This window comes from Paraburkholderia fungorum, from assembly GCF_900099835.1.
GTDB lineage: Bacteria > Pseudomonadota > Gammaproteobacteria > Burkholderiales > Burkholderiaceae > Paraburkholderia > Paraburkholderia fungorum_A.
In genome coordinates, this window is record NZ_FNKP01000001.1 from 2,880,968 (window position 1) to 2,993,888 (window position 112,921).

The window sequence follows — 112,921 nt, forward strand, 5'->3', positions numbered from 1 at the left end:
AGCGCGAAATCGGAAGGCCTCGGCATTGCATTACTCGAAGCCATCCACTCCGACGACCCCACCGCGCTCGTCGGCCTACCGCTAATTACCCTGTCGAGCATGCTGCTGGCAGCCGGCTATCCAATTCTGGAGGCGCAATGAGCGGCACGCTCTATCTGATTCCAAACACGCTCGGCGAGGGTGATGCCGACGCGCTCGACGCCGTTCTGCCCGCCCCCGTGCGCGCCCGCGCAGCTTCATTGCACTATTACATCGGCGAAAACGCGAAAACCACACGCGCTTTTCTGAAGAAGGTCGGCACCGAGCGGCCGATTCAGGAAATCGAAATTAGGGAACTGAACGTCAACACGCCGGTTAGTGAGATCGACAAGCTGCTGGCTCCGCTACTGGCCGGCACCGACGCCGGCCTCGTTTCGGAAGCCGGGTGTCCGGCGGTTGCCGACCCGGGCGCGCTACTGGTGCGTCGCGCACACGAGCGCGGCGTGAAGGTCGTACCGTTTGTCGGACCGAGCTCGATTCTGCTGGCCTTGATGGCCTCCGGACTCAACGGTCAAAGTTTTGCGTTTCACGGCTACCTGCCGGTCGATGCCGCTGAACGCGCAAAGCGTCTGCGCGACCTGGAGCAGCAATCGCGCAAGGGCAAGCAAACGCAGATTTTTATCGAGACGCCCTATCGGAATCGCGCGCTGCTCGACACTTTACTGGCGACTTGCGCGCCGTCCACGCTGGTTTGCGTCGCGGTTGATTTAACCCTGGAAACAGAGACGATCGCCAGCCGCACTGTCGCCGACTGGAAGAAGAAGTCAGCGATCGATCTGCATAAGCGGCCGGCTATTTTCCTGATTTTAGCTGCCTGATTGGCGATAAACGCACCAGGAACCAAACAGCAGACAAAAAACCCCGCGCGATCAATTCGATTGATTGCGCAGGGCCTTTTTCGCTGTCACACCGATTAACGCAGGCTCAACTTCCCGCCGAGCGCCATTGCGTGTACTGCCCCGTTACCCACCGCCGCACCGAACTTACGTGCCACGCGGTCGGTAATGCTCTCCTTTACCGTGTAGTCGACGATATCCGGCGCCTTGAAAAGCTCACGCGCTACATAGTCGGCGTCGCCGAAACCGTCTGCGAGGCCCAACTCCACACTCTTCTGACCCGTCCAGAACAGACCGGAGAACATGTCGGGCGTTTCATGCAGACGCTTACCCCGCCCCTGGCGTACCGCGTCGATAAATTGCGCGTGAATCTGATCAAGCATGTCTTGGGCATGTGCGTCCATCTTCGGCGTTTCTGGCGAGAACGGATCGAAAAAGCCCTTGTTCTCACCCGATGTGTGCAGGCGACGCTCAACGCCCAGCTTATCCATCAAACCGGTGAAGCCGAAACTGTCCATCAACACGCCGATAGATCCGACGATGCTCGCCTTATCGACGTAAATCTTGTCCGCCGCCGCCGCCGCGTAGTAACCGCCCGACGCGCACATATCACCCACTACGACGTAAAGCGGAATTGACGGATATTTGACACGCAATCGCCGAATTTCGTTGTAGATGATGCCCGCCTGCACCGGACTGCCGCCCGGACTATTGCAGCTCAGGATCACCCCCGCCGTACCGGCATCGTCGAACGCACTCTCGAGCGCCGTGTTGATATCTTCGGCGTTCGCATTGGTATCAGCGGAGATTTCGCCGTCAAGCGACACCATTGCAGTGTGACGCCCGGTGGTTGCGACTTTATCGCCGGAGAACACCAGCCCGCCCCATACGACGAGTATCAATACGATCAGGAACACGAACCGGAAGAAAATCTTCCAGCGCCGCGCAGCGCGTTGCTCATTGATCGCCGCCATTGCAATGCGTTCGAGCGCAGCCCTTTCCCAGCCGGGTTCATCGGCGGGCACACGGGAGCGACCTGTTGGGGACAGATCTTTTGGGTCGGGAGTCAGGTTGTCGGACATGCGGAGCAGTGGAGGATCGAAAAGAGGGAAGAATCAGGGCGTGGCAGGGCGCAATTCGCCGTCGGGCAGCCAGAAAATGGCGCGGCCTTCCGGCGTATCCCGCTCCTCGACCAAGACAGGGCGCAATTTGCCGCCCCGGCACGGGCCACCCACGCATTTGCCGGTATCAGGCGCGTAAATCGCGCCATGTGTCGCGCACATCAAGTATAAGCCTGACGATTCGAAGAACTGTCCCTCAGCCCAGTCGAGTTCCATGGGCACGTGCGCGCAACGGTTCAGATAGCCATATGCACGGCCGTCGTAGCGAACGAAGAACACCACGGCGTCGCCGCCTCCCAGCCTGGCCGCGCGCCTCACGCCTGCGCCGCCGTCAACCAGGTCGTCCGCCGCGCAAATGCGGACGGACTCCGCTTCGCTCGCCTGGGTGCTCATGCGTTGTCCCGCAACCAGCCAGATAAATCGCTCACACTCGACGCCACGAATTTCGGCGACATCGCGTTCAGCGAATTTGCCGGATGTGCGCCATACGTCACGCCGATGCCCGCGACGCCCGCGTTCATCGCCATTTGCAGATCGTGCGTCGTGTCGCCGACCATCACCGTGCGCGCGGGATCCTGCCCCAGTTCGCGCGTCAGCTCATGGAGCATGGCCGGATGGGGCTTCGAAAACGTCTCGTCGGCACAACGGGTGCCGTCGAACAGGCTGGTCAGACGCGACTGGTCGAGCGCCCGGTTCAGGCCGACGCGGCTCTTGCCGGTCGCCACCGCCAGCAGATAACCCTGATCGCGCAGCTCCTGCAACATTTCGCGGACGCCGGCAAAAAGCTCCGTGGCCTGATCCTTCACCAGATAGTGGAAGCGGTAACGTTCGGCCAGACGCGGGTATTCGGACGGATCGAGCGTGGGCGCAGCGATCTGCAGCGCCTCGCGCAAGCCGAGGCCGATCACATAACTCGCGGCCTCGTGCGCGGGCACTGGCAAACCAAGATCGCGGCACGCCGACTGGATGCTGCGCGCGATGTGCGCGGTCGAATCCATCAACGTTCCGTCCCAATCGAACACGATCAGATCAAATTGCTCTCTAGCCATTCGGTGTTGTCTCCGGGTTTGACCCATTTCGTAATTCGTTGAGCTGCGCGACGAAGCTGCGGCACTCGGCCGGCAACGGCGCCTCGAACTGAATCGGCACGCCGGTGGCCGGGTGCGCGAGCTTCAGCCGGTAAGCGTGCAGGAACATGCGTTTCAAGCCGGGTTTGGCATTGGTGCGCGCCAGTTCCTTATTCAAAGCGAAGTCGCCGTATTTTGCATCGCCGACAATCGGCAGCTCCAGATGCTGCAAGTGAACGCGAATCTGATGTGTGCGGCCCGTCTTGAGTTCCGCTTCGAGCAACGCGTACTCCGGCCAGCTGTCGATCAGATTGAACACCGTATGCGACGCCAGACCGTCCGGCTGCACGCGCACGCGGCGCTCTCCGTCGGCGGTCAGATACTTGTGCAGCGGCGCCTTGACCGCGCGGCGACGGCCCCAATCGGCCGCCCAGTCGCCATGAACGCACGCAAAGTAGCGTTTGTCCATTTTGTTCTCGCGGATCTGTTCGTGCAGGTTGACCAGCGCGCTGCGCTTCTTGGCCAACATCAGAATGCCGGACGTTTCCCGATCCAGCCGATGCACCAGTTCGAGGAATTTCGCCTGCGGACGCGCCTCGCGCATCTGTTCGATCACGCCGAACGCCACGCCGCTGCCGCCATGCACCGCCACGCCGGCCGGTTTGTCGATGACCAGCATGTGGTCGTCTTCGAAAATAATCTTGAAATCCGCACTCGGCACATGCGCGTGCGCGGCGGCTTCACTCGGCTGCGCGACGCGAATAGGCGGCACGCGCACCAGATCGCCAAGCTCCAGGCGATACTGAGCGTCTATCCGGCCCTTATTCACGCGCACTTCGCCGCTGCGCAGAATTCGATAAATGTGGCTCTTGGGCACGCCTTTACAGACGCGCAAGAGGAAGTTGTCGATGCGCTGTCCGGCCGCGCTGTCGTCGATCTCGATGATGGAGACCTGGTCGCTTGCGACCGATTTCTGGGATATTTTGCCTAACTCTTTCATTCTGAATATAATTTGCCCAGCAGTCTGCGGCGGCCGGCGCAGTGACCGGAATTCGGGCAGGTTGCGCAGGTGCAAGCGATAAACCGTTATTTTACTTGCGCCGGGGTCTGGTTGCTCACCCTCAAATGAGATGCAACAAGTTGCACGCACGAAGTCAGTGCCCGGCAGGGACGGCGCCCACAGGCGCGTTCGGTCAAGGTCAGCTTCGACGGTAACGGAATTTTGGTCAAAAAGAATTTAACTTTCAGCTTCGGTATCCGGCGGTATGACGCCAAGTTGTAGAAGCTGCGAGTTGCGAAAATACGGCGTGCGCCCGAGGCGTCTTGTAGAAAGTACAAGACATGGCGACGTCAAAATGAGGCGAGACACCCCCAGCAGGAAAAGACGCGCCGCCTGCGCGAACTTCCCGCTGCGGCATGACCGCAGCCTCCGACCCTCCGGTCACGCGCCCAGTTGGCGCACCGGCGCGAGTGGACGAAGGCTTATGAAGGTCTGCTGGCAGAACCCGCGGCGTGTCGGGTCATTATTTGAAGCCGTGTTCGCATGTGCCCTGCGGCCTCGCGCCCATTTTTTAATGGGGCCGGGCCCTCTCAGGCAATTCTCCCGCCATTTTTCCCGCTCCAGCGTGCTTGTGAAAACACAATAAGGCGCGGCATGCCGCTGCCCTCATGGCTCTCGCGACTGACAACCGCGCAGCCGGAGGCAGGCTAAGCCGCTCTGGAGCCGTTCAATGAAACGAATGTTGTTCAACGCGACGCAGCAGGAAGAACTGCGCGTCGCCATCGTCGATGGGCAAAAACTCATCGATATCGACATCGAAACCGCCGGGCGCGAACAGCGCAAAGGCAATATTTACAAAGGCATCATCACCCGCATCGAGCCGTCGCTCGAAGCGTGCTTCGTCAACTACGGCGAAGACCGTCACGGTTTTCTGCCGTTCAAGGAAGTCGCCCGTCAGTATTTCCGCGACGGCGTCGACATGCGCTCCGCCCGCATCCAGGACGCCCTGAAAGAAGGTCAGGAACTGATCGTCCAGGTCGAAAAGGAAGAACGCGGCAACAAGGGCGCGGCTCTCACCACATTCATCTCGCTCGCCGGCCGGTATCTGGTTCTGATGCCGAATAACCCGCGTGGCGGCGGCGTGTCGCGCCGTATCGAAGGCGACGACCGTCAGGAACTGCGCGAAACCATGGCGCAACTGCAATTGCCGGAAGGCATGAGCATCATCGCGCGCACGGCCGGCATTGGCCGCAGCGCCGAAGAGCTGCAGTGGGACCTGAACTACCTGATGCAACTGTGGCGCGCGATCGAAGCCGCGTCGCAAAGCGGCTCGAACGGTCAGCCGATGTTGATTTATCTCGAGTCGAGCCTCGTGATCCGCGCGATCCGCGACTATTTCCAGCCGGACATCGGCGAAATCCTGATCGACACCACCGAAATCCATGACCAGGCCCGCGCCTTCATGGATATCGTGATGCCGGATAATGTCAGCAAGGTGAAGCGGTATCACGACGACGTGCCGCTCTTCTCGCGCTTCCAGATCGAACACCAGATCGAAACGGCGTACTCGCGCACGGTTCCGCTGCCGTCGGGCGGCGCAATCGTGATCGACCACACCGAAGCGCTGGTCGCGATCGACGTGAACTCGGCACGCGCCACCAAGGGCGCCGACATCGAGGAAACGGCTGCACGCACCAACCTCGAAGCCGCCGACGAAGTCGCTCGCCAGTTGCGTCTGCGCGACCTCGGCGGCCTGATCGTGATCGACTTCATCGACATGGAGTCGGCCAAGAGCCAGCGTGAAGTTGAGCAGCGCCTGAAAGACGCGCTCAAGCACGACCGGGCGCGCGTCCAGATGGGCAAGATTTCGCGTTTCGGCCTGATGGAACTGTCGCGTCAACGTCTGCGTCCGGCGCTGTCGGAAGGCAGCCACGTGACCTGCCCGCGCTGTAACGGCACGGGTCATATCCGCGATACCGAATCGTCCGCGCTGCAAGTGCTGCGGATCATTCAGGAAGAAGCGATGAAGGAAAACACCGCGGCGATCCATTGCCAGGTGCCGGTCGAAGTGACCGCCTTCCTGTTGAACGAAAAGCGCGCCGAAATCAACAAGATCGAGTCGCGTTTCAAGGTCAATGTCGTCCTGATTCCGAACAAGCATCTCGACACGCCGCATTACAAGCTCGAGCGCCTGCGTCACGACGATGCACGCCTCGACGATCCGCGCGCGTCGTGGAAGATGGCCGAAGAAGCGGCACGCGAACTGGAATCGGAAACGGGTTACAGCAAGCGCACCGAAGAAGTGAAGCCGAAGCAGGAAGCGGCGGTCAAGGGCATCACGCCTGAGAAGCCGGCACCGAGCGCGCCGGTTCGTCCGGCAGCAACCCCGGCTCCGGTCGCGGTGGCTCCGGCTACCGGTGGCTTCATCGGCTGGCTGAAGAACCTGTTTGGCGTGCAGTCGGCGGCTCCCGCTCCTGTCGCACCGGCTACGACCGAAAAGCAGGCGCGTCCGCAACGCGGCGAGCGCACGGAACGCGGTGAGCGCACCGGCGAACGCGGCGGCGACCGCAACCGCAATCGCCGTAGCGGCACAGCCGGCCGCGATGCGGCAGGCCGTACCGAAGGCGCGACCGGTGGTCGTCAGGCTCAAGGTCAGCAACCGTCGCAACGTCAGGAACGCGAACCGCGTGAGGGCCGTGAGGCACGCGAAGGCCGTGAACCGCGCGAAGCACGCGAGCCGCGTGGCAACCGTGAGCCGCGTGAAGCACGCGAGCAACGCGAACCGCGCGAGGCCCGTGAAGGCCGTGAACCGCGCGAGGCTCGTGAGCCGCGCGAAGGCCGCGAAAACCGTGACCGCGACACTCGTGGTAACGATCGCACGGAAACCGCGGAAGGCGCAGCACAGCGCGCTGAACGTGGCGAACGTCAGGAACGCGGCGAGCGTCGTGAGCGTGGCGAACGTGCTGAACGTGGCGAGCGTCGCAAGCCGCAAGCCGAAACCACTGACGCACTGACGCAAACCGACGCGCAAGCGGAAGAACTGGCCCGCAATCAGGCCGCACTCGGCGAAAACGGTGCTCCAGTCGATCAGGAAGCCGTGGCGCGTGAGGGTGAAGAGCGTCGTCGTCGCCGTCGCGGCCGTCGTGGTGGTCGTCGTGAGCGTGAAGAGGACGTGAACGGCAACCTCGCAGCGGACGTTGCGGAAGCCGAAGGCGACTCGTCGAACGTCAGCGATGAAGCACCGGTGCGCGCGGCTCATCAGCCGGTCGAGCACAAGGCCGATGTCGTCGAATCGAACGATAAGGCGCAGGAAGTCACGCCGGTGGAAGTGGTGGTTGCCGCTGTCGCGACCGAAACCGCCGTGGTGACCGAACTGCACGCGTCGGCCGAAACGCCGGCTCTGGCTGTCGAGAAGGCTGCGAAGTCGGAAACCGTGGTGCCGGTCGAACAGGCTCCGGCTGCAGTTGAGCCGGTGGCAGTTTCGCCGGTAGCAGTTGAGCCGGTGGCACAAGCCGCCGCGCCGGTCGAAGCTGCGCAAGCCGCTCCGACCGCTAGCGAAGCGGTTTCGCTGGTCGAACCGGTCGCGCGTGTCGAAGCTCCGGTTCAGGCGCCCGTCGTGGCCCCGGCTGTCGAGGCGCAAGCCGCACCGGCGCCGGTAGTCGCAGCGCAGGCTGCACCGGCTCCGGCCGCCGTGGTCGAAGCACCGGCAGTTGCGCCGGCGCCGCAAGCCGAGATCGTCGAAGCGCAACCGGTCGCAGCAGCAGAACCGGCTGCAGTCGTCGCGGTTGCTCCGGTAGCAGAACCGGCAGTGGTCGAGCCGGCGCCTGTCGCCGCACCGCCGCAGGCAACGCAGGCGCCCCGCGCAGCCAGCGTGTCGGCTGAAGCCCTGAAGCCCGTGCTCGAACAGGCCGGCCTCGTCTGGGTGAATACCGACGCCGACAAGCTCCGCGCCGCGCAGGATGTAGCTGCACAGACCGTCAAGCCGGCCCGTGTGGTTCGTGAGCGCAAGTCGCTGCCGCCGGTCGACAACGCACCGATGCAGCAAGTCGAAACGGGCAAGCATCCGCAGTAAGCTGCTCTGCCTTAGTCAAAAAGCCCGCCCTCATAGGCGGGCTTTTTTGCTTTTATGAGCGTGAAGATGGACGCAGAGCGAAATCCCAAACGCGCCCGGATATGCCCATCCCCGTATACCCGACGCGCCCGGAAGCCCGCCTGTCATCGGAAGCATTTCCGATAGAATGAATAATTGGCTTTCTATTCAAGCATCAGAGCAAGCACCAAGCGAAGCAATCCATGTCCCGACGCATCATCCCAGTTGCCGATTTCAGCGCGGCGCCGGTCATCTCCGGCCCAGTGCAAACGCCTAGCGGCGTATTGCATGACACGCTGTCGCGTCCGCTGCGTGATCTGCGTATTTCGGTAACGGACCGCTGCAACTTCCGCTGTGTTTATTGCATGCCGCGCGCGGTGTTCGACAAGGATTACGCGTTCCTGCCGCATAGCGCCCTGCTCAGCTTCGAGGAAATCGAGCGACTGGCGCGACTCTTCGTCGCGCATGGCGTCGAAAAAATCCGGCTGACGGGTGGCGAACCGCTGCTGCGCAAGAATCTGGAGTTTCTGATCGAGCGGCTCGCGCAACTGACCACGCCAACCGGCCGCCCGCTCGATCTGACGCTGACCACCAACGGCTCGCTGCTGGAGCGCAAGGCGCGCAGTCTGAAAGACGCCGGCCTGACCCGCGTCACGGTAAGCCTCGACGCGCTCGACGACACCCTGTTTCGCCGGATGAACGACGCCGACTTCTCGGTTGCCGATGTGCTCGACGGTATTGCCGCGGCGCAGGCGGTGGGACTCGCGCCCGTCAAGGTCAACATGGTGGTGAAACGCGGCACCAACGACAGCGAAATCGTGCCGATGGCGAGCCATTTCAAAGGCTCGGGCGCGGTGCTGCGCTTCATCGAATATATGGACGTGGGCACGTCGAACGGCTGGAACATGACCGAAGTGCTGCCGTCCGCCGACGTGATCACGCGAATCGCACAGCATTTCCCGCTCGCTCCGCTCGACGCGCATAGTCCCGCCGAGACCGCCCAGCGCTGGGGCTACGTGGACGGCGGTGGCGAGATCGGCGTGATCTCGAGCGTCACCCGTGCGTTTTGCGGCGATTGCACGCGTGCCCGTCTGTCGACCGAAGGAAAGCTGTACCTATGTCTGTTCGCGTCGTCCGGTCACGATTTGCGCGCGTTGCTGCGCAGTGGTGCGAGCGATGCCGAGATCGCCACCGCCGTCGCCGAAATCTGGCAGGGCCGCAGCGACCGCTATTCGCAGTTGCGCGGCAGCCAGGCTGCGCAAGCGCGCGAACAGGCGGGCCGCCGCGTTGAAATGTCGTACATCGGCGGCTAATCTGGGCGATCACCGCATGGAAACGTCCCACGCACAAATCACCGGCCTGCTGTTGGCCGGTGGGCGCGGCATGCGGATGGGCGGCGTCGACAAAGGACTTCAACTGCTGCATGGCGAGCCGCTTGCCGCGCACGTTTTGAAGCGCCTCGCGCCGCAAACCGGCGCGCTGCTGATCAGCGCCAATCGCCATCCCGATACTTACGCTGCACTTGGTGCGCCGTTCGGCGCCACCGTCGTCGCCGATACGCTGCCCGGTTTTCCCGGCCCGCTGGCCGGCCTGCTCGCCGGGCTGCGCGCGGCCGGCACCACGTACGTGCTGAGCGCCCCTTGCGATTCCCCGTGGCTGCCCGCCGACCTCGCCGCCCGCCTCGCTCTGGCAATGGACTCGGCCCAAGCCGATATCGCGACCGTCACGACCGTCGACGGAGAGGGCCAGAAGTCGCTGCATCCCGTATTTGCGCTGCTGCGCACCACCCTCGCCGACGACCTCGCCGCGTTTCTGGACGCCGGAGAGCGTAAGGTTCGCGCGTGGTACGCACGCCACAGGGCGGTGGAAGTCGTCTTTGGCGACGAGCGCGCGTTTTACAATATCAATTCGCTACAAGAACTCGCCGACCTCGAACGTGATTGAGGCCCCGGTAGACAATCCCGCTTCGGCCATACGGCAATTGCTACTCCCGCCTCCGGTTGCGCCGTCCCGCTCTTCATGACCACGCTTATCGAATTTTCCCGCTGCATCGCGCAGTACGATCCTCATGCGCTACCCGTTTCGGCCGCTCAGGCGATTGTTCGTCAGTGGGTTTCGCCGGTCACAGCCGTCGAGCGCGTGCCGTTGCGCGACGCGCTCGACCGCGTGCTCGCAACCGATATCGTTTCGCCGATCAACGTGCCGTCGCACGACAATTCCGCGATGGACGGCTATGCGTTCAAACGCGCAGCATTGGCAACGGGCAATTCTGCGGATGAGCCCGCGGTCCAGCTGACGATTGTCGGCAAGGCGCTGGCCGGGCATCCGTTCGAAGGCGGCATCGACGTCAATCAATGCGTCCGCGTGATGACCGGCGCTTGCATGCCGGCCGATTGCGACACGGTAGTGCCACAAGAACTGGTCGAACGCAACGCCGACGCCACGTCGATCCGCTTCGCCGCCAACGCGGTCGCGGCGGGTGCGAACCGGCGCCTGGCCGGTGAAGATCTGGCCCGCGGCCAGGTCGCGTTGCGGGCTGGCCGCATCATGCGCGCGTCGGACCTCGGCTTGCTGGCGTCGCTCGGCATCGGCGAAGTTAGCGTGCGGCGGCGTTTGCGCGTCGCGTTTTTTTCGACCGGCGACGAATTGCGCTCGCTCGGCGAACCACTCGATCCCGGCTCGGTGTACGACAGTAACCGCTACACGCTGTTTGCGATGCTGCGTCGGCTGAACGTCGACACGCTCGACCTCGGCGTGGTGCGTGACGAACCCGCCGCGCTCGAAGCCGCGTTGCGCAGTGCCGCAGCCAGCGCCGACGTGGTGCTGACCTCGGGCGGCGTGTCGGTCGGCGAAGCGGATTTCACCAGACAACTGCTGCGAACCTTCGGCGACGTCGCGTTCTGGAGCATGGCCATGCGGCCAGGCCGTCCGCTCGCGTTCGGCCGCATCTGGTCCGGCGAGCGGCCAGGCGTCGGACTGCCTGCGCTATTCTTCGGCTTGCCCGGCAATCCGGTCGCCGTGATGGTGACGTTCTATCAGATCGTGCGCGAAGCATTGCTGCTGATGTCCGGCGCAACACCGCAACCGCTGCCGGTCATCCACGCTAAAAGCCGTCAGGCGATCCGCAAACGCGTCGGACGCACCGAGTTCCAGCGCGGCGTCGCCGAACAGGACGAGCAAGGCATTTGGCACGTCACGCCCACCGGATCGCAAAGCTCGGGGGTCTTGAGTTCGATGAGCGAAGCCAATTGCTTTATCGTGCTCGGGCACGACGAAGGCGAGATTGCCGAAGGTGAGCGTGTCGATATCATGCTGTTCGACGGGCTTATCTGAGCGGGCCGCACACGGCGCGTCGCGCAACATAGCAGCATTGGAAGCACCCCCCAGCTTCACCCGCATTACCCGCAACACCTATTAACACCACGACCACGACACACGGGTTTGACTCACATGAAAAAACAGATTTCGTTTATTGCACCAGGACAGACGGCCAAAGCACTTATCCTGGTGTACCTGACGTTCTCGGTGCCGATCGTGCTGCTGGGCGTGCTGGTTGCATTTATTCGTTATGGGTCGGTGGAATTGAGCACGGTATTCAGCGCACTGCTGCTGAACGCGATTCTCGGCTTCGTGCTGCTGTGGATCGCCTGCCACGCGTACAACTGGGTGGCATCGCGCTTTGGCGGCATCGAGATTCACCTGACCGACGCCCCCGAAGAGGCGTAAATGCTCGCGACGATCCGCGCCGCCGCGCCTGAGGACACCAGCGCCATCTTCGCGCTGACCTACGAACTGGCGGAATTCGAGAACCTCACGCACGTCTTTGCCGCGACCGAAGACGGTCTGCGCGACGCGCTGTTCGGCTCGCGCCCGTCGATCGAAGCGCTGGTCGCGGAAAACGAAGGACGGCTCGTCGGCTACGCGCTGTTCTTCCACAATTATTCGAGCTTCGTCGGCAAGCGCGGCTTGTATCTCGAAGACGTCTACGTCCAACCTTCGCAACGTGGCAGCGGTTTGGGCAGCGCTTTCCTGCAACGACTCGCGGCTCTCGCGGTGGAACGGCAATGCGGCCGATTCGAATGGACCGTACTGGACTGGAACCAGCCGGCCATCGATTTCTATAAAAAGATGGGCGCCACCGTGTTGCCGGACTGGCGCGTGGTGCGCGTCACGGGCGACGCGCTCGATAAGCTGGCTGCGGGCGAGTGAGTTTGCCTTTGGCCAGGCTATAAGGCCCAGCCTTACTGCTCCTCTGGGTCCACCCCCGACAGCGCATCGCCGATCAACCCGCTCGCCTCATCACCCGGCAATGCCTCGACGTCGCGCAGCTTGCGGGTCATCACGCGGGTACGCGTTTCCGCTGCTTCGATCGAACGCGTGACCGTTTCCAGTTGCGCCTTGGTTTTCGCGAGCACGTCGCCGAATTTGCCGAACTCCGTCTTCACCGCGCCCAGCACCTGCCACACCTCGCTCGACCGTTGTTCGATGGCGAGCGTGCGGAAACCCATCTGCAAACTGTTGAGCAGCGCGGTCAGCGTGGTCGGTCCGGCAATCGTCACGCGGTAGTCGCGTTGCAGCATGTCGCTCAGACCCGGCCGGCGCAACACTTCAGCGTACAACCCCTCGGTAGGCAGGAACAGCAGCGCGAAATCGGTGGTGTGCGGCGGCGACACGTACTTCTCCGCGATCGTGCGCGCTTCGGCGCGGATTCGCGCTTCGAGCGCGCGCGATGCTTCTTCCACCGCGACCGGATCGGCGCGCTCCTGCGCTTCGATCAGACGCTCATAGTCCTCGCGCGGAAACTTGGCGTCGATCGGCAACCAGACCGGCGTATTCACGCCGCCCTGCTCCGCGCGTCCCGGCAATTTGATCGCGAACTCGACGCGGTCCGCGCTCTTCGGCACCGTCGCCACGTTTTTTGCGTATTGATCGGCGGTGAGCAACTGTTCCAGCAACGCCTCAAGTTGCACCTCGCCCCACGTGCCGCGCGTTTTGACATTGGTGAGCACTTTCTTCAGATCGCCGACCCCCGCCGCGAGGGTCTGCATCTCACCCAGACCGCGATGCACCTGCTCCAGCCGGTCGGACACCAGCTTGAACGACTCGCCCAAACGCTGTTCAAGCGTGGCGTGCAGTTTTTCGTCGACGGTACGCCGCATCTCCTCGAGCTTGACCGAGTTGTTTGCTTCGATGTCCTTCAGCCGCGCCTCGATGGTCGCGCGGACTTCGGCAAAGCGCCGGTCGTTCGCCTCGGTCAACTGGCCGAGTTGCAGGCTCAACGTGTCGCCGAAATGCTTCAGCGAGCGCCCCTGTTCGTCACGTGCCTGTTGCGCCTGGACCTGCAAACTCTGACGCACCGCGTCGAGTTGCTGCGCGAATCCATCGATCTTGCCGCCCTGCACCGTCGTCATGCTGCTGAATTGCGCCGCCAGCGTCTGCTGAAAGTGCGCGAAACCGCTGCTCTGCTCGGTACGCGACACGCGCGCCGCTTCGGTGATGTCGTTACGCAGTTGCCGTTCAAGCCGCTCATAAGCATGGGCCTGCGTATCGGCGGCGACGTCGATACGCTGATGCAGCAGCTCGAACTGCTCCTCTTCGTCAGCGCGTTTGGGAGCGCGCATCAGCAACGCCAGCGCGATTATCAGCGCGACCGCCAGTACCGCGACGGCGGCCACCAGAACCATGGTCATGAACGCGCCTTGCCGATAACGTCAGGGTTGATCGGATTCGGCGGACGACCCGCGCGCGGACCTTCACCCAACGCGGCAATCAGATTATCTGCGGCGAGATTCGCCATTGCGCGACGCGTGCTTTCGGTTGCGCTGGCAATGTGTGGCGTCAGCACGATGTTGGGCACTGTCAGAAGATCAGGATTCAGATTCGGCTCACCTTCGAATACATCCAGACCGGCCGCCGCGATCTGTTTGGATCGAAGCGCTTCGACGAGCGCCGCATCGTCGACGATACCGCCGCGCGCGATGTTCGTGAGCGTCGCGGTCGGCTTCATCTGCGCTAGTTCAGCCGCGCCGATCGTGTGATGGCTTTCCTTCGAGTACGGCAAGACCAGCACGACATGATCGGCACGCCGCAACAAATCTTCTTTCGATACGTAGGTCGCGTTCAACCCGGCTTCGATCTCCGGCGCTACGCGCGAACGGTTGTGATAGATCACCTGCATGTTGAAGCCCTTTGCCCGACGCGCAAGCGCCTGACCGATCCGGCCCATGCCGATCACGCCGAGCGTCGAGCCGTACAGGTCGCTGCCGAGAAAACCGTCGTACGTCCACTTCTGCCATTTGCCCGCGCGCAGCCAGTGCTCCGATTCGGCGATACGGCGAGCCGTCGCCATCATCAGCGCCCAGCCGAAGTCGGCGGTCGATTCGTTCAGCACATCCGGCGTATTGGTGCCAAGCACGTTCGCGGCGTTAAACGCAGCCATGTCGAAGTTGTTGTAGCCCACTGCCATATTCGACACCACGCGCAGGCGCGGGGCCGCAGCGAGAACGGCGGCGTCGATCGGTTCGCCCGCGGTCAGCGCGCCGTCTTTATCCGCGAGACCGCGCTTCAGTTCGTCGGCGGGCAAAACGTCGCCCTGATTCCAGTCGACCTCGAAATGCTGCTTGAGCCGCTCGATCACATCGGGAAAGATCGAACGGGCGACGAGGATTTTCTGCATTTCAATTCTCCATATAGCGCTTCGAGCGGAATTATCGCGGCATCAAAAAAAGAGCCATCCGGTGACGATAAAAAGCGGCAGCAATATCGCACCGGACCAACCCATGTAGGCGAAAAAACTCGGCATGCGCACGCCGCGCGATTGCGCGATGGACTTAACCATGAAGTTTGGTGCGTTGCCGATGTAGGTGTTCGCGCCCATGAACACGGCACCCGCGGAAATCGCGGCGAGCGTGGTGGCGCCCGTGGTCATCAGCGTCGACGCGTCGCCGCCGGCCAGGTTGAAGAACACGAGGTAGGTAGGAGCATTGTCGAGAAACGAAGACAGCAGGCCGGTCGCCCAGAAATAGCGGATGTCGTACGGCTGGCCGGACGGGTCGTTGACCAGATGGACAAGGCCCGCGAATCCGCCCGCCTCGCCTGCACGCAGAATCGTGATGACCGGCACGATCGTCACGAAGATGCCTGCGAACAGTTTGGCCACCTCTTCGATTGGCGCCCAGTTGAAGTCGTTGCCCGCGCGAGCCGCACGCGGAGTCAACGCGAGCGACAGCAAAGTGACGCCGGCTAGCGTGACATCACGCACCGCGTTCTGCAATGCCACGTGTGTGCCGAACACGTCGAACGTGACCTGCGGGCGCCACAAACCGCTCATCAGCACGAGTCCGATCACGACGGCGAGCAACAGAAAATTGATCTTGCCGTCGATACCGAACGGCAAGCCGTCAGGTGTCGGATCGACAAAACGCGAGTGTTCCTCTTCCCGCCGATGAAAGTAGTACGAGTCGAGCGCATAGAAGCCGGCCAACAGCACACCGCTGACGAACAGCATCGGCAGCGCGAGATGCGTCGTGGTCCAGAAGAAGTTGACGCCTTCGAGAAAGCCCAGGAACAGCGGCGGGTCGCCCAACGGCGACAACGAGCCGCCGACGTTCGCCGCGAGAAAAATGAAGAACACGACGACGTGAACCACATGCCGCCGGTTATCGTTCGCGCGCAGCAGCGGACGGATCAGCAGCATGGCCGCGCCGGTCGTGCCCATGACACTTGCGAGCAGCGTGCCCAGCGCGAGTATCGCCGTGTTCAGGCGCGGCGAGCCGTGCAGATTGCCGCGCACGCAGATGCCGCCCGCCACCGTGTAAAGCGCGGTCAGCAAAACGATGAACGGCACGTACTCGTCGAGCATGGCGTGCACCAGCGAGCCGAAAGCCGCGCCAGCGCCAAACTGCAGTGCGAACGGAACGAGGAAAATGAGCGCCCACGCAGCGGCAATCTTGCCGAAATGGTGATGCCAGAATGCTGGCGCGACGAGCGGAAATAGCGCGATGGAAAGCAGCACGCCCGCAAAGGGCAAGCCCCAGAGCGCCGAGAGCTTTGCGCCGTCGAGCGTGGCGGCAGAGGCTGGTTCAGACCATCCCGCCAGCATCAATACAGCAGCGAGCAAGATGGCGGCCGACCCTGCCAGCCCCTTCAGATTCCCTGGCTCGCGGGCGTTAAAGGCGTTGCGGGCAACCCCGACCGCGCGCGCGCCGAAGCCCTGCTGCAGTCGCGCTTCAAGCATCCTGTACGACGATGGCATGTACCCGATAAGGGCCGTGCGCGCCCAGCACGATGGTCTGTTCGATATCGCCCGTGCGCGACGGCCCGGAGACGAAATTGACGGCACGGGGCAACTCGCCGCGCTCTTTGCGGATCAGGCCAAACGCCTCTTCATGGCCCGCGACAATGCGCGAAGCAGGCACGATGGCAATGTGCGTTTCCGGCAGCAGTCCGGCCGATGCATAAGTCTGCGGCCCCGACAGCAGCACGAGCGTGCCGGTCTCGGCAGTCGCACAGAAGCAGCCGGTGAGACCGACTACATCGCCGTCTTTCGGTTTGCGGAATTCGACGCTCAGGCCCGCTTCGGCCCATTGCAGATCTTGAAGCGTTTGCCACGCGATAGCCTGCAGCGGCAAAGCAAGTTGTGTGAGGTAGCGATGTGCGGCGGCTGGAACGTCGGCCAAGGTCTGGACAGACTCGACCGTGGTAGCCATCTTCTGCGCTTCTTCGATGAAACGTGCGACCAGATCGCCGGGCATCTCCGGCCGGGGACCTGCGGGATGACGCGCCAGATAGTCCGCTGCGGCTTCGCGTTCGGAAGCTGACGGCTCCGGCTCACGCCCTTGCGCTGCGCGGATGCGCGCCAGGATGTTGCGGCGGGCAATCGATGTGTCCATATGCGAAATCCTCGTGTCACAGCCGTGCGATGTAACGAGGATTATACCGGCCGCCCTTCGCGCGAACACCCTGGCCGAACGGCCTGTTGCGCTGCATTCGACGCGCGGTGAAACTGGTCACCGCGCGACTCGAAGCATGGGTAAAACAGTTTGAAGCAAGCGTGAAGCGACGTTACTTCGCAACGTCCTCTTCAGGCTGGGCAATGCCGAACACCTGCCGCAAATACGCGAGATAGGCCTTGTCCTCGCACATGTTCTTGCCCGGCGAATCCGACAGCTTGGCCACCGGCTGACCATTGCAGCGGACCATCTTGATGACGATCTGCAGCGGGTTATAGCCGAGGTCGTTAGTCAGATTCGTGCCCACGCCGAATGCCAGCTTGCAGCGTCCGCGGAAACGTTCGTAGAGTTGCAGGACCTTCGGAATGTCGAGCGCGTCGGAGAACACAAGGATCTTCGTGCGCGGGTCGCAGCGGTTCGCCTCGTAGTGCTTGAGCAGGCGCTCACCCCAATCGAACGGGTCGCCCGAGTCGTGACGCGCGCCGTCGAACAGCTTGCAGAAGTACATGTCGAAGTCGCGCAGGAACGCCTGCATGCCGTACACGTCGGAGAGCGCAATACCGAGGTCGCCGCGATATTCCTTCGCCCACATTTCGAAGCCGAAGGTTTGCGAGTCGCGCAAACGCGGACCGAGCGCCTGACATGCCTGCAGGTATTCGTGCGCCATCGTGCCGAGCGGCGTGAGGTTGTGCTTCATCGCGTAAAAGACGTTGCTGGTGCCCGCGAACTGCTCGCCCAGGCCGTCTTTCAATGTGAGCGTCACTTCCTCGTGCCATTGCTTCGAGAAGCGGCGGCGTGTGCCGTAATCGGCAATCTTGCAGTCGGCGAATTCCGGACGCGCGCCCAGCAGCTTGATCTTCTCGACCAGACGGCCGCGCCCTTCGCTGTAGTCGGGCTTTTGCTGCGTGTTACGGAAATAGACCTCGTTGACGATCGCGAGCATCGGAATTTCGAACAGGATCGTATGCAGCCACGGCCCTTTGATTTCGATGTCGATTTCGCCATTGCCCTTCGGCGACGCTTCAATCGAAATGTATTTCTCGCTCAGATGAAACAGCGCGAGAAATTCGATGAAGTCGCCCTTGATGAAGCGCATGCGCCGCAAATAGTCGAGCTCGTCGTCGGTGAAGCGCAGCTCGCAGAGCTTGCGCACTTCATCGCGAATCTCGCCGATATACGGTACGAGATCGACATTCGGTGTGCGGCAGCGGAAGCGGTACTCCACATTCGCGGCGGGAAAATGATGCAACACCACTTGCATCATCGTGAACTTGTACAGATCGGTATCGAGCAGCGAAGTAATAATCATGATGGTGCGAACTGACCGCTTGAAAACGGAAGGCCTGACTCAACCCATGCGCTTGCGGCACGCCCCGTGCGCGCCGAATTGACGCATGTTACCCGAATGCGCTTGACTTCTGCGCGGCGGCGGGCTGCCGCACCGCTTACCTCGAAAAAGCCCGTCGCGCCAAGGCTATAAACTAATCACGAAAACATATAAAAGGCGTAGCCCGATGCTATATGCGCCTCTTGACGTTACGTTACAATAGCGCTTTTGGCGTTTTCGCCTCCCCTGATTCTGCATGCAGGAGCTGCCTGAATGACTCACGTTGTGACCGAAAGCTGCATCAAGTGCCGCTATACCGACTGTGTCGATGTGTGCCCGGTGGACTGCTTTCGCGAAGGTCCCAACTTCCTCGCGATCGACCCCGATGAATGCATCGACTGCGCCGTGTGCGTGGCCGAGTGTCCGGTGAACGCCATTTATGCCGAAGAAGACGTGCCGGGCGACCAGCAGAACTTCATCGAGCTGAATGCCGATCTGGCGAAGAACTGGCCGAGCATCACCAAGACCAAACCGCCGCTGCCGGAAGCCGAAGAATTCAAGGACGTGAAGGACAAGCTGGAACTGCTCGCGCGCTGAGCTTCGTAGCCGGCCACTAGCTGGTCAAGACCCTGCAAGATTCAAATTTAAACGAGATGAACACAGGGTATTGACAGGCGCAAAAGCTGCCCCTACAATTTCGCTTCTCTGCTGTTGTTGTTCTGTTCCTCGATAGCTCAGTCGGTAGAGCGCCGGACTGTTAATCCGTAGGTCCCTGGTTCGAGCCCAGGTCGAGGAGCCAAGAATTGCAAAGGCCCGTTAACCAAGACGGGCTTTTTAATGTAGATCAAGTTGTACTGCTGTTCCTCGATAGCTCAGTCGGTAGAGCGCCGGACTGTTAATCCGTAGGTCCCTGGTTCGAGCCCAGGTCGAGGAGCCAAAATTTTAAAAGGCCCGCATTCGTGCGGGCCTTTTTGTTTTTGCCCGCAGATTTGCTGCACCACCCTGCGACCGACTTTGGATCGCGATTCGGGTCCACGCGAAAGTTGTTACGCGCTTACGCAGTTGCTTCGGAAAAGCGTGACTATGTACATCCTGTCGCGGTAACGCCAGCCCCCTCATGCGCACGCCGTTATACGATGGCAACTTCCCGGCGCAAATTTCGCACTCGACTCGACCCGACTCGCATCCGATTTGCGCCCAACCCTCGCGCTCATATCCGGCCACCTCATGAAATCGACTTTGTCGCGCATCGTGCTTGCTGCCGCCACCGCACTTCTGTTGCCTTTGGCCCACAGTGAAGAAGTCGGCAGCGTCAATACCAATTTCCGCGTCACGGGTTCGGACCGCGTGGTCGTCGAAGCGTATGACGATCCCGTGGTTCAGGGCGTGACCTGCTATGTGTCGCGTGCGCGCACGGGCGGCGTGAAGGGAACGCTCGGCATCGCCGAGGACCCGACCGAAGCCTCTATCGCGTGCCGTCAGGTCGCCGACATTCATTTCGCCGGGCCTGTGAAGAAACAGGCCGACGTGTTTTCCGTCAGCATGTCGCTGATTTTCAAGTCGCTGCATGTGGTGCGCGTGGTCGACACCAAGCGCAACACGCTGGTGTATCTCACTTATAGCGACCGCGTCGTCAGCGGTAGTGCGAAAAACAGCGTCAGCGCGGTGCCGATGCCGGCCGGCACCACGATCCCGCTCAAGTGATGACGCCCGGCGGCCAGGCATCCGCATGCACGCAACTCAAGCGCGCCGCGAGCCGGCGCGACGCGCTACACTGATCGGTCCCACCCGATCTTCGCCATGACCGCCGCCCATCGTTTTCAGGACTCCGCCCACTACTGGCGCACGCCGCTTCTGCCCGGCGCGGACCTGCTCACCGCCGAATATCACGATCACGAATTCGCACCGCATTGGCACGACGCGTACACGATTCCGGTGATTACTGCCGGCGCGGAAGGTTATCGGTACCGCGGCTCAGACTATGTGGCCGAAGTCGGCGGAGTGCCGATCATCAATCCGGGTGAGTTGCATACCGGCTCGAAGGCGGTGGACGCGGGCTGGCGGTATCGCGTGATCTATGCGCCGGTCGACTTCATCCAGCAACTTGCCAACGAACTGGGCGACAGGCCGCAAGCTTTGCCGTGGTTCGCGCCGGGTGTGATCCGCGATGACGATCTGGCGAAGCGGCTCGCGCACGCTCACCGTCTGCTCGAAATGGGCGACGATCTGCTTGCCGCCGAAACCGCGATGCTCGACGCGCTGTCCACGCTGCTGGTCCGTTACGCGCAAACGCAGCCCAAACCGTCGCCCGTTGCTACCGACGACGCGCGCGTGGCGCTCATGCAGGAACGGCTGACAGGCGATCTTCTCGAACCGGTGACGCTTGCCGAAATGGCGCTGGCGGCGGGTTTGTCGCCGTTTCACGCGGCGCGTCTTTTCACGCAGACCACCGGCTTGCCGCCTCACGCGTGGCGTAACCAGGTGCGCTTGCAGCGCTCGCTTGCTCCGCTGCGGGCCGGCGTCTCCGTGACCGATGTGGCGGCCGCGAGCGGCTTCACCGATCAGAGTCACTTCACGCGGCATTTCCGGCGGATGTTTGGGGTGCCGCCGGGGCGTTGGCAAGGGGCTTGAAGAGTGCGATAGCGGCCATCCGGGCCTTGGCAAGGGTCTCGAAGCATGCCCTCTTTTCTGCGCGCCACGCTCTCCAGCCATCTGCTTACCTAATTTCCATTCTTCGCGCGGGCTTGCGCTTTTTGCCGCCCCGCTCCACCGCAAGAACGTACAAGCCTCGCCCACCCGCTCGCAGCTAAGCTCCTCGAACCAAGGAGACAAGTTTGAGCCATCCCACCGCAAGCCCGGCCGCACAGCCGGGCCATCTGAAAGAACTCGCCGCCGGCGCTCGGGACATCATCCCGATGATGGTCGGCGCGGCCCCATTCGGCGTCATCTTCGGCACGCTCGTGGCCTCCGGTCCGCTGCACCTTTGGCACGGACAGCTGATGTCGCTCGTCGTGTTCGCCGGCTCGGCGCAGTTCATCGCGCTCGGTCTGATCGCCGGTCACGCGAGCTTTGCGGTGATCTGGGCGACCACGCTCGTCGTCAATCTGCGTCACGTGCTGTACAGCGCGACGCTCGCGCCGCACGTCGCGCATCTGTCGACCCGCTGGCGCTGGGCACTCGGTGCGCTGCTCACCGACGAAGTCTTCGCCGTCGCCTGGGAACATTACCGGCACAAGGAGCCCGGCACGGTCGGCCCGCACTATTTTTTCGGTGCTGGACTGGCGATGTACCTCAACTGGCAGCTCTGGACCATTGGCGGGCTGCTGTTCGGCGCGGCGTTTCCGGGCCTGCAATCGCTCGGACTCGATTTCGCGATGGTCGCCACCTTTATCGCGATCGTCGTTCCGCAACTCGTCGCGCTGCGCTATATCGCGGCGGCCGCGACCGCCGGCACGCTGGCTTTTTTCTGGCAGACGTGGCCGTACAAACTCGGCCTGCTGGGCGCCGTGTTCGCGGGCGTCGCGATCGGCGTGCTGTTATCCACGTCGCATTCGTCGCCGCGCGGCGCGCGGAAAACTGCGGAGGCATCGCGATGAACTACGTCGTCCTGATCCTCGGTATGGCGCTTATCACGTGGGTGATCCGCGCGGCTGTTTTCGTCCTCGGCGATCGGCTGGTGTTTTCGCCGCTCGTACGCACGGCGCTCGGTTTCGTGCCCGTTACCGTGCTGACGGCGATCATCGTGCCGATGGCGGTTTCGCCGCACGGCACCAGCGCCGAGTTGACCTGGCGCAATCCGCAACTGGTCGGCGCGCTTGCCGCTGTCGTGGTCAGCGCGGTGACGCGGCGGCCGCTCCTGACGATCGCGGTCGGTCTGACGGTGTTTTTTGTCTGGCAATGTGTCGTGCTTAAATAAACGCGCGGCGTTGGCTTTCCGATGCGAGGGCGCGAAGTTAGTTTGGGTGGCGATGTCCGGCTGGGAGGTGGCGGTTCGTGGCTTGGGCTCCGGTGTAGGCGTAGACCTCGACGCCCCCTCCAGCATCCACATAAAAACCTACCGCCCGCCCCGACATCCCCCTCTAAACCGCCCGCCCGTCGCCCGCCCTCCCTCAAGTTCCCGCCGAATCCGCCGATATGCAATCGAGGTCCGCGCATCGACATCGGGTACGTCCCGCTGCTCACGCGGCAACTGCAGGAATAAACCGCGCCGGCTTCCGGCGTCGCGCCGCCCGGCATACGCGTGTGGCCGACGGCATCACAAGACCGCGCGGCAGGACCAAACGGGATAACACATGGGTCAAATCACCCTCAAGCTCAAAGACGAAACCCTTGCGTCGCTACGCAAGGATTTCGACGCCTTTCTGCGGGTATCGCTGAAGCTCGATCCGCAGTTCGCGACGCCGTCGTTCGAGGACTTCTTGCGCGCCAAACTGCTCGACAACATGGTGCCGCTGACCGAACACGCGGTTCAGCGCATGCTGCAGGGCGGCCAATACGCGTGGGCCAAACGCACGCTGGACAAGGAATTCCCGGACGTCGTCGCGATCCTGATGCGGCAGGCCGGTGAATTCGGCTTCGGTTTCGCGGCGCGTTCGGAGTGGACACCCGAGGAACTCGCGAAGCAGTGTCGCGACTGGGCGGCGGCGATCGTCAAGGAAGCGGAAGGCGACGCGACGCTGATCGACCCGCTCGCGTCGCAGATCAAGAGCGCGGCGCAGGACATTCAGGCACTCGAGGAAACCATGCAGACCCCGGCATGGCGGCTGGTGGAATCGTTGCGTCAGCGTGTCTACGAGGCCAAGGTGGCGTGCGAAGTGAGCGTGGGCAGCACCGCCCGCGAAAAGCTCGGCGAATTGCGCGGATTGTTGCGTCTGGGCATTTCGCACGGCTCGTTCCAGAAGCAGGAAGCGCAACAGATCATGGAATATCTGCGCCTGCTCAAGCCGGAAATTTTTGTCGAAGAACCGTACGACGTGTTTTCGCGGATGGCGGCATGGCTGCGCAATTTCTTCACGCCGCCGAGACCGGCGCCGCAGCAACAACAGCAAAGGCAGTCGCGGTAAGCGCAGCAACGTCGCGGGGGCAGGACACATGCGCATTCGGCGCATCGCAGTCGCCCCGGCCGATATCGGCGCTTGCGTGTGCCAAACGGCCGTCCCCAGTCCGTGCGCAGAATCGAGCCGCACACATTGCCGCCCCGGCGCATGGAGCCCCCAAGTCCCCAATTCGCGCCGGCCTGCCGGTACCTGCCTCTCGAGTCGCCTCAGCCTGCTCGCCTAACCCCCGGCCACATTCCCGGCCTCGTCAATCCCACATCTTCCTGAGCTTCGCCGCGATCTCGATCTTCGCCTGCGCGGCCGCAGCGAGCCCCGCCGCCGTCGGCGCGCTCGGCACCGGCACACGCGGCCACGCGTAAGCGTCGAACAACGGCATCAGGTGCGCGGGAATGAAGCGCGTGCGCGACGCCCAAACGTGACGGTCGCCCATGTGCGTCTGGTTATGCACGTAGAAACGCTGCGGCACGACGATATGCAGATCCTCTTTGGCGCGCGTCATCGCCACGTAGAGCAGACGGCGCTCCTCGTCGATTTCTTCTTCGCTGCCCGTGCCGAGATCGGACGGAATGCAGCCGTCGACGCCATTCAGCACGAACACATTGCGCCATTCCTGCCCCTTTGCCGAATGGATCGTGGACAGGATCAGGTAATCCTCGTCGATGAGCGGCACGCCCGATTCGCCGCTAGTTGCGTCGGGCGGATCGAGCGTCAACTCCGTCAAAAACCGTTCGCGCGACGGATACGTCGCCGCGATGCTTTCCATCTGCAACACATCCGCGTGACGGATCGCGGCGTCTTCGTGATTGCGCTCCAGATGCGGCTCGTACCAGCGCCGCACCATCTCGAACTCGGCGGGCCACGGCGTCTGCCGCCCGTACACGCTCGACATCAGCCTGACAAACGGATGCCAGTCTTCCTGCGCACGAGCCGGCGCAGCGAAAGCGGCAAGCGCGCCGCCGGCCGTATCGGCGGGATTGCCGGAACCCGCACGCGCGACGATTTCATCGAGCACCTTCGCGGCGGTCGCCGGCCCCACGCCCGGCAGCAATTGCACGACGCGAAAACCCGCAACACGGTCGCGCGGATTTTCCGCCCAGCGCAATACGGCCAGCACGTCCTTGACATGCACCGAATCGAGAAATTTGAGGCCGCCGAATTTGACGAACGGAATGTTGCGCCGGGTCAGCTCGATCTCCAGCGTTGCGCTGTGCTGCGCGGTACGGAACAGCACCGCCTGCGACTTGAGTTTCATGCCCTGCTCGCGCGCTTCGAGCACCTGCTCGACGATGTAGCGCGCCTGATCGGCTTCGTCGGCGACCGTGACGAGTCGCGGGCGCTGCGCGGATGCCTTGTCGCTCCGGAGATTCTTCGTGTAGCGCTCACTGGCCAGTTCGATCACCGCGTTGGACGCGGCCAGAATCGGTTCGGTTGACCGGTAGTTGCGCTCGAGCGTGATCTGCTTGGCGGGCGGATCGAAATGCGCGGGGAAATCGAGAATGTTGCGAACCGTGGCGCCGCGAAACGAATAGATGGACTGGGCATCGTCGCCCACCACGGTCAAGCCGCGCCCGTCCGGCTTCAGTGCGAGCAGGATCGACGCCTGCAGGCGATTGGTGTCCTGATACTCGTCGACCATCACGTGATCGAAGCGCGCCGACAGATCAGCGGCAATGGTGGGCTCGGCGGCCATGTGCGACCAGTACAGCAGCAGATCGTCGTAATCGAGCACGCTCTGTTTCTGCTTGGCGTCGACATAAGCCGCGAACAGCATGCGCAAATCGGCTTCCCACTCGCGGCACCACGGGAACGCGTTTTCGAGCACATGACTAAGCGACGCACCCGTATTGACGACGCGCGAATAAATCGCGAAGCACGTGCCCTTGGCCGGAAAACGCCGCTCTTTCGCGGACAAACCGAGTTCATGGCGCACCAGATTCATCAGATCCGCGGAATCCTCGCGGTCGTTGATCGTAAAAGCCGGTGCAAGGCCGATCAATTCGGCGTATTCGCGCAGCAGGCGCGCGCCGACGCTGTGAAACGTGCCCGACCAGGTGAGCCCCTGCGCGAGCGCGGCCCGCGTACCGAGCGCCGCACCGGCAATACGCGTGACGCGGCGGGTCATCTCCAGAGCGGCGCGGCGCGAAAACGTCAGCAACAGGATGCGGCGCGGATCGGCGCCCTTCACCACCAGATTCGCGACCCGATGCGCCAGCGTATTGGTTTTGCCGGAGCCCGCTCCCGCGATGACGAGCAACGCGCCGGGTGGAGCGTTGGGCGTATCGGCGCCATACTCGACGGCTTCGCGTTGCGCAACGTTCAGCTTCGCCAGCCAGGCGGCGGTATCGAGCGATGGGGACGGCGGAGGCGATTCGGCGACGGAGAGCACAGTGGATTTGGGTGTTGGATGGAATCGGGATGGCGACGCATACTGTATATCCATACAACTACCGCCGACAAGCGACCCTTTTTTTGTGTGAATCGGGTGTGGTTTTTTGGGGCTCGCCGGACGTGCGGTGCCAGCTCGTGCAGAGCGCGTTTCGACTGACGGAAGCACGAAAAAATCGGCCAGGTGGGTCAAAAGCTAACGAAAAAAATGGCCCGCGCGCATCAAGCGAACGGGCCATTTTTGTGGGATCGGCAGCATCGAACTACTGCTGCTTTTTCGCGTCCTTCACATTGGCGTCAGCGTTCGCCTTGTCGGCGTCGGCCTGGGCATCGGTCTTCTTCTGGTCGGCCTTGGCCTGCGCGACCGAAGCTTTCTTGTCCGCCTTCGACTGCTCCTTCGCGGCCTTCTTGTCCGCATGGGTGACAGGAGCCGCAGCCGGCCCGCTCGCCTGAGCAAATGCCACCGACGACAGGCAACCCGCGATCAACGCGGCATAAATCCTGTTTTGCGTGGTTCTGGTGATGTTCATGCGATTACCTCCCTCAAACTTTTTTATGCGATGCGTCACGCGGAGTCGTCCAGATGTGCCGTCGTCAATCGACAGCACACCGGGCGTCTATTAGTGCTTCACATCGGCGCCATCGGTCTGAGCCGATGCCTGACCTTCCATGTTCATCTTCATTTCGTTGTTGGCGGCCTGCTTATCAGCCTTCTTGTTGATCTTGGCGTCGCGCACCTGCTCCTTGTATTGCGCCTTCGCCGCCTTCTGCTGGTCGTTCATTTCAGCCTTCGACGCCTTCTTCGACGCACGATATTCGGCATTGGCCTTCGCGTTGGCGTCACGCTTTTGCACCAGCGGATCGGTCGAGCCCGACGCGGTCAGACGCGTCGGCGCAGGAGTCGCCGGTTGCATGCCCTGAGCGGCCTCCGTACCTTGCTGCATCTGGGCTTGCGGCTGGTCGCCCGCCCCTGCGGCGGGTTGTGCGGTTTGCGCAACGGCAGCAGTCGCGGCAAAGGCGGTCAGGGCGGTACCGATCAGAAGCGAACGAATCTGGGTCATGGCTAATCCTCTCTAAAGTTGTTGTGACGCGGGCGTATGGGTTTAGGGTCCGGCTCGCGCAGGAGGTTTTCCTGCTGCTTGCCACCGACGCCACCCGGTCTTCACGCTGCTGTAAATTCAGCAGGCTTTGCTACATGAGTCCACTTTACGAGTGAAATCGACGATGTACGACCAGTGTTACGGAAGGTTTCACTTTCTGACAATCGCATAACAACTGCGTACCTTAGTCCGGCCGAGGCCGGCATACACCGCGAGCTTCATTCAGGGCAAGCTTGTGGCTTATGATGCGAACCCTTTGCCTGGAGGCGCAAACGCCATGCCCAACCTCGATTTCACGCTCACCGGCGACTACGTCGAACTGCACAATCTCCTGAAGATAACGGGTCTCGCGGACAGCGGCGGCTCCGCAAAAATGATGGTTGCCGACGGCGCAGTCACCGTCGACGGCCGGGTCGAGACGCGTAAAACCTGCAAGATCCGCGCGGGCCAGGTCGTGCTGCTCGGCGATACGCGTATTGCGGTACACGAGGCCTGACCGGTCTCCGGGCACAAACTGACGCGGCCTGACAATCCGGAAAGCTGTAGGACGGCGCGCACCAGAATCGTGCTTCTTCGATCGACATCGCCGGACGCAACCCATAAGCTGTTGGTTTCGACAGGCAAACAAGCGGCTGACAAACCGGCATAACGCGCGTTTCATCGCACGACCGGCAGCGGGAAACACCGGGCAGACACTGGCGGACACGGCAAGCAGGCCCGCAACGACGAGCGCAGACAATCAATTTCTGCGCTGCGTCGAGCGAGCGCTCACTACGCCGGCTTTTTATCGAAGCCCGTACGGCCCGCACCCGCCCTGCCGCGACTCGCCGCCAGCCAGCAGCCCCAGCCGGCCACCGAGCCACCCACTGTCGCCAATCTGGATATTTCCGCCGTCAGGCGCTTTCATGACTCAATCCGGCTTCTCCCGGCTGGCCGCCAGGCCGCCGACCCTGTCCCGCCACGCCGCCGACACCGCGCGGCTCGCCGCTCCGCTCGCCATCGCGCAACTGTCGCAAATGGCGATGAGCGTCACCGACACCATCCTGCTCGGCTCGCTCGGCCCCGACGCGCTTGCTGCGGGCGGCCTCGGCGCGAACCTGTTTTTTGTCGTAGTCACGCTGTTGCAGGGCGTGCTGACATCGGTGAGCGTGAGCGTGTCACACGCGCGCGGCGCGCAGGACGACGGCCGCGTGCCCGACATCTACTGGACCGGCTTTGTGCTGTCGCTGCTGCTGTCCGTGCCGGCGTTCATCCTGCTGTCGTTCGCGTCGCAGATCCTGCTCGCGTTCGGCGAACCCGGGCTGCTTGCGCACAACGTCGGCGAATATGCGGCGGTGCTGCGCTGGGGCGCGCCCGCGAGCCTGATCGGCGTCGGCCTGATGCGCTCGTTCCTGCCCGCGATCGGCGCGGCGAAACGGCTGCTGTGGGTGTCGATTGCGAGCGTCGTCGTGAACGCGTTTCTGAACTACGGGTTGATTCACGGCGCGTATGGTTTGCCGCGGCTCGGCTTTCTCGGCTCGGCGGCGGCGACGTCGATCACCGTCTGGCTGAGCGCGATCGTGCTGATGGCGCTGTTGCATCTGCGGCCGCGCTATCGCCATTTCGTCGTCGCGACACGGCCCAAGGTCCCGTTGATGGGTGAACTGTTCGGGATCGGCTGGCCGGTCGCGATCACCTATGGCGTCGAATCGATGCTGTTTCTCGCCACCGGCCTGATGGTCGGCCTGCTCGGCGAGTCGCAACTGGCCGCGCATCAGATAGCGCTGAACGTGGCGTCGGTCGCGTTCATGGTGCCGCTCGCGATCGGCCAGGCGGCCAATGTGCGGGTCGGCTACTGGTCCGGCGCGGGGCAACCGCTGGCCGCGCGCCATGCGGGTTTTGTCGCGCTCGCGCTCGGCGTCGGCTTCATGACGTTGTCCGGCATGGTGCTGATCGCCGCGCCGCGCTGGATCGTCGGCCTTTACCTGCATCTCGACGATCCGGCCAACGCAGCCACGGTCGCGCTGGCGAGTTCGCTGCTGGGCGTGGCGGCAATTTTCCAGATCGTCGACGGCATGCAGACGGTGGGATCCGGCTGCCTGCGCGGGCTGAAGGACACTCGCGTGCCGATGATCGCCGCCGCGTTCGGCTACTGGGTGATCGGTTTTCCGACCGGCTACACGCTGGCGTTTCACTTCGGTCTCGGCGCACGCGGGCTGTGGTGGGGACTCGCGGCAGGCCTGGCGAGCGTCGCGGTGCTGATGACGCTGCGCTTTCACAAGCTGAGCCTGCGGCACGTGTCGCCGCAAGCGGCCGATGCTCCGTCGGCGGGGCCGGTTTGAACCGGCGGTTTGAATTGACGGTTTAAATTGAGTGAGGCGGTGCGAACAGGCGTGGCTCAGTAATCCGGCTTCAATGGTTCGCGCCCGTTTGCACGCATGAGCGCGCTTCGCGCCGGGCCCCCGCCAGATCCTGTCGAGCCTCCGTCCCAAGCCCATCCGCCGCAAAAGGTAAAATGCCGGTCCCGGCACCGTGGCGCACACCCGCATCCAGGCGCCGGAACCCGCTAGCACGCCTCACAAAGGCCAGCATCGCCACAAGGCTCATCCATGGCCCGCCCGGCTCGCCGCTTCGTCGCGGCAGACTTCGAAGGCCCGCCGTCCTGCAGGACGGCCCGCTCGACACACCCCGATTTACCCCGCCTCACCCCGACTTCTCGCGATAAAACATAACCAAGGACCACCCGTCATGCTTGCCCGCGTCACTCGTCTGTTTCCGCTCTGGGCCGTGCTCGTCTCCGTCGCCGCCTACTTCTCGCCGGCCTCGTTCGCCGGCATTGCGCCGCACGTCACCACGCTTCTCACCATCATCATGCTGGCGATGGGCGTCACGCTGTCGGTAGCCGACTTCCAGCGCGTGTTCACGCGGCCCGCGCCGGTGATCGCCGGCATCGTGCTGCATTACCTCGTGATGCCGCTCGCCGCATGGGTGATCGCCAAGGCACTGCGCATGCCGCCGGATCTGACCGCCGGCATGGTGCTGGTGGGCAGCGTCGCGAGCGGCACAGCGTCGAACGTGATGATCTATCTGGCGCGCGGCGACGTGGCGCTGTCGGTGACGATCAGCGCGCTGTCGACCCTCGTCGGCGTGTTCGCGACACCGCTGCTCACGCGCCTTTACGTGGATGCGTCGATCTCCGTCGACGTGCACGGCATGCTGATGAGCATCCTGCAGATCGTCGCGTTGCCGATCGTGGTCGGTCTGATCATCAATCATCTGTTCGGGAAATTTGTGCGCAAGATCGAGCCGATCCTGCCGCTGATCTCGATGGTCGCGATCGTGCTGATCATCGGCGCGGTGGTGGGCGGCACGCAGAAGAGCATCGCGTCGGTCGGGCTCGTGGTGATGGTCGGCGTGGTACTGCATAACGGCATCGGACTGCTCGGCGGCTATTGGGGCGGCCGCCTGCTCGGTTTCGACGAAGCGGTCTGCCGGACGCTCGCGATCGAAGTGGGCATGCAGAATTCGGGCCTCGCCGCGACGCTCGGCAAGCTGTATTTCACGCCGATCGCCGCGTTGCCCGGCGCGCTGTTTTCGGTGTGGCACAACCTGTCGGGTTCGCTGCTCGCGGGACATTGGGCCGGACGTCCGGCGAAAGGCTCGACGCATCCTGATGGCGAGCGCGTGCTGGACGCGAAGCGCGGGTAAGCCGTTCAGGCAAGCCCTGTCCGCATAAACCGGACTCTTGAACAGCATTCGGTGGTCGCGGTCTCGCATCGAGCGATGGCCGCGACCAGGAAAAGTCCAGGCTCGCTGCGCACGCTGGACGGCGATCACTTCGGCTGCCCTAGCGCAAAGCCCGCGTTCGTTTAATTGGCTCGAGCTGCCTCTGCGTCCGCGCAGAACAACCCGCCGACACACCGAATAACGCGCCCAATAACGCGTCGAATAAGGCACCTTTCAAAACACCTCGCCCGCTTCCCTTCCTCGCCAGATCCCCACCCTGCCCGCCAAAAAAACCCCACTCGCAGAATCCCTTAGAATGCATTTCTCGTCAGCGTGAGCTACGCTGCCGCCACGAAAAGCGTACCAACCAAGGGAAGACAGCGTGCCGGGGCATCACTACCAGAACCACGACGCACAGCAGCCAGAGTGCGCGCTCAGCAGCCCCCGGAAGCCGTTCACCTGGGAATCGACGAGACATTTTTTCCTGCTGCTCTGCGCGACGGCATGTCTGACCGCCTGCGCCACCAAGCCTCCCGCCACCGCGTTCGATCGACAGATCACCCACGCACTCCCCGTCAGCGAAACCACGCCACTGAGCACCGCGCTCGCGCCGCTCGAAGCCGCGCATCCGGGCCAATCGGGGTTCCGTGTACTGTCGAACGGCACCGACGCGTTGCAGATGCGCATAGCGCTAGCCCGCTCGGCGACCAGAACGCTCGACATGCAGTACTACATTGCCAACGAGGACACCACCGGCAAGCTGCTGCTCGGCGCCGCGCTGTATGCGGCCGATCATGGCGTGCGGGTGCGGATGCTGGTCGACGACCTGAATTTCAAGGACATCGACCGCATCATGGCGGGCCTGAATTCGCACGACAACATTGAGATTCGCGTGTTCAATCCGTTCGGCAGCGCGCAGGAAGGCGTGTTCGAGCGCACGACGAATCTGTTCACGCAGATCGGCCATTTCACGCGCCGCATGCACAACAAGGCGATGATCGCGGACAACCAGCTGGCGATCGTCGGCGGCCGCAATCTCGGCGACGAATATTTCAGCGCGAGCGAAACGCTGCAATTCCGCGATCTCGACGTACTGGCCGCGGGCCCGATTACCGCCGACATCTCCGCGAGTTTCGACGACTACTGGAACAGCAGCATCTCCTATCCGCTGCGAGTGCTGAACAAGCAGAAGTTCGACCAGAAAGAACTCGACGCCACGCGTGACGACCTGCGCGCGCACTGGCGCACCAACGCCGATCCGTACAACGCGAAACCGCTGAACGCGACGCCGCTCGCGCAGCAGATTGCCGGCGAGCAACTCGGCCTGACCTGGGCGCCCGCCGAATTCAAGGCGGACTCGCCTGAGAAGATCGTGCATCCGTCGCCCGATTACATCAGTCCGCCGATGCAGCGCCTGGGTGAACTGACGCGCGACGCGCGCAAGGATTTACTGATTATTTCGCCGTACTTCGTACCGCACGAGACGGGCGTCAAGGCGGCGGCCGAACTGACGCATCGCGGGGTGCGTGTCGCCATCCTGACCAATTCGCTGGCCGCGACCGACGCGGTCGCCGTGCAGGCGGGTTACAGCCCGTTTCGCGTGCCGTTGCTGCAACAAGGCGTCGAACTATACGAATTCAAGCCGCAACAGGACACGCCGACCGCGCGTCTGACCGGCTCGAAATCGCGCGCCAGTCTGCATGCCAAGACCTACGTGGTCGACGACAAGATTCTGGTGATCGGCTCGATGAATCTCGACCCCCGCTCGGCCAATCTGAATACCGAACTGGCGCTGGTGATTCACAGCCCGCCACTCGCCGAACAGGTCGCGCAGATTTTCGCGCGCGCTACATCCCCGGAGGCAAGCTATCGCGTCACGCTCGCAGACGACGCGCAGCTTGCTTATCTCCACTCGATCGGCGCACCACCGTCGCCGCTCGTGTGGACCGATACAGAAGACGGCATCAGCCGCACCTACATTTTCGATCCACAGGCCGGGTTATACCGGAATGCGTTAACGGGTCTATTCTCCCTATTGCCCGTCAACGCAGAACTTTGAGAACCGGAGTTGAACATGACTGAAGACGTACGCATGGAGCGCGACACGTTCGGCGAAATCGCGGTGCCGAACGCTCGTCTGTGGGGCGCACAAACGCAGCGCTCGCTGCAGAATTTCCGTATTTCGACCGAGAAGCAGTCGCCCGAACTGATCACTGCGCTGGCTATCATCAAGCGCGCGGCCGCCGAGGTGAACACGAGCCTCGGCGTGCTCGACGAAAGCAAGGCCAAAGCGATTATCGAAGCAGCCGACGAGATCATCGCCGGCAAGCACGCTGGTGAATTTCCGCTTGCCGTGTGGCAAACCGGCTCCGGCACGCAGACCAACATGAACCTCAACGAGGTGATCGCGAATCGCGCGAGCGAGTTGCTCGGCGGCGAGCGCGGCGAAGCGCGCAAAGTACATCCGAACGACGACGTGAATCGCGGCCAGTCGTCGAACGACGTGTTCCCGACCGCCATGCACGTGGCCGCCGCCGACGCGATCGTCAAGCATCTGCTGCCCGCGTTGAAGACGTTGCGCACCACGCTCGACGGCAAGGCAAAAGCGTTCGCCGATATCGTCAAGATCGGCCGCACGCATCTGCAGGACGCGACGCCGCTGACGCTCGGCCAGGAGTTTTCGGGCTATGTCGCGCAGCTCGATCACGGCATGCAGCACGTCGAATCGGCGCTGCCGCATCTGTATCAACTCGCACAGGGCGGCACGGCGGTCGGCACGGGTTTGAACGCGCATCCGCAATTCGCAGACAAGGTCGCTGCGGCAATCGGCAAGCAAACCGGCCTGCCGTTCGTGTCGGCGCCGAACAAGTTCGAAGTGATGGCCGCCGCCGACGCGCTGGTGTTCGCGCACGGCGCGTTGAAGACCGTCGCGGCGAGCCTGAACAAGATCGCCAACGACATCCGCTGGCTCTCGAGTGGTCCGCGTTGCGGCCTCGGCGAACTGTCGATTCCGGAAAACGAACCGGGCAGCTCGATCATGCCGGGCAAGGTCAACCCGACTCAATCGGAAGCGCTCACGATGCTGTGCTCGCAGGTGTTCGGCAACGACGTCGCGGTGAACATCGGCGGCGCGAGCGGCAACTTCGAGTTGAACGTGTTCCGTCCGATGATCGCGCACAACGTGCTGCAATCGGTGCGTCTGCTTGCCGACGGCGCGCTCAGTTTCAACGACAACTGCGCGGTCGGCATCGAGCCGAATCACGACCGTATCGAAACGTTGCTGAACGAATCGCTGATGCTGGTGACGGCGCTCAATCCGCACATCGGCTACGACAAGGCCGCGAAGATCGCGAAGAAGGCACACAAGGAAGGCACGACGCTGAAGGCGTCGGCGCTGGCGCTCGGCTTTGTCACCGAGGCGCAGTTCGACGAGTGGGTTCGTCCGAACGAGATGGTGGGAAATTAAGCGGGATTTCCGCTGAGCGAACCGTGCAAGTGGTGAACGATTCGCCACTTGCACGGCGACGATCTGGGCATTACTCGAAAACGACTCAGGTTCAGGTTCAGGGCCGCCAGAACTTCACGTTCGTGCGGTCAATTCCCCAGTCGAACCAGCGCGTCGTTTAAACCTTCCCCTGCGCCACTTCTTCCGGCTTCAGTTCGACGATGGCGTCGAGCGCTTCCTTCACGTCCATCGCGTATTTGGCGAGGCGCTTCTGTTCATCCGTCTGCGGCACGAAAGCCGGCACCGGCACCGGATGACCGTTCTCGTTGACCGCGACCATCACGACCAGGCAATCCGTGGTTTGCAGCAGCTCGCCGCCCTTCGGATCGCCCGCCTGCACCGACACGTGAATATGCATGCTGGTGCGGCCTGTCGCGACGACCCGCGCGCGCAATTCAACGAGGTTGCCAACCAGAATCGGCCGTCGAAAGCGGATATTGCCGACGCTGACCGTCACGCAATAGCGTCCCGACCACACCGCCGAGCACGCGTACGCGGTTTCGTCGATCCACTTCATCAGCGCGCCGCCGTGCACCTTGCCGCCGAAGTTGACCGAGCTGGGTTCGGCGAGAAAGCGGAAAGTGGTTTCCGAACGGTCAAGCGGCGCTACGGGTGGGGTGCTCATGTTGACTCCGGTCAATCGGATGCATTGAAAGGAGGCGATTATACGAGCGCAATATTGCTTGCGTCGCGAGTCAACATGGGTTGTGACGCGGGATTGTTGTGAAAACGGGCCGGATTCTTCCTGAGAACTTTCAGGTGGCCTGAGTGGAGCGACGTTTGTCCGCGCTTATTTGCGCACGGAGATGCCTTCGTCGATCGTGCCGTACATGCTGATGCTGCCCGACCCCGAGCCCGAGCCGGCATTCGATCCGGCTCCACCCTGGGCGCACGCGGTGATCAGCAGAATGGTGGCGGCGACGGCGAGAAAAATTTTCATGACAGCGTGTTCCGATCCGGCAAAGACAGGCGTGAATTTTAGCCTGGCGGACCTGGCCGACGCAGAAAGACTCCCGGCTGCCCGATCCTGCCGGACTTTCATCGCCGAAGGATTCCATTGTTCACGCCAGGCTGAAACATCGAATGCCCAAGCCCGCTAAAGTGGATCACATGGCGCCCCACTCGCGCCGCCCATTGGAGACGCCCATGTCCGCCACCCTTTCCGACGAACAAAACCATTTCCCCGGCTTGAGCCGGATCGGCGCGCTGCTAGCCGACCCCGGCCGCGCCGCGATGCTGTGGGCGCTGATGGACGGCAGCGCCCGCCCCGCCGGCGAACTGACGATGATCGCGGGGCTGTCGCCGTCGGCGGCCAGCGCGCATCTCGCGCGTCTCACCGACGGCGGCCTGCTCGCGCTCGAAGTGCGTGGCCGGCATCGCTATTTCCGGATCGCGACGCCCGAAATCGCCGCATCGATCGAAGCGCTCGCCAACGTCGCGCAGGTCAGCGCGCCGCAACGGGCCGCGCCGCGCCCGGTGCGCACGGTGCCGCTCGACATGCGCTACGCCCGCACCTGCTACGACCACATGGCGGGCGAACTGTCGGTGCGGGTGTTCGAGAAGCTGGTCGAGCGCGGCTTGCTGACGCTGCACGGCACGTCGCTCGAAACCACACCCGACGGCGCCGGGCATTTCGCCGAATGGGGCATCGATACGTCCGCGCAGAAAAGCCGCCGGCGCCGCTTCGCCTGCACCTGCCCCGACTGGAGCGAGCGACGGCCGCATCTCGGCGGCGCACTCGGCGCGGCGCTGCTCGATACGTGGTCGGCCAGCGGCTGGGTCGAGCGCACCGAGCGGCCGCGAATTCTGCGGATCACACCGGACGGGCATCGGCACTTCGATGCTTTTCTCGCGGCGTAAACCATTCGCCGCGACGCGGCCGGCACGCTCGACAACCCGTTAATCCTTCGACGAAAAGCGTTGCCGAGACCTTTTGTTACACGCCTATATGAGAGCCTTACAAAACTGCGGGCCTTGAAACAAACGCCACGGGTAAAGTGACTCACGGACATGGCAAACGGCCGCGTCCGTCGGAGATAAATCATGAGAACAGTCACCCACCACCGTCATTCGAATCGTCGCAGTCAGGGCTTGACGCGCTACACGCTGATCGCCACCGCCGCGTTCCTGCTGGCCGCGCAGGCGGGCTTCGCGCAGGAGTTGCCGACCCAGCCCTCGCCTCAGGAATTCGCCGCGAGCAACCCGAACGCCGATCCGCCGGGCCGCGTCGCGCGGCTGAACTACACGGCGGGCGCCGTGACCACCGAACCCGCCGGCGCCACCGACTGGTCGTACGCACAGATCAACCGCCCGCTCACCACCGGCGACCAGCTCTGGAACGATCAGAACGCGCGCTCCGAATTGCACATTGGCTCGACGGCGGTGCGCCTCGGGCCGTCCACCAGTCTCGACGTCCTCAATCTCGACGACAACGCCGCGCAGCTCAAAGTCGCGCAAGGCACGCTGTCGACCCGCGTGCGCGAACTCGCGCCGGGCTCGTCGTACGAAATCGACACGCCGAATCTCGCGCTCGGGCTGAACGGCCCTGGCGACTATCGTGTCGACGTCGCGCCGGACGGCAGCAGCACGACCGTGACCGTGCGCAGCGGCAGCGCGACCGTTTACGGCGACGCCGGCCAGGTACCGGTCGCGGCGGGCCAGCAGGTGCGCTTCGGCGGCACCGGCCTGCAACAGCTTGCCGACAACGGCGTACCCGGACTCGACAGCCTCGACCAGTGGGCCGCCACGCGCGATGCTGCCGAAGACCGTTCGGTGTCGGCGCAATATGTGTCGCGCGACATTCCCGGTTATCAGGATCTCGATGCCAACGGCACGTGGCGCAACAGTCCGCAATACGGCGAGGTGTGGGTGCCGCGTGCGACGCCCGCCGGCTGGGCGCCCTACCACGACGGCCATTGGGTATGGCAGGCGCCGTGGGGCTGGACCTGGGTCGACGACGAACCGTGGGGCTTCGCGCCGTATCACTATGGCCGCTGGGCTCAGGTCGACGACACGTGGGCATGGGTGCCGGGACCGGTCGAAGCCGACGTGCAGCCGGTTTATGCACCGGCGCTGGTCGCATTCGTCGGCGATGACGAAGGCGGCAGCGGCGCGGTCGACTGGGGCGTGAGTCTCGCGGTCGGCGGCGCGCTCGCGGCGGGTGTCGCGTGGTTCCCGCTCGGCCCCGGCGAGCCGTGGCATCCGCATTGGGGCGGTCACGATCACTGGAGCCCGGGGTACTACAACCGTGTCAACCGGACGACGATCGTCAACAACTACAACCGCAACGTCGACATTCACAACACGTACATCAACTATCACGCGCGCGGCGGTTTGACGGCTGTGCCGGCGACCGCTTTCGTGCACGGTCAGCCGGTTGGGCGTTTCGCGCAGAAGGTCGATCCGCAGCAATGGCGCAACGCGCGGATCAACCCGGGCGGACCGGGAATCGCGCCCGTGCGCGAGAGCTTCGGGCCGGGTCTGCGAAACGCGAATTACCGGCCGCCGGCGGCGGTGATGGCGCGTCCGGTGGTCGCGACGCGCAATCCGGCGATGCCCGCCGCTTATCACGACAGCCTCGCGCAACGCTTCGCGCAGAGCGGCGGCCGGGTGCCGGGCGCGGGTCAGCCGATTGTGCGGACTTCGGTGCCAGCGCATATGGCAGGCGGTCCGGGCGCGTTGCCGGTGCAAAACGTGCGGGTGGTCCAGTCGCATATCGCTGGACATCCTCCGGGGATGGCGGCTGCGCCGGGGGCACCGGGTGCGCCTGGTATGCCGGCGGCTGGCGGACCGCGTGGTATGCAGCAGGCTGAGCAGCGGCCAGGCGTCATGCCGGGACAGGCGCAGCAGCGCGGCGGTGAAGTGCAGCAGCGACCGGGGATGCCGCCGCAAATGGCGGCGCAGATGGGGAATCAACGGGCGCAGTCAGGGGAGATGGCGCGTCCGTCGAACGGGGTGCCTCGTCCGCCGCAAGCGAACGGCGGCGGCAATCCGGGCGCTTTCGCGCAGCAACACGGGATGCCGCAGCAGGCAGGTCAGCAGGCGGCTGAGAATGGGCGCCGCGAACCTGCGTGGACGCAGCCTCATACGCCGATGGCGCAGCAGGCGCAGCAGGCGCAGCAAGGACAGCGGCCGGGTGGGCAGCAGGAACAGGCAGCACGGCCGGGGTTCGAGCAGCGGCCAGGCGGTCAGGCCGAAGGTATGCAACCGCGTGGCGCTCCGCATCCCGGTGAAAATCCGGCGATGCAGCAGCAGGCGCAAATGCAGGCACAGCAACAGGCGCGCATGGAGCCGCGTGCCGAGCAGCGGGCTCCGCAGCAGATGCAGCAAGCGCAGGAGGAGCGTCAGCAGCAAGCTCAGCAGCAACAGGAGCAGCGTATGCAGCAGCAACGTCAGCAGCAGGCTCAACAGCAACAAGAGCAGCGTATGCAGCAGCAACGCCAGCAGCAGGCTCAGCAGCAACAGGAGCAGCGCATGCAGCAGCAACGTCAGCAGCAGGCTCAGCAACAACAGGAGCAGCGCATGCAGCAGCAACGTCAGCAGCAGGCTCAGCAACAACAGGAGCAGCGTGTGCAACAGCAGCATCAGCAGATACAGCAGCAACGCCCGCAGCAGCAACAACAGCAACACGCCGAGCAACATACCGGCGGCGGCAACCGCGACGAGCATCACAAAGGCTAGCCAACGCTGTCACACGCTGCACAAAAAACCCTCGCGATTCACATCGCGGGGGTTTTTTCTTCTACGCGGCCAGGATAGCCGCTCTGTCCGGTATCAAATCGCCATCGGCGCGGTCAACGGCTCATGGTGTTTGTAACCGACCAGCGAGAAATCCGAAGGCTCGATCTTCTCCAGCCATTCCGGCTCGTACACGCCGGTTTTCGCGTAATCCGGCACGCGGTCCGAAATCGCGAAAGCAGGACTCTCGTACGGCTCACGCGTGAGCTGCTGCTGCAACATATCGAGCTGATTCTCGTAGATGTGCGCATCGCCGATGAAGTACGTGAACCAGCGCGGCGTGTACCCCGTCAGACGCCCCACCAGATGCAGCAACGCCGCGCCTTCGGTCAGGTTGAACGGCGTGCCCAGCCCGACATCGTTACTGCGGATATACAGGCACAGCGAAATCTCGCGCTTCGCCACGTTCGGCAGAAACTGATACAGCAGATGACACGCCGGCAGCGCGATCTGATCCAGCACCGCCGGATTCCACGCGTGAAACAGAATCCGCCGGTCGGCGGGGTTCTGCATGATCGTGTCCAGACACTGGCGCAACTGGTCGATCGCCTTATACAGCAACACCTTGGGGCTGCCGTTTTCGTCGAATTCGGTGACCACGTGGAAACCACGCGCGGTCGCATCGGCGAGCTGCGCGCTTGCGCCGGCGTCGAGCACCTTGTACGCCGGCCATTGACGCCATTGCACACCGTAGACATCGCCGAGATCGTCCGGCCCCTGACGATACGGGTTGGCCAGCCACTGCGGATTCTGGTTCGCGTTCGCGTCCCACACCTTGCAGCCGAGATCGCGGAAATCCGCGGCACTGCGCGACGCGCGCAGAAATCCGACCAGTTCGCCGATCGCCGACTTGAACGCCAGCTTTTTCGTCGTGACCGCGGGGAAGCCCTGCTGCAGATCGAAGCGCAGCATCGCGCCCGGCATGCTGATGGTACGGATGCCCGTGCGGTTCTCCTGCCACGTGCCGGTGTCGAGGATCGTGCGGACGAGGTCGAGATATTGTTTCATGCAGGTTCCTTCGACGAGGCGCGGACCAGAGCCCGACCGCGCGCCACGGGGATTGAGCGTAAAACCCGATTTTAACAAGCGCGGCGCGCGAGCGCCCGGTCGAGGCTCGCGAGTGGGGAAATATCGAAGCGAAACGGAGTTTGGCGCAGTTGGCGAAACGAAAAGACTAGCGGGCGCGATACGCGGCCATCTTGTCGACGATGACCGCGCGTCCCCGAAATTCGGATGATCAGCGAGTGAAAATGTGACCGCGGCGGCTCAACGCAAACAAGGTCAGCGCCGCCAACTCTTTCAAAGATGTGGCACCGACGCCGGCAAATCCCCATGTGGCGACGACATCGGCTCGCCTTCCATATGCCGCATGCCATGCGAACACAGCAGACGGTACAAGGTGACGCGCGAAATGCCGAGTTCCTGCGCGGCATCGCCAAGCCGTCCGCGATGACGCAGCAACGCCAGTTCGATTGCCTGCCGCTCGGCGGCTTCCCGTGCCTGCGCAAGCGACACCGGCACGATCTCCACATACTCGGCCAGTTCGAGATCGCGCGCGGTGATCGCCCGGCCCTCGGACATCACAATTGCACGGCGCACCCGGTTGATCAGCTCGCGTACATTGCCCGGCCAGCCATAGTTATGCAACGCCGCGATCGCGTCCGGCGCGAAGCCGCGCAGACGCCGGCTCGCATCTTTCTTGAAGCGCTCCAGCATATGCCGCGCGAGCAGCTCGATATCCTTGCCGCGCGCGCGCAGCGGCGGCTCGTCGATCTGCAGCACGCAAAGCCGGTGATAAAGGTCCGAGCGAAAGCGCCCTTCGATCATCGCGGCGGTCATATCGACGTGAGTCGCCGAAATGATGCGCACGTCGACATCGATTGCGCCGTGTCCGCCCAGCCGCTCGACCTTGCGCTCCTGCAGGAAACGCAGCAGGCTCGCCTGACTTTCAAGCGGCAAATCGCCGATTTCATCGAGAAAAAGCGTGCCGCCATTGGCGGCTTCAACTCGCCCGATCTTGCGCTGATTCGCGCCCGTAAACGCGCCGCGTTCATAGCCGAACAATTCGGATTGCAACAGATGCGGTGGAATCGCGCCGCAATTGATCGGCACAAAAGGCGCGTTGCGACGTGCCGAGCGTTCGTGAATCGCGACGGCCGTCAATTCCTTGCCGGTACCCGATTCGCCGGAAATAAACACCGGCGCATCCGTCATCGCCACTTTGCGGATGGAGCGGAACAGCGCGAGCATCGCGTCGCACGAGCCGACCATTTCGCCTTCCGCGCCTTGCGACGCATCGTTCGACGCAGGTTCGCCGAGCGAAATCATCCCGTAAGCGTGCCCGACCGAATCGACGATCCGGTCGCCCGAATAAGGTACGGTCACGTAATCGAAACAGTAATCGCGAACGAGACGGCGCAACGCGGCGTCCTGCAATTGGCCCGGCGTAGTAGCAGCAACCCAGCCGACATTCGGCATGGTCAGACAGGATTCGAAAGCGGCGATTTCGTGCGGCTGGAAATCGCTGGAAAGATCGAGCAAACCGCCCGCTGCCATTCCGGCGCGAACTGCCCGGCGCACGTCGCGCGCCGACCCTACGACTTCAACGTGCCAGCCGCGCTGGTGAAAGCAAGTATGCAGTTCCGCGCTTGGATCGCGCGAAACGTAAATCAGTTGCCGCGTTGCGGGTTCCATTATTCAGATCCTCTCGTCAACGAACGTTAAGGACGACGCACGCACCTGAATCTCGATTCAGACACGCTGACTCGTTCGGGATTCGCAAATAGCAAATACCGAACGGCCATTCCATTCCGTGCGGACAGCTGATCCCCAAGAAAGCGGCGTGTGTGTTTGAGACGGCCCATTTGTGGGCTTTTTTAAATCTGAAGCTCTTTTCGAGAGCTTACTATACGCGCGCCGCTTGGAAAACAATTATGCGAATTTAATCAGGGACCCTTGCCCAGCAAGGCATTCACGGCATAAATCAATTATTAAACCGACAAATAAAACATTAGTGGAAGCGCTTTTCCTGGCGTTCACCCGCAGATAGTCCGTAGCGGCGCGATTAACAAATTATAGGTATTTTGTGCCTCCCGTTTCAGCGTTGAAACGTTTTTGACCGATTTCCGAATCGTTACTCCCTGCTTTTCGGGTCGCATCCCGATCCATCAATGGATTGCGAGCGATGGCACACGTTTCGCTAAATGCTGTGCACCAAGGAGACACATCATGCGATTCGTTTTCCGCATTGATCTACACAATATCGTGCCGTGCGCCGCCCTCTTCGCGGCGCTTGCACTGAGCACCCTGTCCGGCGGCGTCCACGGACAGGAGGCCACCCAGGCCGGAACCGCCATGCTGGCGGAATCCGCCGATCCGGCCAGCCACGCTCACTTCATCTTCACGAGCATGCAGTCCGCTGCGTTGGCCTCGGCCAGCACCGGCGCCGACGCTCTCGCCGAAGGTAGCCCGCTTGCCAGCTACGCGCTGACCATGCCGGTCGATGGTGCATCGATGAACGATATTTCGCTCGACGACCAGATGCTCTCGCGTCAACGCGGCGGCGCGCTCGGCATGGTGATGGTCGCCGCGACACCGCAACTGATGCGCGGCAACGGCAGCGTGACGCTGTGGGATGAGATCGCGCCGCCGTCACCGATGCCGATTCCGGTCGACGCCGCACGCAATGCCCAAGGCAATGTCGCCACGTACCAAAGAAAGTAGCGCGAACAAATTAACGATGCAAACAGACGGCGCCGATTAAACCGCCGCGACCAGCGAACAGAATAAAAGGACCGAGAAATGACCACCCTCATCAGGACGCCGCGCGCCGACAGGTCGCGGGCGGCGTCGCCCGCCCTCGCCTTGACACTGCGCATTGCGCGAACCCGCGACAGGTTTCCCGCCGCGCTGGCCGGCATCGCCGCCCTGTTCGCCCTCTGCTTCGCCATCGACGCTCAGGCGCAGCAGGTCACGAATCCCGGCGACATCATCGTCGAACGCACCGTGACGCCGCGCGACGCCTTCGTTCCCGTACCTCGCGACCAGGACCCGGTCGCAGTGCGCGCCACCACTTTCCCGGCCAACTCGTTCAATCCGGCCATCGCCCAACTGGTGGGTGATACCGATCTGACGAACGCGCACGGGTCCAGCGGTGTCGCCGACAACGGCGTGCTAGGCGGCACCGGCATGCAGGCAGTCACGCAGATCCTCAGCGGCCGCGCGACCGGCAACAACATCGCGCTGAATTCCGGTTCGATCGGCGCGCCCGCAGCGGGCATCGGCGGAACGATTACGTCGTCGGTGACCGGCGCGCTGGCGCCTCTGTCGAACGTGCTCAGCGGCACGCTCGGAGGTCTGAAATGAACTCGCTCAAGTTCGATCCGCTGCGGCTGGCCCTCTGCATGTGCCTGAGCGGCGCGGCCCTCGCAGCCGGCCACGCGCATGCGCAATCGGCGCCCCGCGTCAGCGCCGACGCGACCATCGGCAACGGTGCGGGCGCGGGTGTGACCGGCGCGTTCACCGTCAACGAGACGGCGGGGATCGATAACGCCCAGGCCAATCAGGTGACGATCACGACCGGCGGCTCGATCGCCGGCAACGACAACGCGAGCGTGCAAAGCGCGTCCGGGGCCGCGAAGGTCACCAGCGCGCGAGCCACGATCGAAGCCAACGCTTTTTCGAACACATCCGGTGCGGTGCTGGTGAACCAGTCGGCCGGAGCAGGGAATCTGCAGCGCAACAGCACCCAGATCGGGACTGGCGCGCTCGGAGTCGAGACCGTCTCGGATGGGGAGCTATCCGCGACGGCCCCGAAAAACGGAAGTCTGGGTCAATCCATCGGGGTTCATAGCGTCCGCGAGGCAAACATCTCCAGCGATGCCTTCAGGAACGTCAACGGGATCGTGCAGATCAACCAGGCAGCCGGCGCCGGTAACGCAACGGCAAACAGTTTTGTGCTCCGTCCCCCGGCGGGCACTTTTTTTAACTGACCACACTTAAAGTATCGGAGCGAATCATGAAGCGCACTCTTATTGCTGCAGCCGTACTCGTCGCCGCATCCAGCAGCGCATTTGCTGCGAAGCCCGTCTACCTGTTCAATGCCACGATGATCGGCGAAGCAGTCGGCGTCGAAGGTCTGGTCGGACTGTACGGTTGCGTCCACGTGTCGAGCACGGCCGGCGCGGTGATCAACAACACCCAGTCGGTCAACGTGCAGGCGATGCTGATCCCGCAAGCGCAAAGCTACACGGTCGGCGCGGTCACGAAGACCTACAACGACACGGATGCCTCGATCAAGACCAGCGGCACGGCCAGCCTCACGACGACCCAGTCGCATACGACGCACTCGTCCGGCTCGCAATCGTTCGAAGCCTCGGGCGGCTATGTGTACGGCAGCCAAAGCAAGTCGGTATCGGGCGGCGGCTATGAAGGCAGCCAGCAGGCTTCGGGCATCGTCGGCGGCTTCTCGCACACGGCGTCGAATTCCGGCGGCCATATTGCGGCGGGCGGCTCGATCGGCGGCGGTTACACCACACATTCGTCGCGCGACGGCGCCTCGTTCAGCGCGGGCGCAGGCTTGCAGGCCGGCTATCGCGAATCGAGCTACGCGAACTCGTCGGGCGTCGCAGGCGGCTTCGAAGCGTCGGAAGCATCCGGGCAAGGCAAGGTGTGGAGCTTCAACGCCAACGAAGGTTCGGGCTATGCGGCAGTCGCCGAACAGTCGTCCGGTCATTCGAGCAGCCATACCTCGTCGAGCGACTCCTACGGCGCCAAATGGGACGTCAACGCCAGCCTGAAGACGACCAACGACACGACCAGCGGCTACGTCACGCAATACACCAACACCCAGGCTCCGGGCACGCTGACCGCGACCACCGGCACCAACGCAGCCAACAGCGTGTCGGGCAACCTCGGCATCAACATCGCGGAAGGCATCAGCAATGCGCAAAGCAACGACACGTCGCTGGCCTCGGTCGATGTCGGCAACGTGTTCGGCAATGCGCAGATCTTCAGCTCGCAAGCGTCGGCCGGCAACGCAACGATCAACAACTTCAATCTGAACGCGTCGATCGGTGATGGCTCGCTGTCGGGCGTGTCGGGCAACGTCGGGGTGAACGTGGCCTCGGGTATCGGCAACGTGCAGAACAACAGCCTCGCCGGTGCTGTGACGACGAAGACGCAAGGCGATGTCTCGACCACCGCGATGGTCGCCACGGACGACAACTCGCAATCCGCCACGATGGCGGTTGCCGGTCAATTCCAGGGCACCGCGACGCTGGGCGCCAACTCGCTCTATATGGCGTCGGGCAACATCGGCGTGAACATCGCGGGCGGCGCGGGCAACCTGCAACACAACGGCCTCGCGATCGCAGCGCTGAACAGCGGCAAATAAGCTGACCGGCACAAAAAGCCAGAAGCACATCGGGAGGGACGTGCCGGCCGCCATCCAGGGCGGCCGGCACGGATAAAAGCAGGAGACCAGTATGTCCGGGTTCAAGGGGTTCCCGGCGCGACGGCTGTTGGCCGTAGCGCTGGCAGGCTGCACTCTGTGCGTGGACCAGACTTACGCACAGTCGAGCATCGACACGTCCACGCTCGTGGGCGTGCCGTTGACGAAAACGATCCGTTCGATGAAGGACATTCGTTACAGCCACGTCGTCAGCCAGCAATTCGACTACAGCTGCGGCGCGGCAGCGCTCGCCACCCTCCTGAAGTTCGGCTACGGAATCGACATTCCGGAAACCGAACTGATCCGCCGGATGATGGTTTTCTCGACGCCCGACGTCGTGGTCAAGAACGGCTTCTCGATGCTCGACATGAAGAAGTTCGTCGAGACCATCGGCTTGCGCGGCCGCGGCTTCCGGGTCAACACCGACGCGCTCACTCATCTGCAGATTCCCGTGATGGTTCTGATGAACATCGACGGATACGAGCATTTCGTGATCGTCAAGCATGTGGAGAACGGCCGCGTGTTTCTCGCGGACCCGGCGCTCGGCAATCGCATCGTGCTCGAAGAGGATTTCGCGAAGACCTGGAACGGTCTCGTGTTCGCGGTCCTCGGCAAACCCTTCAGGGAGGATTCCCCGCTGTTGCAGGACAACGAGTCGCTCGCGCTCAAGCTGCGCGCCAGCGCGCTGGCTAACGGCACCGCCGCGACTCCCTTTGTCGAGTATGGCTTGATCAAGGCAGACCTGTTCTGACCCAACCATGAAGCAACATCTCACACAGCTCGGGCTTGCCTTCTGCGCCGTCGCATTCGGCGCAACCGGCAGTGCTCATGCATCACAGGGCATCGGCTCGCCGGCGGCGCCGGAAGCGCTCGCTTCGTCAGCCGGTCCTCGCGACCTGGCCTCCGCCGCCGTCAAGGTGCAGATGGTCGACGACGACGTGCTCGCCGGACAGACCGGCAAATACGTCGGCGCCACGATGATTTCCGGCTTCGTTCTGAACGTGCTTTCGCAATGGCAGTTGCCCAACGGCGTGAACGCGCTCGCGCAGGGGACGCTCGGCGCGGTGCGCAATACGGCCGGCCAGCTCGTCAGCACCGTCAGCACATTGGCCAGCGTGACGGGCAATGCCCACGGCGACTCGGGGGCCAATCCCAACGCGCAGGCAAACGGCGGACAGAGCATCGCGGTCAACGGCGTGTCGCAGGTCACGCAGGTTGCCGGCGACAGCAACAGCGGCTTTAACGCCGCGACGATCGACTTCACCAGCGGCGCGCTGCCGTCGACGGGCACCGCCAATGCCCCGTCGGCTGCTGCCAGCAATAGCAACGGCTCGGTCAAGGCCGGCATCTCGTTCGGCAGCAACGGCGTGCAGGTCGCGCTGCAAACGCCGGCCGGGCTCGCCACCCAGACCATCACGCCGGGCAACGGCCAGATCGCCCAGCTACTCCAGATTGCAGGCAACAACCAGCAGGTCGCCAATGCGCTTCAGTTGCATCTGCAGACGCAGCAGATGTCGGCCGCCATGCTCCGCCAGATCGGCGTACTACAAGCACTGCAAAACAGGAGATAGACCGCACCCGAAAGGAGAAAAAACGGCGGGCCGCCACCCGCCAGACAAGCAGCAAACGCAGCAAGAGCAGTACAGATACGGCCGCGCAACGCCTTCGCCAGACCAGCAGGCAGCGCCCGGCCGGAACACCGGGGGAGCACAAAATGACAAGACTTTCATCGATCAGGGCGCCGCGCATGGCGCTGGCGGCCATTCCGGCCGCCGCCATGCTGTTTGCGTTTTCACAAGGCGCGGCCGCTCAGGCGTTGGCGCAGCAATCCGTAGAAGATCGGCTGAATACGTTGATGCGGGTCGTCGACGAGCAGCAGCGGCAGATTCATTCACTCGAACGTCAGGTCACCGATCTGGAGATGTCGCAACGCGGGCGCGGCATACCGGGTGCGGGTGCGCCCGCAGGTAGCGAAGCGGTGGCGGAACAACCCGGCGCGGACGGCTTGCCCGTGCCGTTGCCGCCGCTCGCGCAGGTCAATCCCGGCACACCCGCGCCGGGCGGCAACACGGGCACGGCGACCGGCGTGCCCGTCAACCCGCCGCCGCCCGACGGCAGCAGCGGCAGCAGCGCGGGCGGCCTGCCGCAAGCCACTGACGGCAGCGGCCGCAGCGGCACCGTCGGCCAGACCCAGCAAGCCGCCGAACCGACGCGCACGCAAGCCGAGCAGGCCGTCGTGCAACGCGAACACGCGCCGCTGTTCGACCACAAGCTGACGATGGACCTCGGCTTCAGCGACACGTACTACGATCGCCGCCAGTTGCAGTTGTCGGGCTTCCTCGCACTCGACGCGATTTTCCTCGGCAACATCAACCTGGGTCAGACCAAGTCGCACCAGGTGATGGCCGATCTCGACACGCGCTACGGCCTGACCGACCGGATCAGCGTCGATGTCGACGTGCCGTACGTGTACCGGCATAGCAACTTCATCGTCGGCGGTGCGGGCGGCGCGGCCAGCACGCTGTCGGACGCGTCGGTGAGCAGCAACGCGATCGGCGACGTCAACTTCGGGATCTACTACCAGTTCCTGAAAGAGACCAACAGCATGCCGGACGTGGTCGGCAGCCTGCGCTTCAAGGCGCCCACCGGCACCTCGCCGTTCGGCCAGAAAGTCGTGCAGATCGACGCGAACAACACCAACCTGGTCGCGCCGACCGAGCTGCCCACCGGCACCGGTTTCTGGAGCGTCACGGCCGGCGTCTCGGTGCTGAAGACCTACGACCCGGTGGTGCTGTTCGGCAGTCTTTCGTACACCTACAACATCGCGCGTTCCTTCGCGGACATCTCCTCCGTGCAGGGACAAACCGAGCCGGCCACCGTCAAGCTCGGCGACGTCGTGCAGTTCGGCGGCGGCGTGGCGCTCGCTTTTTCGGACAAGGATTCGGCCAGCATCTCGTTCACGATGGCGCTCGAACCCGAATCGAAAACGCGTGCGCCGGGCGGCTCCTACTCGAAGGTGCCGGGCAGCGAAACCACGGCAGCAGCGATGAATTTCGGCCTGAACCACGTCGTGAACAAGCACCTGACGATCAACGGCTCGGTTTCCGTCGGCATGACGCCCGACGCGCCGAACTTCGTGGTCGGCGTGCGGTTTCCCTACACCTTCTGACGTGATCACAAAGCGAGGTCGTCCGTGCGTCAATCACCTCATCTGACCCATGTTGTAAAGGTGGCGGGAGCCGCGGCGGGTACGCATCTGTCGCTCGCGGTGCCGGGTGGAACGGCTGCCGATATGTCTGCCGACGTCACCCCTTGCCGCGCGCAACCGAAAGCGGCAGAGACCGGCGCGGCGGCGGAGCATGCCGCTGCCGAGCGCCGGTTGATCTACGTCGCGCGTACGCTCGACGAAACGCTGATCGCGCATCTGAAAAGCCGTGGCTGGCATGTTTCGGCAGCGCGTTCGGCCCATGAACTCGGGCGGCTGGTGAAGCCCGATCTGGCCTGCGCGGGCATCGTCGATCTGGCGAGCTTTCCGCCGCGCGATCTGGCCGGGCTTGAAGCCAGCCTGCGCCAGCAGCAGGTCGGCTGGATCGCGCTCGCCACCCGCGAGCGGCTCAATGATCCGCTGGTGCGGCGGCTCGTGCGCCACTACTGTTTCGACTACGTCAAAATGCCGGTCGCCCACGCGACGGTCGACTATCTGGTCGGCCACGCGTTCGGCATGATGACGCTGTGCGATCCCGAAGCCGCGCCGCCCGTCAGCGAATCCGGCGACGACGAAATGGTCGGCACCTGCGAAGCGATGCAGCAACTCTTTCGCACGATCCGCAAGGTGGCGAACACCGACGCGAGCGTGTTCATCTCGGGCGAATCGGGCACCGGCAAGGAACTGACTGCGCTCGCGATTCACGAGCGCTCGCCCCGCCGCAAAGCGCCGTTCATGGCGATCAACTGCGGAGCGATTCCGCATCATCTGCTGCAATCCGAACTGTTCGGCTACGAGCGCGGCGCGTTCACGGGCGCGAATCAGCGCAAGATCGGCCGCGTCGAAGCCGCCGACGGCGGCACGCTGCTGCTCGACGAAATCGGCGATCTGCCGCTCGAAAGTCAGGCGAGCCTTTTGCGCTTCCTGCAGGAAGGCAAGATCGAACGGCTGGGCGGCCGCGAATCGATTCCGGTCGACGTGCGGATCATTTCCGCAACCCACGTCGATCTCGAAGACGCGATGCGCGACGGACGCTTCCGTGCCGACCTGTTCCATCGTCTGTGCGTGCTGCGCGTCGACGAGCCGCCGCTGCGCGCGCGCGGCAAGGACATCGAAATTCTCGCGCATCACATTCTGGGCAAGTTCAAGACCGACAGCGCGCGCAAGATTCGCGGCTTCGCGCCATCCGCGATCGAGGCGCTGTACAACTACAACTGGCCCGGCAACGTGCGCGAGCTGATCAACCGTGTGCGCCGCGCGATCGTGATGGCGGAGAACAAACTGATTTCCGCCGACGACCTCGATCTCGCGCAATTCACGGAGCAGCAGACCATGACGCTGTCGCAGGCACGCGAGGCCGCCGAGAAACGCGCGATCGAAGCGGCGTTGCTGCGCCATCGGCATCGGCTGAACGAGGCGGCGGCGGATCTGAACATTTCGCGTGTGACGCTGTACCGGCTGCTGGGTCAGCACGGTCTGCGCGAGTTGAGCGCCGTCGACGAAAAAGCGGGGCCCGGCGACGACGAACCGGCACCGGCGTGAAGCCGGCGCTTCGGCCGGACGGGCCGCCTTGACGATGGCGGCGGCCCGTCAGGCGCGTCAGGTAGAATCGTCCGGATTACATTTCCCTTTTCCATTCGATGACGACGCTCACCCTGATCGTCGCTCGCGCCAACAACGGCGTGATCGGCCGCGACAACCAGTTGCCCTGGCGACTGCCCGAAGACCTCGCGTTCTTCAAGCGCACCACGATGGGCGCGCCCATCATCATGGGCCGCAAGACGCATGAATCGATTGGGCGGCCGTTGCCTGGACGTCGCAACATCGTCGTGACACGGGATGCCACCCGCCGCTTCCAGGGCTGCGACGCCGCCACCACGCTCGAAGACGCATTGACGCTGGCCGCACAGGATCAGGCACCGGAAGCGTTTCTGATTGGCGGCGCGCAGCTGTACTCGGAAGGCTTGCGGCAGGCGGACAAGCTGATCGTCACCGAAATTTCCGCCGATTTCGAAGGCGACGCCACCTTCCCGGAGCTGGACGAAAACGAGTGGGAAGAAGTCGCGCACGAAACGCATCGCGCGGACGCTCCGAACGACTTCGACTACGCGTTCGTCACGTATAAGCGCAAGGGCGTCTGAGGTTTCGCGGGCGCGAAGCCGACGCGAAATTGACGCGAAGCCGGAAGCCTCGCCAGGTCCGGGAACACGAAAAAAAACGCCACGCAAAAAATATTGCGTGGCGTTTTTTTGTTGGCAGCCGGGCGTTCAATCGGCTCGCGGCGAAAACCGCTTACTGTCCGGCAATCGTCATCCGCTCGATTAGCACCGAACCCGTCTGCTTGGTGCCGCGCGTGATCGTATCCGCGCCGACCGCGACGATATGGCGGAACATTTCCTGCAACGTGCTCGCCACCGTGATCTCCTCGACCGGATACTGGATCTTGCCGTTCTCCACCCAGAAACCCGACGCGCCGCGCGAATAATCGCCCGTCACGTAGTTCACGCCCTGCCCCATCAGTTCGGTCAACAACAGGCCTGTGCCGAGCTTACGCAGCATCTCTTCGAAATCGTCTTCGGGACGCGTGTTCGAGCTTTTGAACGACAGATTGTGCGAGCCGCCCGCGTTGCCGGTGGTCTGCATGCCGAGCTTGCGCGCGGAATACGTGGACAGGAAATAGCCTTCCACCACGCCGTCTTTCACGACCGAACGCTGTTTCGTACGCACGCCTTCTTCGTCGAACGGCGCGCTGCCCATGGCACGCGCGACGTGCGGGTCTTCGACCACCTGGATGTGCGGCGCGAACACCGGCTTGCCGAGGCTATCGACGAGGAACGATGTCTTGCGATACAGCGCGCCGCCGCTCGTGGCCTGCACGAATGCACCGAGGATGCCCGCAGCCAGCGGCGCTTCGAACAGCACCGGCACCTTGCGCGTATCGAGACCGCGTGCGCCGATGCGCGAGAGCGCGCGTTGCGCCGCGTAACGGCCGACCGCTTCGGGATCGGCGAGATCGGCGGCGTTACGGGTGGACGTGTACCAGTCGTCGCGCTGCATGTTGCGGGCGCTGCCGGCGATCGGCGCGCACGCAATGTAGTGACGCGAGTACGGATAACCGGCCATAAAGCCGCGCGACGTGGCCAGCACGAACTGCGAGTGCTGCGCCGAGACGCTTGCGCCTTCGGAGTTCTTGATCTGCGGATCGGTGGCGAACGCGGCGTCTTCCGAGCGACGCGCGATTTCGACCGCTTCATCCGCCGACAGATTCCACGGGTGATAGAGATCGAGATCGCGCGGATCGGTTTCGAGCAGTTCGGCTTCGGCGAGACCGGCGCAATCGTCTTCCGCCGTGAAGCGCGCGATGTTGTAGGCGGCCGCGACCGTGTCTTTCAGTGCCTGCGACGAAAAGTCGGAGGTGCTCGCATTGCCGCGCTTGTTGCCGATGAACACCGTCACGCCGACCATCTTGTCGCGGTTGTGTTCGATCGTCTCGACTTCGCCGCGCCGCACGGAGACGGACAGGCCGTCGCCTTCGGAAATCTCGGTTGCCGCGTCGGTGCCGCCGAGTGACTTCGCGTGACGAAGGATGTCCGAGGCGATTTCCTTCAGTTCATCCTGGGTATGCGGAAAAAAGCGCTGCTTGACGTCCATGTCTGCTGCCATTGTCGTTGCCATCCTGTTCGGGGCCGAGCGGCCCTTGAGTGTTTGCACATGCCACGCGCACGCGTGACCAAGCATCCCGCGATCATAGCAAGGTACGCGACGCCGTACCTGGCAATCACTTCGCATTTGCATGGGGATTTGGCGCGGGGAATGTCTGGAGTTTCAGCGGGGTGTCTGGTTGGGCACTCGCCGCACAGGAGCCGCACATGAGCCGCACTTTGGCCCCGTGAATTGCGAGTGCATTGCCCACGCCGGCCTGGCATTTACCTGCGATCGGCTAAAGGGCCTCGCGGCTGCTCGCGCAACCCGCGAAGCCCCGATTGCCGCCGCTTTGCGAGTTCGGCGGTGCCCGGCACGCTACAATATCGGTATGACACGCAAAACTCGCATTCAACCCATCGAGTCCGCCGAACCGGAAGTCGACGAAAACGGCTACGACCGTCCCAGCAAGTCCCAGCTCAAGCGCGAAATGCACGAGCTTCAGGAGCTGGGCGCGGCGCTGATCGCGCTGCCCAAAGACGCGCTCAAGCGCATGCCGATGCCCGAAAAGCTCGACGACGCCGTACGCGAAGCACGCCGCATCACCGATCACGAAGGCAAACGCCGCCAGGTGCAGTACGTCGGGCGCGTGATGCGCTCGCTGTTCGACGACGAAACCGCCGCGCTGCGCACCGCGCTCGACACCTACAACGGCGTCAACAAGGCCGAAACGGCCAAGCTGCACTGGATCGAACGCACCCGCGAAAAACTGCTCGCCGACGACGCCGCACTGACCGATTTCATCCGCCAGCATCCGAACGCCGACCCGCAGCAAGGCCGCACGCTGATCCGCAACGCCCGCAAGGAAGCGCAGCAGAGCAAGCCGCCGCGCTACTTCCGCGAACTGTTCCAGTGGATCAAGAACGCGGACGGCCCGTCGGCACAGTCCGATTCCGACGCCGACCCCGCGCTGGACGACGACGATGACGACCGCGACGATTAAACCCGCGGCTGCCCAACGCAATCATCCCGACGAAATCGTGATCGGCCTCGTGTCGATCAGCGACCGCGCGTCCACCGGCGTTTACGAGGACAAAGGCATTCCGGCGTTGCAGGAATGGCTCGGCACGGCGTTGACGTCGCCGTGGCAGGTCGTCACGCGTCTGATTCAGGACGACGCGCCGACCATTTCCGCGACGTTGACCGAACTGGTCGACGAAGTGGGCTGCGATCTGGTGCTGACCACTGGCGGCACGGGTCCGTCACGCCGCGACGTGACGCCCGAAGCGACGCTCGCGGTTGCGACCAAAGACATGCCGGGATTCGGCGAGCAGATGCGGCAGATCAGCCTGAACTTCGTGCCCACGGCTATTTTGTCGCGCCAGGTGGCGGTGATTCGCGAAACGGCGGATCACGCGGCGCTGATCATCAACTTGCCGGGTCAGCCGAAGTCGATCAAGGAAACGCTGGAAGGTTTGCGCGATGCCGAAACCGGCGCGGTGAAGGTGCCGGGCATTTTCGCGGCGGTGCCTTACTGCATCGACCTGATTGGCGGGCCGTATGTGGAAACCAGTCCGGACGTGGTGAAGGCGTTCCGGCCGAAAAATGCGGTGCGCGCGCCGCAGCAGGGTTAGACGTAATCCGGCGGTTCGCGGCTGCGGAGTGGGCCGGGAAAGCTGGTTCCCGACCTTTCACGAAAAGTCGTCAGCAGCGGCGGCGACCCAACGACAAGCACCGCTGCTGCATCAAACTACGCGCTTATTCAGCGCTACCCGAAGCTTCCGGCGCGGCCGGAATCAGGAAATGCTCACGGTAGTACTTCAGTTCGTCGATCGACTCGTGAATGTCGGCGAGCGCCGTGTGCATCGCGCGCTTCTGGAAACCCTTGTAAATCGCGGGCTGCCAGCGACGGCACAATTCCTTGAGCGTGCTGACGTCAAGATTGCGGTAATGGAAAAACTGCTCCAGTTCCGGCATCCAGCGCGCCATGAAGCGACGGTCCTGGCAGATCGAGTTGCCGCACATCGGCGATTTGCCCGGCGGCACGTACTGGCCGAGAAACTCGCGAATCTGCTCGACGGCATCGGCTTCGCTCACCGTGGACGCCTTCACACGGTCGATCAGCCCCGAGCGGCCATGCGTGTTCTGATTCCACTGATCCATCTTGGCGAGCGTTTCGTCGCTCTGGTGAATCGCAAGCACCGGGCCTTCGACCAGCCGGTCGAGCGTCGAATTCGTCACCACTACCGCGATTTCGATGATGCGGTCGGAGTCGGGCTCGAGCCCGGTCATTTCCATGTCCAGCCAGACAAGATTCATGTCGCTGCGTACGAGCGGCTGTTCGGTGGATGCGAGGATGTCAGTCATGAAGGCAACCCTGATGACCGGGCAAACGGCCGCTGTAAAAGCCGCCTGCCACGGAAATTGTTCGTATGAGATTTGGTTCTGGCGCCCGGCTGGAGCGCCGGTTTGAACGCCCCCCGCCGCGAGGCGGGAAGAAACATATAATTCTCGCATAGATACCACGGAATCCCCGGATGCCCACCCTGTACTTCACCGTTCTGTTCGTCATCGCCGTCGTCGCGATGGTCGGCACCAAACTATGGCTCGCGTCGCGGCAAATCCGCTTCGTCGCCGCACATCGCGAGCAGGTGCCTAGCCAGTTTGCCGGCACCATCGCGCTCGCCGCCCACCAGCGCGCCGCCGACTACACCATCGAGCGCACCCGTCTGACGATGATCGAGATCGTCGTCAGCGCAGCCGTGCTGATCGGTCTCACGCTGCTGGGCGGCGTGCAGGCACTCGACCTCGCCATCTCCGACTGGATCGGCCGCGGCTACGCCGGCCAGATCGCACTGGTCGCGGCCGTGATCGCGATCACCAGCGTGATCGACCTGCCGTTCGAGTATTACCGGCAGTTCGTCGTCGAACAGCGCTTCGGCTTCAACCGGATGAGCAAGGGCATTTTCTTCGTCGACCGTCTGAAGGGCGTACTGCTCGGCGCCGCCTTCGGCCTGCCGCTGCTGTTCGTCGTGCTGTGGCTGATGAATCAGGCCGGCAGCCTTTGGTGGCTGTGGACGTGGGTCGTGTGGGTCGCGTTCCAGATGCTCGTGCTGGTGCTGTATCCGTCGTTTATCGCACCGCTTTTCAACAAGTTCGAGCCGCTGAAGGACGAAGCGCTGAAAAGCCGCATCGAAGCGCTGATGCAGCGCTGCGGCTTCGCGGCCAAGGGCCTGTTTGTGATGGACGGCAGCCGCCGTTCCGCGCACGGCAACGCGTACTTCACCGGCTTCGGCGCGGCCAAGCGGATCGTGTTCTTCGACACGCTGCTCGCGCGCCTGTCGGGCAACGAGATCGAAGCCGTGCTCGCGCACGAACTCGGTCACTTCAAACGCCGTCACGTGATCAAACGCATGCTGGTCACGTTCGCGATCAGCCTCGTGATGCTCGCGCTGCTCGGCTGGCTCACGCAATGCGTGTGGTTCTACGAGGGCCTGGGCGTGCGGCCGTCGCTGATCGGCGGCAATAGCGGGCTTGCGCTGGTGCTGTTCTTCCTCGCGCTGCCGGTGTTCGTGTTCTTCGTGACGCCGCTCGGCAGCCTCAGCTCGCGCAAACACGAGTTCGAAGCCGACGCATTCGCCGCCACGCAAACCGACGCGCAAGATCTCGTCAACGCGCTCGTCAAACTGTACGAGGACAATGCGTCGACGCTGACGCCCGATCCGCTTTACACCGCGTTTTATTACTCGCATCCGCCGGCATCGCAGCGGATCGACCGACTGATGCGTCACGCATGAGCGGCCGCTCCCTGAAGAAGGCGGCGCGCGCCCAGTCCGGCACGCGCGTAGGCGGGCTCGTCGTAGCCGCGCATGGCCGCCACTATCTGGTCGCGCCCGAAGACGGCGGTCCGATGCTGCAATGCTTCCCGCGCGGCAAGCGCAGCGAAATAGCGGTCGGCGATCGTGTGATTTACGAGTCGGCGTCAGCGGATCAAGGCGTGATCGTCGAAATCGGCGAGCGGCGCAATCTGCTGTATCGCTCGGATCAGTACAAGTCGAAGCTGTTCGCGGCCAATCTCGATCAGTTGCTGATCGTGCTCGCCACCGAACCGCACTTCAGCGAGGACCTGCTCGGCCGCGCGCTGGTTGCAGCGGAAGCGAACGAACTGAAGCCGCTGATCGTGCTGAACAAGATTGACGTGACGGTCGCGCTCGAGGGTGCGCGCAAGCGGCTCGAGTCGTATCGCGCGCTGGGTTATACGGTCGTCGAGGTGTCGATCAAGACGCAGCCCGACGCGGCGCGTGCTGCGTTGATCGAACATCTGCATGGTCATTCGACGCTGCTGCTCGGCCAGTCCGGCATGGGCAAATCCACGCTCGTCAATCTGCTGATTCCCAATGCCGAAGTCGCCACGCGCGAAATTTCGACCGCGTTGAACAGCGGGCGTCACACCACGACGTTCACCCGCCTCTACCCGCTGCCCGATAGCGCGGATGGCGAAGGCGGCGCGTTGATCGACTCGCCGGGTTTCCAGGAGTTCGGCCTGCATCACCTGACCGAAGGACGGCTCGAACGCGCGTTCCCCGAGTTCCGGCCGCTGCTGCCGAATTGCCGCTTCTACAACTGCCACCATTTGCAGGAGCCCGGCTGCGCGATTCTCGAAGCCGTCGCCGATGGCCGCATCCGCCGCGAACGGCATACGCTCTATACGCAACTGGTTCACGAAGCCAGCCAGATCGTCCGCTGACATGAAACTGATGCGCGCGCCGAATCTGATTACCGGACAGCACTGGGTCAACGTGCTGGCGACGGCGGGCATCGCGTCCGAGTTGCACAACCGGTATCTGAACGGCGCTCTCGGCGATATCCCGGCGGATCAATGCGCGCCCGAGTTGTGGCTCGTCGATGAGCGCGACGAGGCGATCGCGCGAAGGTTGATCGAGGCAGCGCGGCATGGTCCGGCGGCGGGGTCTCCGGGCTGGCGGTGCCGTCAGTGCGGCGAAGCGCTGGAAGCGCAGTTCACCGTGTGCTGGCAGTGTGGGACGGAGCGTGATCCTCGGGACGATTGAGGGTGTGATTCGAATGCTGATGAAGCAATAAAAAAACCGGGCAATGCCCGGTTTTTTATTGCGCTACGCTGGCCAGCCGATCTCAGGCAAGCCAAACCGCGATGGTCAGCATCAGCAGCAGAATCATCCACAGCACGACTGCGCGCCACACCAGACCCACCGCCGATTGCAGCGTACGCGGCGTGCAATCGTCGCCAACCTGCATCGGACCGCCGTCGCCAGTAGCAAGCGCGTCAAGGCTCGACGGCTCGGCCAGCGGCCCGCTCAAACGTGCACCCAACGCGCCACTGCCCGCTGCCAGCAACACGCCGTCGTTAGCGTCCGGCCACTGACGCGCGTGATTGCGCCACGCATAAATCGCGTCCTCGAAATTGCCGACAATCGCGAAACCCAACGACGTCAGCCGCGACGGCACCCAGTCGATCACGAAGAACGCACGCTGCGCGAAACTCGAAAACGCGGCGGTACGCTCGTCGCCCGGCTGTGCCCACGCGCGCGCGAGATATTCGGCGATCCGGTAGAGCACCGCGCCCGCCGGCCCAACCGGAATCAGAAACCAGAAGAACACGCCGAACACATGCCGATGCGACGCCACGACCGCGTGAATAAGCGTATGACGCACGATTTCGCTGACGGGCATGTCGACGGTATCGAGCCCGGTCCACTCGTTGAGAATTTCGCGAGCACGCGGCACGTCGTCGTTATTCAATGCGAGGTGGATGTCCGTGAAATAGTGGCTGAACTGCCGGAAGCCGAGCGTGAAATACAACACCGCGACGTTCCAAAGAAACGCCAGCGCAAAGTGAATGTGATAGAGCACGTAGTAGACGAGCGCGACGACCAGCGTCCAAGGCACCACCACCACGAGCCACGCGAGCAAGCCGTGCTTGGGCTTGCCGGCATCGAATCCGTGCGCCGCCGACTCCGCGTGGTATTGAAGCAGCGCGGACACCGGATTATTCGGTGACAGTGCACGTACCTGTTCAATGATCAGAGCCAGCAATACGGAGAAAAAAGTCATGCGATGCGCCGTGCTTTTTAAGTTTTACGATTGATTTATAACGATAGCACAGGGTCGGATGCGACTGAGCGCAGGCGCTGACAAACACGCGACAACTGCACAGACCGACTTGATTTACGCGGCAAGATAGCGATACAGATTGCGCAGCATGGCCGCCGTCGCACCCCAGATGAAATGGTGACCACCGACCGCGCCGCCGCCGTCGTCGACCACCGTCGATTCATCGCGCGGATAAGGCATCGCGAAGAAGCGGCGCTCGCCGCCCTCGTAACGGAACACGCGCTCTTCGTGATTCGCGGGATTCATCAGGAAAGCGAGCGGCACCTCGAAGACTTCGGCCACTTCGAGGGCGTCCATTTTCAGCGCAAACGGCGGATGGACAAGACCGATCACAGGTGTCACGCAGAAGCCGGTGCCGGTCAGGTAGTCGGGTAATGCGCCAAGAATTTCGACCCGGGAAGGCGCCAGGCCGACCTCTTCCTGCGCTTCACGCAAGGCGGTCGCGGTGGCGTCGTCGTCAAAGGGTTCGTGACGGCCGCCAGGAAAGCTCACCTGCCCGGCATGATCGTTCAGATGATCGGCACGTTGCGTGAGTAATACCGTCAGCCCACTTTCGCGGACCACCAGCGGCACCAGCACGGCAGCAACGCGGGGATCGGCGTGGGTATCGCGCCACGGCGCTTCGATGATCGGCTCCGGCGTCCACGCGAGGTTTTGCTCGAAGCGTGCGCGCAGGCCATCGGGCGTGAGACGCTCGCCGGTCACCGGCGACAGATGGGAGCCCGTCGCGACGACAGGCAGTAATTCGGGCTCAAAGACGGGACGGGTCAACGGGTCTCTCGAATAGGCGGATTGGGGTATGCCGCTATTTTGACCTGGCAAACAAAAAAGCACCCACAGGGGGTGCTTTTTCTTACAGCATTTACGCTTGGGAAGCAGCGCGGTCTTTCGAGACCAGCTTTTCCTTGATTCGAGCCGACTTGCCCGAACGGTCGCGCAGGTAGTACAGCTTGGCACGACGCACATCGCCACGACGCTTCACGACGATGCTTGCCAGCAGCGGCGAGTACGTCTGGAACGTACGCTCGACGCCTTCGCCCGACGAAATCTTACGGACGATGAACGACGAATTCAGACCACGGTTACGCTTGGCGATAACGACGCCTTCGTAAGCCTGAACACGCTTACGCGTACCTTCAACCACGTTCACGCTGACGATCACCGTGTCGCCCGGAGCGAATTCGGGGATGGTCTTCTCGCCGAGGGCGCGGCCGATTTCTTCCTGCTCGAGTATTGCAATCAGATTCATGACTGACTCCTAGATCCATCTTGTCGGCGTTCGTACCTGCCTCGCACTCAGTTTCCTTACGTGCTTGGCGACGGCCCCGATAGAGGATGGGTTCACATCTGGCGCCGTGCACGCATGCGCGGCGCCGCCTGGTGTCCGCTCGAAAGACCGGCGGCTTTACGCCTTCGACTCTTCTTTTGCGAGACTCGTAAGCCATGCCTCGTCGGCACGGCTCAACATTTTGTTCTTTCTGGCCTTCACGATCAGATCGGGCCGCTTGGTCAACGTATTGCGCAAGGCTTCGCGCCGACGCCACGCCTCGATTTCCTTATGATGACCGCCGAGCAGCACATCGGGCACCCGCACGCCGTCGTATTCCTCGGGACGTGTGTAATGCGGACAATCAAGCAGCACGTCGACAAAGCTGTCCTGCACCGCCGATTGCGAGTCGTTCAGCACGCCGGGCAACTGACGTACGACTGCGTCCATCAATGCCATGGCAGGCAATTCGCCGCCCGACAGCACGAAGTCGCCAAGACTGACTTCTTCGTCGACAACACGGTCGAGCAAACGTTGATCGATCGCTTCGTAGCGCCCGCACAACAGGATCAGACCGGGCTCGGCAGCGAACCGCATGACACGGTCGTGATTCAACGTAGCACCTTGCGGTGACATCATCACGACGCGCGATGCGCCGATGCCCTGCTCTACCTGAGCCGCCTTCGCGGCACCGACCGCGTCTTCCAGCGGCTTGGCCAGCATGACCATGCCGGGGCCGCCACCGTACGGGCGATCGTCGATTGTGCGGTAGTTGTCGGTTGTGAAATCGCGCGGATTCCACGTACGCAACCCATAGCGCTCCTGTTTCGCGGCTCGGCTGGTGATACCCCAGTCGGTCAGCGCGCGAAACATGTCAGGAAAGAGCGTTACGACATCGAACTGCATCGCTCTCTCCGTTCAGCGAATGATTTAGTAATCGGCTTCCCATTCGACGGTAATCTGCTTCGCCGCCTGGTCCACCGTTTTGACAAAGACGCCGACGAACGGGATCAAGCGCTCACCGGCAACCGGCTTGCCATTTTTGTCAGTAGCCGGATATTCGATACGCATCACCGAATGCGCACCGTTGTCGATCATGTCTGCAACCTTGCCGAGATTGACTCCGGCAACGTTCACCACATCCAGGCCGAGCAGGTCGACCCAGTAGAATTCGTCGGCTTCGAGAGCCGGAAATTCGCTGCGGCTGATATAAATGCGGGTACCGCGGAGTGCCAGCGCCACATCGCGGTCAGTCACGCCGCCCAGATGGGCAACCACACTGTCGCTATGCGTTTTCGCCTGCAATGACGGCGCCGATTTGCGCTCGTGACCTTTTAGAAGCCACCAGCGTTTCGCACTCAGCAGGGCATCGCCGCCATGCCCGGCATCTGCATGAGCAGCTACCTTGACCCAGCCCTTAAGGCCGTAAGCATCGACGATAGCGCCAACCTCGACCGCATCGGCCGGCCAGCTTTCCACTGTTTCCGCGCGCATTTCTGCTACAGCGGAACCAGAGTTTGCAGCATTGGCTTTCGCCTTGCCTTCGGCTCGCTCGACCGGCTTGCGGACGAATGCACCGAATGGCGCCTGATCAGACGTCTTCGCGCGCGGACCTGCCGCTTTTGCCTTCACGCGATCTGGACTGCCGGAATCACGCTCAGACATAACAACACCTCGCTGCCAGCTTCGACGTCTGCGTCAGTAAAACAACTGGCGCATCGGACTGCTCACGCAAGCTGCGCGAGCCGCCGGCCGAACCGACGACGATACGCATGCTAGCTACCATTAAGCAGCCGGCTGCGCCTTTTGCGCTTCTTTCACGAGACGCTCGACGGTCGGCGACAGTTGTGCGCCAACACCTTGCCAGTACGTCAGGCGATCCTGAGCGATACGCAGGGCTTCGCCCTTCGTAGCGACCGGGTTGTAGAAACCAACGCGCTCGATAAAGCGGCCGTCACGACGGTTACGCGAATCGGTTGCGACGATGTTGTAGAACGGGCGCTTCTTGGAGCCGCCACGAGCCAAGCGGATGATGACCATACTAGAATCCTTGAAAACCGGGGTTCGGAACGACTGAAACACGCGATTATAGCGGGAAACCGACGCCATAACAAACACTTACGGCGATAAACTGAGTAACCGCGTTGCGCCGGCCGTCCGGACGAAGGTCCAGGACCACGCCGAAACGCCCGAAATACTTGACGGAGCGCCCGTGAAACTGCTGCCATCGACTGCGTTTTTGCTCGCTTTTTTTCTCGTTTTCGTTCGACTTGCTTCTTTCCAACGCGCTTCGCACGGTCGGATTTTGCGTTGCGCGGCCGCGTCGCTGGTCGCGGGGTATGCATTTTCGGCGTTCGCCGCGCTACCGGTCGAGCGCATCAAGTTGCCTCCGGGGTTTCACATCGAAGTCCTGTCAGACGCCGTGCCGAGCGCACGCGCGATGGCGCTTTCGCCGAAAGGCATTCTCTATATAGGCAGCCTCGACGGCCATGTCTACGCGCTCGAACTGCAAAACGGCCGCGTGACGGGGCGCCACGTGATCGCATCAGGCCTGGAAAGTCCGGCCGGCGTGGCGTGGCGGGATGGCGCGCTCTACGTCTCGGCGGTATCGAAAATACTGCGCTTCGATGCAATTGATACGCACCTGAATGATCCCCCCAAACCCGCGGTGGTCATCGACACGCTGCCCACGGAAACGCATCACGGCTGGAAATTCATCGCCTTCGGTCCGGACGGCAAGCTGTATGTACCGCAAGGCGCGCCCTGCAATGTCTGCCTGAAAGACCGCAACAAATTCGGGATGATCGGCCGCATGGACCCGGACGGCAGTCATTACGAAGTCGTAGCTCGCGGTATACGCAATTCGGTCGGATTTGCGTGGCATCCAGTGACGCACGAAATATGGTTCACCGATAACGGCCGTGACGAAATGGGCGACGATGTTCCCAACGACAAACTCAACCGCGCTTCGCGCGCCGGGATGGACTTCGGCTTCCCGTATTGCCATGGCGGCGACACGCCCGACCCCGAGTTCGGCAAAGATCATCCGTGCAGCGCATTTACTCCCCCGGTGGTCAAACTCGGCGCACACGTTGCCGCGCTGGGCATGCGCTTTTATACCGGCGCGATGTTTCCGGCTGCCTATAAGAACAACATCTTCATCGCCGAGCACGGCTCGTGGAATCGCAGCAAAAAGGTCGGCTTTCGCGTCGTGCGCGTCATCACCGACCCGGATGGCGGCAATGCGCATCAGGAAGTCTTTGCTGAAGGATGGCTCCAGCCAGGCGAAAACGTCTGGGGCCGCCCCGCCGACGTCCTGCCGCTCCCCGACGGCTCATTGCTAATCAGCGACGATTACGCCGGCGCGATTTACCGCGTGACGTACGCAGCACCCTAGTCTTGACGATCTCTACGACAAGGAGGCCCACTCCAGCGGGCCTCGCCAAAACGCCCCCCCCCCCCGTTCGCAACAACCTCGCACGCGACATTCACCACCTCCACTACTACCTATCGCGCCCGCCTTGTGACCGCTCCCACCAGGCGGGCGTAGAATGCGCGTCGGTCCACGCCGAACCGGGTGTGCCACTCCTTTCGACCACCTGCCACTCTGCCCACGCCCTACTCCATGTCCACCCTGGTCTCAGCTTCCACGCGCTTCAGATCCAAGACAATTACCGCCGCACTGGCGTTCTTCCTGGGCAGTCTCGGCGCTCATCGGTTCTATCTGTATGGCAAACGCGACTTCTACGGCTGGGCGCATGTGGTCGGCACGCTAATGGGCATTCCCGGCGTATTGCTGCTGATCGCTAGCGAGCGGGCCTCGATGCCGGGCTGGGTGTTGGCCTTCTTCGGCACCGTGTCCGTACTCTCGGCGTTTCTCGCTGCAATCGTCTATGGGCTGCGTCCTGATGAAAAATGGGACGCGCAGTTCAATACGCACACTCAACAAAAAAGCCAATCAGGCTGGACGGTCATCTTCATCGTGATCTTTTCGCTGCTGATCGGTGCATTTCTGCTGATGACCGCCCTCGCTATTACGTTTCAGACCTATTTCGAAAATCAGGTCGAGGCGGCTAAAGAACTTTCCCAGTAAGCAGTCACACCCGAGCCGCGCTAGAACAGATTCATTTGTGAATTGACTCGCGCCGGCTCCTCGGCCTTTTGCGGCTCGATCCGGCGAAAATGCGACATATCGAGAATGCCCCGATCGCGCCGATTCAACCCTAGGCGGCGTACCGCCTTGTGAAACCGCTGCCTGAGCAGATCGGCCCACAAACCTTCTCCTTTCATGCGCGTGGCGAAATTCGAATCGTAGTCTTTGCCGCCCCGCATATCGCGCACACGACTCATCACACGGTCGGCTCGGTCGGGGAAATGTGCGGAAAGCCAATCCTTGAACAACGGTGCGACTTCCCACGGCAATCGCAACACGATATAGCTCGCATTGCTCGCGCCCGCTTCCGCGCAAGCTTCGAGCACGCGCTCCATGTCTGGCTCGGTGACAAACGGAATCACCGGCGCAATGCTGACACCGACTGGAATGCCTGCCTCGCTCAACGTGCGGATGGTCCGCAACCGGCGCGACGGCGTCGCCGCGCGCGGTTCGAGCGTGCGCGCAATCTCCGCGTCCAGCGTGGTGATCGTAATCGCGGCCATGAATTGCCCGCGCGCGGCCATCGGGGCGAGGATGTCGATATCGCGCTCGATCAGCGATGACTTCGTGATGGCCGCAAACGGCTGGTTACGTTCAGCCAGCACCTCGACGACCCTGCGCGTTAGCCTGAGATCGCGTTCGGCAGGTTGCCAGGCATCTGTGTTAACGCCTAACGCAATCGGCTCCGGCACATACGACTTCTTCGATAGCTCCCGTTCGAGCAATTCAGGCGCGTTGATCTTTGCGTAGATCCGGCTTTCGAAATCGAGCCCCGGCGATAGCCCCAGATAGCTGTGCGTAGGTCGCGCGAAGCAATAAATGCAACCGTGCTCGCAACCACGATACGGATTCAACGACACGCCAAACGGGATATCCGGTGACGAATTGCGCGTGAGAATAGTCTTGGCCCGCTCTTCGAAAATCTGGGTACGCAAGACTTTGGGCTCGTCGCCTTCTACTTCTGCAACGTGCAGCCAGCCGTCGTCCACAACCTCGCGCTGATCGACTTCATAGCGGCCTTGCACATTCGTCACTGCCCCTCGCCCCTTTTTAGGCGTGGGCGGAGCGATCGGAAATTCCTGGATGGAGTAGAGGTCGGAGTCGGTCACGATTGAAGTCGCAAAAAACAGCGCAGAACACCTGTATAAATATACAGTGTTTACGCTGTTTGTCGAGCCTGACTTCACATCGCAAACCGCCATTCAATCGGGTACCGAGATGGTCAACGTTTCCTTGATTTCCTCCATCACCACATAACTTTTCGACTGCACCGCGCCGGGCAACTGCAGCAGGATGTCGCCGAGCAGCTTCCGGTAGTCAGCCATTTCGCCGATGCGTGCCTTGATCAAATAGTCGAAATCGCCCGACACGAGATGGCATTCCAGCACCTCAGGGATCTTCTGAACCTCGCGCCGGAACTGGTCGAACATGTTGCCGCTCTTGTGGTCCAGCGTGATCTCGACGAACACCAGCAGCGCAGCGCCCAACTCAGCGGGGTTCACACGCGCGTGGTAGCCGGTGATCACGCCGTCGCGCTCCATGCGCTTGACCCGCTCAATGCATGGCGTGACCGACAGCCCGACCTGTTCCGCCAGGTCTTTCATGGCCATCCGGCCATCCTGCTGCAAAAGCCGCAGGATCTTGTGATCGAGCTTGTCGAGTGCGCGGATCGGTTGGCGCTGTGTTCGCATAGTGTTTTTTCTGAAAATTCTGAAAATACAATAACAAAACCTGCCTGACTGTTAATAGTATAGCGATTAACACTGGGCGATCCGCGTTATACCTCGTGAATCGACGTGAGTCGGAAAATTCCAACGAATCGACGAGCGTATTGCCCTTCAAACTTTCTTGAATACCTGGAGCAGCTATGCGAGTCGTCGTCTTGGGCAGTGGCGTTGTCGGAGTCACGAGCGCGTATTACCTGGCCCGCGCTGGCCATGAAGTGACCGTGATCGACCGGGAAGCCGGTCCGGCGCTCGAAACCAGTTTCGCGAACGCCGGTCAGATTTCGCCGGGCTACGCGTCGCCTTGGGCCGCCCCCGGCGTGCCGCTGAAGGCCGTCAAGTGGATGTTCCAGAAACACGCGCCGCTCGCGATCCGACTCGACGGCACGCAATTCCAGTTGCAGTGGATGTGGCAGATGCTGCAGAACTGCACGTCGTCGCGCTATGCGGTGAACAAGGGCCGGATGGTGCGCCTCGCGGAATACAGCCGCGACTGTCTGCAGGCATTGCGCGCGGAGACGGGCATTCAATACGAAGGGCGCACGGGCGGCACGCTTCAGGTGTTTCGTACCCAACAGCAATTCGACGGCGCGGCAAAAGATATCGCCGTGTTGAAGGAGGCCAATGTGCCCTACGAGTTGTTGTCGCCGTCTGAGCTTGCTCAGGCTGAACCGGCGCTTGCGGCGGTGTCGCACAAGCTGACTGGCGGCCTGCGTCTGCCGTGCGACGAAACTGGCGACTGCCAGATGTTCACCACGCGCCTCGCGGCATTAGCCGAAGAATTGGGCGTCAAATTCCGCTACAACACGCCGATCGACTCGCTCGCGATGGCGGGCGACCGTATCGCCGGCGTGCAATGCGGCGCGGATCTGATTCGTGCGGATTCGTTCGTGGTCGCGCTCGGTTCGTATTCGACGAAGTTTCTGTCTGGCCTCGTGAAGATTCCGGTTTATCCGCTGAAGGGTTATTCGATCACTGCGCCGATCGTCAACGAAGCAGCGGCGCCTGTGTCGACGGTGCTCGACGAAACGTACAAGATCGCGATCACGCGTTTTGACGACCGCATTCGTGTGGGCGGCATGGCGGAGATCGTTGGCTTCGACAAGTCGTTGCGCCAGGCGCGCCGCGACACGCTGGAACTGTGCGTGAACGATCTGTTCCCCGGTGGCGGCGATACGTCGAAGGCCACGTTCTGGACCGGTTTGCGCCCGATGACGCCGGACGGCACGCCGATCGTGGGCCGCACGCCAGTGTCGAACCTGTTCCTGAACACAGGTCACGGCACGCTCGGCTGGACCATGTCGTGCGGTTCGGGCCAGTTGCTGGCCGACGTGATGTCAGGCAAGCAGCCAGCGATCAAGGCGGATGATCTGTCGGTGCATCGCTACCTTGGCGAGACCGGCGGTGCGCACCGCCCGGCTTATGCCTGAAAGCAACTGACACCGGAATCGTCGTAATAAAAAACGGCGCCTCGAATATTCGAGGCGCCGTTTTCGTTTCCAAGCCAAGTTCAGCTTAAGCCAAGGTCGAAACCTCCGGCCGCAATCGCTGAAAAATCAGAATTGATCGTCCGACAAAGCCAGCACGCTCTCGCCGCCCTTCGCGCTGACAATCGACGCCTCCAGCGCCGACGCCTGCGGCAACACATGCTCCGCGTAGAACTGCGCGGTCGCGATCTTCGCGCCATAAAACGAAGGATCTTCATCGCGCTTCTGAGCGGCCACGAGCAACGCACGCGCCATCTGCCAGCCGCCCAGCACGACGCCCGCCAGTTTCAGATACGGCACACTGCCCGCAAACACCGCGTTCGGATCTGTCTTCGTGTTGGCCACGACGAAATCGACCACGGCGCTCAGCGAATCGTGGCCTTGCGCCAGATATTTCTTCATCGACTCAAACGCGGCGCCCTGTTGCGCACCTAACGCTTCGACGGTTGCGGCAACACCAGCGAGCAGCGCCTTCGCCACCTTGCCGCCGTCGCGCAAGGTCTTCCGGCCGATCAGGTCGTTCGCCTGAATCGCCGTCGTGCCTTCGTAGATCGGCAGAATGCGGGCGTCGCGGTAATACTGCGCGGCGCCCGTTTCTTCGATGAAGCCCATGCCGCCATGCACCTGCACGCCAAGACTCGTGACGTCGATCGACAACTCCGTGCTCCAGCCCTTCACGATCGGCACGAGATATTCGTAGATCGCCTGATGCTCGGCGCGGGTCGCTTCGTCCGCGTGTCGATGTGCAATGTCGCAATGCGCTGCGGCCACATACGCCAGCGCGCGCGACGCCTCGGTCAGCGAGCGCATCGTCGCGAGCATGCGACGCACGTCCGGATGCTGGATGATCGCCACCGACTGTTTCGCCGATCCGTCCACCGGACGGCTCTGCACGCGGTCTTTCGCGTACGCCACCGCGTGCTGGTAAGCGCGGTCCGACACGCCGACGCCCTGCATGCCCACCGCGAAACGCGCGGCGTTCATCATGATGAACATGTATTCGAGACCACGATTTTCTTCGCCGATCAGATGACCGATCGCGCCGCCGTGATCTCCGAATTGCAGCACCGCCGTCGGGCTCGCCTTGATGCCGAGCTTGTGTTCGATCGACACGCAATGCACGTCGTTACGCTCGCCGAGCGACCCGTCTTCGTTGATCAGAAACTTCGGCACGATGAACAGCGAAATACCCTTGACGCCTTCGGGCGCATTGGGCGTGCGCGCCAGCACGAGATGGGCGATGTTCTTCGCCATATCGTGCTCGCCCCACGTGATGAAAATCTTCGTGCCGAACAGCTTGAACGAACCATCGCCCTGCGGCTCGGCACGTGTGCGTACCAGCGCGAGATCGGAGCCGGCTTGCGGCTCGGTGAGGTTCATCGTACCGGTCCATTCGCCGGAAATCAGCTTGGGCACGTAGGTCTGCTTTTGCGCTTCGGTGCCGGCGGTGAGCAACGCCTCGATCGCGCCGTCGGTCAGCAGCGGACACAGCGCGAACGACAGATTCGACGCGTTGAGCATTTCGACGCAAGGCGTGCCGATCAACTTCGGCAGACCCTGGCCTTCGTAGTCGAGCGGATGCTGCACGCCTTGCCAGCCGCCTTCGGAGAATTGCCGGAACGCTTCCTTGAAGCCGGGCGTTGCCATGACCACGCCATCCTTCCAGCTACTCGGATTGCGATCGCCTTCGACGTTCAACGGCGCCAGCACTTCACCGCACAGCTTTGCCGATTCTTCGAGCACGGCCTGCGCCGTGTCCAGGTTCGCGTCTTCGAAACCTGGCAGCGTCGCGATCTCTTCGAGACCGGCCAGTTCTTTCATCACGAACAGCATGTCCTTGATGGGCGCCGTATAGCTCATTTCAGTTCTCCTCCTGCCTTGATATAAAAAAAGGGCGCTGGACTTGATCGGTCCTGCGCCCTTCGTGTGCTGCCAGACGCCTTTTACCCGACGCTACGGCGCGATGATGCCGCGATAATTAGCCGAGTTCGCTAACCAGTTCCGGCACGACCGTGAACAGATCGCCCACGAGACCGTAATCGGCGACGCTGAAAATCGGCGCTTCCGGGTCCTTGTTGATCGCGACGATGACCTTCGAGTCTTTCATCCCGGCCAGATGCTGGATCGCACCCGAGATGCCGACCGCGACGTACAGTTGCGGCGCGACGATCTTGCCGGTCTGGCCGACTTGATAGTCGTTCGGCACGAAGCCTGCATCGACCGCCGCACGCGATGCGCCGAGCGCCGCGTTCAGCTTGTCGGCCAGCGGTTCGAGAACCTGCGTGTAGTTTTCGCCGTTGCCCAGACCGCGGCCACCCGACACGATGATCTTCGCCGACGTCAGTTCCGGACGGTCCAGCTTCGTCACTTCGCGGCTGACGAATTGCGAGATGCCGCTGTCGGCTGCCGCTTCGATCTTCTCGACCGCTGCGCTGCCGCCTTCGGCTGCGACGGCGTCGAAACCGGTCGAGCGAACCGTGATGACCTTGATCGGATCAGCCGATTGCACCGTTGCAATCGCGTTGCCCGCGTAGATCGGACGCTCGAACGTGTCGGCGGAATCGACGGCGGTGATGTCGCTGATCTGCGCGACGTCGAGCTTCGCGGCGATACGCGGCGCGATGTTCTTACCGTAAGCGGTAGCCGGTGCGAGGATGTGCGTGTAGTCCTTCGCGATGTTCAGCACGGTCGCTTCGACGTTTTCCGCGAGACCCGCTTCGAGTTGCGGCGCGTCGGCCAGCAACACCTTGCTCACGCCAGCGATCTTCGCCGCCGCATCAGCAGCGGCTTGCGCGTTGTGCCCTGCCACCAGCACGTGAATGTCGCCGCCGATTTTCTGCGCCGCTGCAATCGTGTTCAGCGTCGCGGCCTTGATCGACGCGTTGTCGTGTTCTGCAATTACCAGATTCGTCATTTCGTCAGTCTCCCTCACAGCACCTTGGCTTCGGTCTTCAGCTTCTCGACCAGCGTCTTCACGTCCGGCACTTTCACACCGGCAGAGCGCTTCGGCGGCTCGGCGACTTTCAGCGTCTTCAGGCGCGGCGCAACGTCAACGCCGAGGTCTTCGGGCTTGATCGTTTCCAGCGGCTTTTTCTTCGCCTTCATGATGTTCGGCAGCGTCACATAGCGCGGCTCGTTCAGGCGCAGATCGGTCGTGACCACGGCCGGCAGCGTCAGCGACAGCGTTTCAGCACCGCCGTCGACTTCGCGCGACACCGTCGCTTTGCCGTCGGCGACGACCACCTTCGACGCGAACGTCGCTTGCGGCAGATTCGCCAGCGCGGCGAGCATCTGGCCGGTCTGGTTCGAATCGTCGTCGATCGCCTGCTTGCCGAGGATGATCAGTTGCGGCTGTTCCTTGTCGACCAGCGCCTTCAGCAGCTTCGCGACAGCCAGCGGCTGCAGTTCTTCAGTCGATTCGATCAGAATCGCGCGATCCGCGCCGATCGCCAGCGCGGTGCGCAGCGTTTCCTGCGATTGCGCGACGCCTGCGGACACGGCGATCACTTCGGTCGCGACGCCCGCTTCTTTCAGGCGCACGGCTTCTTCAACGGCGATTTCGTCGAACGGATTCATCGACATTTTCACGTTCGCGATATCGACACCCGTGCCGTCCGATTTCACACGGACTTTCACGTTGTAATCGACCACTCTCTTGACTGGCACCAGGATTTTCATGCACACGCTCCAAAGTTACGAATACGTCAACCCAACGAACATTATAACGACTGCCCTTATGACAGCCTTCTCGCGGGCGCTTTAGCAGGAGGATATCGCTCCTCAGTGGCGTGACGGCAATATCGAACGATCGTTCTATTTTAATCTCGAAAAAACCCGGGCGACAACCCCGGGTCCCGACTTATGACTCTAATTTCGCATTGCCGTCTTGTCTTGCTGTGTCTGTTGCTGCGTCGGTAAGCCGGCGGCCTACCAGGCGGTGATCACCGAGCCGCCGAACTTCGTGTCGATAAACTGCTTCACTTCGGGCGAATGATACGCCGCGACCAGTTTGGCCACCCACGGCTTGTTCCGGTCGGCTTCGCGGATCGCGATGATGTTCACGTACGGGCCCTTCGGGTCTTCGATCGCGATCGCGTCCTGCTTCGGCTTCAGACCCGCTTCCATCGCAAAGTTCGTGTTGATGGCGGCGGCGTCCACATCGTTCAGCGAGCGCGGAATCTGCGCGGCGTCGAGTTCGACGATCTTCAGCTTCTTCGGGTTATCGACGATGTCGAGCGGCGTCGCCTTCAGACCGGCGTCGGCGCGCAGCTTGAGCAGGCCGAGCTTTTGCAGTAGCAACAGAGCGCGGCCGCCGTTGGTCGGATCGTTCGGCACCGCGATTTTCGCGCCCGGCTGCAATTCCGCGAGCGTCTTCACTTTCTTCGAATAGACGCCCATCGGGTACGTGACGGTATCCGCGATACGGATCAGCTTGTAGCCGCGATCCTTGACCTGCGCCTGCAAGTACGGGTCGTGCTGATAGCTGTTCGCGTCGAGATCGCCGCCGGCAAGCGCCGCGTTCGGCTGCACGTAGTCGGAGAACTCGATGATCTTGATGTTCAGCCCGTTCTTCGCCGCGACCGTCTTCACGACTTCCATGATCTGCGCGTGGGGACCGCCGGTGACACCGACCTTGATCGTGTCGTCGGCGTGGGCTGCCGTCGCGAACAGCGACGCGGCGCCGAACGTGGTGAACAGCGCAGCCGCCAGCTTGAGGATGAAACGACGTTGCATGATGGACCTTTCTGAGTGGCTCTTTAGCGGGTTCCGATAACCCTTGTTGATTTATTTATGGCTCAGACGACGCACGAGCCAGTCCCCGAACGACTGCACGAGTTGCACGAACACGATCAGGATCACGACGACGGTCAGCATCACTTCCGGCAGGAAACGCTGATAACCGTAGCGGATGCCGAGATCGCCCAGCCCGCCGCCGCCGATCGCACCCGCCATCGCCGAATAGCCGACCAGCGACACGAACGTGATCGTCAACCCGGCGACGACGCCCGGCAGCGATTCCGGCAACAGCACCTTGAAGACAATCTGGCTGGTGGTCGCGCCCATTGCCTGCGCGGCTTCGATCAGCCCGCGATCCACTTCGCGCAGCGCGGTTTCGACCAGCCGCGCGATGAACGGCGCGGCGGCGATGGTCAGCGGCACGACCGCAGCCGCCGTCCCGATCGACGAACCCACCACCAGACGCGTGAACGGAATCACCGCGACCAGCAGGATGATGAACGGCGTCGAACGGACCGCGTTGACGACCACGCCCATCACGCGATTCAGCGCGACGTTTTCCAGCACACCCTGACGGTCGGTCAGATACAGCAACACGCCGAGCGGCAAGCCCACCACCGCGCCGACCAGTCCGGAAATGCCCACCATCACGAGCGTTTCCCAGAACGACTGGACGAACATATCGAACATTTCACTCAACATGCGAAAGCTCCTCCACCACCACACCCTGTTCACGCAGATACGTCAGCGCCTGCGCCACCTTCGTCGGTTCGCCGCCCGCGAGCACCGCGAGCGAGCCGAACGCCTGCCCCTGGATCTCGTCGATCTGGCCGTGCAGGATGTTGAAGTCGAGTTCGTAGCGGCGAATCGTTTCCGACAAAATCGGCTGATCGACACCCGAACCGGTGAACGCGAGGCGCAGCAGGTGGCCGCTGCCCGTCTTCAGACGTTCGGCGACGCGCGCTTTCATCGCAGGCGGAAGCGCCTGCGCGATCACGTCGCCGATCAGCGCGCGCGTGACTTCGTGATGCGGCTGCAGGAACACGTCGATCACCTTGCCCTCTTCGACCACACGCCCCGCGTCCAGCACGGCCACGCGATCGCAGACCTGCTTGATCACGTCCATCTGGTGCGTGATCAGCACGATCGTCAGGTTCAGTTCGCGGTTGATGCGCTTGAGCAGGTCGAGAATCGCCCGGGTGGTTTCGGGGTCGAGCGCGGACGTCGCCTCGTCGGAGAGCAGCACTTTCGGCTTGCTCGCGAGCGCGCGCGCAATGCCGACGCGCTGCTTCTGGCCGCCGCTGATCTGCGCCGGATAACGGTCTTTCTGCGCCGACAGACCGACCAGGTCGAGCAGCGGCAGCACGTTCGCCTCGATTTCATCGCGCTTCATGCCGGCAAGTTCGAGCGGCAACGCGACGTTCTCGTACACGGTACGCGACGACAGCAAATTGAAGTGCTGGAAGATCATGCCGATCTCGCGGCGCGCTTCGCGCAATTGCGCGGCGGGCAGCGTGGTCAGATCGCGTCCGTTGACGACGATATTGCCTTCGGACGGGCGTGTCAGCAGGTTGATGGTGCGCACGAGCGTACTTTTGCCCGCACCGCTGCGGCCAATGATGCCGAACACCTCGCCCGCCGGGATCGACAGATTGACGTTGTGCAGCGCCTCGACCCAGCCCCGGGGCCCAGCGAAGCGCTGGGAAACATTGCGTATTTCGATCATGGAAAAACGAAACGGCGGAGACTGTCCGCGAGCGTTGTACGCTCCCGACAAGCGGCCGCCGTTGCTTTTATTGGGATTTGAGGCGGCAATTCTACCGCAGCGCCGACATTCCCTTTAATAATCAATTCCGATCTTTTCATAACCTGTGAGCATTAGAGGGAGGTTAAACGCGAGATGTTCGCGCATCGGGCGCGACTGCGACTATGATCGGGCCACCCAAAAAATCAGGATACGCCGTGATCATGGAGACATCTCGAAATAGCTCAGGCAGCAACGGCGATGCGCGCACGAGCGGCGTCAACGTGGGCCGCAACACCGCCGTGCTGCCGCGCTCCTCGGTGACGACCGCCGACGGCGTCGACCTGCCGCTGTATCGCTGGCCGGCCATCGGGCAGACGCGCGCCACGGTCGCGCTGGTGCACGGCCTGGCCGAGCACGCCGGACGATATGCGGCGCTGGCCGCAAGGCTGAACGCGGTCGGCATCGAGCTGGTCGCCATCGATCTGCGCGGTCACGGCCATGCGCCCGGCAAGCGGGCGTATGTGAAGCGTTTCGACGACTATCTGCTGGACGCCCAGGCTCTGCTCGACGAGGCCGCGCAAAGTTGCGTCCCGCTCTTTCTGATGGGACACAGCATGGGTGGCGCGGTCGCCGCGCTCTACGCAATCGACCGGCTCGAAGCGACGGGCCGCCGCCTGAACGGCCTGATCCTGTCGAGCCCGGCGCTTGCGCCCGGACGCGACGTGCCGGGCTGGATGCTCAAGTTGAGTCACGTGATCAGCCGCCTCTACCCCGGCTTTCCGGCGATGAAAATCGACGCCGCGTTGCTGTCGCGTCTTCAGCCGGTGGTGAACGCCAATCGCAACGATCCGCTCGTGCATCACGGCGCGATTCCGGCGCGCACGGGCGCGGAGTTGCTGCTGGCGATGGCGCGCATCGAACGTGGACGTGCAGCGCTGCGCATACCGCTGCTCGTGTTTCACGGCACCGAGGACAAACTCACCGAGCCCGAAGGCAGCCGCGAATTCGGCGAGCATGCGGGGTCGCCCGACAAGACGCTCACGCTGCACGAAGGCAGTTATCACGAGACGATGAACGATATGGATCGGGACCGGGTGATCGGTGGGTTGATCGACTGGATCGAGAGGCGGCTGGTTCGGGCGTGAGGGACGCTAGCTCTTGGGCAACGGAATCGAGCGCAATGGCTGCTGCCCGGGGGCGATGGTCACGATAGTCACGACCGTCGCGCTTGCGTGACGCAGCACGCGATAGCAGAAGCGCTTAGCGCTTCCAGTCCGGCGCCCGCTTGTCGATAAACGCCTGCACGCCTTCCAGCGCCGAGTCGTCCATCATGTTGCAGGCCATCGTTTGACCGGCGAGTTGATACGCCGCTTCAATCCCCATCTCGAGCTGACGGTAGAACAGCCCCTTGCCCGCGCTCACCGCCTCGACGGGTTTCGCGCAGATGCTGGCGGCGAGCCTGGCCAACTCCGTATCCAGCGCATCTGACGGAACGACGCGGTTCACGAGGCCTTGCTGCTTCGCTTGGGTGGCATCGATGAAATCGCCGGTCAGCAGCATTTCAAGCGCCGCCTTGCGCGACAGATTGCGCGACAACGGCACCGAAGGCGTCGCGCAAAACAGCCCAAGGTTCACACCGGACACGGCAAAACGCGCAGTATCCGCCGCGACCGCCAGATCGCACATCGCGACCAGTTGACAGCCCGCCGCCGTCGCAATGCCCTGCACTCTTGCGATCACCGGTTGCGGCATCCGCTGGATCGTCAGCATCAGTTTCGTGCAGCGGGCGAATAGCGCCTGGTAATAAGCCAGCGACGGCGCCGCGCGCATCTCCTTCAGATCGTGTCCCGCACAGAACGCACGGCCCGCTGCGGCGATCACGACCACACGCGCGTCGCTGGATTGCGCGATTCCGTTCAACGCGTTTTGCAACGCGTCGAGCAATGCTTCGGATAACGCGTTGAAAGCGTCGGGCCGGTTCATCGTCAGACTCACGACGCCCTTGACGCCGTACGCGTCGTGTTCGACCTCGACCAGCGAGGCGTTGCGTGCGTCGTTAGCGTTCATGGCTGGCTCCTCTTTGCTCTCATTACGTTTGCCCCGACCCCGCGGCGCGCACGCCGGCTCAGATTCCCGCCAGCGACCGCACGTGCGCGACCACGCTGCGCCCGAGCGCCGACAGGTTATATCCGCCCTCCAGGCAACTGACGATCCGCCCGCGCGCATAGCGTTTCGCGATCTCGCGCATCTGATCGGTGATCCACGCGTAATCGTCTTCGACGAGACCCATGTTGCCGAGGTCGTCTTCGCGATGCGCGTCGAAGCCCGCCGAGATGAACAGCATCTCCGGCTTGAAGTCATGCAGACGCGGCAGCCACAGCATGTCGATCGCCTCACGCACGGCCATGCCTTTCGAGCGCGCCGGCATAGGTACGTTGCACATGTTCGGCGCCTGGTTGTCGGCACCGGTAAACGGATAGAACGGATGCTGGAAGATGCTGCACATCAACACCCGCGGGTCGCCCGAAAATGCCGCTTCGGTGCCGTTGCCGTGATGCACGTCGAAGTCGATGATCGCGACGCGCTGCATGCCGTGCACGTCGAGCGCGTGACGCGCGGCAATCGCGACGTTGTTGAAGAAGCAGAAGCCCATCGCGCGAGCCGGCTCGGCATGATGACCAGGCGGGCGCACGCTGCAAAAGGCGTTGTCGTAACGGCCTTCGATCACCGCGTCCGTCGCCGCCACGGCCGCGCCCGCCGCGCGCAACGCAGCCTGCCAGGTATGCGGATTCATCGTCGTATCGGGATCGATCTCGGCGATGCCCTCAGTGGGCGAACGGCTGCGGATGTAATCGACATGCGCCTGCGTATGCACGCGGAGCAGCGCGGCTTCGTCGGCGAGCGGCGGCGACTCGCGCTCGATCAGCGAGTCGATGCGGCTTGCGATCAGTTGATCTTCGATGGCCTGCAGACGCGCGGGACATTCGGGATGCCATTGCCCCATGTCGTGCAGCAGACAATCGGCGTGGGAATAAAAACCTGTTGCCATGTTTTCTTCTGCGGCGCCGCGCGTTCGAAGCGCGCGCTGCGTGTCTCCATCCAGGGGAGCGCGCCCTCGGCGCGCCAACATTTATCAAGTTACCACACGACGTCGCGCCGAACGTGGCTGCGATGCGATGGCAATGCGGCACCGCCGCTGGGACTTTCCCGCAGTGTTAGACGCGGTTTTGCAGAAGGCGTCGGGTATACTGCCCCGAACCTTTTTCCCGTCTCTTTCGCTCTGCCTCTTTGCACACTATGACCGTCAAGCTTGCTCTGTCCGCACGAAACCGGCTACGCATCAGCACGCTGGCCACCGCATTGTCCGTTGCATCGTGCATGTTCATGGCAACCAGTCCGGCTGTCGCGCAAAGCGTCGGCAAGAAACCGCCGGTGCTGGTTGCGCAAGGCCAGCCGCAACCGGCCGCGCAGCAAGGGCAAACTTTCGAAGAAGAGATCATCCCGCAGCGCTACGCGAACAATCCCGACGTCAACGTGTTCATCGACGATATGGTCGCGCGCTACGACTTCGATCCGGCCGCGCTGCACGCGCTGTTTGCCGGTGCGAGTTATTCGGCGACCGCGGTCAAGCTCGTGACGCCGTCGCCGTCGCCCACGGTCAAGAACTGGCGTGTTTATCAGTCGCGTTTCCTCGATCCGGTGCGAATCAACGCGGGCGTGCGCTTCTGGCGCGCGAACCAGGCCACGCTGCAACGCGCGTACGAGGAGTTCGGCGTGCCGCCTGAGGTGATCGTCGGCATTCTGGGGGTGGAGACGATTTACGGCCGCTTCATGGGCAACTTCCGCGTGCTCGATGCGCTGACCACGCTCAGCTTCGACTACCCGGCTACCGCGAATCGCGGAGATCGTCAGGCGACCTTCCGCAAGAATCTCGAAGACTACCTGGTCTGGACGCGCGATTCTCAAATCGATCCGACCACAGTGCTCGGTTCGTACACGGGTGCAATCGGTATTCCGCAATTCCTGCCGAGCAGCATCGTCAAATATGCGGTGAGCTATGACGGCAACAAACAGATCGACCTGCGCACGAATCAGGCGGATGCGATTGGCAGCGTAGCGAACTATCTGCGTCAGAACGGTTGGGAAAGCGGTCGGCCGGTAGTGTGGAAAATCGGCTCGGACGCGGGCAGTCTGGGCGTTGCGCAAGCTGCCGCCGATGGTCAGCCTGAACCGCGTTGGCCGCTCTCGCAATTGCTGCGCGCCGGCTTGCTGCTGAATCAGCCGGATGTCGATGTCGCGGCCGAAGCGGGCACGCCGGTGACGGTGGTGGATCTGCCGTCTCCGGGACGCGGCACCGAGTTCGTGCTGGGTCTGAAGAACTTTTACGTATTGACGCGTTATAACCGCAGTTTCTTTTATGCGCTGGCGGTTTATCAGTTGGGGCAGCGTATCAAGCAGCAGATGCAGGCCAGCGACGCGATGAATGCGATCAGCAACGGGAACGGCGCTTCGTCGAGCGCGGCTTCGCCTTCGCAATAGTTTGAATGGTAGGCGCCGGGTACGCCCCAGGCGTGAGTCGTACAAAAAAAGCGCCGGTCAGTTTTTAACTGACCGGCGCTTTTTATTTGACTACCGTGACGCTGACCGAACGGCCTACGCTTACGCAGGAAACACCCCGGTGGACAGATAACGGTCGCCGCGATCGCAAACAATGAACACGATCGTCGAATTCTCGACCTGGCGCGCGATACGCAGCGCCACTTCACACGCTCCGCCCGACGAGATGCCAGCAAAGATACCTTCGACCGACGCCATGCGCCGCGCCATTGCCTCAGCAGCCGCCTGGCTCACGTTCTCAACTCGATCCACGCGGCTACGGTCGAAAATTTTCGGCAGATAAGCTTCCGGCCATTTGCGGATACCCGGAATACGCGAACCCTCTTCCGGCTGCGCACCGATGATCTCGATCGCCTGATTCTGTGTCTTCAGATAAGCGGACACGCCCATGATCGTGCCGGTCGTACCCATCGACGAAACGAAGTGGGTGATGCGCCCTTCCGTGTCGCGCCAGATTTCCGGACCCGTGCCTTCGACGTGCGCCGCCGGGTTATCCGGGTTCGCGAACTGGTCGAGGATGATGCCCTTGCCTTCGCGCTGCATCTGCTCGGCGAGGTCGCGCGCGTATTCCATGCCGCCGGTGACGGGCGTCAGGATGATCTGCGCGCCGTAGGCGGCCATGCTCTGACGGCGCTCGACCGACAGATCTTCCGGCATGATCAGAACCATCTTGTAGCCACGGATCGCCGCCGCCATGGCCAGCGCGATACCGGTGTTGCCGCTGGTCGATTCGATCAGCGTGTCGCCCGGCTTGATACGCCCACGCGCTTCCGCTTTCTTGATCATCGACAACGCCGGACGGTCTTTCACCGACCCAGCAGGATTGTTCCCCTCGAGCTTGGCAAGGATCACGTTATTGCGGCTGCGGATTTCGTCGTCGGGAAGCCGGACCAGCTGCACGAGCGGCGTATTGCCGATCGTATCTTCAATCGTTTTGTAAGCCATATCGGTTCGGGTGCTGTCGCTGCGGGGAGTCTGCAATCTGTCGATTCTAAACTACCGTGCCCGTCGTTGCCGGGCGGCCCTGCTGCTCGCATGGATGCACGAGTCCGCTTGTCTCCCATGCTGAGCGCCGCGTCGACACGCGAAGACAGATTCAACGGGAACCGGATCGCAAAAAGCCCGCGGCTGAGTACCGCGGGAGCCAGTCATTTGCATGACAGCTGAAGGAGTGTGCTGCTTCACTCCGACCATGAAGGGGGAAACAAATGGCAGCGGGCCGCGGACGCAGCCCGCACGACGCTATTTCTTCACGACCACCGTGGGGTTGGCGGAGTTGGCTTTGGACGCATCGGCCGAAACAGTCGTGCCTTTGGCCTGTGAAGACGCCGCAGCCTGCGCGTTAGCAGCCGCGCCAGCCGGACCGACAGCGAGACCCTCCGCCTGCAGGCGCTCGACGGTATGCCCGCCCATGCCCTTGACGCGCTTGCCGAGGTCGGCCGGGTCCTTGAACGGACCATGCGCTGTACGCTCGTCGAGAATGGCTTTCGCTTTGGCCGGACCGATGCCCTTGATGCCGCGCAGCGCATCTTCGTTAGCCGTGTTGACGTCGACCGCCGCGTACGCGTGACCGAAGGCGGCCAGCATGGCCGCGGTAACCAGAATTTTTCGAAACATATGGAATCTCCCTCGTACAACCGGTTGGCGAACATCGTCAACCGGGAGATTCCAGTTTAAAGAGGTATCCGAATTATTTACACCTGGCCGAACAGCCAACGCACGTACCGGTCGACACCTTCCTGCACGCTCAGAAACGGCGCGTCATAACCGGCGGCGCGCAGCTTTGACTGGTCGGCTTGCGTGAAGCATTGGTACTTGCCGCGCAACGCGTCGGGGAACGGAATGTATTCGATCAGCCCGCGCTGAACCTGCTCCGCGAGCGGCAACGCCGGCTCGTTATTCAACGAGCGCAGCGTGTTGACCACCGTGCTCGCAATGTCGTTGAACGGCTGCGCGCGGCCGCTGCCGAGGTTGAAGATGCCCGACTTGTCCGGGTTGTCGAAGAAGAACAGGTTGACCTTCACGACATCTTCGACGGAGACGAAATCGCGCGTCTGCTCGCCTGCTGCATAACCGTTGTATTCGCCAAACAGCTTGACCTTCCCTTCGGCGCGGAACTGGTTGAAGTTGTGAAACGCGACCGATGCCATGCGCGCCTTATGCGTTTCGCGCGGGCCGTACACGTTGAAATACCGGAAGCCCGCAATCTGGTTTTTCGCGGTAGGCAGCACGCGGCGGATCACCTGGTCGAACAGGAACTTCGAATAGCCGTACACGTTCAGCGGCTGCTCGACTTCGCGCTCTTCGACAAAGCGGCTCGACCCACCATAAGTTGCCGCCGACGACGCGTACAGGAACTGGATGTTCTGTGTCTGGCAGACTTCGAGCACTTCGCGGCTGTAGCGGAAGTTGTTTTCCATCATGTAGCGGCCGTCGGTTTCCATCGTGTCCGAGCAGGCGCCTTCGTGGAAAATCGCGCGTACTTTGCCGAAGTCGCCGCGTTTGAACCGCTCGATAAAATCGTTCTTGTCGAGATAGTCGTCGATTTCGCAATCGACCAGATTCTTGAACTTGTCCGCGCGCGTGAGGTTGTCGACGGCGATGATGCGTTGTTCGCCGCGCTCGTTGAGCGCCTTCACGAGGTTGCTGCCGATAAAACCGGCCGCGCCGGTGACGATGAGAGTCATGATGGCCTGCTTAAATTGGTTTCAGCTGACGCCCCGCGAATCCCTCTTCATGCCGCCGGACGGCGCATATCGAAGGAACCCGGCGGGCTGCATCAATGAAAGAGTTCGTCGTAATCGACGGTGGCGGTGCCGAGTTTGCCGACCACGATACCGGCCGCGCGATTGGCGAGCCCGACCGCCTCGACCAGCGTGAGACCCGCGCCCAGCATGGCCGCGAGCGTGGCGATCACGGTGTCGCCGGCACCCGAGACATCATACACTTCGCGTGCTACGGCCGATGCGTGCAGGATGCCGTCGTCGGAGAAGAGCGTCATGCCCTCTTCCGAACGCGTCAGCAGCAGCGCCTTGAATTGCAGATCGGCACGCAGCTTCGACACGCGCGCGATCAGGTCTTCTTCCGATTTCCACTGACCGACCACTTCGCGCAATTCGGCGCGGTTCGGCGTGATCAACGTCGCGCCGCGATAGCGCTCCCAGTCGTCGCCCTTCGGATCGACCAGCACCGGTTTGCCCGCGGCATGCGCCTTCGCGATCATCTGCGTGACGTGCGTCAAACCGCCCTTCGCGTAATCGGACATCAGAATCACATCGTGCGACGGCAGCAATTCGTCGAATCGCGCGAGGCCCGCGAGCAGCACTTCGTGCGCGGGCGAGTTCTCGAAATCGACTCGCAACAGCTGCTGCTGACGCGACAGCACGCGCAATTTGATCGTGGTGAGCAACGCCGGATCGCGTTCGAGATGCGGCGTGACCCCACTCTCGTCGAGTAGTTGCACGATGCGCTCGCCCGGCTCGTCATGACCGACCACGCAGAGCAACCCAGCCTGAGCGCCCAGCGCGACCGCATTGCGCGCGACGTTCGCGGCGCCGCCGAGGCGGTCTTCCTGACGCTGCACATGCACCACCGGCACCGGCGCTTCCGGCGAAATACGGTTTACATCGCCGAACCAGTAGCGGTCGAGCATCACGTCGCCGACCACCAGCACGCGCGCGGCGCCGAGTTGCTGGCGCGGCACTACCGTGAGTTCCGGTGCCGGTGTGGATGCCGGAGTCGCGGGCACAGCGTCAGGCATTGGCCGGAAGTTCAGAGGGTTGGGCATAAGGGCGTCCAATCGAGTGATAGTCGATGCCGAGTTCGGTCATCGCGTCCGGTTCGTACAGGTTGCGGCCGTCGAAAATCAGCGGCGACTTCAGCACCGATTTCAGATGCACGAAATCCGGACTCTTGAATTCTTTCCATTCGGTCACGATCACCAGTGCGTCGGCGGCGGTGAGCGTTTCGTCCTGCGTGCCCGTGAAGGTCAGGCGCGCGAGCTGCTCGGGCGCGTCATGCAGATCCATCGCGAACACGCGGCGCGCTTCGTCCACCGCGACCGGATCGTATGCGCGCACGCTTGCGCCGCGCGCCAGCAGTTCCGCGATCACGCGACGGCTCGGCGCTTCGCGCATGTCGTCGGTATTCGGCTTGAACGCGAGGCCCCACACGGCAAATGTGCGGCCGCTCAGGTCTTCGCCGAGTTTGGCCGTGACCTTCTGGACCAGCACGTCTTTCTGCCTGTAGTTCACTTCCTCGACCGCTTCGAGAATACGCAGGTTATGACCGCTTTCGCTTGCCGTGCGGATCAGCGCCTGCACGTCCTTCGGGAAGCACGAGCCGCCGTAGCCGCAACCGGCATACAGAAAGTGATAGCCGATACGCGGGTCGGAGCCGATCCCGCGACGCACCGATTCGATATCCGCACCGACGCGATCCGCCAGATTCGACATTTCGTTCATGAACGAAATGCGTGTGGCAAGCATGGCGTTCGCGGCGTATTTCGTGAATTCCGCCGAGCGCACGTCCATATACAGCGTGCGTTCGTGATTGCGGTTGAACGGCGCATACAGGCGCTTGATCATTTCGCGCGCGCGCTGACCGGCTTCGTCTTCGTCGACGCCGAGCACGATGCGGTCGGGACGCATGAAGTCGTCGACGGCCGCGCCTTCCTTCAGGAACTCGGGATTCGACACGACCGAAAAGCGGTGCTGTTCGCTGTTGGCGAGACCGCGTTTGGCCAGTTCTTCCTCGACCACCGCGCGCACGCGCTGAGCCGTGCCGACCGGCACCGTCGACTTGTCGACGATTACCTTGAAGCCGTTCATCGTGCGGCCGATGTTACGGGCCGCTTCGAGCACGTATTGCAGATCGGCCGAGCCGTCTTCGTCGGGCGGGGTGCCGACGGCGATGAACTGCACGTCGCCGTGCGCCACGCTCGCTTCGATATCGGTCGAAAACGTGATGCGGCCAGCCGCGCGCGTGCGGGCGATGATTTCCTGCAAGCCCGGCTCGTGGATGGGCACGCCGCCGTTGTTGAGGATTTCGATCTTGCGCGGATCGACGTCGAGACAGAACACGTCATTGCCGATCTCGGCGAGACACGCACCAGTAACGAGGCCCACATAGCCAGTGCCGATGATGGTAATTTTCATACGCTTTCCGCTAGAAGATTTCGGTGATGATGCCGATGATGAACCCGTGGCGAATTCCGCCCGCGCCTTCGATGCCGCGCTCGCCCTCGCCTCGTCAAGGCACGGCGATGCGGCGCTGCGCGGCGACCGCACGGGTCAACGCCGGCGCGGTCGCAGGGGTCATCATGCCGTCCCGGTCAGCTCGATGCCGTAATCGGTTCGACGCGGCGGGGAGCGTAGGTCTCCCAACCGCTGCAGCCGGGGCATTGCCAGTAGAAAAGCCGCGCCCTGAAACCACAATTCTGGCACGTATAACGTGGCAGATTTTTGGTGCGCTGACGGATCAGCGTTCGCATCAGTTCAAGTTCGCTGCGTCGCGGTTCTTCCGCGACGGCTTGCTGTGCTTCGAGCAGACGCGTCATGCCCGCCAGATTCGGCGACTTCTGCATCTGCGCGCGCGCGAGCGCATGCGCCGCGTCGGGTCCGCGCAACGATGCGACGTGCTGATAGGCGACGTCGAGCAGATCATTGGTCGGATAACGGTCCACCCAGGTCGTCAGCAGATCGGCGCCTTCCTGCGCGCGGCCCAACGCCTCATAAGCCTTCATCAGCTTCTCGGCGACGAGCGGCAAGTACGCCGGATTCTGCTCCTCGACGCGCCGCCACTGCGCGATGGCCGCTTCCTGCGCCCCACCGGCTGCGTCGACATCGCCGAACAGAATCGTGGCGCGCACGTTGGTCTGATTCGCCTTGAGCGCGAAGCCGAGCTGACGGCGGGCCTCGTCCGGGTTTTTCTGCTGCAACGCTTCCTGCGCGAGTTCGCAGTGGAATTGCGCAATTTCCTTGTCGAGCGATTCGGCACCCATCGTTTCCAGATGACGGGCGGTGTCGATCGACTTCACCCAGTCCTTCTCGATTTCGTAGATGGTCAGCAGCGCGCGCTGTGCGCCCAACGCGTAGTCGCCGGTTTCGAGCGAGCGGAACGTTTCTTCCGCCCGATCCAGCAGACCCGCCTTCAGGAAGTCCTGACCCAGCTCGTACAGCGCGTGATCGCGCTCGGTGACCGGCAGGTCGGCGCGGCTCAGAAGATTCTGATGCACGCGGATCGCGCGATCGGTTTCGCCGCGTCGCCGGAACAGATTGCCTAGCGCGAAATGCAATTCGACCGTTTCGGGGTCGAGCTTGACCACTTCGATGAACGCGTCGATCGCCTGATCGGGCTGCTCATTGAGCAGGAAATTCAGGCCGCGAAAGTAGGAACGCGGCAGGTTGGCGCTTTCGGACAGCAGCGTCTTGAGGTCGTAGCGTGCAGCCATCCAGCCGAACGCAAACGCGACGGGTATGACAAGCAGCCACCAGAAGTCTAGATCCATGCGATTAATGCAAATGTGCTGGAAAGCAGGAACGGAAAGCCGCGCTCAAAGCGCGCGGCAGAAGAAATATCAGATCAGCGGCGGCATGGGCGGCTGCTCGACCACTACCGGGGTTTCACGCGCCACGCGCAATTCGCGCTTGAGCCGGCCGTTCTCCATGCGCAAGCGCACCACGGCAGGCATGGCCGACACCAGCCCAGCCAGCAACCCCACGACGAAGAACGCGAGGCCAATAAGAATCAAGGGCGCCGACCACGCATAGCCAGCGAGGAAATTCAGCGTAGCAGGTTGTGTATTGGAGAGTGCCAACACGAGCAGCAGCACGAACACCAGTACACGGATCAACCAGACGATAAATTTCATGAGTAGGTCTCTTGACGGCAATTGCGGAGTGACGCCGGCCTGATGACGCGTCGCGCCAGGGGTGTTGCCCGCGCCGAAGTGACCCGTATTGTAATTGAAGCCCTCGCGGCTGGGCAGGAACTGGCGGATAACGGCCTTACCGGAGTTGATCGTTGCTAACGAACGTATTCGGGCAACGGCTGGCCGTGCGGCTGCGCATTTTTCAACTGGCCGACGCGAGAACGCCAACCTGCGAGCCATAAAGCGAAATTCCAGGATAACCAGTCGCCAAACGTACAGACGAAAAAAAAGCGCCCTAAGGCGCTTTTTCTGGTCTTTTGCCGACTGTGGCTTTGGCCGCTGACGCTTTCAACGCTACGCTGCAAACCACACAGTGAAGCATTACAGATCGTCATCCGGCTCTTCGACCTTCAACGGCTCACCCGCGCGGCGATCTACCCGCTCGCGCAATTCCTTGCCCGGCTTGAAGTGCGGTACGTACTTCTCAGGTACCAGCACCTTCTCGCCCGACTTCGGATTACGCCCGACGCGGGAAGGACGGCGGTTGAGGCCGAAGCTGCCGAAGCCGCGAATTTCGATGCGATGACCGTTGGCAAGCGCCTCCGACATCGCATCAAGCATCGTCTTCACCGCGAAATCCGCATCTTTAAGAACAAGTTGCGGAAATCGCGTAGCCAGCTGGGCGACCAATTCCGATTTGGTCATACTGCAGCAGACCTCTCAGGCTTACTGGTTCTGGCCGTCGAGCTTGGCCTTCAACAGCGCGCCGAGGTTCGTCGTGCCGGTGGCAGCCGAGTTCGAGTCCGACGAAGCCAGGCCGCGGATCGCTTCCTGTTGCTCAGCCGAATCCTTGGCCTTGATCGACAGGTTGATACCACGCGACTTGCGATCGATGTTGATGATCATCGCGTTGACCTTGTCGCCTTCCTTCAGCACGTTGCGAGCATCTTCCACGCGGTCTTGTGCGATTTCCGAAGCGCGCAGGTAGCCTTCGACTTCCGTCGACAGCTGAACCACTGCACCCTTTGCGTCTACCGTCTTGACCACGCCGTCGACGATCGAACCCTTGTCGTTCATTGCAACGAAGTTGCTGAACGGGTCGCCTTCGAGTTGCTTGATACCCAGCGAAATGCGTTCCTTCTCGACGTCGATGCCGAGAACGATTGCTTCCACTTCGTCGCCCTTCTTGTACTTGCGAACTGCTTCTTCGCCCGTTTCCGACCACGACAGGTCCGACAGGTGAACCAGACCGTCGATGCCGCCCGGCAGACCGATGAAGACGCCGAAGTCGGTGATCGACTTGATTGCGCCTTGCAGCTTGTCGCCCTTCTTGAAGTTGCGGCTGAAGTCGTCCCACGGGTTCGGCTTGCATTGCTTCATGCCGAGGCTGATACGGCGGCGGTCTTCGTCGATTTCGAGAACCATGACTTCGACTTCGTCGCCCAGCTGCACAACCTTCGACGGTGCAACGTTCTTGTTCGTCCAGTCCATTTCCGACACGTGAACCAGGCCTTCGATGCCCGATTCAACTTCGACGAATGCGCCGTAGTCGGTGATGTTGGTGACCTTACCGAACAGGCGCGTGCCCGACGGGTAACGGCGCGAGATGCCTTCCCACGGATCGTCGCCCAGTTGCTTAATACCCAGCGAAACGCGGTTCTTCTCTTGGTCGAACTTGAGGATCTTCGCGGTAACTTCCTGGCCAACCGACAGAACTTCGCTCGGGTGACGCACACGACGCCATGCGATGTCGGTGATGTGCAGCAGGCCGTCGATACCGCCGAGGTCCACGAACGCGCCGTAGTCGGTGATGTTCTTCACCACGCCTTCCACGATCGCGCCTTCCTTCAGCGTTTCGAGCAGCTTTGCGCGCTCTTCGCCTTGGGTCGCTTCGATCACAGCACGACGCGACAGCACGACGTTGTTACGCTTGCGGTCGAGCTTGATGACGCGGAATTCCAGCGTCTTGCCTTCGTACGGGGTCGTGTCCTTGACCGGACGCGTGTCGACGAGCGAACCCGGCAGGAACGCGCGGATGCCGTTGACCATGACGGTCATGCCGCCCTTGACCTTGCCCGTGATCGTGCCGGTCACGAGTTCGTTGTTGTCGAGAGCCTTTTCCAGCGACAGCCACGAAGCCAGACGCTTCGCCTTGTCGCGCGACAGGATCGTGTCGCCATAGCCGTTTTCCAGCGCGTCGATCGCGACGGAAACGAAGTCGCCCGCCTGCACTTCTACCTCGCCCGCGTCGTTCAGGAACTCTTCGAGCGGGATGTAGGCTTCGGACTTGAGACCAGCGTTGACGACCACGAAGTTGTGGTCAACACGCACGACTTCGGCGGAGATCACTTCGCCGGCGCGCATGTCTTGCTTGGTCAGCGACTCTTCGAACAGAGCCGCAAAAGATTCGGTATTCGGGGTAGAGGTTTGCAGGTCGGACATAAAAATCGAAATTTGCATGGTTTCGCGGTGCCCGGCCGACCGGAACGGTCAGCAAAAACGGTCAAGAAAGCGAATGCCACGCGGGGTTAAGGGGTTAATACAACGCTTCACAACAAGCGTGAAGCACCTACTGACAACGGACTTCTACTGCGCCCGCGGCTGATTCAAACCACAACATCAACGCAACTTCAATCAGCCGTGCGGGACGAAAGCTTCATACCACTGCACCACTTGTTCGACCGCCTGGTCGACCGACAATGCCGAGGTATCAAGCAGCTTTGCATCCGCTGCGGGCTTGAGTGGCGCGGCTGCGCGCTGACTGTCACGCTCATCGCGCTCACGCAAATCCCGGAGCAAGTCATCCATATTAGCAGAAAATCCTTTTTGGATCAATTGCTTATACCGGCGTACCGCGCGGGCCTCGACGCTGGCCGTCATGAACACCTTCAGCGCAGCGTCCTGGAAGATCACCGTGCCCATATCGCGACCGTCGGCAACCAGCCCCGGCTCCTTGCGGAAAGCCCGCTGACGCGCCACCAGAGCGGCTCGCACGGGTGCGTGGACGGCAATCCCGGAGGCCCGGCTGCCCACTTCCTCTGCACGAATTTCCGCCGATACGTCGACGCCGTCGAGCTGCGCCAACCCCTCGCGAAAGGTGATGTGGAGGTCGTCGATCAGTTTGACAAGCGCGTCGGCGTCGTCCGGCGCGACGCCGTAGCGAATGCTCGCCAGAGCGGCGAGCCGGTACAGCGCGCCGCTATCCAGCAGGTGAAAGCCGAGGCTCGCGGCTACCAGCGCCGCCACGGTGCCTTTGCCGGAGGCACTCGGGCCGTCAATCGTAATGACGGGCGTCTGGTGAAAGGGACGGGTCGGTTTCATCGAAAAAGTCGCACTTCAGTCGATTCGGGGGCGAATCAGGGTTGGGCGAGCGCAATGAAGCGCTCGAAATAATCAGGAAACGTCTTGCCGACGCACTTCGGATCGTTGATCCGCACCGGCACGCCGCCCAGGCTCACGAGCGAGAAGCACATCGCCATGCGGTGGTCGTCGTAGGTATCGATCGACGCGTTCGGAATCAGCTTTTCAGGCGGCTCGATGACGAGGTAGTCCTCGCCTTCCTGCACCTTCGCGCCGACCTTGCGCAGCTCGGTGGCCATCGCGGCCAGCCGGTCGGTTTCCTTCACGCGCCAGCTCGCGATATTGCGCAGCGTGGTGGCGCCGTCCGCGAACAGCGCCGCGACCGCAATGGTCATGGCCGCGTCGGGGATCAGGTTAAAGTCCATATCGATCGGATTGAGCTTGCCATTATCGTTGCCGACGCCGCGCACTTCGATCCAGTCGTCGCCCATCTGCAGATTCGCGCCCATCCTGATCAGCGCATCGGCGAAACCGACGTCGCCCTGGATGCTCGCGCGGCCCACGCCTTCCACTTTCAACGGACCGCCGCCCAGCACGCCGGCCGCGAGGAAATACGACGCGGACGACGCGTCGCCTTCAACCATGATCGTGCCCGGCGACTGATAACGCTGCCCCGACGGCACGATGAACTGATGCCAGCCGTTCCGCTGCACCTCGATGCCGAAGCGTGCCATCAGCTTGATCGTGATCTCGATGTACGGCTTCGAAATCAGTTCACCGTCCACCTGCACGGTACTCACGCCGCTTTCGGTGCGCAGCAGCGGCAGCGTCATCAGCAGCGAGGTCAGGAACTGGCTCGACACGTCGCCGCGCACGCGGATCGGTGCATCGGCGGCAATTTGCGCGGGGCGAATCCGCAGCGGCGGATAGCCTTCGTTCTCTTCGTAGTCGACCTTCGCGCCGATCTGACGCAAGCCGTCGACCAGATCGCCGATCGGCCGCTCGTGCATGCGCGGCACGCCGTGAATCCGGTAGTTGCCGCCATTCACTGCCAGCGCAGCCGTCAGCGGACGTACCGCCGTGCCCGCATTGCCGAGGAACAGATCGGCCGAGCGCGCCGTGAACGCGCCGCGCGTGCCTGTCACGACACAGGTGTCGCCATCACGCTTCAGACGTACGCCGAGCTTTTCGAGCGCGTCGAGCATCACGCGGGTGTCGTCGGAATCGAGCAGGTTCGTGATCGTGGTCTCGCCTTCGGCAAGCGCTGCGAGCAGCAACACCCGGTTCGAAATGCTCTTCGAGCCAGGCAGTCGAACCGTGCCGGACGCACGAGAAAATGGTCCGAGATCGAGGAATTCCATGATTGAGTCCAGTTTCCGGTTATTTCGATGCGTCGCTCTGGGCGACGCTGGCTGCGCGTTGTTCCTGCCACTCGGTGCGCGCGACCCGTGAGCGCACGAACACGGCTTCGAGCGCGGCGCCGTCGGCGGATTCGATTGCCGTGCGCAAACGTGCGAGCACGGCCGTGTAGGCGTCCAACTCGTCGAGCAGCGCCGCGCGATTCGCGACGCACACGTCACGCCACATTTCCGGGCTCGACGCGGCGATCCGCGTGAAGTCGCGGAAACCGCCTGCCGCGAACGAGAATTTCAGCGCGGCGTCGGGCGAATTGAGAATCTGCTCGACCAGCGCAAACGACAGAACGTGCGGCAAATGACTGACCGACGCGAACACGCGGTCGTGCTGCTCAGGCGTCATTTCGCGGACCAGCGCGCCGGTTGCGCGCCACATGGCCGCGACGCGCTCGACCGCTTGCGGCGAGTTCTCGGCTAACGGGCACAACACGACATTGCGGCCGACGTACAAATCGGGCAGCGCGGCATTGACCCCACTCGACTCCCGACCCGCAATCGGATGCCCCGGTACGAACTGACCGATCCGCGCGCCGAGCGCTGCACGCGCGGCGGCGACCACGTCCGACTTCGTGCTGCCCGCATCGGTGACGATCGTGCCGGCGTCGAGAAACGGCGCGATGCGTTCGAGCAGCGGCTGCGTCTGCGCGACCGGAGCCGCGAGCAATACGAAATCGGCGCCGGACAGCGCGTCGCGCAACGCGGCATCGTCATTCAACGCCGCTGCGCCGTCGATCACGCCCAACTCCAGCGCCCGCTCGCTCGAAGCCGACGAGCGCCCCACACCGATCACGGTGCGCTCGCCGTCAGCCTCGCCGCGCTCGCGCAATGCGCGCGCAAGCGATCCGCCGATCAGGCCGACACCAAAAATCACCAGCTTGTTAAAAGAAAACGCGGCCACGTCGATCACACAAAAGGCGCGCAAGTCGTGCCGACAAGCGCGCGGGTCAAGGATTACCGCTTACGCGGTAGCGAGCGTCTTTTCGAGCGCCGCGAGGAATGCTGCGTTTTCTTCCGGCAGGCCGATCGTGATGCGCAGCCATTGCGACAACCCGTAATTGCCGACCGGACGCACGATCACCCCCTGCTTCAACAACGCCAGATTCACGCGATTGCCGGCCGCATCGTCGTTGCCGACACGCACCAGCACGAAGTTGCCATCCGACGGCACGTATTCGAGGCCGAGCTTGTCGAATGCGTCAGTCAACAGCCGATAGCCTTGCGCGTTAAGCGACGCACTCTTCTCGAGGAACGCCTTGTCGTTCAACGCGGCGATTGCAGCCGCCTGTGCCAGCGTGTTCACGTTGAACGGTTGACGCAGGCGGTTCAGCAGATCGGTCAGTTCAGTTTGCGCGATTGCAAAGCCGACGCGCAGACCAGCCAGCCCAAACGCCTTCGAGAACGTGCGCGACACCAGCAGATTCGGATAACGGCGCACCCACGCAATCGAGTCGTAGCGCTTTTCTTCCGGCAGATATTCGGTGTACGCCTCGTCGAGCACCACGACGACGTGAAGCGGCACCTTGTCGAGAAACGCCTCGAGCTTTGCGCCTTCGATAAACGTGCCAGTCGGGTTATTCGGATTCGCGACGAAAACGAGGCGAGTGTCGTCGGTGATTGCGGCAAGTATTGCGTCGAGGTCGTGACCATACTTGACGGCCGGCACGACGATCGCGCGGGCGCCAACGCCTTGCGTGGCGAGCGCGTAGACCGCGAACGAATACTGCGAAAAGACGATCGACTGACCCTTTTCCACGAACGCATGCGCAGCGATTTCGAGAATGTCGTTGCTGCCGTTGCCCAGCGTGACCCACTCGGCCGGCACGTCGTAGCGCTCGCTCAGCGCGGCCTTCAACTCGAAACCATTCGAGTCCGGGTAGCGGCCGAGTTCGCTGGCGGCCTGCACCATCGCGTTTTTCGCCGACTCGGGCATGCCGAGCGGATTTTCGTTCGACGCCAGCTTCACGATGGTCGCTTCGTCCAGACCGAACTCGCGGGCCACTTCCGAAATCGGCTTGCCGGCGATGTAAGGCGCGATCGCGCGCACGTAAGAAGGACCGAAAGACGCTGTCATGAATATCTCCGAACGACTATGAATTAATGATTGTGCGGCTGGGCGGCGTGTTGTCGCCCGAATGCTGTTGTTTGCGACGCGCCTGTGCGCGCCGCCTGTTCCGTGGCTTGCCCGGCGATTACCGGGCGCGCGGATACGACCCGAGTATCTTCAGGAACGCAGCTTTTTCGCCGAGTTCGACGAGGGCGGCCGACACGGCTGGATCGTCGCGATGACCTTCGACGTCGATATAGAAGTAGTACTCCCACGTGCCGACGCGGGCCGGACGCGACTCGAAACGCGTCATCGACACGCTGTGGCGCGCGAGCGGCTCCAGAAATTTCACCATTGCACCCGGCTCGTTCACTACCGACACGATCAGCGAAGTCTGGTCATAACCGCTGGCGCCAGACGGCTGCTTGCCGATCATCACGAAGCGCGTACGGTTATGCGGATCGTCCTGAATCAGCGCGTTCACCACTTGCAGACCATAGTGGGTCGCCGCGCGATCGCCGGCGATTGCCGCAACCGTCGGATCTTCCGCGGCCATGCGCGCGGCCTCGGCATTGCTCGACACCGCTTGCCGCTCCAGATGCGGCGCGTTCGTCGACAACCACCGCTGACACTGCGCCAGCGCCTGCGCATGCGCGCACACGCGCTTCACGCCAATGAGATTGCCGCTCAGCGTCAACAGATTGTGGTGAATCGGCAAAGCCAGTTCGCCGCCGATCGTGAGCTGCGTTTGCAGCAGCAGATCGAGCGTGCGCGACACCGCGCCTTCGGTCGAATTCTCGACCGGCACGACGCCGAATTCGGCAGCGCCCGCCTCGACCGAACGAAACACTTCGTCGATCGACGGGCACGGCAAGCCTTCGATCGACTGACCGAAGTACTCGTGCATCGCCTGCTCGCTATACGTGCCGACCGGCCCGAGATACGCGGCCTTGATGGTCTTTTCGAGCGCGCGGCTCGCCGCCATGATCTCGCGCCAGATCGCGCTGATGTGCTCGCTCGCGAGCGGCCCTTCGCTCATGTCCTGCAGACGCGCGATCACCTGCTGTTCGCGCTCCGGCCGGAACACCGGCGCGTTGAAATGCTTCTTGACCTCGCCCACTTCGAGCGCCACCGCGGCGCGCTGGTTGAGGAGCGCGATCAATTGCGCGTCGAGCGCGTCGATGCGCTCGCGCAGAGGTTTGAGTCGGGTATTAAGTTCGTCGTCCATGCGTGAAAACGGCCCTGCCGGTAGCTGCTGCACAAATGCGTGCTGGAAAGGATACGCACACCTGCCAGTCAATCTGACTCAGGCGTTACGCTGTTCGAATTCCTTCATGTATTCGACAAGCGCTTTGACGCCTTCGAGCGGGACGGCGTTATAAATCGACGCCCGCATGCCGCCGACGGACTTGTGGCCCTTTAGCTGCACCATTCCCCGGGCTTTCGCGCCGGCCAGGAAATCATCGTTGCGCGACTCATCCGCGAGGAAGAACGGTACGTTCATTCGCGAGCGCGAGCCACGCTCGACCTTGTTCAGATAGAAGCTGCTCGAATCGATCACGTCGTACAGCAGCTTCGACTTCTCGATATTCAACGCTTCCATCGCGGCAAGGCCGCCCTGCTTTTTCAACCACTTGAACACGAGCCCGGCGATGTAAATCGCATAGGTGGGCGGCGTGTTGTACATCGAATTATTCTCGGCGACGGTCTTCCATTCGAACGCCGACGGACAGATCGACTGCGCGCGATCGAGCAGATCTTCGCGCACGATCACCACCGTCACGCCGGGCATGCCGATATTTTTCTGCGCACCGCCGAACAGCACGCCGTATTTGGCGATGTCCATCGGGCGCGACAGGATGTGCGACGACGCATCTGCAACCAGCGGAATGTCGCCGAGGTCGGGAATCTCGAAGGTCTCGACGCCGTGAATGGTCTCGTTTGTGCACAGATGCACATAAGCCGGATCGTCCGACAGATTCCACTCCGCGCGCGTGGGCGCACGCGTGAAACCGTCCGCCGTCTGACCGCTCGCGGCCAGGTGCGCGGCGCCGTACTTCTGCGCTTCCTTGAACGACTTCTGCGACCACGAACCGGTGACGACGAAATCTGCACGCGGGTTGGCGCCGAGCAGATTCATCGGCACGATTGCGTTTTCGGCCAGACCGCCGCCTTGCAGGAACAGAATGCGGTGGCTCGCCGGCACGTCGAGCAACTCACGCAGATTGGTCAGCGCTTCCTCGTGAATCGACATGAATTCTTTGCCGCGATGGCTCATTTCCATCACGCTCATGCCACTGCCCTGCCAATCGAGCATCTCGTCGGCCGCCTGACGCAGCACTTCTTCAGGCATGGCGGCCGGACCGGGAGAGAAATTAAAGACGCGCATCGTGAAGTCCTGGAAGCAGGCGCGAAACAAGAAAGATCGCGCAAAAGTCGGCGAAGGTGGCAACCGGGAAGGTCACCACGATGAAGCAGGCCATGTGAATCTGACGACGCGGGTTCGTGAGCGCGGATATTCAGAAACGGATTTGCTGCAGCGTTTTTCCGTGTTTCCGCAAATTTCGCGTCGAAAAAGAAAATGGCCGTCTGCGCGTGTGCGCAAACAGCCATTATCGCATTGTCATCGCCAACCCGCCAAACCCGGCGCGCCGTACAACCTGTCTGGCACGCCCTTCAAATAGCGGTCTGCGCGATGTCAGCGCAGCCTTTCGACCTGGTGCTTACTTAGCCGGCTTGACCGCGGCGACTTCCTTGTCTGCCTGGTCACGCGTAGCCTTGATCGATTGCGGCATGTACTTTTGCATCAAGCCGTTCACGACGTCGCGGCCAACCTGGTCTTGAACCTGGATGAACTTGCGGCCGGTCGGGCTCTTGTAGAACGCCGTCAGATCCTTGATTTCCGACGTGCTGTAGTACTTCGCGTATGCGTCGTACTGAGCTTGCATCGCGTCCTGACGGAAACCGTCGGTTGCGAACACTTGACCTGCGCCGTCAACCAGCTTCGGCACGGCGTTCTTTTGCAGAGCCGGGACGGAAGCCTGCTTCTGCTTGTCCGTCATCGACTTGTTTTCGCTCAACGCGTCAGACAGGATGGCCGGAACCAGTTGCTTGGCTTGCATTTGCGCGCTGTTGCCGATTGCGCCAACCAGCTTCTGTGCGTCGATTGCGTCCAGCAGGTCCTTGATAGCAGCCTGCTTGGCCGGATCAACCGGTGCTGCAGCAGCAGCCGGAGCCGCCGGAGCCGGGCTTTGCAGAGCTTGAGCCATAGCGAAGGTCGGCACGAGGGCAGCCAGCAACATCAGCTGTTTGAATCGTTTTTGCATCATTACTCCCTGAGAGAAATTAACTTGAACTGCGCGCTGCGCAGGAGATGCGCGGGACCTATGCAGATCCGGCGCGCCAATGTTCCTGCGCAGCTTAGCTTTCAACCATTAACTGAGACTGAAACTGCCGACGCGATCAGGCTGCGCCACCGTCTTCACCGCCGCTACCGCCTTCGGCAGGACCTTCGGCGTCGCCTTCCACATCACCCTCTGCTTCCGCCTCAGCAACCTGTTGCAGACCGGAAAGCTTGGTCCCTTCGTCAAGGCTGATGAGTGTAACACCTTGGGTTGCGCGGCCCATTTCCCGAATTTCCGACACACGCGTACGGATCAGCACGCCGGTATTGGTGATCAGCATGATCTGCGCTTCCTGATCGACCAGCGTGGCGGCGACGACCTTGCCGTTGCGCTCCGAGGTCTGGATGGCGATCATGCCCTTCGTACCGCGCCCGTGACGGGTGTACTCGATGATCGGCGTACGCTTGCCAAACCCGTTTTCGGTAGCCGTGAGCACCGACTGCTGCTCGTCGCCGGCCACCAGCAACGCGATCACGCTCTGCCCGTCTTCGAGCTGCATGCCACGCACACCGCGTGCCTCACGGCCCATCGGACGCACGTCGTTCTCGTCGAAGCGAACCGCCTTGCCGGAATCGGAGAACAGCATGACGTCGTGCTGACCGTCGGTGATCGCTGCGCCGATCAGGTAATCGCCGTCATCCAGACCGACCGCAATAATACCTTTGCGCAACACGCGGCCAAAGGCTTCTAGCGGCGTCTTTTTTACCGTTCCTAACGCGGTGCCCATGAAGACGAATTTGTCGGCCGAAAACTCCTTGACCGGCAAGACAACCGTAATCTTTTCGCCTTCCTGCAACGGGAAGATATTGATGATCGGACGGCCCCGCGAGTTCCGCGAACCTTGCGGAACTTCATAGACCTTCACGCTATAAACTCGACCGCGATTCGAGAAGCACAGAATGTGATCGTGCGTGTTCGCGATGAACAGCGTGTCGATCCAGTCGTCTTCCTTCATCGCCGTGGCCTGCTTGCCGCGCCCACCGCGCTTCTGCGCGCTGTATTCGGACAACGGTTGCGACTTCACGTAACCCGCGTGCGACATGGTCACGACCATTTCCTGCGGCGTGATCAGGTCTTCGGTATTCAGTTCGGTAGCGTTCAGCTCGATCTTCGAGCGGCGCGCGTCGCCGAATTCGGCTTTGATCGACGTAAGTTCGTCGACGATGATGGCCGTGATGCGTTCCGGGCGAGCCAGAATGTCCAGCAGGTCGGCGATCTGCGCCATCACTTCGCGGTACTCGCCGATGATCTTGTCCTGCTCCAGACCGGTCAGGCGTTGCAGACGCATCTGCAGAATTTCCTGAGCCTGGGTGTCGGACAAACGGTAGAGACCGTCGGTCTGCATACCGAACGACGGGTTCAGACCGTCAGGACGATAGGCTTCGCGACCGCCGGCCGACGCGTTATCCGTCTCGGCGCGCGACAACATTTCGCGCACCAGCGACGAATCCCACGGACGCGCCATCAATTCCTGCTTGGCGATAGGCGGAGTCGGCGCGGCCTTGATGATCGCGATGAACTCGTCGATATTGGCGAGCGCGACAGCCAGGCCTTCCAGTACGTGACCGCGTTCGCGCGCCTTACGCAGTTCATATACTGTGCGGCGGGTCAAAACTTCCCGGCGATGCGACAGGAAGCACGCCAGCATTTCCTTCAGGTTCAGCAGCTTCGGCTGGCCGTCGACCAGCGCGACCATGTTCATGCCGAAGGTGTCCTGAAGCTGGGTCGCCTTATACAGATTGTTGAGAACGACTTCCGGCACTTCGCCGCGCTTCAGCTCGATCACGACGCGCATACCGCTCTTGTCGGACTCGTCGCGGATGTCGGAAATGCCCTCGAGCTTCTTCTCGTTGACCAGTTCGGCGATGCGTTCCAGCAGCGAACGCTTGTTCACCTGGTACGGCAGTTCGTCGACGATGATCGACATGCGCTGACCGCGGTCGATTTCCTCGAAGTGCGTGAGGGCCCGCATCACCACGCGGCCACGGCCGGTGCGATAGCCGTCGCGCACCCCGGCCACGCCGTAGATGATGCCGGCGGTCGGGAAATCGGGCGCCGGAATGATCTCGATCAGTTCGTCGATCGTGGCTTCGGGGTTCTTCAGCAGGTGCTGGCATGCGTCGACAACCTCGTTGAGGTTGTGCGGCGGTATGTTGGTGGCCATGCCGACCGCAATACCGGACGAGCCATTGATCAGCAGATTGGGAATACGCGCGGGCAGAATGGCCGGCTCGTTTTCGCTGCCGTCGTAGTTCGGCGTGAAGTCGACCGTTTCCTTGTCGATGTCGGCGAGCAGTTCGTGGCCGATCTTCGCCATGCGGATTTCGGTGTACCGCATCGCGGCGGCATTGTCGCCGTCGACCGAACCGAAGTTGCCCTGGCCGTCCACCAGCATGTAGCGCAGCGAGAAGTTCTGCGCCATGCGGACGATGGTGTCGTAAACAGCCGTGTCGCCGTGCGGGTGATATTTACCGATGACGTCGCCGACAATACGCGCCGACTTCTTGTAAGCACGGTTCCAGTCGTTGTTCAGTTCGTGCATCGCGTATAGCACGCGCCGGTGAACCGGCTTCAGGCCATCGCGAACATCGGGAAGCGCACGCCCCACGATCACGCTCATCGCGTAATCGAGATACGAACGGCGCATTTCCTCCTCTAGGGAGATTGGCAGAGTCTCTTTGGCGAATTGATCCATTATCCGTATCTTTTACGTGCCAAGACGCGGGATTAACCGCGCCTTCGCGTAAGCATTGCAGGCGCAATACATCACGCGATTCTAACATGCCGCGAATCCGCTCCCGCCGAGGGTACGTATACCTATTAGCAGGGCAGTCACGACAGCCGCCTGGACTCACCATTTTTTACACCTTTCAGGCGCGATTCGTGCGTGGGGCAATCCGCCGCTCAGCCAAGACTGGCGGCGTCTCCGGCGCGATTGCTTCTGTTGCGCATGCACCACATTTGAAGGGTGAATTGATCGGGGGCGGATTTTTTTATCGTCGGAAGGGAACGATATGGCAAAATGCCAACGCACAAAGAGTTAGACGCTGCTCGAAGTCTACACACGACGTTTTTTGTTCTGCACCAATGTTATACTTCGAGCAATGTATGACTTGTCTTCGTCAACAGGCTCGCAGTAAACCTGCGGTAATCTCAATTTCGAGAGGAGAAATATGAATAAACTTTCAAAGCTCGCGTTCATTGCAGCTACCGCGGTTATGGCTGCATCCGCCATGGCACAGTCGGTGCCGGCGTCGCGACAAGCTACGAACGATAACTGGGTGAATGGTACCGGCGAATACGTGTGGATGAACGGCACGAACGAACTTTGCTGGCGCGATGCATTCTGGACCCCGGCAACTGCCAACGCAAAGTGCGATGGCGCGCTGGTTGCTCAGGCTCCGACCCCGCCGGCTCCGGTCGCACCTGCTGCACCGGCTATCTCCAGCGAAAAGATTACGTATCAAGCTGACACGCTGTTCGACTTCGACAAGGCAATCCTGAAGCCGGCTGGCAAGGAAAAGCTGGACGAACTGGCATCGAAGATTGGCGGCCTGAACCTGGAAGTCGTCGTCGCAACGGGTTACACGGACCGTATCGGTTCGGCAGCCTACAACGACCGTCTGTCGCTGCGTCGTGCACAAGCTGTGAAGGCATACCTGGTTAGCAAGGGCATCGAATCCAACCGTATCTATACGGAAGGTAAGGGCAAGCGCAACCCTGTCACGACTGGTTGCAACCAGAAGAACAAGAAGGCACTCATCGCCTGCCTCGCACCGGATCGTCGCGTGGAAGTCGAAGTGGTCGGTACCGCAAAGCAGTAAGCTTTCAAGTACCGCAGCCTCAAAAGCCCCGCCTTGGCGGGGCTTTTTTTATGCTTGCGCGCTAACGCGGAGCGCCAGATGACGCGAACTTCCGACTAGTACACGTATCCCCCCGCCCGCACCTGATGGACCCGGCCCGCATTTTTGCCGCCCTGGCCCTCGCCCTATATACTCAGGGTTTATCCTCGAGCGCCCGCTCACCGCTCTCATCGAGGCAGCTTCCGCCATGACCAACGCCGATCCCCACGAACTACAGAAATTCAGCAACCTCGCGCATCGCTGGTGGGACCCGAATGCCGAATTCAAACCGTTGCACGAACTCAATCCCATTCGCCTGAACTGGATCGATACCCACGCGCACATTGCAGGCAAAAAGGTGCTGGATATCGGTTGCGGCGGCGGCATCCTGTCCGAGTCGATGGCCGGTTTGGGTGCTCATGTGAAAGGAATTGACCTGTCGACCCAGGCTTTGGGAGTGGCAGATCTTCACAGCCTTGAAAGTGGTGTAACCGTCAATTACGAAGAAATCGCTGCCGAGGCGCTCGCCGCCCGCGAACCCGGCACGTACGACGTGGTTACCTGCATGGAAATGCTCGAGCACGTGCCCGAACCCGCCGCGATTGTCGAAGCGTGCAAGACGTTGGTGAAGCCCGGTGGCTGGGTGTTCTTCTCGACGTTGAACCGCAACGTGAAGTCGTACCTGTTTGCCGTGATCGGCGCGGAATACATTGCGCGGATGCTGCCCAAGGGCACGCACGACTACGCGCGCTTCATCCGCCCGTCGGAGTTGGCGAGCTTCGTGCGCGCCGCCGACCTGCGCACGGCCGAAATCAAAGGTATCGTGTACAACCCGCTCAGCAAGCACTTCACGCTGTCCGCCGACACGAGCGTGAACTACATGCTCGCCTGCCGCCGCGACGCCTGATCCGCCCCGACCCGCCTGACCCGACCAGACAATGAGCGATCCCACTCCCCTGCCCCAGCGCGAAGACACCGACAACGCCCTTGGCCTTTGCCAGGCCGTGCTTTTCGACCTCGACGGCACGTTAGCCGACACCGCGCCCGATCTCGCGGCCGCCGTCAACAAGATGCGCCATGACCGCGGACTCGACATGGTGCCGTTGGAAAACCTGCGTCCACTGGCATCGGCCGGCGCGCGTGGCCTGATCGGCGCGGCATTCGGAATTGGCCCCGACGATCACGAGTTCGCGTCGATGCGCGAGGAGTTCCTCGCCAATTACGAAGCGGATTTGTGCATCGAGACGACGCTGTTCCCCGGCATCCCCGAATTGCTCGACGATCTCGACGCGCGCGGCGTGCGCTGGGGCATCGTCACGAACAAGGTTTCGCGGCTCACCGAGCCGCTGGTGGCGCAACTCGGCCTTGAAGAGCGCGCGGGCTGCGTGGTGAGCGGCGACACGACTCCGCACCCGAAGCCGCACCCGGCGCCTCTGCTGCACGCGGCACGCGAACTTGACGTGATACCGGAGCGCATCGTCTATGTCGGCGATGATCTGCGCGACGTGCAGGCCGGGTTCGCCGCGGGCATGAAAACCATTGCGGCGGCGTACGGTTACTGCGGCGACGACATCCCGCCGACCCAGTGGCATGCACAGCATGTCGTCGATTCGCCGGTCGAATTGCTGAAGTTGCTGCGCGATATCGGTTGAAGGAAATGCGGCGCCGCGTGTCGACAGGTCAATGAGTCGGGACGCGCCCGTCAATCTATTGTAAAATCTTCTTTGGTTCAGAAATTTTGAGCAACGAACCGCGGGGGCGACCTGGTTTCGACAGGGGTTGCGAAGCGGCTAGGGCATGTCGAGGCCCCGTAACCTCGTAAATCAGCGGGAAAAACGTAACTGCAAACGACGAAACGTTCGCACTGGCAGCCTAAGGGCCGCCGTCCTCTGCCTAGTTCACTGACGGGCTAGAGTCGCAAGACCGGTAGCAATACCGACAGAGGTCATATACGTCAGTTAAGCCTTGGTGGCGTCACGACATCCGGGTCGAAAAATTAGTGAATCGCCTTAGTGCAGCGTGTTCGTCCGCGTCACTTGGGTTAAATCAAATGACAGAACTAAACATGTAGAACTAGTCGTAGAGTGCTTCTGGACGCGGGTTCGATTCCCGCCGCCTCCACCAGACATCGCACAGCACTGTGCTTTATAAAAAACCCCGATAGCTCACGCTCTCGGGGTTTTTTGTTTTGCATCTAGCGTCCAGCCTTCACGCAGTCGAGCCGCCTCACCTTACCGCCGCGCGCTCGCATCAGCAGCAACTCCCCCCGCCCCCACCAGCAACTCGTTCACCCGCGCGACCTCATTGAGATCCAGCGTCGCCGTTGCCGCCTTTAGCTGCAGCAGCGCGACAATCGCCGTGTAACGCGCCCGAATCAGATCCCGCCGATTCGAGTAAAGCGACTCAGATGCCCGCAACACGTCCGTGCTCGTCCGGCTGCCCACCTTGTAGCCCGTCTGCGTCGCGGCGAGGGTGGCGCGCGAGGTCTGCACGAGCCGCGTCAGCGACTCCACACGCGCGAGACTGTCGCGGAAACGCGCCCAGTTCTCACGCGCCGTCGCGCCCGCCACCCGGGTTGCGCCCAGCAGTTCGTCCTGTGCCTTGTCTTCGAGCGCGAGCGTTTCGTCGATGATCGCGTCCGTTTCGCCGCCCTCAAAAATCGGAATCGTCACCGACAACATCGCGCTCGACGTCGTAGTCGGACGGGAATAGCCAGCGCCCGCGCCGGCCGGCGTGTGGCTCGCCGTCACGCTGACGACCGGCAGGTGCCTGGCGCGCGCCTTCTCGACCTCAAACGCGGCAATGCGTTTATCGATCTGCTTCAACTGCACCACATAGTCATGAGCCTCAGCTTGAGCGACCCAGCTTTCCCGGTTCTCGGGGCTGATTCGCGGCATCGTTGCGGCATCCGACAAACGCGACAGCGCCACAAACGGCTGCCCCGTGATGTGTTCGAGCGAAAGCCGCCTCAACTCGAGGTCGCTACGAGCGTCCAGTTGCTGCAACTGAGCCTGTTCGCGCGCCGCCTCGGCCTCCTGCAGATCGATCACGGTCGCCTCGCCCGCCGCCTGCCTGCGATGAAGCTGGTCCAGATGCAACTCGAGCGCCGCTGTGTAGTCGTTGGCGCGCGCCTGCTCGTCTTCGGCGGCGAGTTCGTCGAAGTACGCGCGCACCGCTTGCAGAATCGCCGACTGCTCGGCACGCGCGGCCTCGACGGCACCGCGTGCGCCGACGAAGTCCGCCTGCCGGTATGCCGTCCAGAGACTCCAGTCAAACACGGGCTGCGTCAACGAGACGGTCCAGCCGTTTTGCCAGTAGCTTTCGCCGGGGAAACCTTCCGTCTTGATGTTGTTGTGCGCGCGCCCCCAGCCGCCCTCGATTCGTGGCAACAACGCCGCGCGCGCCTTCGGCAGCGCCTGCCGTGCGGCCTTCGAGCCGGCCCTGGAGGCAGCCAGATCGGCGTCGTGGTCGGCGGCCTGCTCGGCGACAGTGAGCAGGTCGACGGCAGCCGCGGCGCTCATCTGCATCGCGCAGGCCGACGCAAGCAGCAAGCCGGCAAGTGTGTGTTTATTCATTGAAAGACGCCTCCGCGAGCCTCGCAGACCAGTTCGCCGTCCACGAGGCGATAACGCGTGTCGAACGCCGCCGCGAGCGCCATGTCGTGCGTAATCACGACGACAGTTCGTTCGAGACGCTGTAGCAACGCCACGATATGGCGCACCGAAACGGGATCGAGATTTGAAGTAGGTTCATCGAGCAACAACAACTCACGCGGCTGATACAGCGCACGCGCGAGCAGCAGTCGCTGCCGTTGCCCGGCGGAAATATTCGCGATCGTGTCGCTGATGATCGTGCGCGTGCGCATCGGCAAACGCATCACGTCGGGCAACAGGCCGACGTCGTCGAGCAATGCGTGAATGCGCGCTTCGTCCGGGTTGCCGGCGAACAGCGACACGTTGTCGGCGATCGAGCCATGCAGGATCAGATCGCCCTGCCGCATATGAACAGCGTGACGGCGGATTTCGTCGACGGTGAGATTCGGCCACGCGATGCCGTTCAGCGCGATCTCGCCTTCCTGGATCGGCTCGGCGGCCGCAAGCAGTTTGAACAACGTGGACTTGCCGCTACCGGACGAGCCGGTAATCACGATCTTGTCGCCCTTGCTGATGACAAGATTCGCATTGCTGAGCACGGGCTGATCCGACACGCCATAGCGAAACGTGACGTTGCGCACGTCGATGCGCTCGAATTGCCGCACCTCGACGGTCTTGTGCGTATCGCTGGCTGGCGTGTACCGCTCGGGCTCACCGTCGACGATATCGCTCACGCGCGCGACCGGCACGCTCAGCATGAAATACTGGAACCCTGCATTGATCGATCGTGCAAAGCGCTCCGACAGCAACGACTTGTAGATCAGAAACGAATAGAACACGCCGACCGAGATCCCGCCGCCGAGCATGAGACGCGCGGCAAACCAGGTGACCACGATCGTGTCCGCGTAATTGACCAGCCCCAGGATCGCGTCGCGCGCGCTGCCGAGCCGGCTGTTATGCACGAGCGCCGCAACGTACGCGCGGTATTTCGACATGAAGATCGCGGTACGGCGGGTTTCGCCTTGGGACAGCTTGATCAGCGAAGCACCGCGGATCGTTTCGATCAGCGCGTCGTCGCAGCGCGCGGACTCTTCGAGCACGAGCGCGTGCGTGTCGCGCATCCGCGAAAACAGTGCGAACGACACGGCCACGTACAGCACGAAAATCAGCAGCGCGATCGCAGTCAGTTGCCGGCTTTGCACGAGCATCAGCGCGAGCGCGAGCAGGCCGACCGCGAGGTCGATACCGAGCATGATCACCGTGCGCGTGCCGTATGAACTGATCTCGTCCTGCGCTTTCACGCGCGCAAACAGATCGCCCACATGACGCTTCTCGAAGTATGGAATCGGATTGCGCAGCAGTTTGGTCAACAGCCCCTCGGCCATGTTCATCTGCACGAGGCCATGCAACAGTTCGACGAGGTACGTTTCAATGTACTGGCTCAGCGCCCCGACGATGAAAATGCCCGAGAACGTCAGCACGAGCACGTTCAGCAGATTCAGGTTGTCTGCGGATACGACGTCGTCGAGCACCAGATTGCCGAGATACGGCATGGCGAGAATGGCGAACTGGCTGCCGAGCGCGACGAAGATCACCTTGCCGATTTGCGCGCGCAACTGCGGATTCAGCGCGCGCAGGCGGACAAACGCGGCCGGCACGCGCGACTTGTCGCGGATGCGCGGCATCTCCGGCGTGGGCGCGCATTCGAGCAGGTAGCCGGACACGTTCGCCACGAACGTGTCCATCGAGATGCGCCGACGGCCGGTGGCCGGGTCGATCACCTGCACGTAACCACGCGAGCATTTCTCGAACACCACAAAATGCGCGCCGCCAAAGTGCAGGATCGAACCGCGCTTGATGTCCGACAGATGACCCGCATCGAAGCGGTAAGCCTGCACCGACAGACCGTGTTCGACCGCGACGTCGTACAGGTCCATCAGCGACAAACCGTTGGCCGAGACCGGCTGGAATGCCTGCAACTCGCGCACTTCGGTGGCGCGCCCAAAATGCGTCAGCACCATGGCCAGACAGGCGTAGCCGCATTCGGCCACTTCGTTTTGATAGATAGCACGCATGGTCAGCCTCGCAGCACGCGGTATAGCGGCGCGAGCACCCATTCGGCGATGGTGCGTCGCTCGATCACGATGCTTGCCGTCGCGGCCATGCCGGGCAGGATGTCGAAGTGTTGCCGCTCGAAAGTGAATTTGTCGCCGCTCAACGTGGCCCACGCCATGTAGTCGCCGTCTGCGCTACGCGGCTCCGACGCGCCTGCCGGCGACATCGCCGATTGCACGGTCGTGCGCGAAATCGAATCGATTCGAGCCTCATAGCTGCCGAATTTCCCATAGGGGAACGCGTCGAACTTGAGCCGCACGATCTGCCCTTCGCGGACGAACCCGCGCCGCCGCGACGGAATGCGCAACGCCGCGCGCAGCACGCCCTTCTCGCCGGTGGAAATGACGAGGGCGACGTCTTGCGACGCGAGCGTGCGGCCCTGAACCAGCGCGGAATAAGTCACGATGCCGCCTTTCGGCGCGGAGATGGTCGCGTCCTGGCGAGTCTGTTCGAAGCGCATGCGAATGTCCTGCAACTCGCGGGCGTGGCGCGCGTCCAGTTCGTTGAGCTGGGCGCCCAAGCCGGTTTGCGTGCCGATCGCTGCGCCGAGATCCGCGCTGAGCTGTTGACGCCGCGCGGCGGTTTGCGCGAGCGCGACTTTCGCCTGATGGGTGTCGGCACTCGCCTGCTCGATACGGTCGGCGGTGACGTAGTCGGAGACCGACTCGAGCCGCTCGAGTTTCCGCGCTGCTTCGTCGGATAACTGGCGGCTTTGCGAAAGCTGCTCGTCGAGCGCGCCAATTTCCGCGCGCCGGCTTTGCAACGCAAGCCGTGCCGCATCCCGTTGCGCGGCGAGGTCCGCTTTACGCTGGCTGTATTGCGCTTCGCTCGTACGAAGCTGCTCGTCCCGGTCGTGTTCGTCGAAAGCGCGGCGTTGCAGACCGTTGCTCGCCAGCGAGAGATCGCGCTCGAGACGGAACAGCGGCGCCCCTTGCGCGACGCGCGACGCGCGATTCACGTAAATGTCCGACACGAGTCCCGTCAGTCCTTGGATCTTGATTTCGGCCGGCGACACAATTTCCGCGCGCACGTCCTGCTTCAATTCGACTTCGTGAAAAAAAGCGAACACGATGGCGACGGCCACGATCGACGATGTCCCGTACGCGATCCAGCGCCACGAGACATCCCTGAATTGGGGAAGATTGATTGGTTCCATAGCGTCGTTGCTGCCGGGTGCCAGCCAGCACGGTGTTGGGTCTACTCGGGACCCGCATGCTGGACGGCTGTTTTGCCGGGCGAATTGATGGCTAGCGCGTCGGCGAGAACGAGTACATCGACGGATGTCCGGCGACGAGCCAGTCCGAATAGTTGTCGGCCACGGCTGCCTCGATACATCGGGCGAGTTGCTGCGGCGCGCCCGGCTCGGCTAGAGAAAACGGTTCGAACATTTCTGCGCTGAAGCGGCCGTTTCTGAAACGCAGATAGAACGGCAGCAGAACCGCGTTGAATGACGTGCCCAGGCGAAACACGCCGTTGTGAATACGCGCGTCGCGTCCGAATATCGACACGCCCACTGTTTCCATCGGAAAACGGTACAACGTGAACGGCGGCACGTCGGCAAACAGCACCGCGACGCCATTGCGCCTCAACGTGCGGGCCATACGCAAGCCGAGTCCGTTGCGGTCGTCGTCGCCATAGGTGTAGAGCACGGTGACGCCGGGGATGAGCGACGCGTCGTCGCCGTACATGTCGCGCGGCACGCCGGATACCACCGCAATCGACTCAAGGCCCAGTGCGGCCCGCAGATCGTCGACAACGTAGATGTTCGCGTATTGCGACACGTAATGAAAAGGCGACACGATGACGGGACGGCCGGGATGCTCAGCCTGAAATTGGCGGATTCTTTTTGCCAGCGCGGCAGACACGTTCTGGAGATCAGGCCAGTTCTCACGACCGCGGGACAGCCGCCCGTAATAAATCCGCTGGTCGATCAGAGCTTCACGCAAACTGCCGGATGCGACACGGCTAGTGTTGAGCGACGCCAATCCCAGCACCTCGCGGCCGATCTCGCAACGCGCGAGGCCGTTCCAGCGCGCGTTTGCGCTAAAGAGGCTGCGAATTTTCCAGACGACAGCGGCAAATGGTTCTATTGCCGAAGACGGCATACGAGCGATCAGTTCGCCCCTGATCTTGTGCGCTACATACACAACACTGCTGCGCAGTGAACTCAGCATGGCTGACGCGGAGGCCCACGACCCCATGTTTCACTCCAACTTGATATGCATGCCGGGAAGTCCCCGGGGAGGTTCTTCCCGGCACGCTGACAATTACGCCTTGACCAAAACTGTCACCTTCACCGGCGTTGCAGCGACCGTCGCCGTCTTGTTAGCCGTCTTGCAGCAGCCACCAGCGATTGCCGACTTAGCCAGTTCGTTGCGATTGATCTTTTGCATTTTATTACCTTTGTTGAATAACGTGATTAATAGCCACTCGGTAAAAATCTTTACGTTGTGAGCGAACGGATCATAGCATTTCGAATAATCTAAAAATCGGTCTTTGCGTAATTTTACAGTTCTATCTTATATAATAAATACGCCCTCATGGTTTCGTCATAGTGCGTGGTTATTTACTATATTTTTCAAAACCTACGGCTTTTAAAGCCCTTACAGGCATGGCTTAAGCAGAATTTTTCGCCTACATCACCTTTCAACCATTTCGATATGGGAAATTACTCAAATCAACACGATCTATAATCCCATCACAAAAATATCAAATAGAATCTTCCGAAATGAAAACGGAAAATTCACAAAATCAATTAATAAAATCCACGAGACGCCCAGGAAATATAAATAACGTCAAAACCAGAAAATCACACACCAACTTAACCCGTTACCGGCACCATATCGAAATCATCCCGTGGTTCGGAATATTCCGCCTTCGCCGCCCGTTTATTCGTCGCATGCAGCCCGCGAGTCCCTCGCCCGCTACCTATACTCAGATCACACGTTGCCAACCCAGGAGACTGCATCATGCGCAAGAGGACCCTTTTCGCCGCGTCAGCCGCGGCGCTCGTGCTGGCCGTTCTGCAACAAAGCTCGTTCGCCGAAGCCCCGAAAGTGAACAACGGCCGCTTCGTCAATGCGGACGGCATGACCCTCTATACGTTCGACAAGGACGTCACGCCCGGCGTCAGCGCGTGCACCGGCGGCTGCATGAGCAACTGGCCGGCGGCAACGGCGACCTCGACCGACAAGCCGTCAGGCGACTGGTCGCTGCTTCCGCGTGCCGACGGCGCGCAGCAATGGGCGTACAAGGGCCATCCGCTGTATCGCTACGCAGCGGACAAGCAGGCAGGAGATGCAAAGGGAGACGGCTTCAAGGACGTTTGGCACATCGCCAAACCCTGAGCGTGAGCCGACAGAACGTCGACCGGGAAACGGCAGCGGCACAAGACACAGCGGCCGCAAAAACAACAGCGCCGGCAACTTGCCGGCGCTGTTGTTTGAGAAAACCGAGAAAACTTATTCGTCTTTAGGACACTGCAGGTTACAGCCGTTCGGATCGCCGTTATCGCCGCGCTTGCGCATGGCCGATTTCTTATCCGACTGATACTTGTCTGAAGGCGCCGACGCGGCAAACGGCATCTGCGGATGTTCGGCGAGACGGAACTGGTCGTTCAGGATGCCGCCCGGCACGCCGGGCGAATTCTGTGCAAAACCAACCGAAGCGGTGCCGAGAAGCACACCAGCCGTCGCAACGGCGGCACAAGCGTGTAGAAGAACTTTCATATCGTTTCGCGCTGTGGGCGCGCGGTTAAGGCGGGAACGGAAGCGTAAAGAGTATCCGAAACCGGCGTCCCGCGCAGCGATGCAGGCAATTTTATGTTTACAACCTCTTACGCCGACGCCTCGCCGAGACCGGTTTCAACATCCACGAGCCGGCCGCAATCCTGCGGGTCGTAGCCCTCGAGCAGCGCGACATTGCCGCGAAATGCATTGCTGCGCAGCAAGCCGATCACCGTCGACAACGGCACGCGTTCAAGATTCGCGCGGTCGCACGCAAAGTAATAGTCCTCGTCGACGATCGGCATGAACTCCAGCCCGAAATGATGCGCGGCGGGTTCCACGCCGAAACCCACGTCCGCCATGCCGCTCGCGACGAACGCCGCAATCGCCGAGTGCGTGAGTTCGGTCGACGCGTAACCGTTGACCCGATCCGGGTCGACGCCGACCTGACGCAGCGCGAGATCGAGCAGCATTCGCGTGCCGGAGCCCGGCTGACGATTGACGAAGCGAATGTCGTCGCGCGCGAGGTCGCTCAGGCCGCCGATCCGCTTCGGATTGTTCTTGCCGAGGAAGAGCCCCTGCTTGCGTCGCGTGAGATGCACGAGCACGTGACGCTGCGGATCGAGCCAGCGCCGGTAAGTGTCGGCGCACGCGGCGCGGAATTCGCCGAGCGGCAGATGAAAGCCCGCCAGATCGCATTCGCCGCGAGCCAGCGCGCTCACGGCGTCGGCGCTGTCGCGGTATTTGATGTCGACCGGCAGATCGTTCGCGACCAGCGCCGTGACCAGCGCGGCCACCGCATAACCATGCGACGCGTGGATGCGCACGTCGTCGGCGGGAGGCGCTAGCCAGCGATTCAGGTCGCTCGCTACTTCGCTCGCCAGCGCCTGCATGTTGGCATCGAGCCGCTCGCCGCACAGACGCTGGGCGCGCAGCACGGCCTGCCCGAGTTCGGAGAGCACCGAGCCGCGCCCGCGCTCTTTCGCGATCAGCGGGCCGCCCAGCCGTTCTTCGATGCTGCGCAGCAAACCCCATGCATGCCGGTAGGACAAACCCTTAAGCTGCGCCGCCTGCGCGATGCTGCCGGACTCGTCCACTAACGCGAGTAACGGCACCACGTCCGACAGGCTGGCCTCGCGGCCATCTACGCCCTTCACCACCAGTTGAACCTGACACTCGATCCGTACCATATATGTGCAATCCGTTCCTATTGCATCGGCGGATTACCCCGCCTATCTTTCAGCAATAGCTGATCAAACAACAGAAGCATAAGTGCACACATTATGAATAACAAGTGCATATATGACTTTGGAGGAGCCCCCCTTTGGACGATTTCCACGCCATCGCGCCGGATCAGGTCGTGCAGCGTCACGCGCAGCCAGGTGTGTCCCTGCTGACGGTGTTGCACGCGATTCAGGACGAACTCGGCTACGTGCCGCCCGCCACCGTTGCGCCACTCGCGCGTGCGATGAACCTGTCGCGCGCGGAAGTGCACGGCGTCATCACCTACTACCACCACTTCCGTACCGAACCCGCCGCGCCCGTCACCGTGCAGTTGTGCCGCGCGGAAGCGTGCCGCAGCATGGGCACCGAAGCGCTTGCCCAGCATATCGAGGCGCACACCGGTTGCCGCTTCGACGCTGAACATCGGCAGGGAGCGACGGTGGAACTGGAATCGGTGTATTGCCTCGGTCAATGCGCGCTGTCGCCCGCGTTGACGATCAACGGCACGTTGCACGCCCGGGTGTCGCCGGAGAAATTCGATGCGATCTTCGCCGCCGCCAGCAAGTGTGCGGAGGTGACGGCATGACGCGCATCTACGTTCCCCGTGATTCGGCGGCGCTGGCGCTGGGTGCCGACGCGCTGGCGCAGGCCATCGAAGCGGAAGCCGCGCGGCGCGGCGTCGATATCGAACTGGTTCGCAACGGTTCGCGCGGGCTGATGTGGCTCGAACCGCTCGTCGAAGTAGCGACCGCCGAAGGCCGCATCGGTTACGCCAACGTCGAGGCAAGCGATGTGACCGCGTTGTTCGACGCAGGTTTCACGAGCGGCGGCGAGCATCCGCGCTGCGTCGGCGTGGTCGACGAGATTGCGTATCTGAAGAAGCAGCAGCGGCTGACGTTCGCGCGCATCGGCATCACCGACCCTCTTTCCATCGACGACTACGTCGCCCATGGCGGCCTCGAAGGCCTGCGCCGCGCGCTGCAAACCGACGGCGACGCCGCCTGCGAGGCGCTGATCGAATCGGGCTTGCGCGGACGCGGCGGCGCGGCCTTCCCCGCCGGCATCAAATGGCGCACGGTGCGAGGCGCGCAAGCCGCGCAGAAGTACATCGTCTGCAATGCGGACGAAGGCGATTCCGGCACCTTCTCCGATCGCCTCGTGATGGAAAGCGATCCGTACATGCTGATCGAAGGGATGCTGATCGCGGGCGTCGTGACCGGCGCGACGGTCGGCTACATCTACGTGCGCAGCGAGTATCCGCATTCGATCGCGACGCTCGAAGCCGCGATCGACAATGCACGCGCCGCCGGCTGGCTCGGCGACAGCGTGCTCGGATCGGACGCACACCGCTTCGACCTGTTCGTCGCGAAAGGCGCGGGCGCGTACGTATGCGGCGAGGAAACGGCGCTGCTCGAATCGCTCGAAGGCAAGCGCGGCATCGTCCGCGCGAAGCCGCCGGTGCCCGCGCTCGTCGGCCTGCACGGACAACCGACCGTGATCAACAACGTCATCACGCTCGCCACCGTACCGATCATCTTCGCGCGCGGCGCGGCGTTCTACAAAGACTTCGGCATGGGACGCTCGCGCGGCACGCTGCCGTTCCAGCTCGCAGGCAACGTGAAGCAAGGCGGTCTCGTGGAACTCGCGTTCGGCGTGACCTTGCGCGAATTGCTTAACGACTTCGGCGACGGCACCGCAAGCGGCCGGCCGGTGCGCGCAGTGCAGGTGGGCGGTCCGCTCGGCACGTACCTGCCGGAAAGCCAGTGGGATATTCCGATGGACTACGAGGCCTACGCGGCAGTCGGCGCGGTGATCGGTCACGGCGGCCTCGTCGTGCACGACGACACGTCGAATCTCGCCGAACTCGCGCAATACGCGATGCACTTCTGCGCGCTCGAATCATGCGGCAAGTGCACGCCGTGCCGGATCGGCTCGACACGCGGCGTCGAAGTGATCGCGCGGATTCGCAACGGCGACACGTCCACGCGACAGGTGCAGTTGCTGCGCGATCTGTGCGACACGATGGTGTCCGGCTCGCTGTGCGCGATGGGCGGCATGACGCCGTTCCCGGTGCTGTCCGCGCTCGATCATTTCCCCGAAGACTTCGGTCTTGCCGATGCCGGCGCGAATGCGAACGCGTCCAACCGCGTCGATCATCACGCGCCCAAAGCGGCCTGACCAGGAGACCACCATGTCCGACGCGATCAACTCATCAACTGGCAATGGCGCTGGCGGCTGCGGCTCAGGCAATTGCGCGTGCAAATCACAGGCAATGGCGCAACAGCGTGCGCCGCGTTCGTTCTTCGACGACACCGACTACGGCACGCCCGCACGCCACGCCGACCTCGACGTCACGCTGGAAATCGACGGTCAGTCCGTCACCGTTGCGGCAGGCACCTCGGTCATGCGCGCGGCCGTCGAAGCCGGTGTGAACGTACCCAAACTCTGCGCGACCGATTCGCTCGAACCGTTCGGCTCGTGCCGTCTGTGTCTGGTCGAAATCGAAGGCAAGCGCGGCTATCCGGCTTCGTGCACGACGCCGGTCGAAGCGGGCATGAAAGTCCGCACGCAAACGGACCGGCTGCAATCGCTGCGCCGTAACGTGATGGAGCTGTACATCTCCGACCATCCGCTCGACTGCCTCACCTGCCCCGCCAACGGCGACTGCGAATTGCAGGACATGGCGGGCGTCACCGGCCTGCGCGAAGTGCGCTACGGTTTCGACGGCGCGAATCATCTGAAGGACAAAAAGGACGTGTCGAATCCGTACTTCACGTACGACCCGTCGAAATGCATCGTCTGCAATCGCTGCGTGCGCGCGTGCGAGGAAACGCAGGGCACCTTCGCGCTGACCATCGCCGGACGCGGTTTCGAATCGCGCGTGGCGGCCAGCGAAAACCAGCCGTTCATGGAATCGGAATGCGTGTCGTGCGGCGCGTGCGTCGCCGCGTGCCCGACCGCGACCTTGCAGGAGAAGTCAGTCATCAAGCTCGGTCAGGCCGAGCATTCGGTGGTCACGACTTGCGCGTATTGCGGCGTCGGCTGCTCGTTCAAGGCGGAGATGAAAGGCAACCAGGTCGTGCGGATGGTGCCGCATAAAAACGGCCAGGCCAACGAAGGCCACGCGTGCGTGAAAGGCCGCTTTGCATGGGGCTACGCGACGCACAAGGACCGCATCACGAAGCCGATGATCCGCGCGAAGATCACCGACCCATGGCGCGAAGTCAGCTGGGAAGAAGCGCTCACTTATGCGGCCTCCGAGTTCCGCAGAATCCAGGCGAAGCACGG

General features: G+C 62.4%; 107 protein-coding genes, 2 tRNA genes and 1 other RNA gene (2 of these 110 cut by a window edge). 51 read left to right on the forward strand and 59 right to left on the reverse strand.

Features of this window, described 5'->3' with window-relative positions; genetic code table 11:
* On the forward strand, positions 1–141 hold the 3' end of the coding sequence (locus BLS41_RS12675) for a Maf-like protein (RefSeq protein WP_074764943.1). 477 nt of this gene lie to the left of the window's left edge; only the last 141 of its 618 coding nucleotides appear in the window; the start codon falls outside the window, past its left edge; its stop codon occupies positions 139–141.
* The gene (locus tag BLS41_RS12680; protein WP_074764945.1) at positions 138–857 is read left to right on the forward strand and encodes an SAM-dependent methyltransferase; all 720 of its coding nucleotides are present in this window, start codon (positions 138–140) and stop codon (positions 855–857) included. Before BLS41_RS12675 ends, BLS41_RS12680 begins: the two co-directional genes overlap by 4 nt.
* A 95-nt stretch (positions 858–952) precedes the next feature.
* Here the strand turns inward: BLS41_RS12680 and BLS41_RS12685 are convergent, their stop codons facing one another.
* From BLS41_RS12685 to BLS41_RS12700, 4 genes are read right to left on the reverse strand one after another with little or no spacing between them, the layout of a single operon-like run.
* The gene (locus BLS41_RS12685; protein ID WP_074764947.1) at positions 953–1,957 is read right to left on the reverse strand and encodes a S49 family peptidase; all 1,005 of its coding nucleotides are present in this window, start codon (positions 1,955–1,957) and stop codon (positions 953–955) included.
* A 33-nt stretch (positions 1,958–1,990) separates the two neighbouring features.
* Positions 1,991–2,389 carry a Rieske (2Fe-2S) protein gene (locus BLS41_RS12690; RefSeq protein WP_074764948.1) on the reverse strand — a complete coding sequence of 133 codons (399 nt, stop codon included), beginning with the start codon at positions 2,387–2,389 and terminating at the stop codon, positions 1,991–1,993.
* Positions 2,386–3,045, reverse strand: coding sequence for an HAD-IIIA family hydrolase (locus BLS41_RS12695; RefSeq protein ID WP_074764950.1), 660 nt, complete (start codon positions 3,043–3,045; stop codon positions 2,386–2,388). Before BLS41_RS12695 ends, BLS41_RS12690 begins: the two co-directional genes overlap by 4 nt.
* The gene (locus tag BLS41_RS12700) at positions 3,038–4,063 is read right to left on the reverse strand and encodes an RluA family pseudouridine synthase (RefSeq protein WP_074764952.1); all 1,026 of its coding nucleotides are present in this window, start codon (positions 4,061–4,063) and stop codon (positions 3,038–3,040) included. Before BLS41_RS12700 ends, BLS41_RS12695 begins: the two co-directional genes overlap by 8 nt.
* A gap of 730 nt (positions 4,064–4,793) precedes the next feature.
* Between BLS41_RS12700 and BLS41_RS12705 the strand changes: the two genes are divergently transcribed.
* The 6 genes from BLS41_RS12705 (at position 4,794) to BLS41_RS12730 (ending at position 12,362) form a co-directional block, all read left to right on the forward strand.
* Positions 4,794–8,135: an Rne/Rng family ribonuclease gene (locus BLS41_RS12705; RefSeq protein ID WP_074764954.1), complete on the forward strand. Its 3,342-nt coding sequence runs from the start codon at positions 4,794–4,796 to the stop codon at positions 8,133–8,135.
* 221 nt (positions 8,136–8,356) lie between these two features.
* Entirely contained in the window at positions 8,357–9,466 is a 1,110-nt protein-coding gene (moaA, locus tag BLS41_RS12710) for a GTP 3',8-cyclase MoaA (RefSeq protein WP_074764956.1), read from the forward strand.
* A 16-nt stretch (positions 9,467–9,482) separates the two neighbouring features.
* A complete protein-coding gene (mobA, locus tag BLS41_RS12715; RefSeq protein ID WP_074764958.1) occupies positions 9,483–10,097 on the forward strand; it encodes a molybdenum cofactor guanylyltransferase MobA in 615 nt (204 codons plus the stop codon).
* A gap of 75 nt (positions 10,098–10,172) precedes the next feature.
* A complete protein-coding gene (moeA, locus tag BLS41_RS12720; protein WP_074764960.1) occupies positions 10,173–11,486 on the forward strand; it encodes a molybdopterin molybdotransferase MoeA in 1,314 nt (437 codons plus the stop codon).
* 117 nt (positions 11,487–11,603) lie between these two features.
* Positions 11,604–11,879: a hypothetical protein gene (locus tag BLS41_RS12725; protein WP_074764961.1), complete on the forward strand. Its 276-nt coding sequence runs from the start codon at positions 11,604–11,606 to the stop codon at positions 11,877–11,879.
* Entirely contained in the window at positions 11,880–12,362 is a 483-nt protein-coding gene (locus BLS41_RS12730) for a GNAT family N-acetyltransferase (RefSeq protein WP_074764963.1), read from the forward strand.
* A gap of 32 nt (positions 12,363–12,394) precedes the next feature.
* On the opposite strand, the gene BLS41_RS12735 is transcribed toward BLS41_RS12730, so the two are convergent.
* The 5 genes from BLS41_RS12735 to pncB form a co-directional block, all read right to left on the reverse strand.
* Positions 12,395–13,843, reverse strand: coding sequence for a DNA recombination protein RmuC (locus BLS41_RS12735; RefSeq protein ID WP_074764965.1), 1,449 nt, complete (start codon positions 13,841–13,843; stop codon positions 12,395–12,397).
* On the reverse strand, positions 13,840–14,829 hold the full coding sequence (locus BLS41_RS12740) for a 2-hydroxyacid dehydrogenase (protein WP_074764967.1): 990 nt from the start codon (positions 14,827–14,829) through the stop codon (positions 13,840–13,842). Before BLS41_RS12740 ends, BLS41_RS12735 begins: the two co-directional genes overlap by 4 nt.
* Positions 14,830–14,871: 42 nt before the next feature.
* Complete coding sequence (locus tag BLS41_RS12745) at positions 14,872–16,254, reverse strand: sodium:proton antiporter (protein WP_074766514.1); 1,383 nt, start codon at positions 16,252–16,254, stop codon at positions 14,872–14,874.
* Between the two features lie 127 nt (positions 16,255–16,381).
* Positions 16,382–17,044 carry a LutC/YkgG family protein gene (locus tag BLS41_RS12750; RefSeq protein WP_074764969.1) on the reverse strand — a complete coding sequence of 221 codons (663 nt, stop codon included), beginning with the start codon at positions 17,042–17,044 and terminating at the stop codon, positions 16,382–16,384.
* A 172-nt stretch (positions 17,045–17,216) separates the two neighbouring features.
* On the reverse strand, positions 17,217–18,413 hold the full coding sequence (pncB, locus tag BLS41_RS12755; protein ID WP_074764971.1) for a nicotinate phosphoribosyltransferase: 1,197 nt from the start codon (positions 18,411–18,413) through the stop codon (positions 17,217–17,219).
* 291 nt (positions 18,414–18,704) lie between these two features.
* Between pncB and fdxA the strand changes: the two genes are divergently transcribed.
* From fdxA to BLS41_RS12800, 8 genes are all read left to right on the forward strand, one after another.
* Positions 18,705–19,028, forward strand: coding sequence for a ferredoxin FdxA (gene fdxA / locus BLS41_RS12765; RefSeq protein WP_074764973.1), 324 nt, complete (start codon positions 18,705–18,707; stop codon positions 19,026–19,028).
* A gap of 126 nt (positions 19,029–19,154) precedes the next feature.
* Positions 19,155–19,230: transfer RNA gene (locus BLS41_RS12770), tRNA-Asn, on the forward strand.
* Positions 19,231–19,292: 62 nt separating this feature from the next.
* Positions 19,293–19,368, forward strand: a tRNA-Asn gene (locus tag BLS41_RS12775).
* A 290-nt stretch (positions 19,369–19,658) separates the two neighbouring features.
* The gene (locus BLS41_RS12780; protein ID WP_074764975.1) at positions 19,659–20,135 is read left to right on the forward strand and encodes a CreA family protein; all 477 of its coding nucleotides are present in this window, start codon (positions 19,659–19,661) and stop codon (positions 20,133–20,135) included.
* A gap of 96 nt (positions 20,136–20,231) precedes the next feature.
* Entirely contained in the window at positions 20,232–21,062 is an 831-nt protein-coding gene (locus BLS41_RS12785) for a helix-turn-helix transcriptional regulator (protein ID WP_074764977.1), read from the forward strand.
* Positions 21,063–21,346: 284 nt separating this feature from the next.
* Positions 21,347–22,027, forward strand: a complete 681-nt coding sequence (locus BLS41_RS12790) for an AzlC family ABC transporter permease (protein WP_253189677.1) — start codon at positions 21,347–21,349, stop codon at positions 22,025–22,027.
* Positions 22,024–22,347: an AzlD domain-containing protein gene (locus BLS41_RS12795; protein ID WP_074764981.1), complete on the forward strand. Its 324-nt coding sequence runs from the start codon at positions 22,024–22,026 to the stop codon at positions 22,345–22,347. The genes BLS41_RS12790 and BLS41_RS12795 overlap by 4 nt, the downstream gene beginning before the upstream one ends.
* A gap of 376 nt (positions 22,348–22,723) precedes the next feature.
* Positions 22,724–23,494: a DUF4088 family protein gene (locus tag BLS41_RS12800; protein ID WP_074764983.1), complete on the forward strand. Its 771-nt coding sequence runs from the start codon at positions 22,724–22,726 to the stop codon at positions 23,492–23,494.
* A 241-nt stretch (positions 23,495–23,735) separates the two neighbouring features.
* Here BLS41_RS12800 and BLS41_RS12805 read toward each other — a convergent pair whose 3' ends face one another.
* The 3 genes from BLS41_RS12805 to BLS41_RS12815 form a co-directional block, all read right to left on the reverse strand.
* Entirely contained in the window at positions 23,736–25,928 is a 2,193-nt protein-coding gene (locus BLS41_RS12805; protein ID WP_074764985.1) for an ATP-dependent helicase, read from the reverse strand.
* Between the two features lie 208 nt (positions 25,929–26,136).
* Positions 26,137–26,403: a hypothetical protein gene (locus tag BLS41_RS12810; RefSeq protein ID WP_074764987.1), complete on the reverse strand. Its 267-nt coding sequence runs from the start codon at positions 26,401–26,403 to the stop codon at positions 26,137–26,139.
* A 90-nt stretch (positions 26,404–26,493) separates the two neighbouring features.
* Positions 26,494–26,934 (reverse strand): hypothetical protein, encoded by a 441-nt coding sequence (locus BLS41_RS12815; RefSeq protein WP_074764989.1) that lies wholly within the window; start codon positions 26,932–26,934, stop codon positions 26,494–26,496.
* A gap of 316 nt (positions 26,935–27,250) precedes the next feature.
* On the opposite strand from BLS41_RS12815, the gene BLS41_RS12820 reads away from it, so the two are divergent.
* A complete protein-coding gene (locus tag BLS41_RS12820) occupies positions 27,251–27,469 on the forward strand; it encodes an RNA-binding S4 domain-containing protein (RefSeq protein WP_011489423.1) in 219 nt (72 codons plus the stop codon).
* A gap of 288 nt (positions 27,470–27,757) precedes the next feature.
* On the opposite strand, the gene BLS41_RS39950 is transcribed toward BLS41_RS12820, so the two are convergent.
* Complete coding sequence (locus BLS41_RS39950) at positions 27,758–27,880, reverse strand: hypothetical protein (protein ID WP_290439520.1); 123 nt, start codon at positions 27,878–27,880, stop codon at positions 27,758–27,760.
* Between BLS41_RS39950 and BLS41_RS12825 the strand changes: the two genes are divergently transcribed.
* The 4 genes from BLS41_RS12825 to fumC all read left to right on the forward strand — a co-directional run bounded on the left by BLS41_RS12825 (position 27,879) and on the right by fumC (position 34,144).
* Positions 27,879–29,294, forward strand: coding sequence for an MATE family efflux transporter (locus tag BLS41_RS12825; RefSeq protein ID WP_074764991.1), 1,416 nt, complete (start codon positions 27,879–27,881; stop codon positions 29,292–29,294). The genes BLS41_RS39950 and BLS41_RS12825 overlap by 2 nt on opposite strands.
* Positions 29,295–29,700: 406 nt before the next feature.
* Positions 29,701–30,660, forward strand: coding sequence for a ketopantoate/pantoate/pantothenate transporter PanS (gene panS / locus BLS41_RS12830; protein ID WP_074764993.1), 960 nt, complete (start codon positions 29,701–29,703; stop codon positions 30,658–30,660).
* A 400-nt stretch (positions 30,661–31,060) separates the two neighbouring features.
* Positions 31,061–32,737: a phospholipase D family protein gene (locus BLS41_RS12835; protein ID WP_083379965.1), complete on the forward strand. Its 1,677-nt coding sequence runs from the start codon at positions 31,061–31,063 to the stop codon at positions 32,735–32,737.
* Positions 32,738–32,752: 15 nt separating this feature from the next.
* Positions 32,753–34,144 carry a class II fumarate hydratase gene (gene fumC / locus BLS41_RS12840; protein ID WP_074764995.1) on the forward strand — a complete coding sequence of 464 codons (1,392 nt, stop codon included), beginning with the start codon at positions 32,753–32,755 and terminating at the stop codon, positions 34,142–34,144.
* 157 nt (positions 34,145–34,301) lie between these two features.
* Here the strand turns inward: fumC and BLS41_RS12845 are convergent, their stop codons facing one another.
* Positions 34,302–34,808, reverse strand: a complete 507-nt coding sequence (locus tag BLS41_RS12845; protein ID WP_042321988.1) for an acyl-CoA thioesterase — start codon at positions 34,806–34,808, stop codon at positions 34,302–34,304.
* Positions 34,809–34,973: 165 nt separating this feature from the next.
* On the reverse strand, positions 34,974–35,123 hold the full coding sequence (locus BLS41_RS39010; protein WP_171910227.1) for a hypothetical protein: 150 nt from the start codon (positions 35,121–35,123) through the stop codon (positions 34,974–34,976).
* Between the two features lie 206 nt (positions 35,124–35,329).
* On the opposite strand from BLS41_RS39010, the gene BLS41_RS12850 reads away from it, so the two are divergent.
* Both BLS41_RS12850 and BLS41_RS12855 read left to right on the forward strand, forming a co-directional pair.
* A complete protein-coding gene (locus BLS41_RS12850; RefSeq protein WP_074764997.1) occupies positions 35,330–36,043 on the forward strand; it encodes an ArsR/SmtB family transcription factor in 714 nt (237 codons plus the stop codon).
* Between the two features lie 183 nt (positions 36,044–36,226).
* Positions 36,227–38,863 (forward strand): DUF6600 domain-containing protein, encoded by a 2,637-nt coding sequence (locus BLS41_RS12855; protein WP_074765000.1) that lies wholly within the window; start codon positions 36,227–36,229, stop codon positions 38,861–38,863.
* A gap of 93 nt (positions 38,864–38,956) precedes the next feature.
* Here BLS41_RS12855 and BLS41_RS12860 read toward each other — a convergent pair whose 3' ends face one another.
* Together BLS41_RS12860 and BLS41_RS12865 are read right to left on the reverse strand one after the other, a co-directional pair.
* The gene (locus tag BLS41_RS12860; protein WP_074765002.1) at positions 38,957–39,928 is read right to left on the reverse strand and encodes a thymidylate synthase; all 972 of its coding nucleotides are present in this window, start codon (positions 39,926–39,928) and stop codon (positions 38,957–38,959) included.
* Between the two features lie 291 nt (positions 39,929–40,219).
* Entirely contained in the window at positions 40,220–41,614 is a 1,395-nt protein-coding gene (locus BLS41_RS12865) for a sigma-54 dependent transcriptional regulator (RefSeq protein WP_074765004.1), read from the reverse strand.
* Positions 41,615–42,148: 534 nt separating this feature from the next.
* Here BLS41_RS12865 and BLS41_RS12875 point away from each other — a divergent pair.
* From BLS41_RS12875 to BLS41_RS12915, 9 genes are all read left to right on the forward strand, one after another.
* Positions 42,149–42,643 carry a hypothetical protein gene (locus BLS41_RS12875; protein WP_074765007.1) on the forward strand — a complete coding sequence of 165 codons (495 nt, stop codon included), beginning with the start codon at positions 42,149–42,151 and terminating at the stop codon, positions 42,641–42,643.
* Positions 42,644–42,721: 78 nt separating this feature from the next.
* Complete coding sequence (locus tag BLS41_RS12880; RefSeq protein WP_074765009.1) at positions 42,722–43,285, forward strand: hypothetical protein; 564 nt, start codon at positions 42,722–42,724, stop codon at positions 43,283–43,285.
* Positions 43,282–43,911: a hypothetical protein gene (locus tag BLS41_RS12885; protein WP_074765011.1), complete on the forward strand. Its 630-nt coding sequence runs from the start codon at positions 43,282–43,284 to the stop codon at positions 43,909–43,911. Before BLS41_RS12880 ends, BLS41_RS12885 begins: the two co-directional genes overlap by 4 nt.
* Before the next feature lie 26 nt (positions 43,912–43,937).
* A complete protein-coding gene (locus BLS41_RS12890) occupies positions 43,938–45,314 on the forward strand; it encodes a serine-rich family protein (protein WP_074765013.1) in 1,377 nt (458 codons plus the stop codon).
* A gap of 91 nt (positions 45,315–45,405) precedes the next feature.
* On the forward strand, positions 45,406–46,122 hold the full coding sequence (locus BLS41_RS12895; protein ID WP_074765015.1) for a C39 family peptidase: 717 nt from the start codon (positions 45,406–45,408) through the stop codon (positions 46,120–46,122).
* Positions 46,123–46,129: 7 nt separating this feature from the next.
* Entirely contained in the window at positions 46,130–46,942 is an 813-nt protein-coding gene (locus BLS41_RS12900) for a peptidase C39 (protein ID WP_074765017.1), read from the forward strand.
* A 143-nt stretch (positions 46,943–47,085) separates the two neighbouring features.
* Positions 47,086–48,540: a hypothetical protein gene (locus BLS41_RS12905; RefSeq protein ID WP_074765019.1), complete on the forward strand. Its 1,455-nt coding sequence runs from the start codon at positions 47,086–47,088 to the stop codon at positions 48,538–48,540.
* 123 nt (positions 48,541–48,663) lie between these two features.
* Positions 48,664–50,118 carry a sigma-54 dependent transcriptional regulator gene (locus tag BLS41_RS12910; RefSeq protein ID WP_436971999.1) on the forward strand — a complete coding sequence of 485 codons (1,455 nt, stop codon included), beginning with the start codon at positions 48,664–48,666 and terminating at the stop codon, positions 50,116–50,118.
* A gap of 98 nt (positions 50,119–50,216) precedes the next feature.
* Complete coding sequence (locus tag BLS41_RS12915) at positions 50,217–50,717, forward strand: dihydrofolate reductase (RefSeq protein ID WP_074765023.1); 501 nt, start codon at positions 50,217–50,219, stop codon at positions 50,715–50,717.
* A gap of 151 nt (positions 50,718–50,868) precedes the next feature.
* On the opposite strand, the gene pmbA is transcribed toward BLS41_RS12915, so the two are convergent.
* A complete protein-coding gene (gene pmbA / locus BLS41_RS12920) occupies positions 50,869–52,239 on the reverse strand; it encodes a metalloprotease PmbA (protein WP_074765025.1) in 1,371 nt (456 codons plus the stop codon).
* Between the two features lie 370 nt (positions 52,240–52,609).
* On the opposite strand from pmbA, the gene yjgA reads away from it, so the two are divergent.
* Positions 52,610–53,221, forward strand: a complete 612-nt coding sequence (gene yjgA / locus BLS41_RS12925; RefSeq protein WP_074765027.1) for a ribosome biogenesis factor YjgA — start codon at positions 52,610–52,612, stop codon at positions 53,219–53,221.
* On the forward strand, positions 53,202–53,852 hold the full coding sequence (gene mog, locus BLS41_RS12930) for a molybdopterin adenylyltransferase (RefSeq protein ID WP_074765029.1): 651 nt from the start codon (positions 53,202–53,204) through the stop codon (positions 53,850–53,852). Before yjgA ends, mog begins: the two co-directional genes overlap by 20 nt.
* Before the next feature lie 124 nt (positions 53,853–53,976).
* Here mog and orn read toward each other — a convergent pair whose 3' ends face one another.
* Complete coding sequence (gene orn / locus BLS41_RS12935) at positions 53,977–54,585, reverse strand: oligoribonuclease (protein ID WP_074765031.1); 609 nt, start codon at positions 54,583–54,585, stop codon at positions 53,977–53,979.
* 170 nt (positions 54,586–54,755) lie between these two features.
* Here orn and BLS41_RS12940 point away from each other — a divergent pair, with 170 nt between their 5' ends.
* Genes BLS41_RS12940 through BLS41_RS12950 form a run of 3 tightly spaced genes read left to right on the forward strand, consistent with a single transcriptional unit; the run spans position 54,756 to position 57,287 of the window.
* Positions 54,756–56,015 (forward strand): M48 family metallopeptidase, encoded by a 1,260-nt coding sequence (locus BLS41_RS12940; RefSeq protein ID WP_074765033.1) that lies wholly within the window; start codon positions 54,756–54,758, stop codon positions 56,013–56,015.
* Positions 56,012–56,965: a ribosome small subunit-dependent GTPase A gene (gene rsgA / locus BLS41_RS12945; protein ID WP_074765035.1), complete on the forward strand. Its 954-nt coding sequence runs from the start codon at positions 56,012–56,014 to the stop codon at positions 56,963–56,965. The genes BLS41_RS12940 and rsgA overlap by 4 nt, the downstream gene beginning before the upstream one ends.
* A gap of 1 nt (position 56,966) precedes the next feature.
* Positions 56,967–57,287, forward strand: a complete 321-nt coding sequence (locus BLS41_RS12950; protein ID WP_074765037.1) for a putative signal transducing protein — start codon at positions 56,967–56,969, stop codon at positions 57,285–57,287.
* 82 nt (positions 57,288–57,369) lie between these two features.
* Here the strand turns inward: BLS41_RS12950 and BLS41_RS12955 are convergent, their stop codons facing one another.
* The 6 genes from BLS41_RS12955 to rpsP all read right to left on the reverse strand — a co-directional run bounded on the left by BLS41_RS12955 (position 57,370) and on the right by rpsP (position 61,675).
* Positions 57,370–58,308, reverse strand: a complete 939-nt coding sequence (locus BLS41_RS12955; RefSeq protein WP_074765039.1) for a CobD/CbiB family protein — start codon at positions 58,306–58,308, stop codon at positions 57,370–57,372.
* A 114-nt stretch (positions 58,309–58,422) separates the two neighbouring features.
* Positions 58,423–59,139, reverse strand: coding sequence for a CoA pyrophosphatase (locus BLS41_RS12960; RefSeq protein ID WP_074765041.1), 717 nt, complete (start codon positions 59,137–59,139; stop codon positions 58,423–58,425).
* 91 nt (positions 59,140–59,230) lie between these two features.
* Positions 59,231–59,617, reverse strand: a complete 387-nt coding sequence (gene rplS, locus BLS41_RS12965) for a 50S ribosomal protein L19 (protein WP_074765043.1) — start codon at positions 59,615–59,617, stop codon at positions 59,231–59,233.
* A gap of 156 nt (positions 59,618–59,773) precedes the next feature.
* On the reverse strand, positions 59,774–60,541 hold the full coding sequence (gene trmD / locus BLS41_RS12970; protein WP_074765046.1) for a tRNA (guanosine(37)-N1)-methyltransferase TrmD: 768 nt from the start codon (positions 60,539–60,541) through the stop codon (positions 59,774–59,776).
* Positions 60,542–60,565: 24 nt separating this feature from the next.
* Positions 60,566–61,300, reverse strand: coding sequence for a ribosome maturation factor RimM (rimM, locus tag BLS41_RS12975; protein ID WP_074765048.1), 735 nt, complete (start codon positions 61,298–61,300; stop codon positions 60,566–60,568).
* 120 nt (positions 61,301–61,420) lie between these two features.
* On the reverse strand, positions 61,421–61,675 hold the full coding sequence (rpsP, locus tag BLS41_RS12980; protein ID WP_025600315.1) for a 30S ribosomal protein S16: 255 nt from the start codon (positions 61,673–61,675) through the stop codon (positions 61,421–61,423).
* A gap of 172 nt (positions 61,676–61,847) precedes the next feature.
* Between rpsP and BLS41_RS12985 the strand changes: the two genes are divergently transcribed.
* Both BLS41_RS12985 and BLS41_RS12990 read left to right on the forward strand, forming a co-directional pair.
* Positions 61,848–63,032 (forward strand): PQQ-dependent sugar dehydrogenase, encoded by a 1,185-nt coding sequence (locus tag BLS41_RS12985; RefSeq protein ID WP_074765050.1) that lies wholly within the window; start codon positions 61,848–61,850, stop codon positions 63,030–63,032.
* 228 nt (positions 63,033–63,260) lie between these two features.
* Positions 63,261–63,728 carry an NINE protein gene (locus tag BLS41_RS12990; RefSeq protein ID WP_074765052.1) on the forward strand — a complete coding sequence of 156 codons (468 nt, stop codon included), beginning with the start codon at positions 63,261–63,263 and terminating at the stop codon, positions 63,726–63,728.
* A gap of 20 nt (positions 63,729–63,748) precedes the next feature.
* Here BLS41_RS12990 and BLS41_RS12995 read toward each other — a convergent pair whose 3' ends face one another.
* Together BLS41_RS12995 and BLS41_RS13000 are read right to left on the reverse strand one after the other, a co-directional pair.
* Positions 63,749–64,897: a PA0069 family radical SAM protein gene (locus BLS41_RS12995; protein WP_074766517.1), complete on the reverse strand. Its 1,149-nt coding sequence runs from the start codon at positions 64,895–64,897 to the stop codon at positions 63,749–63,751.
* Positions 64,898–64,990: 93 nt separating this feature from the next.
* A complete protein-coding gene (locus BLS41_RS13000; RefSeq protein WP_074765054.1) occupies positions 64,991–65,479 on the reverse strand; it encodes an Lrp/AsnC ligand binding domain-containing protein in 489 nt (162 codons plus the stop codon).
* A gap of 176 nt (positions 65,480–65,655) precedes the next feature.
* On the opposite strand from BLS41_RS13000, the gene BLS41_RS13005 reads away from it, so the two are divergent.
* A complete protein-coding gene (locus BLS41_RS13005) occupies positions 65,656–66,942 on the forward strand; it encodes a D-amino acid dehydrogenase (RefSeq protein ID WP_074765056.1) in 1,287 nt (428 codons plus the stop codon).
* 126 nt (positions 66,943–67,068) lie between these two features.
* Here BLS41_RS13005 and BLS41_RS13010 read toward each other — a convergent pair whose 3' ends face one another.
* The 6 genes from BLS41_RS13010 to BLS41_RS13035 all read right to left on the reverse strand — a co-directional run bounded on the left by BLS41_RS13010 (position 67,069) and on the right by BLS41_RS13035 (position 73,462).
* Entirely contained in the window at positions 67,069–68,859 is a 1,791-nt protein-coding gene (locus BLS41_RS13010) for an acyl-CoA dehydrogenase (RefSeq protein WP_074765058.1), read from the reverse strand.
* Positions 68,860–68,977: 118 nt separating this feature from the next.
* Positions 68,978–69,913 (reverse strand): electron transfer flavoprotein subunit alpha/FixB family protein, encoded by a 936-nt coding sequence (locus BLS41_RS13015; RefSeq protein ID WP_074765060.1) that lies wholly within the window; start codon positions 69,911–69,913, stop codon positions 68,978–68,980.
* A gap of 14 nt (positions 69,914–69,927) precedes the next feature.
* Positions 69,928–70,677, reverse strand: a complete 750-nt coding sequence (locus BLS41_RS13020) for an electron transfer flavoprotein subunit beta/FixA family protein (RefSeq protein WP_074765062.1) — start codon at positions 70,675–70,677, stop codon at positions 69,928–69,930.
* Between the two features lie 249 nt (positions 70,678–70,926).
* On the reverse strand, positions 70,927–71,733 hold the full coding sequence (locus BLS41_RS13025; RefSeq protein ID WP_074765064.1) for a MetQ/NlpA family ABC transporter substrate-binding protein: 807 nt from the start codon (positions 71,731–71,733) through the stop codon (positions 70,927–70,929).
* A gap of 51 nt (positions 71,734–71,784) precedes the next feature.
* On the reverse strand, positions 71,785–72,438 hold the full coding sequence (locus tag BLS41_RS13030; RefSeq protein ID WP_074765067.1) for a methionine ABC transporter permease: 654 nt from the start codon (positions 72,436–72,438) through the stop codon (positions 71,785–71,787).
* On the reverse strand, positions 72,428–73,462 hold the full coding sequence (locus BLS41_RS13035; RefSeq protein ID WP_074765069.1) for a methionine ABC transporter ATP-binding protein: 1,035 nt from the start codon (positions 73,460–73,462) through the stop codon (positions 72,428–72,430). The genes BLS41_RS13030 and BLS41_RS13035 overlap by 11 nt, the downstream gene beginning before the upstream one ends.
* Before the next feature lie 242 nt (positions 73,463–73,704).
* Between BLS41_RS13035 and BLS41_RS13040 the strand changes: the two genes are divergently transcribed.
* Positions 73,705–74,628 (forward strand): alpha/beta hydrolase, encoded by a 924-nt coding sequence (locus BLS41_RS13040; RefSeq protein WP_074765071.1) that lies wholly within the window; start codon positions 73,705–73,707, stop codon positions 74,626–74,628.
* Positions 74,629–74,743: 115 nt separating this feature from the next.
* Here BLS41_RS13040 and BLS41_RS13045 read toward each other — a convergent pair whose 3' ends face one another.
* Together BLS41_RS13045 and BLS41_RS13050 are read right to left on the reverse strand one after the other, a co-directional pair.
* Positions 74,744–75,550 (reverse strand): enoyl-CoA hydratase, encoded by an 807-nt coding sequence (locus BLS41_RS13045; protein ID WP_074765073.1) that lies wholly within the window; start codon positions 75,548–75,550, stop codon positions 74,744–74,746.
* 58 nt (positions 75,551–75,608) lie between these two features.
* Positions 75,609–76,532 (reverse strand): histone deacetylase family protein, encoded by a 924-nt coding sequence (locus tag BLS41_RS13050; RefSeq protein ID WP_074765075.1) that lies wholly within the window; start codon positions 76,530–76,532, stop codon positions 75,609–75,611.
* 248 nt (positions 76,533–76,780) lie between these two features.
* Here BLS41_RS13050 and mltB point away from each other — a divergent pair, with 248 nt between their 5' ends.
* The gene (gene mltB, locus BLS41_RS13055) at positions 76,781–78,022 is read left to right on the forward strand and encodes a lytic murein transglycosylase B (RefSeq protein ID WP_083379966.1); all 1,242 of its coding nucleotides are present in this window, start codon (positions 76,781–76,783) and stop codon (positions 78,020–78,022) included.
* 120 nt (positions 78,023–78,142) lie between these two features.
* Here the strand turns inward: mltB and cysM are convergent, their stop codons facing one another.
* From cysM to serC, 15 genes are all read right to left on the reverse strand, one after another.
* Entirely contained in the window at positions 78,143–79,045 is a 903-nt protein-coding gene (gene cysM, locus BLS41_RS13060) for a cysteine synthase CysM (RefSeq protein WP_074765077.1), read from the reverse strand.
* A 297-nt stretch (positions 79,046–79,342) separates the two neighbouring features.
* The gene (locus BLS41_RS13065; RefSeq protein ID WP_074765079.1) at positions 79,343–79,717 is read right to left on the reverse strand and encodes a ComEA family DNA-binding protein; all 375 of its coding nucleotides are present in this window, start codon (positions 79,715–79,717) and stop codon (positions 79,343–79,345) included.
* Between the two features lie 77 nt (positions 79,718–79,794).
* A complete protein-coding gene (gene rfaD, locus BLS41_RS13070) occupies positions 79,795–80,787 on the reverse strand; it encodes an ADP-glyceromanno-heptose 6-epimerase (protein ID WP_074765081.1) in 993 nt (330 codons plus the stop codon).
* A gap of 92 nt (positions 80,788–80,879) precedes the next feature.
* Positions 80,880–81,887 (reverse strand): D-glycero-beta-D-manno-heptose-7-phosphate kinase, encoded by a 1,008-nt coding sequence (rfaE1, locus tag BLS41_RS13075; RefSeq protein ID WP_074765083.1) that lies wholly within the window; start codon positions 81,885–81,887, stop codon positions 80,880–80,882.
* Entirely contained in the window at positions 81,853–83,256 is a 1,404-nt protein-coding gene (locus BLS41_RS13080) for a UDP-glucose dehydrogenase family protein (protein WP_074765085.1), read from the reverse strand. Before BLS41_RS13080 ends, rfaE1 begins: the two co-directional genes overlap by 35 nt.
* 176 nt (positions 83,257–83,432) lie before the next feature.
* On the reverse strand, positions 83,433–84,608 hold the full coding sequence (lapB, locus tag BLS41_RS13085; protein ID WP_074765087.1) for a lipopolysaccharide assembly protein LapB: 1,176 nt from the start codon (positions 84,606–84,608) through the stop codon (positions 83,433–83,435).
* Positions 84,609–84,677: 69 nt separating this feature from the next.
* Entirely contained in the window at positions 84,678–84,971 is a 294-nt protein-coding gene (locus tag BLS41_RS13090; protein WP_074765089.1) for a LapA family protein, read from the reverse strand.
* Positions 84,972–85,352: 381 nt separating this feature from the next.
* Positions 85,353–85,676 carry an integration host factor subunit beta gene (locus BLS41_RS13095; RefSeq protein WP_074765091.1) on the reverse strand — a complete coding sequence of 108 codons (324 nt, stop codon included), beginning with the start codon at positions 85,674–85,676 and terminating at the stop codon, positions 85,353–85,355.
* A gap of 21 nt (positions 85,677–85,697) precedes the next feature.
* Positions 85,698–87,431, reverse strand: coding sequence for a 30S ribosomal protein S1 (gene rpsA, locus BLS41_RS13100; RefSeq protein ID WP_074765093.1), 1,734 nt, complete (start codon positions 87,429–87,431; stop codon positions 85,698–85,700).
* 174 nt (positions 87,432–87,605) lie between these two features.
* Positions 87,606–88,292 (reverse strand): (d)CMP kinase, encoded by a 687-nt coding sequence (cmk, locus tag BLS41_RS13105; protein WP_074765095.1) that lies wholly within the window; start codon positions 88,290–88,292, stop codon positions 87,606–87,608.
* 35 nt (positions 88,293–88,327) lie between these two features.
* Positions 88,328–89,632: a 3-phosphoshikimate 1-carboxyvinyltransferase gene (gene aroA, locus BLS41_RS13110; protein ID WP_074765097.1), complete on the reverse strand. Its 1,305-nt coding sequence runs from the start codon at positions 89,630–89,632 to the stop codon at positions 88,328–88,330.
* A 19-nt stretch (positions 89,633–89,651) separates the two neighbouring features.
* A complete protein-coding gene (locus BLS41_RS13115) occupies positions 89,652–90,593 on the reverse strand; it encodes a prephenate dehydrogenase (protein ID WP_074765099.1) in 942 nt (313 codons plus the stop codon).
* 51 nt (positions 90,594–90,644) lie between these two features.
* The gene (hisC, locus tag BLS41_RS13120) at positions 90,645–91,757 is read right to left on the reverse strand and encodes a histidinol-phosphate transaminase (protein ID WP_074765101.1); all 1,113 of its coding nucleotides are present in this window, start codon (positions 91,755–91,757) and stop codon (positions 90,645–90,647) included.
* A 118-nt stretch (positions 91,758–91,875) separates the two neighbouring features.
* Entirely contained in the window at positions 91,876–92,958 is a 1,083-nt protein-coding gene (gene pheA / locus BLS41_RS13125) for a prephenate dehydratase (RefSeq protein WP_074765103.1), read from the reverse strand.
* A 78-nt stretch (positions 92,959–93,036) separates the two neighbouring features.
* The gene (gene serC / locus BLS41_RS13130) at positions 93,037–94,119 is read right to left on the reverse strand and encodes a 3-phosphoserine/phosphohydroxythreonine transaminase (RefSeq protein ID WP_074765105.1); all 1,083 of its coding nucleotides are present in this window, start codon (positions 94,117–94,119) and stop codon (positions 93,037–93,039) included.
* Here serC and BLS41_RS13135 point away from each other — a divergent pair.
* Complete coding sequence (locus BLS41_RS13135) at positions 94,082–94,414, forward strand: hypothetical protein (protein WP_143026258.1); 333 nt, start codon at positions 94,082–94,084, stop codon at positions 94,412–94,414. The genes serC and BLS41_RS13135 overlap by 38 nt on opposite strands.
* A 39-nt stretch (positions 94,415–94,453) precedes the next feature.
* On the opposite strand, the gene BLS41_RS13140 is transcribed toward BLS41_RS13135, so the two are convergent.
* Positions 94,454–95,056: a DUF2059 domain-containing protein gene (locus tag BLS41_RS13140; protein WP_074765108.1), complete on the reverse strand. Its 603-nt coding sequence runs from the start codon at positions 95,054–95,056 to the stop codon at positions 94,454–94,456.
* Between the two features lie 136 nt (positions 95,057–95,192).
* Positions 95,193–97,829 carry a DNA gyrase subunit A gene (gene gyrA / locus BLS41_RS13145; RefSeq protein ID WP_074765109.1) on the reverse strand — a complete coding sequence of 879 codons (2,637 nt, stop codon included), beginning with the start codon at positions 97,827–97,829 and terminating at the stop codon, positions 95,193–95,195.
* A gap of 478 nt (positions 97,830–98,307) precedes the next feature.
* Here gyrA and ompA point away from each other — a divergent pair, with 478 nt between their 5' ends.
* From ompA to ssrA, 4 genes are all read left to right on the forward strand, one after another.
* On the forward strand, positions 98,308–98,958 hold the full coding sequence (ompA, locus tag BLS41_RS13150) for an outer membrane protein OmpA (RefSeq protein ID WP_074765111.1): 651 nt from the start codon (positions 98,308–98,310) through the stop codon (positions 98,956–98,958).
* Between the two features lie 226 nt (positions 98,959–99,184).
* Positions 99,185–99,883 carry a bifunctional 2-polyprenyl-6-hydroxyphenol methylase/3-demethylubiquinol 3-O-methyltransferase UbiG gene (gene ubiG / locus BLS41_RS13155; RefSeq protein ID WP_074765113.1) on the forward strand — a complete coding sequence of 233 codons (699 nt, stop codon included), beginning with the start codon at positions 99,185–99,187 and terminating at the stop codon, positions 99,881–99,883.
* 31 nt (positions 99,884–99,914) lie between these two features.
* Positions 99,915–100,628: a phosphoglycolate phosphatase gene (gene gph, locus BLS41_RS13160; protein WP_074765116.1), complete on the forward strand. Its 714-nt coding sequence runs from the start codon at positions 99,915–99,917 to the stop codon at positions 100,626–100,628.
* Between the two features lie 102 nt (positions 100,629–100,730).
* Positions 100,731–101,100: a transfer-messenger RNA gene (gene ssrA / locus BLS41_RS13165) on the forward strand.
* Positions 101,101–101,207: 107 nt separating this feature from the next.
* Here the strand turns inward: ssrA and BLS41_RS13170 are convergent.
* From BLS41_RS13170 to BLS41_RS39955, 5 genes are all read right to left on the reverse strand, one after another.
* On the reverse strand, positions 101,208–102,551 hold the full coding sequence (locus BLS41_RS13170) for a TolC family outer membrane protein (protein ID WP_074765118.1): 1,344 nt from the start codon (positions 102,549–102,551) through the stop codon (positions 101,208–101,210).
* Complete coding sequence (locus BLS41_RS13175; RefSeq protein ID WP_074765120.1) at positions 102,548–104,644, reverse strand: peptidase domain-containing ABC transporter; 2,097 nt, start codon at positions 104,642–104,644, stop codon at positions 102,548–102,550. The genes BLS41_RS13170 and BLS41_RS13175 overlap by 4 nt, the downstream gene beginning before the upstream one ends.
* Positions 104,645–104,646: 2 nt before the next feature.
* Entirely contained in the window at positions 104,647–105,840 is a 1,194-nt protein-coding gene (locus BLS41_RS13180) for a beta-barrel domain-containing protein (RefSeq protein WP_074765121.1), read from the reverse strand.
* A 91-nt stretch (positions 105,841–105,931) separates the two neighbouring features.
* Entirely contained in the window at positions 105,932–106,858 is a 927-nt protein-coding gene (locus BLS41_RS13185) for a lysophospholipid acyltransferase family protein (protein ID WP_143026259.1), read from the reverse strand.
* 93 nt (positions 106,859–106,951) lie between these two features.
* Complete coding sequence (locus tag BLS41_RS39955; RefSeq protein ID WP_290439521.1) at positions 106,952–107,077, reverse strand: hypothetical protein; 126 nt, start codon at positions 107,075–107,077, stop codon at positions 106,952–106,954.
* Positions 107,078–107,653: 576 nt separating this feature from the next.
* On the opposite strand from BLS41_RS39955, the gene BLS41_RS13190 reads away from it, so the two are divergent.
* The gene (locus BLS41_RS13190) at positions 107,654–108,031 is read left to right on the forward strand and encodes a COG4315 family predicted lipoprotein (protein ID WP_074765125.1); all 378 of its coding nucleotides are present in this window, start codon (positions 107,654–107,656) and stop codon (positions 108,029–108,031) included.
* 114 nt (positions 108,032–108,145) lie between these two features.
* On the opposite strand, the gene BLS41_RS13195 is transcribed toward BLS41_RS13190, so the two are convergent.
* Both BLS41_RS13195 and BLS41_RS13200 read right to left on the reverse strand, forming a co-directional pair.
* On the reverse strand, positions 108,146–108,412 hold the full coding sequence (locus tag BLS41_RS13195; RefSeq protein ID WP_074765127.1) for a hypothetical protein: 267 nt from the start codon (positions 108,410–108,412) through the stop codon (positions 108,146–108,148).
* A gap of 107 nt (positions 108,413–108,519) precedes the next feature.
* Positions 108,520–109,599 (reverse strand): substrate-binding domain-containing protein, encoded by a 1,080-nt coding sequence (locus BLS41_RS13200; protein ID WP_074765129.1) that lies wholly within the window; start codon positions 109,597–109,599, stop codon positions 108,520–108,522.
* Between the two features lie 134 nt (positions 109,600–109,733).
* Here BLS41_RS13200 and BLS41_RS13205 point away from each other — a divergent pair, with 134 nt between their 5' ends.
* The 3 genes in view from BLS41_RS13205 to fdhF are tightly spaced (at most 13 nt apart) and all read left to right on the forward strand, a layout consistent with a single transcriptional unit that may run on beyond the window.
* Positions 109,734–110,219, forward strand: a complete 486-nt coding sequence (locus tag BLS41_RS13205) for an NAD(P)H-dependent oxidoreductase subunit E (protein WP_074765131.1) — start codon at positions 109,734–109,736, stop codon at positions 110,217–110,219.
* Positions 110,216–111,811, forward strand: coding sequence for a formate dehydrogenase beta subunit (locus BLS41_RS13210; protein WP_074765133.1), 1,596 nt, complete (start codon positions 110,216–110,218; stop codon positions 111,809–111,811). Before BLS41_RS13205 ends, BLS41_RS13210 begins: the two co-directional genes overlap by 4 nt.
* Positions 111,812–111,824: 13 nt before the next feature.
* A protein-coding gene (gene fdhF / locus BLS41_RS13215; RefSeq protein WP_074765135.1) for a formate dehydrogenase subunit alpha crosses the window boundary here: on the forward strand, positions 111,825–112,921 show its 5' portion. It continues 1,867 nt past the right edge of the window; the window shows 1,097 of its 2,964 coding nt (coding positions 1–1,097); its start codon is at positions 111,825–111,827; its stop codon lies off the right edge, out of view.

What these genes read in the sequence shown, in the direction of transcription:
- BLS41_RS12680 (WP_074764945.1), top strand. Translation starts at nt 138, where the DNA reads ATGAGCGGCACGCTCTATCTGATTCCAAACACGCTCGGCGAGGGTGAT.
- BLS41_RS12685 (WP_074764947.1), bottom strand. Translation starts at nt 1,957, where the DNA reads ATGTCCGACAACCTGACTCCCGACCCAAAAGATCTGTCCCCAACAGGT.
- BLS41_RS12690 (WP_074764948.1), bottom strand. Translation starts at nt 2,389, where the DNA reads ATGAGCACCCAGGCGAGCGAAGCGGAGTCCGTCCGCATTTGCGCGGCG.
- BLS41_RS12695 (WP_074764950.1), bottom strand. Translation starts at nt 3,045, where the DNA reads ATGGCTAGAGAGCAATTTGATCTGATCGTGTTCGATTGGGACGGAACG.
- BLS41_RS12700 (WP_074764952.1), bottom strand. Translation starts at nt 4,063, where the DNA reads ATGAAAGAGTTAGGCAAAATATCCCAGAAATCGGTCGCAAGCGACCAG.
- BLS41_RS12705 (WP_074764954.1), top strand. Translation starts at nt 4,794, where the DNA reads ATGAAACGAATGTTGTTCAACGCGACGCAGCAGGAAGAACTGCGCGTC.
- moaA (WP_074764956.1), top strand. Translation starts at nt 8,357, where the DNA reads ATGTCCCGACGCATCATCCCAGTTGCCGATTTCAGCGCGGCGCCGGTC.
- mobA (WP_074764958.1), top strand. Translation starts at nt 9,483, where the DNA reads ATGGAAACGTCCCACGCACAAATCACCGGCCTGCTGTTGGCCGGTGGG.
- moeA (WP_074764960.1), top strand. Translation starts at nt 10,173, where the DNA reads ATGACCACGCTTATCGAATTTTCCCGCTGCATCGCGCAGTACGATCCT.
- BLS41_RS12725 (WP_074764961.1), top strand. Translation starts at nt 11,604, where the DNA reads ATGAAAAAACAGATTTCGTTTATTGCACCAGGACAGACGGCCAAAGCA.
- BLS41_RS12730 (WP_074764963.1), top strand. Translation starts at nt 11,880, where the DNA reads ATGCTCGCGACGATCCGCGCCGCCGCGCCTGAGGACACCAGCGCCATC.
- BLS41_RS12735 (WP_074764965.1), bottom strand. Translation starts at nt 13,843, where the DNA reads ATGACCATGGTTCTGGTGGCCGCCGTCGCGGTACTGGCGGTCGCGCTG.
- BLS41_RS12740 (WP_074764967.1), bottom strand. Translation starts at nt 14,829, where the DNA reads ATGCAGAAAATCCTCGTCGCCCGTTCGATCTTTCCCGATGTGATCGAG.
- BLS41_RS12745 (WP_074766514.1), bottom strand. Translation starts at nt 16,254, where the DNA reads ATGCTGGCGGGATGGTCTGAACCAGCCTCTGCCGCCACGCTCGACGGC.
- BLS41_RS12750 (WP_074764969.1), bottom strand. Translation starts at nt 17,044, where the DNA reads ATGGACACATCGATTGCCCGCCGCAACATCCTGGCGCGCATCCGCGCA.
- pncB (WP_074764971.1), bottom strand. Translation starts at nt 18,413, where the DNA reads ATGATTATTACTTCGCTGCTCGATACCGATCTGTACAAGTTCACGATG.
- fdxA (WP_074764973.1), top strand. Translation starts at nt 18,705, where the DNA reads ATGACTCACGTTGTGACCGAAAGCTGCATCAAGTGCCGCTATACCGAC.
- BLS41_RS12780 (WP_074764975.1), top strand. Translation starts at nt 19,659, where the DNA reads ATGAAATCGACTTTGTCGCGCATCGTGCTTGCTGCCGCCACCGCACTT.
- BLS41_RS12785 (WP_074764977.1), top strand. Translation starts at nt 20,232, where the DNA reads ATGACCGCCGCCCATCGTTTTCAGGACTCCGCCCACTACTGGCGCACG.
- BLS41_RS12790 (WP_253189677.1), top strand. Translation starts at nt 21,347, where the DNA reads ATGATGGTCGGCGCGGCCCCATTCGGCGTCATCTTCGGCACGCTCGTG.
- BLS41_RS12795 (WP_074764981.1), top strand. Translation starts at nt 22,024, where the DNA reads ATGAACTACGTCGTCCTGATCCTCGGTATGGCGCTTATCACGTGGGTG.
- BLS41_RS12800 (WP_074764983.1), top strand. Translation starts at nt 22,724, where the DNA reads ATGGGTCAAATCACCCTCAAGCTCAAAGACGAAACCCTTGCGTCGCTA.
- BLS41_RS12805 (WP_074764985.1), bottom strand. Translation starts at nt 25,928, where the DNA reads ATGGATATACAGTATGCGTCGCCATCCCGATTCCATCCAACACCCAAA.
- BLS41_RS12810 (WP_074764987.1), bottom strand. Translation starts at nt 26,403, where the DNA reads ATGAACATCACCAGAACCACGCAAAACAGGATTTATGCCGCGTTGATC.
- BLS41_RS12815 (WP_074764989.1), bottom strand. Translation starts at nt 26,934, where the DNA reads ATGACCCAGATTCGTTCGCTTCTGATCGGTACCGCCCTGACCGCCTTT.
- BLS41_RS12820 (WP_011489423.1), top strand. Translation starts at nt 27,251, where the DNA reads ATGCCCAACCTCGATTTCACGCTCACCGGCGACTACGTCGAACTGCAC.
- BLS41_RS12825 (WP_074764991.1), top strand. Translation starts at nt 27,879, where the DNA reads ATGACTCAATCCGGCTTCTCCCGGCTGGCCGCCAGGCCGCCGACCCTG.
- BLS41_RS39950 (WP_290439520.1), bottom strand. Translation starts at nt 27,880, where the DNA reads ATGAAAGCGCCTGACGGCGGAAATATCCAGATTGGCGACAGTGGGTGG.
- panS (WP_074764993.1), top strand. Translation starts at nt 29,701, where the DNA reads ATGCTTGCCCGCGTCACTCGTCTGTTTCCGCTCTGGGCCGTGCTCGTC.
- fumC (WP_074764995.1), top strand. Translation starts at nt 32,753, where the DNA reads ATGACTGAAGACGTACGCATGGAGCGCGACACGTTCGGCGAAATCGCG.
- BLS41_RS12845 (WP_042321988.1), bottom strand. Translation starts at nt 34,808, where the DNA reads ATGAGCACCCCACCCGTAGCGCCGCTTGACCGTTCGGAAACCACTTTC.
- BLS41_RS39010 (WP_171910227.1), bottom strand. Translation starts at nt 35,123, where the DNA reads ATGAAAATTTTTCTCGCCGTCGCCGCCACCATTCTGCTGATCACCGCG.
- BLS41_RS12850 (WP_074764997.1), top strand. Translation starts at nt 35,330, where the DNA reads ATGTCCGCCACCCTTTCCGACGAACAAAACCATTTCCCCGGCTTGAGC.
- BLS41_RS12855 (WP_074765000.1), top strand. Translation starts at nt 36,227, where the DNA reads ATGAGAACAGTCACCCACCACCGTCATTCGAATCGTCGCAGTCAGGGC.
- BLS41_RS12860 (WP_074765002.1), bottom strand. Translation starts at nt 39,928, where the DNA reads ATGAAACAATATCTCGACCTCGTCCGCACGATCCTCGACACCGGCACG.
- BLS41_RS12865 (WP_074765004.1), bottom strand. Translation starts at nt 41,614, where the DNA reads ATGGAACCCGCAACGCGGCAACTGATTTACGTTTCGCGCGATCCAAGC.
- BLS41_RS12875 (WP_074765007.1), top strand. Translation starts at nt 42,149, where the DNA reads ATGCGATTCGTTTTCCGCATTGATCTACACAATATCGTGCCGTGCGCC.
- BLS41_RS12880 (WP_074765009.1), top strand. Translation starts at nt 42,722, where the DNA reads ATGACCACCCTCATCAGGACGCCGCGCGCCGACAGGTCGCGGGCGGCG.
- BLS41_RS12885 (WP_074765011.1), top strand. Translation starts at nt 43,282, where the DNA reads ATGAACTCGCTCAAGTTCGATCCGCTGCGGCTGGCCCTCTGCATGTGC.
- BLS41_RS12890 (WP_074765013.1), top strand. Translation starts at nt 43,938, where the DNA reads ATGAAGCGCACTCTTATTGCTGCAGCCGTACTCGTCGCCGCATCCAGC.
- BLS41_RS12895 (WP_074765015.1), top strand. Translation starts at nt 45,406, where the DNA reads ATGTCCGGGTTCAAGGGGTTCCCGGCGCGACGGCTGTTGGCCGTAGCG.
- BLS41_RS12900 (WP_074765017.1), top strand. Translation starts at nt 46,130, where the DNA reads ATGAAGCAACATCTCACACAGCTCGGGCTTGCCTTCTGCGCCGTCGCA.
- BLS41_RS12905 (WP_074765019.1), top strand. Translation starts at nt 47,086, where the DNA reads ATGACAAGACTTTCATCGATCAGGGCGCCGCGCATGGCGCTGGCGGCC.
- BLS41_RS12910 (WP_436971999.1), top strand. Translation starts at nt 48,664, where the DNA reads ATGTCTGCCGACGTCACCCCTTGCCGCGCGCAACCGAAAGCGGCAGAG.
- BLS41_RS12915 (WP_074765023.1), top strand. Translation starts at nt 50,217, where the DNA reads ATGACGACGCTCACCCTGATCGTCGCTCGCGCCAACAACGGCGTGATC.
- pmbA (WP_074765025.1), bottom strand. Translation starts at nt 52,239, where the DNA reads ATGGCAGCAGACATGGACGTCAAGCAGCGCTTTTTTCCGCATACCCAG.
- yjgA (WP_074765027.1), top strand. Translation starts at nt 52,610, where the DNA reads ATGACACGCAAAACTCGCATTCAACCCATCGAGTCCGCCGAACCGGAA.
- mog (WP_074765029.1), top strand. Translation starts at nt 53,202, where the DNA reads ATGACGACCGCGACGATTAAACCCGCGGCTGCCCAACGCAATCATCCC.
- orn (WP_074765031.1), bottom strand. Translation starts at nt 54,585, where the DNA reads ATGACTGACATCCTCGCATCCACCGAACAGCCGCTCGTACGCAGCGAC.
- BLS41_RS12940 (WP_074765033.1), top strand. Translation starts at nt 54,756, where the DNA reads ATGCCCACCCTGTACTTCACCGTTCTGTTCGTCATCGCCGTCGTCGCG.
- rsgA (WP_074765035.1), top strand. Translation starts at nt 56,012, where the DNA reads ATGAGCGGCCGCTCCCTGAAGAAGGCGGCGCGCGCCCAGTCCGGCACG.
- BLS41_RS12950 (WP_074765037.1), top strand. Translation starts at nt 56,967, where the DNA reads ATGAAACTGATGCGCGCGCCGAATCTGATTACCGGACAGCACTGGGTC.
- BLS41_RS12955 (WP_074765039.1), bottom strand. Translation starts at nt 58,308, where the DNA reads ATGACTTTTTTCTCCGTATTGCTGGCTCTGATCATTGAACAGGTACGT.
- rplS (WP_074765043.1), bottom strand. Translation starts at nt 59,617, where the DNA reads ATGAATCTGATTGCAATACTCGAGCAGGAAGAAATCGGCCGCGCCCTC.
- trmD (WP_074765046.1), bottom strand. Translation starts at nt 60,541, where the DNA reads ATGCAGTTCGATGTCGTAACGCTCTTTCCTGACATGTTTCGCGCGCTG.
- rimM (WP_074765048.1), bottom strand. Translation starts at nt 61,300, where the DNA reads ATGTCTGAGCGTGATTCCGGCAGTCCAGATCGCGTGAAGGCAAAAGCG.
- rpsP (WP_025600315.1), bottom strand. Translation starts at nt 61,675, where the DNA reads ATGGTCATCATCCGCTTGGCTCGTGGCGGCTCCAAGAAGCGCCCGTTC.
- BLS41_RS12990 (WP_074765052.1), top strand. Translation starts at nt 63,261, where the DNA reads ATGTCCACCCTGGTCTCAGCTTCCACGCGCTTCAGATCCAAGACAATT.
- BLS41_RS13000 (WP_074765054.1), bottom strand. Translation starts at nt 65,479, where the DNA reads ATGCGAACACAGCGCCAACCGATCCGCGCACTCGACAAGCTCGATCAC.
- BLS41_RS13005 (WP_074765056.1), top strand. Translation starts at nt 65,656, where the DNA reads ATGCGAGTCGTCGTCTTGGGCAGTGGCGTTGTCGGAGTCACGAGCGCG.
- BLS41_RS13010 (WP_074765058.1), bottom strand. Translation starts at nt 68,859, where the DNA reads ATGAGCTATACGGCGCCCATCAAGGACATGCTGTTCGTGATGAAAGAA.
- BLS41_RS13015 (WP_074765060.1), bottom strand. Translation starts at nt 69,913, where the DNA reads ATGACGAATCTGGTAATTGCAGAACACGACAACGCGTCGATCAAGGCC.
- BLS41_RS13020 (WP_074765062.1), bottom strand. Translation starts at nt 70,677, where the DNA reads ATGAAAATCCTGGTGCCAGTCAAGAGAGTGGTCGATTACAACGTGAAA.
- BLS41_RS13025 (WP_074765064.1), bottom strand. Translation starts at nt 71,733, where the DNA reads ATGCAACGTCGTTTCATCCTCAAGCTGGCGGCTGCGCTGTTCACCACG.
- BLS41_RS13030 (WP_074765067.1), bottom strand. Translation starts at nt 72,438, where the DNA reads ATGTTGAGTGAAATGTTCGATATGTTCGTCCAGTCGTTCTGGGAAACG.
- BLS41_RS13035 (WP_074765069.1), bottom strand. Translation starts at nt 73,462, where the DNA reads ATGATCGAAATACGCAATGTTTCCCAGCGCTTCGCTGGGCCCCGGGGC.
- BLS41_RS13040 (WP_074765071.1), top strand. Translation starts at nt 73,705, where the DNA reads ATGGAGACATCTCGAAATAGCTCAGGCAGCAACGGCGATGCGCGCACG.
- BLS41_RS13045 (WP_074765073.1), bottom strand. Translation starts at nt 75,550, where the DNA reads ATGAACGCTAACGACGCACGCAACGCCTCGCTGGTCGAGGTCGAACAC.
- BLS41_RS13050 (WP_074765075.1), bottom strand. Translation starts at nt 76,532, where the DNA reads ATGGCAACAGGTTTTTATTCCCACGCCGATTGTCTGCTGCACGACATG.
- mltB (WP_083379966.1), top strand. Translation starts at nt 76,781, where the DNA reads ATGACCGTCAAGCTTGCTCTGTCCGCACGAAACCGGCTACGCATCAGC.
- cysM (WP_074765077.1), bottom strand. Translation starts at nt 79,045, where the DNA reads ATGGCTTACAAAACGATTGAAGATACGATCGGCAATACGCCGCTCGTG.
- BLS41_RS13065 (WP_074765079.1), bottom strand. Translation starts at nt 79,717, where the DNA reads ATGTTTCGAAAAATTCTGGTTACCGCGGCCATGCTGGCCGCCTTCGGT.
- rfaD (WP_074765081.1), bottom strand. Translation starts at nt 80,787, where the DNA reads ATGACTCTCATCGTCACCGGCGCGGCCGGTTTTATCGGCAGCAACCTC.
- rfaE1 (WP_074765083.1), bottom strand. Translation starts at nt 81,887, where the DNA reads ATGCCCAACCCTCTGAACTTCCGGCCAATGCCTGACGCTGTGCCCGCG.
- BLS41_RS13080 (WP_074765085.1), bottom strand. Translation starts at nt 83,256, where the DNA reads ATGAAAATTACCATCATCGGCACTGGCTATGTGGGCCTCGTTACTGGT.
- lapB (WP_074765087.1), bottom strand. Translation starts at nt 84,608, where the DNA reads ATGGATCTAGACTTCTGGTGGCTGCTTGTCATACCCGTCGCGTTTGCG.
- BLS41_RS13090 (WP_074765089.1), bottom strand. Translation starts at nt 84,971, where the DNA reads ATGAAATTTATCGTCTGGTTGATCCGTGTACTGGTGTTCGTGCTGCTG.
- BLS41_RS13095 (WP_074765091.1), bottom strand. Translation starts at nt 85,676, where the DNA reads ATGACCAAATCGGAATTGGTCGCCCAGCTGGCTACGCGATTTCCGCAA.
- rpsA (WP_074765093.1), bottom strand. Translation starts at nt 87,431, where the DNA reads ATGCAAATTTCGATTTTTATGTCCGACCTGCAAACCTCTACCCCGAAT.
- cmk (WP_074765095.1), bottom strand. Translation starts at nt 88,292, where the DNA reads ATGAAACCGACCCGTCCCTTTCACCAGACGCCCGTCATTACGATTGAC.
- aroA (WP_074765097.1), bottom strand. Translation starts at nt 89,632, where the DNA reads ATGGAATTCCTCGATCTCGGACCATTTTCTCGTGCGTCCGGCACGGTT.
- hisC (WP_074765101.1), bottom strand. Translation starts at nt 91,757, where the DNA reads ATGACAGCGTCTTTCGGTCCTTCTTACGTGCGCGCGATCGCGCCTTAC.
- pheA (WP_074765103.1), bottom strand. Translation starts at nt 92,958, where the DNA reads ATGGACGACGAACTTAATACCCGACTCAAACCTCTGCGCGAGCGCATC.
- BLS41_RS13135 (WP_143026258.1), top strand. Translation starts at nt 94,082, where the DNA reads ATGGCGGCCGGACCGGGAGAGAAATTAAAGACGCGCATCGTGAAGTCC.
- serC (WP_074765105.1), bottom strand. Translation starts at nt 94,119, where the DNA reads ATGCGCGTCTTTAATTTCTCTCCCGGTCCGGCCGCCATGCCTGAAGAA.
- BLS41_RS13140 (WP_074765108.1), bottom strand. Translation starts at nt 95,056, where the DNA reads ATGCAAAAACGATTCAAACAGCTGATGTTGCTGGCTGCCCTCGTGCCG.
- gyrA (WP_074765109.1), bottom strand. Translation starts at nt 97,829, where the DNA reads ATGGATCAATTCGCCAAAGAGACTCTGCCAATCTCCCTAGAGGAGGAA.
- ompA (WP_074765111.1), top strand. Translation starts at nt 98,308, where the DNA reads ATGAATAAACTTTCAAAGCTCGCGTTCATTGCAGCTACCGCGGTTATG.
- ubiG (WP_074765113.1), top strand. Translation starts at nt 99,185, where the DNA reads ATGACCAACGCCGATCCCCACGAACTACAGAAATTCAGCAACCTCGCG.
- gph (WP_074765116.1), top strand. Translation starts at nt 99,915, where the DNA reads ATGAGCGATCCCACTCCCCTGCCCCAGCGCGAAGACACCGACAACGCC.
- BLS41_RS13170 (WP_074765118.1), bottom strand. Translation starts at nt 102,551, where the DNA reads ATGAATAAACACACACTTGCCGGCTTGCTGCTTGCGTCGGCCTGCGCG.
- BLS41_RS13175 (WP_074765120.1), bottom strand. Translation starts at nt 104,644, where the DNA reads ATGCGTGCTATCTATCAAAACGAAGTGGCCGAATGCGGCTACGCCTGT.
- BLS41_RS13180 (WP_074765121.1), bottom strand. Translation starts at nt 105,840, where the DNA reads ATGGAACCAATCAATCTTCCCCAATTCAGGGATGTCTCGTGGCGCTGG.
- BLS41_RS13185 (WP_143026259.1), bottom strand. Translation starts at nt 106,858, where the DNA reads ATGCTGAGTTCACTGCGCAGCAGTGTTGTGTATGTAGCGCACAAGATC.
- BLS41_RS39955 (WP_290439521.1), bottom strand. Translation starts at nt 107,077, where the DNA reads ATGCAAAAGATCAATCGCAACGAACTGGCTAAGTCGGCAATCGCTGGT.
- BLS41_RS13190 (WP_074765125.1), top strand. Translation starts at nt 107,654, where the DNA reads ATGCGCAAGAGGACCCTTTTCGCCGCGTCAGCCGCGGCGCTCGTGCTG.
- BLS41_RS13195 (WP_074765127.1), bottom strand. Translation starts at nt 108,412, where the DNA reads ATGAAAGTTCTTCTACACGCTTGTGCCGCCGTTGCGACGGCTGGTGTG.
- BLS41_RS13200 (WP_074765129.1), bottom strand. Translation starts at nt 109,599, where the DNA reads ATGGTACGGATCGAGTGTCAGGTTCAACTGGTGGTGAAGGGCGTAGAT.
- BLS41_RS13210 (WP_074765133.1), top strand. Translation starts at nt 110,216, where the DNA reads ATGACGCGCATCTACGTTCCCCGTGATTCGGCGGCGCTGGCGCTGGGT.